Genomic DNA, 115,343 nt, shown 5'->3' with positions numbered 1-115,343 from the left:
GCTGCCCCTGCTCGATCCAGTGTTCCAGGTTTTCCCCTTCAACATACTCCTGCACCAAATAAGCGCGATCGCCTACTTCAAACCATGCAAGCAGCAGTGGAACCTGCTCACATTGCCGCCCAAGTTCTTGCAAGGCTTGAGCCTCAATGTCAAACATCCGTCGAGCCACCTTCCCTTGAAGTGACTTGAGACATTTAACAACGCAGAGTGGATGATGCGGGAGATATTTATCTCGTGCCAGGAAGGTCTCACTGAAGCCACCTTTACCTAGCTCTTGTAGGATTAAATATCGTCCAGTCAAAAGTTGCCCAATCATGAGACCAACTCAATCACCTCATATACAGAGGCAGTGAAGTGTTCAACCAACTTGAGCAACCCAGGGTAAACTATTTGGAAATCGAATAGAAGGAACTTTTACAGTGTTGGCAGTCGGATAAGCACCTGTATGTATTTGGGCAACCTGTGCTGCCGTTTGAGGATCAGCATAGGGACCCCAAAAACAGTTGTAATCATGTCCTGGTAACGCGACAGCAGCATACCAACCCGGTTGAGAGTGAACTCGTAACATGAATTCATCCCACCAGGCTTGCCAACGATCAATCCGATCTGGTTGATCATGACGGATGTTAGCAAGTTGATTAGCAAGTCCATCAAACCGTTGACTTTGTTCTCTGCTAATCCGATAAACGACCAGGAGTAGTTTAACGAAACCGCCTTCATCTAAAAGTAGAAGCCCCTGAGCCATTTCCCCTTAAACCTGAAATTTATTAGACTCAAATCAAACAAAAAGTTCAGCCGCTTTAAGCTCTTGTATTAAATGTTAGACATCTTGAGACACTCCCTAAAGACATAGATTCAGGCAGATTCGACAGTAATACACTACTTACCCTGGATTTTCTAATAGATGCTTTAGGAGCAAAAATCACTTCTAGATACAGCTTTAAACACTTTTGATTTCTTTTTTAGATAAAGTATTATCTCTGCCCTTGAACAGAGTTAATATGAGTGCAGAATGGATTCAATAACTGTAAAACACCACTCTGAAACTTTGTCTCTCTAGGACAAAAATTCAGAGTAGTGCGGGAGCCAGGTAAGTTTTGAGCGGTGGCGCAAATCAGGTAGCAATCAGTTTACGGTCGGGGTCATTTAGACAATGGCTGTAGGAACTGGGGAATTCTCGCCAAGAGGTGAGCCGGAGAGTTGGAAGACGAATTATTAAACCTCAAATTACGTCCACCAGGCTTCTCGTGGGCAACTTGTCAATCTTTTCGGCAATCATAGATGTGAAGAGAATACCTATGGAATCTGCAAACAATCATCTCAAACTAGACGATCACAACCAATCTCATGGCGACATCATCAACCCAGATCCTAATGCGAGTGACACTTCTGTAAATAAGTCAGTAGGATCATCTATGCAAGAATCCGACTTTAATACTGCCCTAGATCAGGCAGCTAATGCACTTGGCGATGCTAAGGAAAAAGCAAAGGGGCTGAAGGATAAAGTTGGTGATACTTTAGGAGAATTCAAAGACAATGCTTCTGATGCTTTTGATAAAGCGAAAAGTCAAGCTGGTGCTTTACTGAATGAAGCAGAAAATAAGAACGGCGAAAATCTCAACGACAACAAGAGTAAAGGATTTGAATCCAATGAGAAGGTTGCCGACTTAGATAAGAGTGCAAAATCTCAATCTGGCAATAGTTCATCTGATAGCAAATCAGCAGAAGACGGACTACACGTTTCACCCAATTCACTGGCTGATACAAAGTCTCTCGATCCTGCCAAAGTTGGAACCGAGGCGAATTTGGCAGGGCGGTTGGGAGCCAACGGTGATTTCCTCGATGGAGGTGGTGGCAATAACACCATTATTGGAGCCGGTGGCTCTGACATCATCAGAGGGGACACAGAAGGTAGCTTTAACACGGTGACAACTGGGACTGGGAAAGACCTGATCACGCTTGGACAAGAGGCGACCAATCGGGTATTCGACTTTGATCCAGCGAACGACCAGCTTGGACTAATCGACAGCTTGACCCTGGACAGCATTCTATTTGGACAGGGCACTAACCCTCAGACTGGAGGGCTTGATCAGCCCTTGGATAGCCAGAACAACACCGTTGTCGTTGATAAAACTTCAGAGCACATTCTCGCTTCACTGACGTTCACGAACGCAGGCGACATTTCTGATCAAAACTTTGTCCAAATCAGTTCTCAAGACCTTGACAGGCTAGCGGCTGGTGCAACAGGTCAAGCTGCGACAGCGGCATAAATGCACGACTCATCTTGCTAACCCGATTGAATTTTAAGTGAATGCAGGAGAATTTTGTTATGGCTGGTATTCATGGATCTGAGGAGCACAATGACCTAACCCAACAGGCAGGAGGTGACATTGGGGCAGATGCCTCAAAGCAAGGCGACTCTACGACACTTGCCTCAAAAGGGTCATCGATTCAAACGTCTGAGTTTGAAGCATCGTTGAACAATCAAGCGGATTTGGGTATTAGTGCTGACCACAACCACGCGGGTCCGGCTGAAAGCCCTATTCCCAAAATGTCTGATGACTTCAAGCAGCACAATGGGACAAAAGAGGCTGACAAATTAGTTGGCGATGCTGGCGACGACTTCATCTTCCCCGGCACCGACAGTTTCAGCTTCAACCAGGCTGAGGCGAAGTCTGGGGCAGAGGAATTTCCTTTTCCGAATGACAGTAAAGGATCATCTGAGGCAAACCTCAGCTTAGATGATAAGGGTAATTTCAAAGTGGAAGGCTCATTCAAAGACTTTGATGGAGCACCTTTATTTAGCCAGGGAGAAAAGGAAATCGATCCCAAAGCTGAAATCCTCAACGGCTCTGATCCCAAAGCCCTGGTGGATGGCTTCCTAGCCGTACCGGAGGATAAGGAAGGCAATCAACTGAGCGGGACTCACCTTCACTTCAGTCCTTCTGGAGACGATCGCGGTAACTTTGCCGATGCTACAGTGGTTCGATTCTTTGAGAACACTGTAAATGCCGATGGTAAATCCGGTAACATCTCAGCCAATTTTGAGTTGAAGCCGGATGAACAAGCGGCATTACTGGCAGGAAACCTGTACGCCAACCTTCACAGTAATGTGGACGTGGATGGCGACGGCAAGGCAGGCTTCCCCACGGGCGAGAACCGACTTAACTTCAACCAGAAAGTAGTGGAGTTTGCATAGTTCCTGCTTGAGTCCGAGCGCTCACGCTTTCAACTAATCAATTTGCAGACTCCTTCTAACCCTCCAATTCTGGCGATCACCAGAATTGGAGGGCATTGTTGTTTCGACCTCTATCAAAGGGAAGATGTGAACTACGACCAATGCCAATTAAAAGCTGTGTAAGAATGCCTTTATTTCTAATATTAAAGAGTCGCCTGTGCAATGAAATCAGTTTTTAGATTCATCCTGGTCGGTCTTGTAGGATTTTGTCTTAGCCTCCTAGCTGCCTGGTGGGTTCCATTAATCGCAGCAGAACCCGATCCCTCAATGTTGAACAAACAAGGCTTTGAACAGCTATACAAGGGGAATCCTGGAGAAGCCCTCCAGATTTGGAAGGACGCTGAGGCTGGTTATCGCAAGTTGGGGAAGTCAGAAGGTGTTACTGGGAGCAAAGTCAATCAAAGCCTTGCAATGCAAGCTCTCGGTCTGTATCCGCAAGCTTGTATGACTCTTACCCAGACGCTTACTCTGGAAAATAACTTATGCCAAAGCAATGGAGCAGAGCCACAAGACCTCAAACACCTAACTGATAGTATTGCAGCGATTCCATCAACGCCTGCGACCGTAGCAGGACTCAACAGCTTGGGGGATGTGCTTCGGGTTATTGGACACTTGAAAGAGGCACACGTTGTGCTTTCTCAAGCTTTAGACAAAGGGAAACGATCTGACTCGGCTTCGGTCCCGCAGCTTCTACTCAGTCTTGCAAATGTTGAGCGATCGCTTTATTTAGAGGATCGAGATCGCTACGATCGCACAGATAATCCCGAATTACGGCTGACACTTCAATCTCAATTGCAGCAACGAGCACAAAAGGCGTTAGATCTGTATCGTGAAGTCTCGGTGGTTGGTGGAGATAGCCGTTCTCAATTGTTTGCTCAAATCAATCGGTTGGGAATGCTCGTGCTCTCAAAGCAATGGCTTGAGAGTCGTAATCTTCAAATACCGCTCAAGCAAACCATGCAGGCAGAGCTTGACCAGAGCCTCACTCAACTGGAATCAGCATCTTTTTCTGAAATTCCACCGGAGCAGTCCATTTACGCTCAAATCAAAATTGCAGAAAGCTTAAGACTGTTAACCCAGTATGAGCGTGCGATGAAATACGCCAGGTCAGCGCTAGACCTTGCTCAGAGGCTCCAGAATCCACGATCGCTGTCCTATTCTCAGGGCGAGACAGCCAAACTGTTGCTAGATCGTGGGCAACCAGAAACGGCGTTGAGAACCTTTCAGCAGGCAACAACGCTAGCACAATCTATTCACGCCTGGGATGCCGTTTACCAATGGCAGCGAGCGATCGGGCGAATCTATAGTCGCCAGGGAGACTTCAAACGAGCGGAACAAGCGTATGAAACCGCGATCGCCGCGCTTGACCAGGTGAGAGGAAATATCCTTGCAGTTAACCCTGAAGTCCAACTTTCGTTCCGTGAGCAAGTTGAGCCTGTTTATCGGGAATACCTCCGCTTGCTGCTAACACCACCCCAGGAACCCGATCTGAAGCGGGCAGTTTTGGTCACGCAGCGATTACAGCAGGTGGAATTAGAAAATTTCCTGCGCTGTGGCGACTTGGATCTGGTAGGACTCAATCAAATTAGTCTGCCCAAAAATACAACTGTTTTCTATATTCTGAATCTGGGCGATCGGATCGGGGTCATTACTCAAGCACAAGATAACTCGCTTCATTTCTACTCAGCCAATGCTGCCGAAGTAGAGAATAATGCCACGAATTTAATCACCAATTTGCAGAGTGATGAATTTGTGGCAGTGGAGGAACCAGTCTTGCTCCCCTTTGCTCAAGCCCTTTACCAGCAGCTCATTGAACCAGCACAGCAGCAAGGCTATTTGCCATCAGAAGGGACATTGGTTTTTGCGACCGATTCGCTATTGCAAACCATCCCAATGGCTCTGCTGCATGATGGGCAGAATTATTTGGTTCAGAAATATAGTATTGCCACAACATTAGGAGGGCAACTGCGGCAACCGCGATCGCTGCCGCTCGGATCACCCAGCACTTTGATTGCTGGCTTGAGTCAAGAGGCTCCCAGCTTTGCACTTCCGCAAGTGCCTAAAAATTTCAAGCCGCTTCCAGAGGTTGAGCAGGAGATTCAAGACCTGAAAAAAGCAACCAATTCAACCATTCTGCTGAATGCAGATTTTACTGCCGCCAATTTTCAGGCTGAGTTAGCAAAGAATAATTTTCCCGTAGTGCATTTGACCACCCACGGGCAATTCAGCTCTTCACGCGAAGATACCTTTTTGCTCGCCTGGGACCAAGTGATTGATGTCCAACAAATTTACCAATTGGTTAAGCGACGCACTGAACAGGATACCTCCATTGAATTGCTCGTATTGAGCGCCTGTGAAACCGCAAAGGGCGATCGAAAATCTGCACTCGGAATTGCAGGACTTGCGACGCAGGCTGGAGCACGGAGTACAGTGGCTTCTCTATGGCGTGTTGACGCTTCATCAACCGCCGTGTTCATGTCCCAGTTCTATCAGCACCTGGCTGACGGGCAATCTAAAGCAGAGGCGCTTAGATCCGCTCAGTTGGAGCTTTTAACAGGAGAAGAGACTCACCATCCCTATTACTGGGCACCTTTTATTTTGGTCGGAAGCTGGCTTTAATTTTGATTCCGTTGAATTGAATCAAATTGTTGTGGAAAGTGACTACTTGTGGCAAAATCAATGATTCATCGAATATTTAACTACGACAGCTATTTACTGGGGCAACACAGTGGTGGAGAATGCAAGCGGACTGATGAGGTAAGCATTCCCGCATGGACGATTACCCCAATTTTATTGTGGAGGAAGCACAGCGTCTGTTGGATGTGCTGAGTGGAATTCCGTTTAGCGACTGTTACCCTCTGAGTAAGAAATTTAATGATCTTCCCCCTCGTCCTGGTATCTACGCCTTTAAGCATCGAACCTTAGGGATTTTGTATATCGGCAAAACCACCAGTATTCGGGCGCGATTAAGGGGTGGGCACAAGGCTTTGGGATGGGCGTTTATTGATCGGATGGACCCTGATGATATGCGGCTTGCCTGTGTGGTTCTGTCCTATCAGTGGAATCGGGTATCATATCAGTTAGAGCAAGTGATGATTGGGCAAATTCAGCCGCCCTATAGCGATCGCTAACAAGAGAGGACTGATCGATGCAGACCACTAACGCGACCAACCAGGCTACGCTTCTGGGCTACCTACCGGAGCGCATCCAGTCGGCACTCCAAGTCTATGGAGTTGAGACGAATCTCGAACCAGAGTCCGTGGTGAAGTTAGCCATCCGCTATTTCTTGGAGTCGGCATCGATTAGCGTGGGTCTAAACGATAAAGACCCCGCCGATATGTCTCCAAATCAAAACATTCTGGCTCATTTGCCGCACTCAATCCAGCAGGGAATTGAGCAATACGCGATCAAGTATGAGTTTCCACCAGAGTTTGTAGTCGAACTAGCGATTACGTTTCTGCTTGACCCTGACGCAAGCAGTTTTGAGGATTGCCAAGTAGGTGTTCAGCGGGAACAAGTTTATTTACTCCGACAATATCGGAATAACCATCCAGCTGAAGCAGCCTAGTAGTTGACTTCTGGCACTAAAGAGACCACAGAGATTAATTGCTCAATTGCTTCAACCCAGCTTGAGCACTCACCAATACATCTTGATCCGACACCGCCTTTGCTAGCGAGATCGCCTTCTCATACTGAGGCTTGGCAAGATCTGACCGCCCCACCGTCAAATAACAATCTGCCAAAACTCGGTAGAGAAGAGGGGTGCGACTACCTGCATCAGCACGGGACTGAAGCACCACAATGGCATCATGCAACAGCCCCTGAGCCAAATAAATACTGGTCAGGTCTAGCACAGTCGCCTCATCCTCACCAAGATTTAGCCCTCTGACCTGCTCAACCCTGTCATGAATGGTTTGAACGGTAGAGTGAGCCAACACATTCAACACACTTTGTTTTACATTAAGTAGAGCATTTTGTTGATTATAAGCAGCGATCGTAATTTTGTAGGCTTGCCCCTGCTGGAGTGGCGGACGGTTTTTGGGATAGGACAGTGAAGGAGAGGCAACGTTCTGTTGCCAGTTGACCCCTTTCCCTTCAACCTGAACCATGTAATGGTGGGCTTGTGGCTCTGGGTGCCACCTGAAAGCGGGAGTCAAGGTGGAAGCCACTCGCCCATACGGGTAAGTGAGTTGCAGAGCCAACGTTTGGTCGTTGGGTCCTTTGGGTCGAACACAAAGGTAGATCTCTTGCGCTCCGCAACGGCGTAGTGGCTGCGTCTGCCGGGGAGGAGCATGACAGCCTTCAGTTTGACTGACAACCTGCCCGGTCGCAAATTGCTTGACTCGACCACTCACAAAACAAAGCACCCTAACAGAAGGCAATTGGGCTAGCTGAACTTTTTCTCCCATACAAATCAAGCGTCCCACAGGCAATTTAGAATCACCCTTTGACAGAACTCGACCAACCGCAGGACAGAAAGAAGGAGTTGCTCTAGAGGCTGACAGCAATCCATCGCCTAAAATGCTTGCAAAAAAGAGAGGGATTGCAATGAATAAAGTAGTCCTGTTTAATCTCATAACCGAACAAATCTTGAACAGCACACGCCTGATCAGGCTTTTTGGTCTCACAAAACACGATTGAGAATTCGTTCGCGCCACGCCTTCACTTCTGGCAATCCAGCCGTTGAGTCATAGCGGAGGCAATTTTTCCAGCTTTGCTTTGCCTCTATCTCCAACCCTTGAGCCTCTTGCGCTTGAGCCAGAAGGCAGTAGATGTCTGCCCGTTGCGGATCTAGTTTTTTCGCTCGTTGCAGGTATCTCAAGGCATCCCCATAAGCAGACTGTTTCAAGGTGGCCCAACCCAAATTTTTCAGCAACGCTGCTTGCGAGACTAAATCGTTAGTCTGCTTGAGCGCTTGCGTCGCAAGCAGCGCGGCTTCACGATGATCACCCTTGATATTGTTTATCCGAGACAGGTTATTGGCAGCATCTACCCCAAGACGGTTTTCTGCCTGCATCGCTAACCCATAATGCCGTTCCGCATGGCTGTAGTCACCCTGCTCATCGTATAGATTCCCTAGATTGTAGTGAACTTGCCAGTTGTCGGGTGTGAGTTTTAGCGCCTGCTGGTAATGCTCGATCGCGCAGGGCACATTCCCCTCACCCTGGCAGAGGAGTGCCAGGTTCTGATGCACCTCTGCTAGGTTCGGATCAAGCCCCAATGCCCGTTGATAGTCTTGGCGGGCTAATTCTAGCTTTCCTCCAAGCTGGTTTTGCGCTCCGCGTTCGGCCAGTTGCCGTGCCTGGGATAGTTGTTGGTAAGCTGCCCAACTGTTCACCCCCCAAATGAATGATGCCGCCGTCAGAATTCCAGCAAGTGCTGCACTCACTCTAAATTGGGTAGACATGAGTAGCTGGTAGCGTCGAATGCGCTGAGGCAGACGATTTAGCCGTTGCAAAATTATTTCAGTATCTGAGGGGCGTTTTCTCCAGGAAGGGGATTGCAGTTCGTCCAGAAAGTCGGCAAGGGGTCTGGCAATCTGGTGTGCGTGGTTTCTCCACAAAAGCTGCCCAGAGTCGTCTAACGGCAATTGGGCGGGATGCCGTCCGGTTAGTAGATGAACCAGGGTGCGAGCGATCGCAAAGAAGTCAGACTGGGGCACTCCTCGTCCATGTAGTTGTTCGGGAGGACTGTACCCAGCAGAGCCAACAGCGGTAATGCTATAGGAACTATTGGGGCTAACGTAGTGGGGAGTCTCGCCCATGCGTAATTTAACCAGATAGGTTTCTGAAATCCGACGACAGGCTCCGAAATCAATCAAAGCAAGTTGTCCATTCGGTTGGAGGATCAGGTTATCTGGTTTAATGTCGCGATGAAAATAAAAGCGATCATGAACAATGGCAATGATCTCAACAAGCTGCCGCAGCCAGGTCAGGGCGTTCTCTTGAGCCAGCCGATTGCCCGCTTCTAGCCATTGATTGAGAGGTTGTCCGGCAATCTTTTCCATTACCAGGCAATGGACGGGAAGCGAAGGCGTTGGCACTGAGAAGAACCCATCCAGGTCTGCTCTGGGGATTTTGCCTGGAGCATCCAGTAGCGTTAAGACGTTATATTCCTGCTCCAGCCGAGCAATTTTTGCCCGTGAAGGTTCACACAACACTTTCAACACTTTAGGTTGATTCCCCGCCGATTGATCGATCGCCTCAAACAGTGCCGTTGAAGCTAAGGGATGGCGATCGTTTTGTAAGGGATGAAGTACTCGGTAACGACCCGCCAACAGGAGAGCCGTGCCGCACCACTGGCAAATGTCAGCCGCTCCGGGTTCGTTTGGATGAGCACAATCAGGATTGATGCACCAGCCGCTATTCACAGTCAAACCCCAGGGGGTAAATTTGTAGCCTCAGACTCCAACCGATTTAGTGTATGCTTTCTGATAATCGAATTCAGTTGGTATACCGTAGGCTGGTCATCACTCCGAACGATTTGAATTAAAGACCGTTTGTCCAGGTAGTCCAACGTTTGCACTAAATCTGAGGATGATAGTCCCTCTTGAGTCAGATCTTTCAGGAGTTCTGCAAAGGTGAGTGGCTTTTTGGCTGTCGCTAAAGCAGCCATCACTTGCTTTTCTAGATCCTCAAATTTCTTAAACTGTCGATTCAGGAGTTCCTCAATTAAATCGGTATAAAAAGTTGTGACGTAGGCTAGCACCTCTTTCACATGCCCACCAAATAGATCTTTAACCCCATTCGCCACCAGCTCCAGGATCAGGGGATTACCGCCATATTTTTCGAGCAGTTGCTGCCAGCTCTGCTCATCGGTCAAGCCTTTGTCTCGCAGAATACGTTTGGCAGAGTCATGATCGAGATCCTTGAGGATCAAGGTTTGAGCTGCCAATCCCCCTAATCGCCAACGCTCCAGGGACTCAAACGGTTCCTCTGAGGTCAATAAGAAGCAACTGCGGTGGGATGCTCCAACCACCTGTCTCAAGAAGGGTTGGTATTCCTGATGCCCCCGCATCGACTCGGCAGCATCCAGGATGACCAAACAACGGCGAGCTTGCAAGCGATCGATCAGCCGGGTGATTGAATGTTTAGAGACCACGTTGGTCATTGGCTCACTGCTCCCCGATTCTTTGCTTTCTGACTCCCCACGATCTAGATCAGGATTGGCTGACTCACTCAGAAACCCCAGAAGTTCTTCTACGAGTGAATCAAGCTGAGGCACGGGGTAAGCAGACTTCCAGATCACACAGTTCCATTCATGGGCAGACAAGGAGTTGAGCAGCTTTGCCGTCAAAGCCGTTTTGCCAATTCCCGGAGGACCCACCAGCACGACGCACTGGTTGCGATCGATCGCTGCTTCGAGATCGGCTAATTCCTCGCCCCGACCATAAAATCTAGGAACGTTGGGTACGGAGTCCCCGAACACAGGCACCGGAGACAATTTCTGTTCCAGGACGTGATGGAAATTCCATTTTGTGACCTGTTGTCCCATTGTCTCAGACAACACATCCCATAATTTTTTCCCGACTTGTCGAATATGCGCGAGGCTATAGGGTGTCTTTTTGACAATCTGTTCGTACTTCTCTCCATCCCACGATCCAGCCAGAATCGCCTTCTCAACATCACTCAGACTCCTTCCCGACTGGGATAGGAGTTGATCAACCAACCGAATGGCATCCTCTTTGTTCACAGGATATAAATTCTTTTCACTACTATATTTCCTCCAATTCTAACCCCTCCAGTCAAGCGACACCTCAGCGTGGAATCGCGATAGTGACGGAAAAAGACAAAAGCAATACTTTCCCATCACAAAAAGCGTGGAAGTGTTAAAAGTATATAAAAGTGAGACAACCTTGCTCGATGAGGATTAGAGATGCTAAAACTTGCCGTTTTAGACCAGCATACTCTCACTTGCAATCCTCCTTAAGCAGGAGATCTGTCGTTTCAAGACAGGAGGTAATCTTCATGTGACCAACCTTAAAACTGAATAACCCCAACTAAGAATCAGCGGGGGTTAAATAACAGTTAATTGATTCAAAAAACGAGCAGGATTGGAGACTCTAATTTGATTGCTTTCCGAGGGCACTAATTAGGTCACCCAAATTGCCATGCCCATATTCTAGGAGCAATTTGTCTTAGATGGCAACTTTTTTTGCTCTTTGATTTGGCATGACTTGATTCTGCTCTCTTCGCATTGGGACAAGCGTTTGCCGTTGTCTCATTCAATAGGAGAGACATCAATGCCAGAAATGATCAAAGGTTCTCAGGAAGAATCTCGGCATCCGTATGGCTATTGCAAGATCTGCCAATCACCTGTGGAAATTCCAGGACTCACAGACTCCAAATGTCCAACACATGGATGGATTTCTACAGCGTTTAGCGTGACCGATCAGATCCAAAAGCAACCAGCCGAGATATGCAAACAGAAACAAACAGCCGTTTTGCCAGAAGAGAAATCTTCCACTTCAAACTCACCAAATTCAACTTCAACCAAGCCATCCCATTCAAAAGGACAGGCAAAGACTCAAACTTCTTCAACACCAGAATCCACTCAACCAGTCAATCAAGTCACTGAGGCAAAACAAACTCAACTTAACCTGTGGGGAGGTGCAGCATGATGTCCCTTGCCCCTCTACTATCCCCATCTCCACAAACTGACTTCACCCGCAAAATCGAACGGGAGTTTGTTGCAGGCAGCGCAATCCACCCTACGCTCTATCAAGTTGCAACCCAGATTGTCAGCGACACTGAAATACTGCCTGGAGGAGAGCCTTGCTTCCCAATTCATGCAGCTCTGAACTGGCACATCACACGCTTTGGTCATCGAGCACGAGAGACGATGGATGCCGTTTTGTTGCTCAACGAAGATGGCTCCTGCTGGCAGGCAAAACTGAGTCAGCCAGTGATTGACTCTAAAAAGCAGAAACCCCGCAAATACGAAACGCCCGTTGGTAATGGCTCAAGAGTTCATCTGCCTGCTGTCCCGGCTGAAATTCGCCAACGAATTAGCCAGCGCTATGGCATTCAGGTCCCTCTGGAGGGTTCATTCTGGGATTGGGTTGAAGCCCATCCAGAAATTCCAATGGTGCCAACAGAGGGAGGGAAAAAGGGGTTGTCCCTATTGAGTGCAGGATATGTGCCTTTGGCGCTGTATGGAGTGAATGGAGGGTATTTCAGGCAACCAGGAGACACAAGGGTATTAGTTCCAGATGTTGCCAGGTTTGCTATACCCGGAAGACAATTCATTTTTGCATTTGACCAGGATTCAAAGGACTCCGCTAAACGCCGAGTCGCCGTAGCCCTTTACCGATTCGGTGGATTATTGCTGCAATCAGGCTGTCTGGTTAAGGTCGCCTTATGGGATCACCAGCAAGGAAAAGGCGTGGACGATTTGATTGCCAGTTGTGGAGTCGCAGAATGGGATGCTGCCTACTCAGAAGCGATCGCACTGGAACACTGGCAAATTTGGCAACGATTAGAACGCAAATTGACTTATCCAGCTTCGGTTCGGCTTACTATGGCAGACCTATCAGATCTACAGCTCAACAATCTTCCCGAATGTGGCATCATCGTGATCGCCAGTCCAAAGGGAACTGGCAAGACCAAGTATGTTCAATCGTTAGTGGAGACAGGTGAAAAAGTTCTAGCTGGTGGGCACCGAATCGCCCTGATGCGAAACTTGTGTTCCCGTTTGAAGTTGGACTACAAAGGGGATTTGGATAAGGTCAATGGAGAATTTATCACAGGGGCAGGTTATACCCTGCGGATTGGGTTATGTGTGGATTCACTGCTGTCGATCGATCCCAACAAGTTTGCTGGGTGTGATTTAATTCTGGACGAAGTGGTTCAAGTGATTCGGCACCTGCTGACATCCAGCACTTGTGCAAGAGACGGTAAACGTCCAGCACTATTGGCACGATTTCGGGAACTCATTCAAGCCGCTCGCCGAGTCATTGTCGCAGATGCGGACCTGGATAATGCCACCTTGAATTATCTCAACTCCTTGCGAGACATTGATGAGTCCGTATTCCTGATTCAAAACGCTTATCAAGCAGAAGGATATCCTGTGCGGTTTCTCCAGGCTTCAGACCGCACAAAGATCGTGGGTGAAATCATGACTGCCGTGAAAGCTCTTGTGCCTGGTAAGGCAGTGTTCGTTGCGACGGATAGCAAGGGAACCAGTAAAGCGATCTCTCGATTGCTCAATCAACATCACCCCGAAAAGCGTGTGTTGTTAGTCAATTCAGAAACCAGTGGAGGACAGTGTGAGCGAGAGTTCATTCAGACACCAAACACCATTTTGGAGCGCCATGAGTACGATGTCATTATTTGTTCTCCGTCAGTCGCAACTGGAGTCAGCATCGAAACAACAGACGTGATTGCAGCCGTATACGGCATTTTCACAGGAGTCTCAAGCACCGATGCGGACATGGCTCAGGCATTAGGGAGAGTCCGAGAACCCGTGGAACGAGTGGTTTGGTGTGCTCAAAAAGGAACAAACTTTTCAAAGGTGAGCCGATCCACTAACCAACTAGAAATCAAAAGCCATTTACAGCAGAAAACAACGGCGACGGTTCGGCTCATTCGCTCTAGTCTGCGGGAAGATCTGGCAGGGGATTTCACACAGTACGATTGGCAGAACGACCCCCATCTAAACCTCTACTGTCGAATTTCAGCCGACCAAAACTTTGCGATGTACCATCTCCGAAATGCATTGCTGGTTCGACTTCAGTTTGAGGGAAACCAGGTCAGTGTTGAGGATCGAGCCTCTGATCCCGCCGTAAAACTCTGGCTGGCAACAGCCAAACAGGAAATTCGGGAAATTGATGCTGAAGCGCTGGTTGCGATCGAGGATTTGACTTATGCAGAGGTGGCAGCATTGGAGCAGAAAGAAGGACTCAGCCCAGAAGAGTCATTGGCAATCTCCAAATATTATTTCAAAGAGTTTTACGTGCTTGATTCAATTAACGTTGAGGACGTGCTTTGGGATAACGAGGGTAGATGCAGAGCAGAATTACTCAGCCTGGAAGCACAGTTGTTTCCAGGGCTTGCCATTGACCAGGTTGCCCGTTCCCTTGAGAAACAGGCAACCTGGAATCAAAGCTACTGCCCCTGGGATATGTCCAACGCAGAGTTGCGGCGAATGGTTCGATCTGCGATCGGAATTGATGAGTTGCTGGTAAAACTACAAGCTGGGTGGACATGGACTCACTATGATCTAGAACCCTATGCGACCAGGGCAAGAGCCTTAGCCGAACAAATCAAAGTTGCTCTACACCTGACGATTTCTGACAAGATGAGTAATACTCAAGTCGTTCACCAATTGCTGGCTCAATTAGGAGTAAAGGTTGAGCAGGCGTACTGGTCTCGTTCTGTTGTAGGGCATGAGGGTGAAAAATTGAGAGTCTACCAACTTCACCAGGATCATTGGAGCCGCGTGTGGGCAGTGCTTCAGCGACGGCAAGCAAAACGTCAACAAATTCAACAATCTTCTTCCACAAGTACAAAAGAAACATTGGCTGGATCACCCGTTGGTTTTGAGTTTAAAGACAGCACGGGTGATCCAACAAAGGATAACTTAAGTTTCCAGGCACCCCTAATTAAGGAAGCATTCAACACGGCATTACAGAGCAGTAGGAAGGGTCGCGATTACGTTGTCGCAACTGATTTAGTCAGCAGTAAGCCAACTCCCGAACCAGGAGACGCAACGGCATCTCTATGCGTGGATGAGCCAGTGGTTTGAATCTGACAAGACGGACATCTCTCAGGTCCTTCACTTGAGTCACTCAAACTCATTGTGGAGGTGGGAAACATCAAATCTCCAGAGGGAGACAAGCGCAAGGCGCAACTTGTATCCAGCACTCCAGGATTAACCTGTGCCCAAGCGATCGCTTCTGCCATCAAAATTGGATCACCCGAATCCAGAAACTGCTGCATTCGGGCAATGTGTCTCGTTTCAGAAGCCTGTCGCTTAATGTGCTGGTGCTGTTCGTAGGCAATTTGAACGGCAGCCTGACGAGCTTCCTGTGCGGCTTTGATCTCAAATAGCACTTGCTGAGCATAACTAATGTCCTGGGATAAAGCTGAAGCATCATTGGAGGCAGATTGAGCGAGGAAAGAATTACGACCTGCCTCATTATTTTGAAGTGCCAGATCGCCGAAACCCTTGTCATCAGAATGATTACTGCCTGCACCAGGGAATAAGCTTGTAGAACTATGAGCAGGGGATTGCTTTGAGGAAGCATCCCCTGCTCTGTTCATATTTGAAGTTGGGGGGTACGGGGGGTTTTCCACAGGTTCAGGAGAAATAACCAAATGATTGGGATGCCACAAATCGCGATGATTGTATAAGGTTCCACCCCCAATGCCATAACTCACCAATGCGTGAAATCGGGAAGTGGCATTTGCGGGTAATGCTTCTTGCTCTAACAACTGTGCGATAGCGTGTCTAATTCGATCTCTGGCTGATTCTGATTGCTGCTGATTCCAGCTTGGAGCTTCGGCGATCGCTACATCAAGATCCGGATTATTCAACTTGGCACCATCTGATTTAGCCTTGAACTTACCTGCTGCATCTCCATAATGAAAGTAATGACTGTTTTCAATACATCGTGCCCATTCTTGCGCTCGGTGTTCAATTTCATGGCGGTGGCGACAGTATTCAAAGTAACCGGGGAGGGACCGAGCTATGTCCACGATTGCATTCACAAGTGCATCACCGACCAGCGGTTTACCACCTGCTAAAACATGATGAAAAATATATTCTCGCATCGTAATGCGACCTAAAAGATAATTCGTTTGTCCATGATCAGTCCATCCCAATTCAATTTCGGCATTGAGGTCGTTAATAAATTTTTCTGCCTTCGTTGAAACAGCATAACGATGTCGCTTTGCTTGTTTTAAGATACGACGGATAACCGAGACTTCTAGATCATTACGCGTTTGAGCAAACCGCCATTGCTGGACAAAACTTTGCTGAGTACCCCAAATCGGTTGAAACTCTTCATTCAGTAAATAGGAACCAATTTGTAAGGGTAGACGATGGGCATTAAAGAGACTGGGTTTGCCGTTGACACTATAGGGCTTGGGATCCGGAAAAACTTCCAGTTGTCCTGGCTTAATTTTGAAGCCAGCATTTTCAAGCAAAGTGGAAACCGCGATCGCTAATTTCCAGGAGCTTTGAGCCTGCTGAAAAGGGAAATACAAATGAAGTCCATTGCTAGAGCTGGAAGTACAAGCTACGTGACTTACCAAACCCAGTGATTCCAAAGCTGCAACAATGCGCGAGATTGCTAAGGGATCTTGCTTTGGGTGATAAAAGCTTCCGATATCAATGTCGAGAAGGCAGTAGGACGTTTCTGCACCAAAGCGCACACCATAAAGGTAGGAAGATTGTTGAATCAGGCGATCGCTCAAGGGATGGCGACTTTCTGTTCTCCACTCCACCTTCTCACCAGGATTCGAGTATTCTGCCCAGATGTAATCAAACCGATGTGGAAAGAGAGCAAGAAACTGGTTATCCCACTTGCGCACTCCCTTGAAAGATAAAGCATTTTTCAGTCGCATATAGCAGCACTCACTCCAGAAAAAGGCTGGAATAAAGCACGTATAACACGCGAGGAATAGGGCTTTCAGTTAGTCAACAAGGCTTGCCAGGTTAGATCAATTGGCAAGTCAACAATGGCTGAAACCAATTCAGTGCCGGTATTTAAAGCAAACTAAGTCATACGATCCTAGAAGAATAGTCATATGATCCTAGAAATTTCATCACGGTATTCTAGAATTGTTTGTCAACAGGGTTTTGACAATAGTCACTCCATTCTAGAGATTTGACAACACGGGCACCGCCAAGGAAACATACCAGCCTTTAAATTGCTGAGTCAGTCTTTTGCTAGTCAGGCAATTCTAGAACCTGTGTCAACATTGGCAACAATACGAAGATACCGTCAATGTAGCCCCCGTGGACAGATCGGCGTAGTCAGGTAATTCTAGAACTTCTGGCAACAATGGCAACAATGGAACAAGCTGATAAAGTCCTAAGACTCTAGAGTTGTTGGCAACAAACTCAGGAATTGTCAACGTTTTTTTGGGAAAGGTCTAGTGTTGAGCAAATCTCAAAAACATCAGTATTTCAGGTTTTGGTCGTGATACAAGCGAAAGTCAGGCAATTCTAGAGTTTTTGTCAACACTGTCAACATCAGTAAGAATATAAACTCGCTACAGGCAAGGGGTTGTGATAGATTTTCCGTATTAGTCAGGCAATTCTAGAGTTTTTGTCAACACTGTCAACATCAGCAGGAATATGAACTTATATAAATATTTTTCCTGTTAGTGTTTTGCCCCATAACTCTGCTTCACCGCAAAGTTATGGGGCTTCAGGCTATGGATTAAGGCTCGGCATGGATAGAGAGTATCTAATACAGGTTAGTTTCTAGAAGATTAGTCGTTAGATTCTAGGTAATTAGTCACTGGATTCTAGAAGATACATCAAAATCACTCAATTCTGGGCATGGCTGAAATATCTGCTCTGCCAATCTTCTATGAGTTTTTGGAACAAATTGCTTTGTTGACACTGCTAATTATGTTGACAGAACCCAGGGTGAGTTCTGATCGTGCTCATCGATAGCTTGAGCTACGAGTATACTAATTGAGTTCTGCCTTATGGTTGAGTCATGCCCACAAGTGTAGTAAAGCGCAAGAAAAGTATGAATTCTGACTCCGCAGTTGTTGTATCGGTGGAGCAGGCTTCGACTTCTCTTCCAGAGATTGCAGTTGATGCGGTTCGGCTACAAACCTATGTAGAAAAATTGCGTTATGGCAGGTCATTTCTCAATCTGGTGCTAATCAATGTAGCGACTGGGATCAATCAACATCGCCTGCGACAAATGCGATTGCAGGGAGAGGGGAATGCGGATGTCATCAATCTATATAGCGAAACCGAGAAGATTGGAGCATTACAGAAGCAGGCGATCGCGCGGCTAGAGAAACTGTTCAAAGCGGTACTTAAAAAAGAAGCCTTTTGGGAACAAACAGCAAACTGGGTTCTAACACGCCTAGAGCAATGGAAATTGCAGGAGCGAATGCCAACGGACTGCTCGATTTCGGGTGTGTTGGCGGTTGAAACTGATCCGACTATGCCAGAAGAAGAGGCTTGGCGGGAATCGATCATCATTAGCGCCTGTGCTTTTTACACAGCAGGTGAATGGCTGAGGAGTCTTGACCTATCAGGTTTTTCGGTTGAAGACATTGAAAAACTTTTAGGAATTCGCTCAACGGATTCTTTCATTACTGATCCTGTCTTATTTGAAGGGCGGGAACTGGAACGGGTGGCAACAGGTTATCCCATTTTGACTGGAGCACAGGCACTCATTAACAGCCAATGGGAGGATGGAGAATACCCTTATTGGAAAAAATTGGTTGGAGACGGCTTCATTCAGCACAACATTGTTCGCCAGAGTTCAACGAACCAGCAATTTGAATTGGTTCCAGGAAAAGCGGCGTGGGAAATCATTCAGCAATTCGGACCAGAAGCAGCCTATGTGCTTCTAATTTTTTCATCCTATGCGACTGATTCAGACGAACCCTGGGAGCAGCAAATTCGGCTAAAAGGGACGGACTTAATCAGGTTGTTTGGCTGGGATAAGCGTACTGACATAAACCTGGGGCAAAAACTGAAGAAAATTGGTCATTTAGTTGAGCTGGTGTGCAGCTTATCGGTCTTGATCAGCAACATCAATGTTGGAGCTAACCGCTACAACGTGGCAAGAGGAGCGATGTGGTTGTTGGAGGAACTGGAATATGCAGGGCAACTTGCATTAACAGTAGATGCGGAGCAGCCAGGTTCGATTCATTATGAGGCAGGTGATCCAGACGAACTGTATATTAAAGTGCGCCCTGGAAGCTGGACGGAAAAGTTCCTCAATGCCAAAGATCTGAATGGTGGTAAAGAAGCACTTTGTCAGTATGGCTATCTAGCGAAGAGTACACTGCAAATCAACCCTTATCGGCAGAGATTAGCGTCTAAACTCGCTATCTTTCTCACAATTATGAGTCGCATTCGACGAGATGGTCGTTATGAGGTCGGCACCTTATTGGAGCGCCTGGAACCGAAAGAGCTAATGGAAACGGTTCAAAACAGCAAGCAGCGACGAAATACATTAATTACTCAGTGGGATAATGCACTATTAACATTACATGAATTAGGATGGCAAATTGAATTTGATGCAGCGACGTATCCAGAATGCATTAGACCAGAGTGGAGTTTGACTGATGAACCTGAACAAGTGAGAACACGCCCTCGCAATTGGTTATCAACCTGGCTAAAGGCGATCGTCACGATCAAGCCAACCGTACTCATTCAGGAGAAATTAGGAGCTACGCGATCCTCCTCCAGGCAGAAACCTGAGCCATTAGCCTTAGTGGACGATTCGCCAGAGAGATCGAGAGTTATCACCAGTGCAGAACTGCTGACCGCTCTCGAAACCAAAGGTTGGTCGAAGGCACAACTGGCTAAGACATTAGGCGTTGATCGATCGCTAGTTACACGTTGGGTTAAGGGTGAGCGAGTGATTCAGCCAAAACACCAAAAGCAAATTCAAGCACTTCTGGAAATTTAGTGTTTTTGCAGTATTAATTGGAGTTTACCTAATCAGGAATTCTTAAATCCTGCCAGGTTCTCGTTTGCCGTTCCATTAATGCCTGGAGCATCGCTAATTGTTGCTCCAACTCCACAATGGCTTCCCTACGAGCGATCGCATATTTCCAGTGCCGATGTTGTTGGCTACCGGGTCTACCCAATGAGTGACTTTTTGGCTTGTGATCGGGCTTTTGGGTAACCAGCACAGCATAGGTATAGGTTTTTGTCCCCTTGGTTGAACTGGTTTCTGTGAGCCAGCAATAAGCAGGGGCAACTTCACCCGTATTTCGGATCTGATGAACAAGAGTGAGCAAGCGTTCTCGCTCCGTTTCGAGGGATGCGCTGACCATAAAAATTCTGCAAATCTTATATTTTTATTATAACTGGTTTCTGCACGGTTTAATTTTTAACCACGCAGAATTTTGCATGGGTCAAGTTTTTGGCAATGAATATGTGCTTTCTCGACTGATTTCTCAGGACCAGCGACCTGTTGAAGGATATGGTTTATGAACAAACGTGGCACTCTGCGGTCTTTGTATGGTCGCTGCTATTCACCATTGGACATATAAAGCATTCTTTTGAGCTTTGGAAACCGTGGCTCAAGCATTTCTGCATGAAAAAAATTGAACCATGCAGAATCTTTTTATGGCTAAAACTCAGAGTAAGGCTCGTCTGCCTTGAAGATTCAGACAAAGTTTAGGAGGGGCTTGGCACTGCCAAGCCCGTACTGGGATCTGCCGTGGTTTTAATTCAAATTGGTATCACAATGGCTATAAACTCATCGAGTTCATAGCCATTGTCATATTTTGCACTTGAGTCCAAACTGGATTAGAGCCAGAAACATCGGGTTAGATGTAGTACATGGGATTGGTTTGTCTCCGGATATCTCGACGCTGGCATAAGTCCTGAAGAGTTTGTTGCCTCAACGTTGTTTGAAAAGACACATTCGCTTGTTGCCAGATTTCCTGAATCAATTGACGTTCGACCGATGAACTTCCATTAGATGTTCTGTTTTTGCGATCGCCCTCTACCAATGTAATCACGTCTAGTACCGTAATCTGCCACGGCTCCTTCAACAGAATATAGCCTCCTTTCGCGCCTCGTTGACTCTGAACGATGCCTCCACGCCGTAGCAGGGTGAAAATCTGCTCCAGGTAACGCTCTGGGATAGGTTGATGGGCTGAGATCTCGTTGATAGTGAGGGGATTCCCGGAATCATGGTGACTTGCCAGCTCGATCAAAGCCAGAAGCGCATACTCTGCTTTCGCAGAAAGTTCTAGCAAGGTATGAGCGTGGTTGTTGCCGTTATTCAGGGACATTTCCAAAATCCAGAATTTTCGATAGATGGGCTTTATTGATAGAGCGGGTAAAGGTGGAATCATCCTCTTTCACATTCTGCTACAGATAATACACTGTAAATCGATTGATTTACCGTATATTCTAAAAATAACCCCGATAACCCTATAGAGCTACTGGGGTTAAAATGTCGAGGTTTATCTTGAATCCCTACTTTGGTGTGGAAAAGATGGTTCTGTTGATCTACCCAATTTCAGGTGAAGCACCCCTGGGACAGAGGATCAGCAGTGACACCAGCTTAAAGAGTTTTTGAATGGCATAAGGCTGTAGCAGACCGATGACCCTGGAGCAACTACGGATCTTTTTAGCGGTGGCTGAACATATGCACTTCACTCGGGCAGCAGAGTCCCTTTACATTACCCAACCTGCGGTGAGTGCTGCCATACAAAGTTTGGAGACAGAATATAGTGTCAAACTATTTCACCGGGTAGGACGACGGGTAGAAATCACAGAAGCCGGGAGGCTTCTATACGCTGAAGCCCAAAAGATTCTGGAACAGGTGATGGTTGCAGAACGTAACTTGCGGGAGTTAAATAACCTGCAACAGGGTGAGTTACGCTTAGGAGCCAGTCTAACCATTGGCAACTACTGGTTACCAGACAAAATTAGCCAGTTTCAGCAGGAATATCCCGGCATCCAGGTGAACTGTACCCTGGCAAATGCGGAAGAAATTGCAGAAGGAACGGCTTCCGGGCGATTTGACCTGGGATTGGTCTCGGGTGAGGTGAAGTCAAGTTTAAAGGAGTCTCTATTACAGGAAGTGGTTGGACGAGATCGCCTGCAAATTGTTGTCGGGCAGTCCCATCCCTGGTTTCAGCGGACTACGGTGCAGATTGAGGAGCTACTGACCACCCCCTGGGTGCTACGGGAACCGGGGTCAGGTGCCCAACAGGTGTTTGAGCAGGCACTCCGAAGTTGGGGAATTGATTTGTCTCAGCTAAGTGTGATGCTGGTACTGAGCAGTAGTGAGATGGTAAAAGCGGTGGTAGAGCGAGGCAGCGGAGCCGCTGCTATCCCTGAACTGATGGTGCATAAAGAACTACGGCTCAAGACTCTGAATGCCCTTCAAGTTGTTGCTGAAGGGATGAACTCGATCACAAATTTAGAAATTGTGCAGCCAATTTTGCAACTCAAACATACGCAGCGGTTTCAAACGCAGACGATGTTAGCGTTTGAGAAAATTTTGCAGCGGCAATGGGCGATCGCAGCTTCCCTTTCAACCTGTTTTGAAGCGGAAGCTTGATCGGGGTCATTGATTGGTCATTGATTCAACAGGTTGCCCTATTTGCACCTTCTGGTTGGCTTCAACCAACTGCCGCAAGTCGAGCAGTTTGGTGCCTTCACCTCCTACAATTAAAGGCAAATTACCATTCCATTTTTCGATCGCCTGCCGCTGCAATATCTCCGGTGTCAAATTTTCCCGCAATAACCGTTGCACTTCTGCTTCTCCTGTTGCCAGGTTTACCCTTGCCTCCGCTTCTCTGACAGCTTTGAGGGCAACAAATTCTGCTCGTTTTGCTTCTTGCTCGGCGACCTGCTTGGCTTCTACCGCATCACTGAAGCGATTTGAGAAATGCACATGCACCAGGGAAATATCATCCACTGCAATGTGATAGGGACGCAACCGCTCAATTAATGCCTGGTCTACTCCAGTTTTGACCTGTCCCCGTTTAGTAATAATCTCCTCAGCAGTGTAGGTCGCCATCACCGCTTTCAACACTTCTTCAACGGCTGGATTAATGATGTGTTGGATAATGGCATCCTGTTCACCAATTTGCTGAAAAATCAGGTGAGTCTCCTCAGGCACAATATGCCAGTTCAATGCCACATCGGTATACACATCTTGTAGATCTTTGGAAGATGCTTCCGCTGTAATTTCCTGGCTTTGCACCCGCACACTAAGTTTCTTAACTGTGTGGACTACTGGAATGATCGGGTGGAGTCCTTCTGCTAAAACCGTATTTTGAACCTCACCAAACTTGAGCAACACCCCCCGTTCACCCGCATTGACAATCACGAAAAAGCTGGCAAACAGGGCAAGCAGGAACAGCGCCAGGAATACTCTGCCCGTAGCGTATAAATCTCTGTTGGATTTTCTGCTTTCCTGTAGCGGGCGCAAATCAGGTGGTTTCGGAAGCGTTTCCATAGACTAAAGAAATGTTTAGCATTAATAAATCATAACTCCTGTTCCTGCTCCCTAACGCATTGCCGCTTTCGTAGTGTATTCAATTGCAAGATTGTTAAAAAACAGGGCAAATCTTATCGATAAATTCAATTTATCGTTTTGACAAAAAAGACTATTTGCTTCTATTGAAAGAGATCAATAGATTAATTGTATTGCTTGATAAAGATTCTTGGAGATGCTTCCGGCATGATGTTTTGTATTTAACACCGCATTCAATAATTCCCTGGCTGACAACCAACATGAATAACCTGGCTACTGCACTGTCTACTGGCATCACTGCCTTTGTTGCCACCAATCTGGATGATATTGTCATTCTATTGCTCTTCTTTTCTCAGGTGAATCTGCTGTTTCGGCGGCAACATATTGTCAGCGGGCAATATCTGGGATTTGCTGCATTGGTGTTTGTCTGTCTGCCTGGATTTTTTGGGAGTATGTTGTTCCCTCGCCCGTGGATTGGGCTGTTGGGGCTGGTGCCGATCGCAATCGGGGTCAACCGCCTTCTGTGTCAAGAGGCAGATACTCCAGTCGAATCTCAAGCAACCTGTGCAGCGGAGCGACCCTGGTATGCAAGTTTCCTGTCTCCTCAAGCCTATGGGGTTGCAGCGGTGACGTTTGCCAATGGCGGCGATAATATTGGCATTTATGTGCCCTTGTTTGCCAATAGTGCCTGGGAGGAACTACTGGTAATCCTGGGCGTATTCTTCTCCCTGATTGGGGTCTGGTGCTATACAGCTTTTCAACTGACACGCCTGCCCATGATCGCGGAGGCATTGACCCGCTATGGCAACCAACTGGTTCCCTTTGTGCTGATCGGGTTGGGTGGATTAATTCTGATCGACAGTCACACGTTGGAAAACCGGGGGTTGGCGACTCTGACACTGGTTGTAGGAGGGCTGGTGCTACTCATGCTATTTAGAAATGCGGAGAAACCTGTGACAATAAAAGCTGACCTGAAAAAGAGCATAACGGAATGACGACTTACGGATGAATTGGGTTATCGAAGCGATGATTGCTGGAGTGATTGCTTTCACAGCTACAAATGTGGATGACCTTTTAATCCTGACCCTTTTTTTCGGGCGGGCGGATGGGGTACTGCGACGGCGGCACATTATTGTAGGGAGATACTTGAGCCTTTTGGGGCTAGTTATCGCCAGCCTACCAGGGTTTCTGGGTGGTATGGTGATTCCCCAGGCGTGGCTGGGTTGGTTAGGGATACTGCCAGTGGCGATTGGAATCCACCATCTGCTGCAACCAGACACCCATGGAACGACGTTGAAATCTACCCCCTTGGCTCAGAGAAGCCCTGTCACAAAACCCACGTGGCGATCGCATCTGGCTAGTATCATCAGTCCCTATACCTATCAGGTAGCTGCTGTCACCTTTGCCAATGGGGGAGACAACATCGGTATCTATGTCCCCTTATTTGCCAATAGTACCCTGGCAAGTCTGAGTGTGATTCTGGGCGTTTTTGTAATCATGACTGGGCTTTGGTGCGTTGCTGCGGCTCAACTGGCTCGTCACCCCTTATTTGCTCGAATCCTGTCTAGCTATGGTCATCGGCTGGTTCCCTTTGTGTTGATTGGTTTAGGGATTTTTATTTTCATTGACAGTGGAACTTATCAACTTCTAGGGAAATAACCAGCCTTTAGGGACTTTTAGATCTGAGTGAACATAATTTGCGATGAAGTAAGGAGATGATAATGATGAAGTGCTTTCAGACATTATTGATTGTATGTGTACTGTTACTCAACACAGTCATTGCTTTGCCTGCCTGGGCTGATGCTGGGAAATTTATGAAAACCTCTGAATATACCGAAGTGACTCAGGCGATCGCAGACCTGACGAACCCCGAAAAAACCGCTGACATATCACCAGAAACCATCCAGCAAAAACTGGCAGATCTGCGATTTCAGAAATATATTTTGGAAACGGCTGAAGCGCGATCGGTCTGTCGCAATGAAACGGGAGAAATCCTGGCAATTTATACCCGATCTAAAAAAGCCACTCTTCCCACACTGTCTTACTTAGGGGCAGGTGAGATAACTGATGATGATATTGAGTGCGTCGGTGTTTATTTACCTACGGGCACTAATCTGGCATCAGGAGCAGGTGAACAAGAATTGACCGATCCAGTTGCTACCAAATTTGTTCCTGGGACTCAAGTTGTGGTGACTGCTAATCCTGGTACTGGATTGATTGAATTTAATGCCCCCGCTTCCGGTTCGTTTAAAGCAGGAGAAATTGATTGGGCAATTCCTGCACTGACTCAGGAAGAAGTGGCAGCACAAACTCCCAATGCTCCGGTGGATTAAATAGCATTGGACACTGGTCATTGGTGACTATTTTCTAACCAATGACTCAGTGATTATTTCAGTCGATCCGGTTTGATTGTAATCAAGCTACGCATCCAGGAGAAGATTTTATTCATGCTGTCCTTATTTAAGAGCCGAGAAGATACAGCAGAGGTGTTAGAAGAAAAACGTAAGCGTAACCCTAACCGGATTCGGGATCACCTGGCAAACGAGCGGACTTACCTTTCCTGGATGCGGAGTGCGATCGCGCTGATGGGGTTTGGAGTCCTGATTGTACGAATGCGAATTTTGCGTCCACCCTTGGCTCCCCAACCACCCGGAGGCGGTTGGAAACTGGGGCTGGCATTTGCGATTGTGGGCTTGCTTGCCGTATTACTGTCTACCCAGCATTATTTCGCGGTGCGAGACGACATTGAGGAAGACACCTATGAACCCCCCGATCGTTGGGTCATTCTGTCCAGCCTTGCGATCTTAATGTTGGGAGCAGGGGTGATTTACTACGTCTTCACCGTTCCGCTAGAGATGAATATGGTTTTGATTGAGTGAAGTTCCCCCTTATTCTGTCTCCATCCTCCCCGTCCTGCCGAGTTTCTGCATCCACATCTGTCTCTGGATGCAGAAAAACAGGATAGGGCTTGGTTGATTGGTGCGGCAGGGGAGCCAAACCCCGCTGGGGCAATGCATAGGGTGGTTGCGATCGCGGAGGGAAACCACCCTATCTACCATTGTCAGCCTCGTACCAATCAGTAATATTGGCGCAGCCAGATGCGCCTAATTCACTGTGGTTATAGTGTAACCTGTGCAACAAATGACCGGGATCATCAGGAAAAGGGCGTTGCTGATTTTGGGTAAGTAGCTGGGTGCAATTAAATTAAAGATAGTTTTGGGGGTGGAGAAGGTGGAACCCCCTGCCTGGGGGCGCAGCCCCCATTCCCCCTTTTTACAATTAATTTGAATCACCTACTTATGAATTGAGAGTTGTATGAATTGAAATGAAGTTTTAATTCATACTGCTATTCAGCACCACCGGAAAAGCACTGTGAACCACTAAAGCCAGCCCCCACGATCGCGATCGTGATTGGAACATCAGATATCACCATTTCAGGAACTCACTCAGCATAAAATGCGGCAAATCGGTAGGTGTTCCGTAAATTATAGAGAACGAACAGCCTGATGTTGTCTGATATAGACATGATTCAGCAATACGTTTTGCATCAAAATCTGTAATTGCAAATCAATCACTTTTATTGATTAAAACAACAAAAAAGACTATTTGCTCTTATCGAAAAGAGACCGTAGTCTGTGACTATGGCGATCTAGAGAATAATTAAGCAGCCCATCTGGGAATCCGCATTGTTTCTCTTGAATCTTTCTTATAAGGCGTTACCGGAAATGGAAAGAAGCCAACCATCTTGATCAGGAATGACCTAAGGAAAGAAACTATGGATTGGTTAGAAGGCACTTTGATGACCGGAGCGGCAGTGGCTTTGGCAACCACGTTTGACGACAACTTATATCTCACGGTTTTCTTTGGTAAGGTGAATCGAACCTTCCGTCCCCAGCATGTGGTAGTTGGCGAATATGTGGGGTTTACGGTGCTGGTCAGTCTTAGCCTGGTTGGGTTTCTGGGACGGTTAATGATTCCAGAAGTCTGGATCGGTTTGCTGGGATTGCTTCCAATCATGATTGGGATCAGTCAATTAATGAGTCGAGATGAGGATGGCGATACCATCCATACGGTATCCAGTAGTCTAAAAATTCCGGTTGAACGATCGCGCAACTCACAGAAATCTCTCTGGGCAACTCTGGGCGATCCCCAAACCTATCGGGTTTCGGCTGTAACCATTGCTAATGGCGGCAATAATATTGGTATTTATGTTCCATTGTTTGCTGCCAGTACGCTTCCCAGTTTGGGCGTTATTGTCAGTATTTGTTATGCCATGATTGGGCTTTGGTGTTTCTTGTCTTATCACCTGACCCGTCAACCCACGATCGCCTTTGTCATTGCACGGTATGCTCGCAAGGTCTTTCCCCTCATCTTGATCTGGTTAGGATGCCGAATTGTGTTTGGTAATGGATCTCACCAACTTATACTCTCCTTCGTTTTCCCTACTTAGAAGTGTTTCACGTTTGCTGTTATGGATTCTGGTAGTTGATCTGACTTCTTGATCGAAACATTCTGGGGTTGAATGAGCAGCATCAGCCCAATTGACCAGGCGATCGCCAGCGTCCATCCTGCCAGAATATCACTGGGATAGTGTACCCCCAGGTAGAGCCGAGTCCAGCCAATGATTAACACAAACAGACTGCCGCCAACCGCCGCGAACCAGCGCCAGCGAGTATTCCACGCCAGGACAATCAACACTGCAACAAGCGACGCACTCGACATCGCGTGTCCACTGGGAAAGGCATAGGTCAAATTGGGCGGCAACACTTCCCAGACATGGGGGCGCTCCCGGTGAAAAAATAGCTTGACGGAGTGGTTGAGCAGAGCGCTACTGGCGGGAGTGATCACCAGGTAAAGGAGCGATCGCCAGTTACGCCGGTAAATTAACACTCCCCCAATCACAGTCAGCACTGGCACCACTCCCCAGGACACCCCCAGAGGGGTCAACGTATGGGCAAGGGTATCCAGAGTGGGGCGGGATGTCAGGTGAACCCATTGCAGAAATGGAACATCCCAAACAAACCCCTTTCCCTGCTGCCACACATGGCTTGCCAGAAATAGAAAGATGAGCAAGGGTAGGAAAACTCCCAGCAAGAAACTGGTGACCAGGCGGGATGCAAAAAATTGGGTTTTAGACAATTCCATCGGGTGAGCGGCTACAGAAAGTGGCGCGTGTCTAAGGTGTCAGATATCAGGTGAGGAAGGGAAATTCAATGTGTGCCAGTTTCCAACTGACGACCACCAGCAGCATGTAAACAGCAAACCGCAAGAGCCGTTGGGGTGCAACCTGGCAAAGCTTTGCCCCCAGCAAAACACCTGGCACCGAACCTAACCAGATTGGCAGAACCAGACTCCAATCTACCGTGCCCAGACTCAGATGACCCAGAGAGGTAAATCCGAGTAAAATCGCTGCCTGTGCCAGATCGGTTCCTACTAGCCGCTGAGCATCCAGTCGGAAAAACGCGATTAACACCAGGGCAAATAGGGAACCAGAAGAAACGCTGGTCATCCCAACAATGCAACCCAATGCCGCCCCGATCGCGATCGCCCCCATTCTTCCTGCCAGCGTATCCAGATCCAACACAGGCAGTTGGGGCAATTGGAAATCAGGCACAGCCATTAGTAGCAACAGTTGCAGCAATGCCAGCAGTGTGACCAGTAAAATTGTAACGCCAATGCAGCGAAGTAAAATTCCATCCAGATCCAGACTGGCGGACTGTTTAATCTGATGCAAAATGCCTACCCCAGCCAGTGCACCAGGAACACTACCCAAAGCCAGCCACTGAACCACCCGGCGATCGACCGTCTGTTGTCGCCAGTGTTTGACACCTCCCACCATTTTCATCAACGTTGCCGCGACCACATCAGAACTAACGGCAACCGAGGGCGGCACCTGGAAAACCACAATCAGCATGGGGGTAATCAGGGAAGCGCCCCCAATCCCAGTCAGCCCAACAATAATGCCCACGCCAAAGCTGAGCACCGGAAGCAGGAATTCATTCATAGATACTTACAGAATCAGAAATGTAGCGCGAATAAAGGGGTTTCTAAAACTTTGAAGTGCAATAGCAGCACAATCACTCCGGTGTAGAGGGTAGATGAAACCACACCTGTCAACAGTTCTTGATTGAGGTTGCGTTCAGTAGTTTGCCCCTGCACTACATCCAGGAAGCCCGCTTGCATCAGCAAAATTCCAACCACATTAGAAAGCCAGTAACCCGCGATCGCCCCTGGCATCAGGAAGTTTGGCGAAATCAAGCTACAGAGATAGCCAAACCCATAGGCGATGGGCAGGTTAAACACCAGGTCATTCCACCAGCACAACGGCGACAGCAAATACCCCAGAACCATTAAAAAACCGCCTCTTAATCTTCTGAGGGGCGGCTGATCAGCATTCGACCGGGTAGCAAGCTCCGGCGGCAATGGTTCACCCTGGTCAGGTTCAAAGGCTCTGAGTCGAATGGCTTTAAAGGGATTCATAAACTACGGTTTATCAATGGACTTACCGTATTTTATCAGCCAGGGATCACAATCGCCAGTATCGAGTAATAAAAATACTAAATCTCGATAAATTTACCGTTCTTTTGTTGATTGAGGCAATTTCTCAAAAAGAACTGACCTATCCTGCCTTGGTATTTTCTTGCTCAGAAACCCATAAAAAAGGATCAACCTTGAATGGATTGATCCCCGCTGATGCTCGTTCATTTGGGTCATTGTTACCTAGCACTGAGGGCATTGGCAAAAACTTTGACCTGCTTTGGCTTAACATAGACGGGCTGATGACGATTGAGCTTCAACCGATCAAACTCGTCTCTGCTCAGATGGGCAGTAATCGTTTGCCCCGTCTCCAACGCCAGTTCAGCCTGAATTTCCCATCCCAGGTGAATCACCCGTTCTACTTGGGCAGGAACAGTCTCCTCTTCGGGTTGCAGAAGAATCAACACATCCTGAGGTCGCCAGAAGACCTGAAGGGATTCACCCACTGAGGCGTGATGGTCGGAACTATGATGCACCGATGCATCTCTTCCCAGAATTTTGCGATTACTCAGCACAATGCCCGACACCGCAGGCAACACATTCACAGGACCAATAAAACTCATGACAAAAGCCGAAGCCGGATTGTCATAAATGTCTGCTGCCGAACCCACCTGCTCTATCTTTCCATGATTCATAATCACAATTTCGTCTGCAACCTCCATTGCCTCTTCTTGGTCATGGGTGACAAATACGGTCGTGACGTTCACCTCATGGTGCAAGTTGCGTAGCCAGCTCCGCAGTTCTTTGCGCACTTTGGCATCCAGCGCACCAAACGGTTCATCTAGCAGTAGTACTCTGGGTTGGACAGCGAGTGCCCGTGCCAGTGCTACGCGCTGCCGTTGACCACCAGATAGTTGAGACGGGTAGCGATCGCCCATGCCGGTTAGCTGCACCAGATTAATCAGTTCCTCCACCCGATTGCGAACCCGGTTTTTGGGCACTTTACGAATTTCCAGGGCAAAGGCTACGTTCTGGCGCACCGTCAAATGTTTAAACAAAGCATAGTGCTGAAACACAAACCCAATGTGACGCTCCTGCACTTTTCGATAGGTTGCGTCTTCCCCAATCAAATAAATTTGCCCTTCATCCGGCAGTTCCAAACCGGCAATCATTCGCAGCAGGGTTGACTTGCCTGAACCAGAGGGACCCAGGAGTGCTACTAACGAGCCAGTTTTAATATCCAGGTTGACATTATCAATGGCATGAAAAGAGCCAAATTGCTTGGAAACGTTTTGAACCGCAATGCCCATAATTGACTTTCTATTTCTAGCGATACAGTAGTATACTACGGTTACTCTATCGACAAATAGTGTAATTTAAACAAATGTCTCTCGTTTTACCCTCCCAATTTCGAGGAACTCCGCCACCCAGGCAGAAATTTTCTTTGCGATCGCCGTTGCCCGTAAAGCAGCATTCCCTCTGGAAAATTGAAACGGGAGCCGTCCGGACGCTTACCTGGCTAGAAGATGGAACCACTGTCACCACCGGGTTATGGGGACCGGGGGATATGGTCGGTAAAGCGTTATCCACGGTTGACCCCTATCAAATCGAGTGCCTGACTCCCGTTGAAGCGACTCTTCTTTCATTGGACAACGACCCGATTCCCAGTGAATGGTTAATGACTCATCTCCAACAGACTGAAGCATTAATTATCATTCGCAGCTATCGGCGCGTTGATACGATGCTGGTTAAATTATTGGGCTGGTTAGCAAAGCGATTTGGGCGTGCCGTGGAAACAGGCAACTTAATTGACCTGCGCCTGACCCATCAAGACCTTGCCGAACTGATGGGTACGACCCGCGTCACTGTCACGCGCATTCTGGGACAACTTGAGGATCAAGGGTTGATTGAAAGGCTCTCCCTGCACCGCATTTTACTCAAGGAATATGAACTTTGGCATTATGAGATTTAGAATAACGAGTAATCTGGGTGTCGGTGGGGCAAGTATTCTATAGGTTTCAGGTGCTAGGTTTCAGGAGTGGTAGATAGCTTTACGCCAGGTTCTACTAAAGTGGCAAGTATTGAACGTAGTTAGGAATGAGAATTAAATAACATTGGCTTTTGGTCGGTTGGGTTGAGTTTACGATGGCACACAGCGATGCTTTTAGATATGCGAAACAATGGATCGGTGTGGCATACACGAATGAAAATGGCTGTAAATCTCGTACACAGTGAACGGGAAAATTTTTCAATAATACCAGCTATCACCGGCAGTGCCGGGTTTACCAACAATTTTCAAGCCCAGCGATTCTAGATAAGCAAGTCCTTGTTTAAGCTGCTGTGCAGTTCCGCGCAATTCCAGGTCAAACCAACCGTGACGAGCGGTGGTTTCTCCCAACATTGCCCCCGTGATATTTACCACCAAGCCATAGTCTGAGATTAATCGGGATAGAACCGGCTCCTGGTGATAGTGGGACGGGATTTGGAGATGCACCCGCACCTGGGTAACACCGATCGGATCGAATCTGTGATGAGCCAGTGTTAGTCTGGCACGGGAGTGATCGTCGGGCGATCGCGGGGAAAACATAGGTATGCTCCAAGAGGTTTTACTAAGTGCAGGGTTTAATGTCTTTGAAGGAAGGGTTGGCAGATCCGATTAGCCTGGGCAGTAGCATGGATGGCTTTTAGCCTCCTGTGGGACTGAACGATCTGTTTGACGAAACTGAAGTACCAGTCTGTTAAGCGCTTCCATATCCATCAAAAAGGCATCGTGACCGTGGGGAGAGTCAAGCCAACGCAGGTCAGCGTTGGGCAGCAAACGGGCAAGCTCTTGCTGTTCGACTGGTGGATAAAGGATGTCGGATGGGATGGCAATAATGAGCGCAGGTTGACAGATGCTTTGTAGAACCGCCTCATAGGATTGTCCTGGTCGGGTGACATCGTGACAGTCCATCGCCTGGGATAGGGCAACGTAGGTGTTGGCATCAAACCGCTCAACCAGCTTTTGCCCCTGGTGATGTAGATAGGTCGAGATAGTGAACTGCTTGCGCTCTGTTTGAGTTTGCCGCCCAAAGCGGCTGCTAAAACTTTCCCAGGAACGATAGGTACTCATTGCCATGATGCGAGCGGCTGCCAATCCCTGAGCCGGTGGGCGGTCGGGTGAGTAGTATCCCGCCTGCCAGTTGGGATCGGCGTAAATTGCCTGCCGCTGTGCCTCGCTTAACCCAATGCACCAGGCAGAATGTCGCCCAGGTGCTGCAATCGGCGCGATCGCCTGGACTCGTTCTGGATATAGCAATGCCCACTCCAGAACCTGCATTCCACCCAAAGAACCGCCAATCACCAGTTCCAAGGACTCCACTCCCAGCGCTTCGATTAATCGAGCCTGCAAATGCACCATATCTCTTACCGTAAAGGCGGGAAAGGTGGGCCCGTAGGGTTTGCCGGTTGCCGGATTGAGGGATGTCGGTCCCGTTGTACCGTAGCAACTGCCCAGAATATTGCTGCAAATGATGAAATCCTGGGTTGGATCCAGTGCCTTACCGGAGCCGAGCAGCGGATTCCACCAGGTTTCCAGGTCTGCCCAACCCGTAAAAGCGTGGCAAACCAAAACGGCATTATTCCGGTTGGAGTTTAATGTCCCCCAGGTGCGGTAAGCCACCTGCACCTCCAACAAAGTCTCACCCGACTCCAGCAGAAACAGATCCGGGAGTCGATAAAACCGGGTATTTGGAGAGATGACATGCGGATAATTCATCATCATCTTTACCTCTTGGGAAGTTGCGATCGCACCAGCGTTTGCGGAAGCACGTATCGTGCCAGCGTGTGCCCCATCTAGCCCGACACCACTTGCTCAAATGCTTGCTCAAAGTCAGCTTTGATGTCATCAATATGCTCAATTCCCACGGAGACCCGCACCAGGTCAGGGGTAACACCGGCAGAACGTTGTTCCTGATCGCTCAGTTGCTGGTGCGTGGTCGATGCCGGGTGAATGATCAACGTTTTGGCATCTCCCACATTTGCCAGGTGACTCGCCAGCTTAACGTGGTTGATCAAGGAACGACCGGCTTCCAGCCCCCCTTTAATACCAAAGTTCAAGACTCCACCAAACCCATTTCTCAAATACTTCTTCGCCCGTCCGTGGTAAGGGTGTTCTGGCAAACCCAGATAGTTGACCCACGCCACTTTGGGATGTTGCTTTAGCCATTGAGCCAGTTCCAGGGCGTTGTTCGCATGGCGTTGAACCCGCAGGGAGAGGGTTTCCAATCCTTGCAGAAACAGAAATGAATTGAACGGACTGAGCGCCGGACCTAAATCTCGCAGCCCTTCGACCCTGGCGCGGATAATGAAGGCAATGTTACCAAAAGGTCCCTGGGGTCCAAACACTTCGTAAAAATTGAGTCCGTGATAGCCAGGAGCTGGTTCTGTGAAAACAGGAAACTTGCCATTGCCCCAGTCAAACTTGCCAGAATCGACAATAACGCCACCAATTGACGTGCCATGCCCACCAATCCACTTGGTTGCCGATTGCACAACAATGTCGGCTCCATGTTCTATGGGACGAGCCAGGTAGCCTGCGGCTCCAAATGTATTATCAACAATTAACGGAATCCCGTTTTCGTGGGCAATATGCGCCAGGGCAGCAAAATCTGGCACGTTGAACTGGGGATTACCAATGGTTTCAACAAATAGGGCTTTGGTGCGATCGTCGATCGCCTGCCGAAAATCCTCTGCCTCATCCCCATCCACAAATTTGACGTGGATGCCCAGACGGGGAAAGGTGACTTTGAACTGGTTGTAAGTGCCACCGTATAGATAGCTGGTGGAAACAATGTTATCGCCTGCCTGGGCAATATTGCTGATTGCCAAAAGTTGAGCTGCCTGCCCGCTTGCGGTTGCCAGAGCCGCAACTCCACCCTCCAGAGCGGCAACGCGCTTTTCAAACACATCCGTCGTCGGATTCATGATCCGCGTGTAGATATTGCCAAACTCTTGGAGGGCAAAAAGGCGTGCTCCATGATCGGCATCGTTAAAGACATAGGAGGTGGTTTGATAGATCGGCACCGCACGGGCATTGGTTCCGGGAGCTGGTTCCTGTCCAGCATGAACTTGAAGGGTTTCAAACCGATATGGCTCAGTCATAGGAATTCCTCGTCTAAGGGGATAAGGGGGGGGATAAGGGGTTCAAATTACTGGGGTGTCAACCTCTTCATAAAACAGCAAACCCTTGAGCAGCATGGGTTACGCTACGCTAACCTATCCTACGTTTAATTCAACTGCTATATTTTAATACGGTATTTCTATCGGTGAACCGTATTTTATGGAAAAATAGTATAAGAATCCTAAAATGCACTGACATTGCAACCGTAGGCTGGAAATGCGCCATCGCCCATGATTAACCCACCCAGCAAAGCACTAATAGCCAGCGTTGCAGAGAACTAACCTTTGGGCATCAATCGCCTCGCCAAAGCGCCTGCTAGAAGGGCACCCAAAATAATGTCCGGGTTAGGTTTGAATTTCGGAATTTTTGGCTCCTGGTTCCTGACTCCCTTGCCCCGCCAGCGCAATAACACGGCTAACCAGTCAAACAGAACTAGTTTGCACAACGATCGCTCCGATCCAACCAAGCGTATTTCCCAGCACAACCCCCGAAATAGTTCTGGTGCTCATCCTCCAAAGGTCGATAAAATCTACTCCTCGAGAGATTGTATTGAATTACACCAAGCTGTTGTAGCGTGTTAACTTGCATAGCTCCGTCTATCTGCCTAAACTATGTCAACCAATTTCTTAGTCTCTACTAAAAATGATTAATTCTAGGCTGAATTTAATGCATTAGTTGCAGCGAGTAAATTTTTTGTATTTCTTCATTTAGTGAATTGATTTTAGCTACTGTTTTATTTTTTGTTCTAGTTATTTTTGTTCTAGCGCCCATATTTTACACTTTTCTGGAAAAAGAGCATGACGATCGCAATTCAAACTCAATCGGTTAAGCCATCCAAATTTTATAGTCTTAGCAAGTTTAGTTATGGGTTAGTTGCACCCTTTTATCGATTCTGGTGGCATAGCCGCGCCTATGTCAGCATTTTAGGCGTGATGCTGCTGACCCTGGTTAGTTTGATCGTGTTATACGTTCACAATCAGATCAGCAAAGGTTTATCGCTCCTTGAGCAGCGATTCTATCGAACTGCGGATGGCGTTCCCATCGCTACCAGAAATCGAAATGAGTATAATCCGTAACTCAACCCAAACCCCATTACAAAACCTTGAGATTGTTCCACCAGCCAGCTTGACAGTGCCATAACACCTCTGTAAGCTATTTTTACGGTTAATCGGTAGATTTACCGTAGATTAAGTGACCTTCAGGAGAAACCTGTGCTTAAGCGACGTGACATTCTGCTGGGCCTTGCCACTTTTACAGCCACCATGCTACCTGCTGTGGCATTCGCCCAATCCTCTGTGGAGTTGACCCTGGTTAGCTATGCGGTTGCTAAACCCGTCTTTGCTCGCCTAATTCCAGAATTTCAAAAAGAATGGAAAGCCAAAACAGGGCAAGAGGTGACGTTTAAAGAATCCTACGGAGCCTCAGGCGCTCAAACGCGGGCAGTTCTGGCAGGTTTAGAAGCGGATGTTCTGGCGCAAAATCTTCAGACTAATGTGACACCCCTGGTGGAAAAGGGATTGGTCAGCCCAGAGTGGGATAAGCGTTTACCTAACAAGGCGATTCCTGCCTATACGGTTATGGTTCAGGTGTTGCGCCCTGGTAATCCTAAAAAGATTAGCAGTTGGAAGGATTTGAGCCGTGATGATGTCAGTATCATTGCGATTAACCCCAAAACATCGGGAAATGCTCGGTGGGGTGTTCTGGCAGGTTATGGTCCCATTCTCAAAAATGAGGGAGAAAAACCGGCACAGAACTACCTGAATCGATTTGTCAAAAATATCAGAACCCTGGTGAATTCTGGTCGAGAAGCAACGGATACGTTTATCAAAAATCGGGTCGGAGATGTATTGCTGACCTTTGAGAGCGAGATTATTTTCACCAATGATGTGATTCCTCGCAACTTCCCGTACAATGCCCCTTCTCCCAATATTCAGGTTGATTTTCCTGTTACTGTGGTTGATAGCATTGTGGATAAGCGTGGTACCCGCAAAGTGGCGGAAGCATTTACCCAATTTCTCTTCACTCCAAAAGCGCAGGAAATCTACGCTCAACTGGGCTATCGTCCTTACAATCAGCAGATAGCAACCAAATATGCCAAGCAGTACCAGAAGGTTGATAAACTCTATACCATTGTTGATTTTGGCGGTTGGGAGCAGGTGAACAAGCAACTGTTTGCGGACGGAGCACTGTTTGATGTAGCTCAACAGTCTGCGGCAGGACGGTAGGTGGCAGGTGGTGGTAGGCAGTTGTGAAATGTTGAGGAGAAAATTTTCTTCAACAGGTTCATGGTTTCATAATTTGACATTTGCCAGACCTGAACGACTTAGACCTCCGAGGTTTTCAAAACCTCGGAGGTCTGGGCAGATTTGGATTTATGCCACTAAAAAATTATCAGATTAGCTTTCACAGGATGTATTTAGTAGCATCTAAAACGGATTAGTCTCAGACTTAGGAAACTAACTAATTAACAATCAAGTCATCACTATGAGTCAAATCCTTCAGGAAGTTCTTACTGCTAACCAGAACTACACCAAAACATTTGGGGATAAAGGCAGTTTGCCCCTGCCGCCTGCCCGTCGCTTTGCCATTTTGACCTGTATGGATGCGCGCCTCGACCCAGCCAAATTTGCCGGATTAACAGAAGGCGATGCCCATGTAATTCGCAATGCAGGTGGACGCGCCAGTGATGATGCCATTCGATCGCTGGTGATTTCCTACAAACTGTTGGGCACCCGTGAGTGGTTCATTATTCACCACACCGATTGCGGCATGGAAACCTTTACCGATGAAATCATTCGCGGCTTGCTGGCAAACAGTCTGGAAACCGCCCAACTCAACGAAAGGGGCTGGCAAGATGTGGGTGCTGGACCCGGTTCCTCGGAAGCTGATTTCATTGATTGGTTGACGATTCGTGACCAGGCAAAAAGCGTTCATGACGATGTCAAGCGCGTGCGATCGCATCCCCTCGTTCCCAGAGACATCCCCATCTACGGCTATCTCTACGATGTTAAGGCTGGAAAGTTAATCGAAATTCCCGAAGCCTCTGCGATCGGACAAGTAAAATGATTTGAAAATTCGATTCCTGGACTAGTGCTTTGCCAAACAAAATCCAGCAAAATTCTCTAATTGCCTTTTTATATTCTGTTCCCATCGGCATTTTAGGTGGCTTGATGGGACTGGGTGGGGCAGAATACCGTTTACCTGTGTTGGTGGCGGTATTGGGGTATTTTCCCCGTCAGGCGGTGCCCCTCAACCTGGCGGTCAGCCTGATCACCATCGCGGTTTCTCTACCCATTCGAGCCGCAGCCCTTTCCTTAACTTCTGTTGTGCCCCTACTGCCCGTGATTCTGTCTTTGATTGCTGGAGCAGTGATCACAGCGTTTTATGGCGCAACATTGGCAGGAAGATTGTCGAATCGTCAGTTGGCACAAATAATTCTGGTGCTGCTGGTGGCGATCGGTGTTGCCTTGATCATCGAAGCTTTTTTGCCCCAGGAGTTACCGGGCTTTCTGCCAGCAGGCTTGGGCTGGCGGATTCCGGCAGGGATCTTGTTTGGGTTAGGCATTGGGTTGGTCAGCAGTTTGCTGGGAGTGGCGGGGGGTGAAGTGATTATTCCTACCCTGATTTTTGCCTTTGGAGCAGACATCAAAACCGCTGGAACGGCTTCATTGATCGTCAGTCTACCGACTGTGGTGACGGGATTAATTAAATATGCTCGTTTGGGGGCTTTTCGCGATCGCCGTCCCCTCGCTGAAACCGTCATCCCAATGGGCATTGGTTCAGTTATTGGAGCCATTATTGGCGGTTTACTCGTCGGTTTCGTTTCCGGCTCCTTCCTGAAGATCATGCTGGGCATTATTTTGATCGGTTCCGCCCTCAAAGTCTTCCATCACAGCAAATAATCCCCCTCCCCAACCTCTCTCTTCGTATGACTCCTACCTACCCCATCACCCCTCCCCTCTCCCTCAAAATCCCCCTCCCCCTCTGGGGTTTAACAGCGGGATTGTTGATCTGGTGGGTGTTTACGACTCCCCTCTGGCACCAGAATCCGATTGTGAGTGACTTTTCGCCAGAACGTACAGTGGTTGCTCTGGTTCAATTGGTGAGGACTGGTGCGATTGTGCCGCACCTCATTGCCAGTCTGCGGCGGGTGTTGGTGGGGCTGCTGGCAGCGATCGCCCTGGGTGTGCCCGTCGGTATCTTGCTGGGACTGTCTCGCCCTTTGGATCAGGCAACCTCTGCCCTGTTTCAGTTCATTCGGATGATCTCGCCCCTCTCGTGGATGCCTCTGGCAGTGATGGTTCTGGGCATTGGCGATCTGCCGGTCTACTTCCTGCTCACCATTGCCGCTGTCTGGTCGCTGATCTTGAATACTTCCGCTGGCGTGGCTGGCGTCGATCGCCGCTGGCTATTGCTGTCTAAAAGCCTATGCGCGACCCAATGGGAAACCATCCGTCGGGTGATTATTCCGGCGATCATTCCCCACCTGCTGACTGGAGTTCGGCTTGCGATTGGGATTATCTGGATTGTGCTGGTGCCTGCGGAAATGTTGGGAGTCAGTGCCGGCTTGGGCTATTACATTTTGGATACCCGCGATCGGCTTGCCTATTCCGAGTTAATGGCAGTGATTTTGATCATTGGGGCGATCGGCTACTGCCTGGACACGGGACTCCGATTTGCCTATTACCGCTGGACCCATCAAGCTTAATCATCAAACCATTTCAGTCCACGCTGAGTTGAACTTTAGATGAATTGGGCTGTTTTGGAAAGGCAAAATTGCCGATAATTTCCCCACGGGGGTTGGTTGACTGATGCCCCTGAGTCGCTGAGCCATGCACCAGCGGTAGCCGTGGAAACAGCAGTTCTGCTACGCGAAAGGCTTCTTCCAGGTGGGGATAGCCAGACAGAATGAACGTATCAATGCCCAATTGCTGATATTCCAGCAGCCGTGCTGCAACCGTGTCAGGATCGCCGACCAGCGCGGTGCCTGCCCCACTTCGCACCAATCCTACACCTGCCCATAGGTTGGGACTAATTTCTAGTGCTTGCCGATCGCCCCCATGCAAACTCACCATCCGCTGCTGTCCAACTGAATCGTTTTTGGCAAGCGCCGCCTGGGCAGTAGCGATCGCCTCCTGATCGACATACCGAATCAATTGTTCTGCGGCATCCCAGGCTTCCCGTTCTGTTTCCCGTACAATCACATGCAGGCGAATGCCAAACTTGAGCGATCGCCCCTCTGCCGCTGCCAGTGCCCGTACATTTGCAATTTTTTCCGCCACCTGAGCGGGGGGTTCGCCCCAGGTGAGATAGGTATCGACATGCTTTGCTGCAATCCGTTGAGCAACTGCGGATGAACCCCCAAACCAGAGGGGTGGGTAGGGAGACTGGAGGGGTGGAAACATGAGTTTGCCGCCCTGAATGTCGAGATACTCACCCTTAAAAGTCGTCGTATCACCTGCTGTCACCTGTCGCCAAACAGTTAAAAACTCATTGGTTAACTGGTAGCGATCGTCATGGCTGAGGTGCAGTCCATCCCCCGCTAACTCAAGTGGATCGCCACCCGTTACCACATTTAACATCAACCGACCACCGGACAGGCGATCGAACGTAGCTGCCATCCGTGCCGCTACACCGGGCGACATTAACCCTGGACGCAGAGCAACCAGAAACTTCATCTGACGGGTAATTGGAATCAGAGTTGATGCCACAACCCAGGGGTCTTCACAGTAACGTCCGACAGGCAGTAACGCGCCTGCAAATCCCAGATGATCCACTGCCTTAGCAATCTGCTCCAGGTAAGGAAAGTCAGTGGTGCGTCCGCCGATGCCGGTTGCGAGATAGCGCCCATCCCCACCCGTCGGAATAAACCAAAGTACTTGCATAAATTAGCCTCTCAAAATTCGTTATCATGCCGCCGCCGTGCTAACTCTGGCATGTTTGGCAATGTAGTTCACAAATCGCTGTTTCAATTCAGGACTGACGAGGGTGCAATCAACATAGTGAAAGCCCAGACTCCGCGCCCTTGCCAGGGTTTGTTCGGGTGTCAGTCCTTCTTTAATGGCAGCACTCAAGAGCGCGATCGCCGTTGAGCGCATTCCGGCAGCACAATGCACAATTACTGGTTTTGGCAGTTGTTCAAGCGTTTGCAAAATCTCTGTGACGGTTGTTTCATCCAGATGTTCAAGCTTGAGTGGAAGGTTGGTGTAGTGCAATCCCAATGCATCTGCTAATTGATGTTCATTTTTCAGAAATCCCAGCTCATCGGGAGATCGCAGATTCAAAACTGACCGAAAACCCTCGTCAACTGCCTGTTGAAGCTGCTCTAATTGCACCTGTCCAATCACGGTCAGGTCATTTGTAATGCGTAATGCCTTATTCACACGGACTCCTTTTTCCAGTCCACTACCGTTAACTAAGCAAAAGCAACCAAAACTGCACTCCAGAAGCATAAGAGCAAGGAGAGTCGAGTATTCCCTGCCAGAGCTAGAAGTAACGCCCAATTTCGGCTAAATTTACTTTTTTAAAACTGATTCCTACAGATTGGCACAACAAACATCAGTTTGTCGATAGATTTACCGTAGATTAAGTAATGGTTATCTACTTGGAGAGAGAAGTTTAGCTACGGTTATGGGGATTGAAGGAAGGGGTAAGGTCTGGTTGGACATCCCTATTCCCGACGGAAATTGTCAAATCTGTACTTGTTCTCTTAGAGGGAGCGTGAAATAATCCTCTCAAACTACGGTTTATCGGTAGGTCAACAGTACTTTTTCTGATCAGGCTTTTTCTCCAGGTTCCAGATCCCCGATCCACCCATTTCAAACAGGTTAACCAGCAATGAAGAATAGTTTTGACAAAGCAACGGCGATCGCGGCTACGGTTTCTGCGGCAGTGGTTGCGATCTCCACCAGTCTGCCCGCCCAGGCGATATCATTTATCCCGTTTTCGTTTCAAACGAATGTCACCGCAAGCCCTCCAGTTGACCCCGCCAGTGGTTTGTTGAATGACCCCACCAGAGATATTCGACTGGACTCCGTGGGGTTTGGTGGTGACACCATTAGCCTGTTTGAGCTTGTGACGGCGGCAAAAGTTCTGCAAAACGATACTTATGTGGCTCCCGACGGCAGTGTTTACGGCGTACTGCATTCAGGACGGGGTCCCAATACAACCAGTGATTCTCTACTGGGAGAAGGACCCTCAAAGCCCAACCCAACTGACCAGGATATTGTGGGTAGCCTGGGAAACCTGAACTTGAACAGCATTCTGGTCACGCGGGAAAATGCAAACACTGCGAGTATTGAGGTTTCTTTCGACAATCCTGTAGATAAATTCTTCTTCTGGGAACGGGGTGGAAATCCTGCGGGAACGATTGCTGGAGACAGTGATTTATTGGTTGAAGCACTGGGTAATGATGGCACTGTTCTGGCAGCTTACAAAATTCTGCGAGAGAACTACACAAAGGCGGATTACAACATCAGTACTCAGGTGCTTCCAATTTTGAACAATGGACCTTTCAATATCGGGTCAATTGGGCTGGGTTTGAATGGTGCAACTACTCAAACTCTGCGATTAACCAGCACTGGTAACAACCTGGGTGCAACGCTTGGGGATAATGGACCTGACTTTAAGGTCGTTGCGGCTGTCCCCGAACCAACCACCATGCTAGGCATGCTGTTCGCTGGAGGATTCGGTCTTGCCTTAAAGCGCAAACGAGCCATGGCTGGTTCGTGAAGTCTTTTGGGGTGGGTAAAACTTTTTGGGGTGGGAAAACACTGTCTGCTCATGATTTTGGTGGGCACACGATGGTTTGCCCACCCTACGATTTCTGATACCACGGTTTCTGGCACGAGTGGCAACACCCGCCTAGGACTCAAATTCGAGGGCGGGTGATTGGGAAAGGTGCCAGATCTCAGTCAGCCAACATCGATGTGAAAGCATTTAAGTCAATGCCCTGCACTAACCTGATTGCATCCTGGGGTAAATGGCTGATCTCCCCCCATAGTTGACCAGGGCTGATACCAAATAGATATTGCAAGCCCAGCACGATCGCTAAAATTACCAGAATCAACCTAAAACCGGCTTTTAAGATTCTGAAAAACAGCATGATCAGTAAGAAGGAGATTGCGATCGCGCCAACCACCAACACACTTTGCGGATTTACCAGTTCAGTCAAAGAATCCATAGGTTCAACTATCGAATAACCAGTACTTCTGTTTATAGCCTTTCTTGAGCCAATTAGGTTACATTCTGAGGCTATCAGGGGACAGGATTAGGCTGCACAAGATGAGGATCTTTAGCCAATCTCCGCTGATTCTTCTGAGAAGCTCGATGCCCTGGTGATAGCCCTGCGGGACCGAGACGATTGTAACGATGAGCCAGTTTCCGCACCCAATCGCTTGAAAAACCGACTATTTCTGCAATCTCCTCAACGCTCAAAATAGTATCTTGTTGGTTCAGCAGTTGAATCACTTGCCAATAGCTTTTTAGTTTGCCGTCCTGACACTCTTTATAATTTTGGATCAGTTCTGCATCACTCAGATGAGGAGCAATTTGAATACGGCTGCGAGCCATAAAAAAAGAATAAAGTGAAGGGAGTAGTAGTCACTTGTATGTTCGAAACCATAGACAGATCTGTTCACAGATCTATAGAGATGGCGGCATAAATTCGTTTGAAAAACTCAGGCAATCAGCACCCCATCGGCTGAATCTCTAAACTCCATTGCAGAAACATAGATGTATCTTAGTTAACCCTTGTTTATAAGATCAAATATTCCTTTTTGTTGAAACGATAGATTTTATTGATTGAAGTATCTACGATAGTGCTTCTGAGCTTTATCTACTGACTTTAACTTTCGCCTATCCAGGGGTTGCTCTTGCTAACTAAGTAGACAGACCTAATTAAATGTAAGATGCCTCCAAGCCGCCCTCACCCCCAACCCCTCTCCCAGAACGGGCGAGGGGTTGGGGGTTGGTTCCCCTTCTCCTTGCATGGGAGAAGGGGGTAGGGGATGAGGGTCTTCAGTTTAATTTCACCCACCTACTTAACCGTGGTGTACTTCTTATTCAAATTCAAAACTACGGTTTAATGATAGAGATTGCATTTCTCCTAATTCCATCGGAAGCTGGAGCTTCTCTGGCGCTACCAAGCTGGGGTTTGGTGATGACCAAGAGGACTGTAAAAGGGTTTCAGTCCATTTCAATGGATCTTGACTGTTAGCTTGGAAATTGATTTCCGAGCGGTCTAGCGATGAAGCAATCAGTCTTTCAAGACTTTCGTCAGTCAACTAGCTCAGGAATAGAAGCTAGGTTTGGGCAACTCATTATTCAGTGCCCAGTTGCCTAGATCTTGAACCTTGTAATCGACGGGATCATGCAGAGTGAAAGTTCGGAGGTTGCGCCAGTAGCGATCGAACCCATATTTGCTGCCAGTTGCACGGGCACCCATCACTTCAAAAATGCGGTTGGTTACTTCCAAGCCAACTCGGGTAGTCGCAACTTTAGCGGCGGCGATCGAGATCGCGCACTCTCCCCGTTGTTCTGCGGTCAACTCCCACTGTTGCTCCCAGGCGGCTTGGACGAATTCTCCTGCTCGATCGACTAAACACGCGGCGGCTTGTAGATCCACATACAAATTACCAAAGTGTTGTAGGATATAGGGATTTTGGGTCGCGCTTTCGACCTGGGATGTGAGCCAGGGGCGGGTTGTGGCGCGGGTATAGTCTTTTGCAGCGGCAAATGCTCCCTGAGCGATACCCAGGTAAATATTAGCAAGATTCAACTGAGCAAGAAGTGCTCGAATCGTGCTGAAGGGTTGGCTATTGCCTGTACGATTACCAAAAATTTCCCTGACGTAGACGGTGACATTTTCAAAGGTGATGCTGCCGCTGTCGGTTTGACGTTGACCCATATTGTCCCAATCGTCGTGAATAGTGATGCCATCTCGTTGGGTTGGGATTGCCAGGATTAAAAAATCGCCCGTTTCCTGGTTGGTTGCAGTAATGGGTAAAATATCCGAATCTTTGGAGCCGGAACAGAAGCTTTTCGTACCATTAAGTCGAAAATTTTCCCCATCCGGGGTGAGGATAGTGCGGCGATCAAGGGGATTGAGGGCATTACACCAGAACCAGTTGTGCTGGACTGTTTCAGCGTAGTAGCGCTCTTTTTGGGCAGTTGAACCAAAGATGTGAGGGATTATGATGCCCAAATGATGGTAGGAGTAAACGTGAGCGATGGATGGATCGACTCTGGCAAATTCACGGCTGATTTTGAAGGCGGTAATCCAACTCTCGCCGCTACCTCCATACGCTTGGGGAATTATGAGATGAAGCAAACCACTTTGACGAATTCGATCGCGTTCTTGCTTGGGCGTTCCACCCGCCCGGTCTCGCTCAATTGCGTTCTCAGCAAACTCTATGGCTAAGGCTTGGGCGATCGCAAGGTAATCCTCTGAGGTTTTCGGTTTCAGTAGTTGCATGATGGAAGCCAATCAACAAGATCTTTATCTATATCAAATCTTGATCAAATCTTGCAGCAGTCTCAGAAACCGGGTTTCTTGCTATTGGCTCAACTTAAAAAGCGCTAGTTTTTGGTTCAGAAACCCGGTTTCTCAAGGCTGATTGAGAATGGTACAAGATGTCAGCTATTCAAGTCTTCTCCAGGGTTTATCCGTATCTTCAGCAATGGCAAACTGGGTTGGTAAACCCACTCCTAAGCTATCAAGCCTCGACAGCCAAGGGTTCTTCAGCCGTTTGATAGGATGCTTCCTCGGTTGTCAAATCCAGTGCGTTCAAGATTTGCTCTTGCCATTGCTGAAAACGTAAATCCGTTCGTTTGCGGGGACGGGGTAGATCCAGTATAAATTCCTGGTGGATGCGACCCGGATTGCCCCGCAGAACAATCACCCGATCGCTCAACACCAGTGCCTCTTCAATGTCATGGGTGACCAGCACCAGGGTTGGGCGATCGTAGTTCCAGATTTCCAGCAGATGATCCTGGAGTTTCATCCGAATGAAGGCATCCAGAGCGCTAAACGGTTCATCTAACAGCAGAATCGAGGGTTTGGTGATCAGGGCACGGGCGATCGCCACCCGCTGTGCCATGCCGCCAGACAACTGACGGGGTAGCGCCTGGGAGAATTCCATCAACCCGACACGCTCCAGAATCATATCGGTTAGCCGCTCCTTTTCGGATTTAGCCATCCCTTCCAGCCCAAATTGCACATTCTCGCGCACTGGTAGCCAGGGCATCAGGCGTGGTTCCTGAAAGATGATGCCAACTTCGGGATGGGGTGCCGTAATCAACTCACGGTCAATTAAAACCTGTCCCAGGCTGGGAGTGGTTAATCCAGCAATGATTCGCAGCAGCGTACTTTTACCGCAGCCACTTGTTCCCACCAGGCTGACAATTTCACCCGCTTGAACCGAAAGGTTCACATTATCCAGGGCAATAAACCCGTTGGGGAACCGCTTTGAAAGGGTTTCCAGATGCAACATTGTGTGGTTTCCACCCCTCCACTATCTCTGCGAACCGTAAGAATCTTGCCAGTAGAGCAACCGTTTGCCAGCCGAGGCTAAAATCGCATCCGTCAGTTTGCCAAACACCGCAAACAGCAGAATGCTTGCCAGAATAATGTCGGGGCGACCAGTGGTTTGCCCATCGACGAGCAAATAACCCAAGCCCTGGCTGGCTCCCATAATTTCGGCAGCGACAACAAACATCCAGCCCATGCCTAAACCGCTGCGTAAGCCAACCATGTAAGCAGGCAGAGTGGCGGGTAAAAAGACCCGCTGAATCAGTTGCAGGCTGTTGAGCCGATACACTTTGCCCACTTCTACTAACTTGCGATCGACATCCTGAACCCCACTCATCAAATTCAAATAAATTGGGAAAAAGATCCCCACTGCAATCAGGACAATTTTTGACGGCTCCTGAATGCCCAGCCACAGGATAAATAGCGGCACCCAGGCAAGCGATGGAATATTTCGCAGGGATTGCAGCAACGGGTCAAGAAATTGGTGCGCCAATCGAGAATACCCGGTTAGCGCACCCAGAACCGTTGCAACCACACCGCCAATCAAAAACCCTAGCGCCACCCGATACAGGGTAATGGCAATATGCTTGAACAATTCTCCACTGCGGGCTAGATCCCAAATCGTCTCCAGTACCGTAGACGGAGCAGGAAGCAGATTGGGCGGGAAGAACCCAATGCGGGATAATCCCTCCCACCCAATCAGGAGGACCACTGGCAGGGCTAATCCCCTAGCCCAGAGCCAGCGTGAGGAGAACACCTGACGCGATCGCCCACTAAACTCAAAGGACGGCGATCGCTGAGATACCGATGAAGAACTGCCCATAAATCATGCTTGATGAATAACACTTTGTAGGTTGAGTTAAGGCAGGAAACCCAACTCACACCTATCGGCTACCGACCTTAGCCGTGAACTGGGGATCAATCAACGAAGCAACCGTTTGCTCAACATCAACCGATTCCTTAATCACCCCACTCTTTTTGAGCACATCACCTGCGGCTAAAATTACTTGCTTTTGGGCATCGCCAATGCGTGAGTTAGACAGATCGGTACGCTCCAACTGCTTCTCAGCTACCGCGTCGGTCAGTTTGGATTCTCGTACCAGTACTTGCTTCAACTCTGCTGGGTTTTGCAGTGCCCACTGCCGCCCTTTCTCGTAAGCGGCTAACACCCGTTCCACATCCCTGGGATACTGCTGGGCAAACTCTTCGCGCACGTTCAGCACACCATAACTGTTGAAGTCGGGGTTGCGGAAAAACAGTTTAGAGCCATTCTCCACCTCAGTCCGTGCCATGTGGGGGTCAAGCCCTGCCCAGGCATCCACATCCCCTTTTTCCAGGGCAGCCCGTCCATCGGCATGTTGCAGTTGCACCAGTTCAATATCTTTCTCACCCAACCCTACCTGATTCAAGGCTCTGAGCAAAAAGATATAGGGATCAGTCCCTTTGGTTGCAGCCACTTTCTTGCCCTTGAGGTCAGTGACCGACTTAATTGGTGAATTGGAGCGGGTCACCAATGCTGTCCATTCCGGTTTGGAATAGACATAGATGGACTTAATCGGATTGCCATTGGCTTTCCCAATCAGGGCAGCAGCACCGGCAGTGGAGCCAAAATCAAGACTGCGGGCATTGAGAAACTCCAGCGCTTTGTTGCTGCCCTGACTCAGAACCCACTCCACCTTGATCTCATCAGATTTTAGTTCGTCCTCAAGCCAGCCTTTTTCCTTCAATACCAGACTGACCGGGTTGTAGTAGGCGTAGTCCAACCGAATCGTATCGGGATGGTTTGCGACTGGCTGATTACTGCCACAACTGCTTAAAAAGGAAAAACTGAAAATCAACGCCATGCTGACTAACCAGAGGGGTAAGCGTTGATGCCATAGATAATAGCGGTTCATAATTCTGTTCAACATAGGACATCATTGAGTTGAAAGGATAATTGAGCGGCATTAATTCACGGGTTGGAGCGATCGCGCAGGAACTTCTTTGTTTAGCCATTCCAGAAACGCTGGGTTCACATTGCTAGGAGTAATTTCGGCAATGAAATTGGTATATGAAATGTGTTGCTGAATCGTTTGCTCGATTAATGTGTGATACCCATCCTGGGTTTTCACGATCAGAACCACTTCGGGTTCTTCGGTGAATTCGCCTTCCCAGCGGTAAGCACAGGTTATTGAAAACCAATTGACACACACCGCTAGTTGCTTTTCTAGTAGTACTCGACCTATTTTCCGAGCCTCTTCAGCGGTGTTCAGGGTGACGTAATAGAGTTTCATTTTTTTTAGAAGATGATGGATATCAGGTGTCAGAGATAGTCGATACATTTACGCAGGTGGTAGCAGATACATCTAATGCAACGAACCTGAAAATGAAACTGGATGTAGCAACATGGCTACTCCCAAATCAATTAGAACAATACTCACAATCGGAATTAATTGCCGTCCCCAACTGACGGTGCGCTCCAGCAACATAACCCCTGTTAGCCCCAGCATCCAGATCAGATGCTGTGCTCCCATCACAAACATGACCAGCATTAATGCCCAACAGCAACCCAGGCAATAAACTCCGTGATGGATTCCCAGATTCCATGCCCCTTTTAAGCCTCGTTGATAGTGGTGAGTCAGAAAACTAAAGGGATGGCGGCAGACGGTTAAACAGCGTTCTTTCAAATCGCTGATCTGAAATAAACCGGCAAATACCAGGGTCATCCCTGAAAGCAGCCAGGGGTTTTGCTGTAACCAGGGCAGGGCATTGATCAGTTGAGATAATCCCCATCCGCCAAAGAATGCCAGCAGCGCAAACCCACTCCAGAGGGTGAGATAGGCAGCTAAAAAGATCAGCAATGCGAATGAACCGGGCTGCTGCTGACTCAGTTTTACAAATAGCCGAATCAGCGGCAGGCTGGTTGGCAACATCATGGCAACCACCATCACCTGCCAACTGGCTAAAAAGCCAAGCAGTTTCAGCAAAAGGGGATGGGAATTCGGTTGAAACAGCGCATCATAGTGCAACCAGTGCCCTTGCCCAGTGATCGTTGCAACCAGCGCGATCGCCCAGGCAACCAGAATTAATCCGCCCACCAGGAGCAGGTCGGGCTGGAGCAAAGGGAGGGGGGAAGAGGGAAGAGGGAGTGGAGCAGAATTTCTCATATCCTACGCCTCGAAGTGAAATTCGCCCTGGATAGCGTTGCGTCCGGTGTATTCCCAGACCAGGTTAAATTCCGGTAGATGCACTCGATGATGGGAAGCTTTGGCAACGTAGGCGGGGGAACCGGGGATGGTGCTAAAAATGCTGTCTACCAGTTTGGTGGGCTTACCGTCAGCACTCCGGTAGGGAGCCATCTCTGCACTTAATACTTCCCCAATCTGAATTGTGCCCTGCCCTTCCTGAATGTGATAGTCAATCGGGGCAATCCGAACATCCAGTTCTTCACTGACCAGGTGTGCCAGGTCAGCCAGTGCTCCCCCTAATTCGCCTTTGAAGACCTTAATGAGTAAATCCAACTGCTCGGTTGTGCCATTCGCATCCGCATAGATGACTGCCCGCCAGTTCCCGGCTAAAACGTTGCCGGGAATGTAGACAATCTTGACCAGGGTTAATCCAGCAACATCCACCCCTGTGATTTCGCCGCGTTCAACATGGTAAGCCACAAAACTATCGCACGCTCCATTGTCTGGATCTTCACCAATCCAGCAGGGGCAGGGAGTTTTGCAGGAGCAGGCTTCCAAAATCTGTCCAGTTAAATTGTAGGTTTTGGTGGCTGTTGTCATGGCAGCAAGGACTGAGGGAAAGGAAAGTGAGAAAAGAGGGCAGATAGACCGAGCGAACTATCTGCCCACCCCTTAGGAAGGTGTAGAGTAAGGCTGAAATGGGCAGTGGGAGAAGGAGGTGTGATTTAGGCTGGAGTCAGTTGTTTGGAGGCAGTTTGGGCAAGTGTGATTGCATTGGCTAACGCTTGCAAGGAAAGGTTCAATCGTTGTGCGACTTCGTCATCCAGTTGAATACTGCCGTCCTCCTGGCGTTGAATCTGTTTGTCGATCGCATAGACCGTGCTGATGAAACTGCGTGCGCCCAACTCAGACAACACCGGCTTCAGGGCATAATCAATGGCAAGGTAATGGGCGATCGTGCCTCCGGTGGCGAAGGGCAGCACAACTTTGCCAGCTAATGCTTTTTGGGGCAGGAGATCCAAAAATGCTTTCAGAACGCCGGTGTAGGAGGCTTTGTAAATGGGAGTTGCAATGATTAAGCCATCCGCTTTTTCAATCAGTGCTTTGGGTTGCTCCAGGGCAGGACTGTCGTATCGTCCGTAAGCAAGATCTTCAGCGGGAATGTCGCGCACGGAGAGAATGTCGGTTTCGATCCCCTGCTGTTGAAGGTGTTGAGTCGCGTACTCCAGCAAACTGTAGGTGCGGGAGGGGTGGGAAGGACTGCCTGCAATCGCCAGAACGTAAGCCATCGTTGTAAAACCTCGTTGCGTTAATCCACTGTGGTGGATATTTTTTCAGTGTCTAATTGCTTCGGATAAACCTCGTTTGCCACAATCTCGCCAAAGGGACTAAACATGACATGCTGTTGGGTTTGAGTTTGGTTCTCTAACGGCAACCGGGGGAAGAGTAATTCTGCGGTGCGATAGGCTTCTTCCAGGTGGGGATAGCCAGACAGGATGAACGTGTCGATGCCTAAATCGGCATATTCCAGCAGCCGTGCTGCAACCGTGTCAGGGTCGCCGACCAGGGCGGTGCCCGCCCCACCTCGAACCAAACCAATCCCTGCCCACAGATTGGGGCTAATTTCCAGCACCTCCCGGCTACCGCTATGCAGGGTTGTCATCCGCCGCTGCCCTTCCGAATCCATCCGGGAATAGGCTTTTTGAGCCGCTGAGATCGCTGACTCATCGACATATTGAATTAACTCTTCCGCTGCTTCCCACGCCTTGCTTTCCGTCTCGCGCACAATCACATGCAGGCGAATCCCAAACTTGAGCGATCGCCCCGCCGCTGCCGCTAATCGACGCACAGATGCAACTTTCTCTGCCACCTGTGCCGGAGGTTCACCCCAGGTGAGGTAGACATCCACATGCTTGGCGGCAACCTGCTGAGCAATCGGTGACGATCCCCCAAACCACAGGGGCGGATAGGGTTTCTGAACGGCTGGAAACAGGACTTTGCCCTCCTGCACATTCAAATAATCGCCCTGAAAATTAGACACTTCGCCCTGAGAAATTGTCCGCCAAACGGTCAAAAACTCATCTGTCAGCCGATAGCGATCGTCATGGCTGAGATGAACGCCATCCCCCGCCAACTCAACTGGATCACCGCCCGTCACCACATTAATCAGCAACCGACCACCGCAAAGGCGATCGAACGTGGCTGCCATCCGTGCGGCAACCCCCGGCGACATCAACCCCGGACGGATTGCCACCAGGAACTGCATCCGTTGGGTATGGGTAACTAGCGTCGAGGCCACAACCCAGGCATCTTCACAGGAACGTCCGGTTGGCAGTAACGCACCCGTATAGCCCAGGTGATCTACTGCCTGAGCAATCTGACGCAGGTAAGCAAAATCAGTGGAGCGTCCACTGATTGCGGTTGCCAAATACCGACCATCTCCGTGGGTGGGAATAAACCAGAGGACTTGCATTGTGATGGTGACAGCTAAAACTAATTTCTGTAGATTCGGCTTTCTCTGTTAAACTACGGTTCTTCGCTAGATTTACCGTAGTTTATGGAATAACTATGGAGTATGGCATAGATCGTCAGAGCAAGCAAGCCTACGTTAGAAAAACAGATGGTGTGCTGAACATGGGCACTCAAACAGAACCAGAGCGGTTTTTAGTCTGCTGACTTGGCAGTTATTAGGACAACACTGTATCGTTGTTCTCAAAAAATATGGGTAAGATCGCGGCTTAACACAGATGGTGGGAGGAAACAAGTTTTTTGAATGCCTCGTTCGGCAAAAGGGAGAAAAGGAAGAAAAGGTAGACATAGTAACCCTTTTCCCATTACGGAATAGGATTACTTCAGTCATGGAGGGGCGCAGGACAAGCATCTATGTGTCAGCTACTGGGAATGAACTGTAACGTGCCGACGGACATTTGCTTTTCATTTGAGGGGTTTTGTGCCAGAGGCGGCAAAACAGATGACCATAAGGACGGGTGGGGCATTGCCTTTTTTGAAGGGTTAGGCTGCCGTGTATTTTTAGATGATAAGCCTTCGATTGCATCCCCGATCGCAGCGTTAGTTCGGCAATACCCGATTAAGTCGATGAATGTGATTGCCCATATTCGGAAAGCAACGGTGGGTCCGGTGGGGCTGGAAAACTGTCACCCCTTCGTGCGGGAATTGTGGGGACGCTATTGGGTGTTCGCCCATAATGGAGATGTGCCCACATTGCAGCCTAACAATACCGGGTTCTACCGTTCTGTAGGACAAACCGACAGTGAGCGAGCTTTTTGCCTGATCCTGAATCAACTGCGGCAGGCGTTTCCCGATCAGAAGCCACCCTTAGAAACGTTATATCCAGTTTTGCAACAGGTCACTCAGGCGATCGCCAGTCATGGCATATTCAACTATTTGCTTTCCGATGGAGAGCATTTTTTCGCCCATTGTTCGACCAAGCTTTGCTACATTATGCGTCAGGCTCCATTTGCAGCCGCTCACCTGATTGATGAAGACATCACGGTGGATTTTCAGGAATTGACAACATTGAGCGATCGGGTTGCCATTATTGCCACCACTCCTTTGACCGATAACGAAACCTGGACAGTGATGCAACCCGGTGAGCTGATAGCATTTCAGGACGGATCACGACTCAAGCTGACCTCTGAGCAACCCTGAGTCATCAATTCAATTTATCGTTTTGACAAAAAAGAACATTTGCTTCTATTAATCGCCCTGCGTAGAGTAAGAACATACCGAATGCAGCTTTTCCGAATGGTGTGAACGCTATCTGCTAATCAACTGCATTCGTGAAAGATTTCGATCAACGTGTTACCTCGAAGCGGTGAAGCATGAACCCAAATCAAACGATGCAAAAGCAAACGGACGCTGAACAGCCATCGGCTGTGGTTTTAAAGCAATCGGCAAGAGCCAAACTTCAGCCACCTGAAAAAATTCCTCCCACCTTTGGGCAACGGCTGGCTGACAAAATGGCAACTAAAGTAGGTTCCTGGGCATTTTTGATTGGGCAATCGGTGGTGCTAGCCGGATGGGTTGGCGCGAACCTGATGCCTGGGGTGCCCCACTGGGATGAGTCCCCCTTCATCATGCTCAATCTGGTGTTTTCATTCGCCTCTGCTTACACGGCTCCCGTGGTGCTGATGAGCCAGAACCGTCAATCAGAAGAAGACCGGGAAAGTGCCAACCACAATTATCAGGTTACATTGCAGGCGGCTCAAAATATTGAATTGCTCCATGAGAAAATGGATGCGATGTATACGCAAAAGTTGGAAGAATTGAGCAACCTGATCAAACAGCAACAAACAGCTAGTGAAGTTAGAGTTGTTTTGGTGCGTGACCCAGAAATGAAGGGTGAAAAAATAACGGAAATGCTGCCTGTGCTCAATACAAAGCCCAATGGCATGTTTTTTGTCAACGTTGAAGGGCAATCATTTCAATCTGCCCTGGATTTAGATAGCGCCACGGTAAAGGCTTCCTCTTCAGATAGCAACCCCTGCCGCAACTCCTGACATTCCTTTTTGTGACGACAGATCAGGCGCGCCAAACAGTCCGGACTGAATGCACATAAAACTTAGAGAACTTATTCCATCATGAACGGACTTATCACAGTAATTTCAACCGGCTTTACCGCCTTCACAGCTACCAACCTGGATGATATTTTGATCCTGATGTTGTTTTTCTCCCAGGTCACCGCAGTTTTTCAGAGAAAGCACATTGTTACAGGTCAATATCTGGGATTTGCTGCCTTAGTGATTGCCAGCCTGCCCGGTTTCTTTGGTAGCCTGCTGCTGCCCCGCCCCTGCATTGGCTTGCTTGGTTTAGTCCCGATCTCCATTGGCATCAGCCGCCTGGTTCATTTGGAGGAAGATGACAGTTCTACTTCAGAGGAACCGCAAGCTCAGCAAACCTGGTTCAGTAGCTTGATTTCCCCCCAGGCTTATAGTGTGGCAGCGGTGACGTTTGCCAATGGTGGAGACAATATTGGGATTTATATGCCGCTGTTTGCAAGCTGCACCTGGCAATCGCTGGCTTTAACGGTAGGGGTGTTTTTCTCCCTTGTAGGAGTCTGGTGTTTTGCTGCCTATCGTTTAACACAAGTGCCTGCGATCGCTGAAACCCTAACCCGCTACGGCAGTCAGCTTGTTCCCTTTGTGTTAGTTGGTCTCGGAATTTTGATTCTGATTGATAGCCACACCTTAGAAGATCGAGGTCTGGTAGTTCTGACTCTGATTATCAGTGGTTGCTGGCTGATCTCCCTGGTCAGGCAAATCGGGCAACGGTCTGTAACCATCCTGCCTCAACCGGAAACCCTGACGAATCAAAGATAAACCTTAAAGAAGGAGAATTTGCATGAAATTGTTCAAAGTCTTACTGGTTGCGCTCGTATTCTGCATTAATCTGGCGGTCGCCCGTCCCTCTCTGGCAGAACCCAGTTACTTTAAGCTGATGCGAAACCCTGAATATACTCAGGTGACCCAACAACTGAATAACTTAATGTCAACCGATACCCAAAATGCCACGCCTGAAGAAACACAAGCGGTTCAGAACCAGATCATGAATTTGCAAATGCAAAAATATGCCCTGGAAACCGGAGAAAACTGGGGACAGTGTTTCAACATGACTGGACATACCCTGGCAATCTACGGTAAGGGTAAAAACGTCAAAAAGCACTTTCCCTTTGGTCAGGCACCCAGTTCGATTTACTACCTGGCAAGTGGTCAGGCAACCGATGATGAATGGGACTGTGATGGGGTGTATATTCCATCAGAGGTGAAGGTTGTAGGGCTGGAACCCGCCGATGGTCAGGCGCGGGGCCCCGTTGCTGCGACTACGGTGGATGGCAGTCAAATGATGGTGATGTCCTATCCGGGAAGCTCTGAGTGGTCGCTTAGCCTGACTCCGGCACAGGTCTATAAGCCCGGTGACCCGTGGAGTGTTCCTAACTTCACTCAGGCAATGATTGATCGCCAGTTTCCCAACGCACCAATTAACGATTAATCGTGAATCATCCGATCCCCAACTTCTTGAAAAAGTCGGGGATCTAAAGGGAACTCAACAACAATGCAAACTTCAAAACCACGCACAAAGAACTCCATTCCACTCAGTTCTGAACGAGTGCGGGATCATCTAGCAAATGAACGAACGTATCAAGCCTGGATGCGAAGTGGGATCGCCTTGATTGGCTTTGGGGTGATCATTGTGCGGTTTCGGATCAGTCGGTTGCCTATGACGTTTCTGCCAGGTAATGGATTCAGATTAGGAATCCTGTTTGCCCTTGTGGGGATGTTCACGTTGTTTCTGTCTGTGCAACATTACTTTTTAGTTCGCGACACGATTGAGGGAAACACCTATCAGCCAGCCGATCAGTTAGTCATTTTATTTAGCTTAGTGATTGGGTTGCTTGGTGCTGGAGTTATTTATTATGTGTTCGCTATCCCGTTTGAGTTTTCTTCTCAACTGCTGATTGAATAAAGTCTTATATCTGATAAACCTTACCAATTTAGAAACCCGTAGTTTTTTCCTGGAAAAATTTTCAATTCTCAACTTGGATGAGGTTTAACCATGATTTGCGCTTAGATTTTTTGTTCTCTCACTCCTTAATTTCAAAATCAGGAAATAGCGATGATTGAGTCCTTGACAAGTTTCACTCCTAACGGCTGGTCGTTAGATCTTGTGGGAATTTTGCTGGCGCTGGTGACTCTGGAAACGGTGCTATCCGCCGACAATGCGGTTGCCCTGGCCGCGATCGCCCAGGATATGCCCGACCTCAAGCAACAGCGTCGTGCCTTAAATTGGGGACTCATCATTGCGTTTCTACTGCGAATGGGGCTGTTGTTAACTGCTTCCTGGGTGATTCAGTTCTGGCAATTTGAATTAGCTGGGGCACTCTATTTGCTGTGGTTAGTCGGAAAGCATTTTTGGGGACGGTTATCGGGCAGCGAAGCGGAGGATGATCAGGCAACGCGATCGCCCACGACGCTGTGGCAACTTATTCCATTGATTGCCCTGACCGATCTGGCATTTTCGATTGACAGTGTCACCACTGCCGTTGCCCTCTCCGATCAGATTTGGTTGGTCTTAACCGGATGTTTGATTGGAATTGTCACCCTGCGTGTGATGGCAGGGGTATTTATCCGGTTATTAACAACCTTCACTTACCTGCAAGATGCGGCGTATTTAACTGTTTTTGCGGTAGGGCTGCGGTTGCTAGTCAAGGCGTTCCAGCCCGTCCTGCTTCCCCCCGATTGGACAATGCTGATGATGATGGCAATCCTATTTACCTGGGGCTTTTCCAAGCGGGTTGTGCCAGAAATGCAAGAGGATGTATGAGATAGTGCAAAATGCAAAATGTTGGCTAAGTCCTGAAGGGTACGTTATGGACAACGTGTTACTTGTCTTCGCTGCATATTCTAGTTCGAAGGCAACCCCAATTGCTGACGTAATTCCTTGTCATAGAGAGCATGTTGCCAGTTCTTAGCTTGCATAACCTGTTCTTTAGTTAACCCCTTAGCTTGTCGAAAATCTGCAACGGATGGGATTAAGTTACTCGGTCTATTGATTTCACTTGCTCCTTTGTTTACGTTAGGAGGTAAGCTATCATCGGGTTTACCAAAGTCCGCGCCACTCAAATTCACATCACTTAAGTTTGCTTCTTCAAATGTAGCCCCCTCAAGATTTGCACCGCTAAGATTTGCACCTCTAAGATCCGCTTCTCTAAATTTGGCATCCTTAAGATTCGCACCGCTCAGGTCCACACTCTTTAGCTCTGCATGTGTTAGATTTGCCCTACTCAAAATGGTCTTTTGAAGAACCGCATTATTGAGAATTGCCATATAAAGGTTAGCACCTGTCAAATTTGCTCCACTGAGGTAGGACTTGAATCGTGCAGGTCCACATCCATCATATTTAGAACAATCCGGCTCTTCTCCTGTATCCCCAAAGTTTGCTCGAATTAGCCATGCATCTTCAAGAATAGCCCCTTTAAGATCGACAGCGCGGAGATCAGCAAATATGAGATTAGCTTCCCTGAGATTGGCTCCACTGAGCGTTGCTTCAAAAAGACTTGCCCCAGGGAGTTCTACTTTAACAAGACAAGTATCATTAAGGCTGGCACCATTTAACGAAATGATAGGCTTGCTTGGGGTATAGGTGCGCGAGGACGAGAGTAAATTGTTACCCTGCCATTTCAGTTGAAAATTTTTTAAGCCTGAATCTTTGGATTGAACTAAACCAGCTCTGATTAAATGTCTGATAATTGGACCCTTTTGATCAATACGTTGACGCATGCATACAACTCCTGCTGCCTCTGTAATAGAAGCTTGTTGAGATTTTTGTTCTCCAAAATTTTGGACTTTTGCTTCAGGCTCCAAATCTGGATTTTGTAGCAACATGACGGTGCTTGCTGCCAAGAAGGTTTGTAGATCTGGATTGTTCTGTAAATCACTTTGAACAAGAATTTCCGAGAGCTGATTGAAATAGTTGGTTATAGCTAACTGAGATCTCGTTTCTTTTGCCTGTTGCGCCTGTTGAACTCTTAGTGCCTCTGCACGATCGTTTTCTGCTTGTTTAAATGCCTCAGCTATAAAGAAGAGGAAAAGAGGGATAGCGATGCTTCCCACAATTGCCCCAACAATCTGCAATGCGCCGTTGTTGTCATTAGTCCACTTCCATGCCCTTGCGATCTGCTTCTGAACGTTGCAAAAGTGAGGAGTAACAGCAGCTTTTAGTTCTTGGTTAGGTGGCTGATTATTTTCCTGCTGGTCTTGTAAAATTTGCCCGTCAGGAGCAGGCTGTATTGATTGTCCTTCACTGGGTTCTGGTAATTGCAATTGAGTCATAGTAGATCACCACACTACATTTCTCAATCTACCTCTAACAAGAACTATTTGGAAATCATACTGAGGCTTTTAGAAAAGACAGGAGTTGTAAAAAAATGATTAAAAACTAACCTATTTATAACTATTATTTTAATCAAACCTAAAGTGTATACGTAGATTAATAACAAAATTTTGCAATCATCCATATTCAGCTAATCTATACCAACAGTGATGCTTTCATCTGATAGCCAAGTGATCTTCTCATACTCCACATGACAAGGGACGCTTATTGGGCAGAAGCAGGCAAAATAATCTGTCCCAGATGCTTCAAAATCTGGAGAACTTCACCTAACTCATGCCGTCGAGGAAATAGCGAAAAGGTACGCGATGTATCGTACTCTGGTGATTCTGTTTGGACGAGCTTAAGAAACACAAATTCATCCCCGTTGGTTGCCATCCCAAAGGTGGGTGAACCATTCTGGGGATTTGCCAGCATATAAGCCAATAATTGAGGTAAAGCAGCAGGAACGGGAATACTGGTTCGTTTGGATTCAATCACCAAAATCCACAGGCGTTCCTGGATCACCAGCGTATCAATAAATCCGCGAATAACTTCCTGGGGATCTTCCAGTTCTAACCCCACGCCATAGGGCGATCGCAGTCGAAAAGGGGGATCTAAAAACCCTGCCAGTTCCAGCAGCGGGGCAACCACCACGAGGTTAATCGTGCCTTCTAACAGCAGCCCATCTACTCGATGGTAGTCATAACGGTGTTTAATCCGACCCACCCCCGTGCGATCGCGATCGTCCAAGACAGGCAGAGCATCCAGCCATTCACTAAAAAAGCGATCGTCGGTTGTCTGATGCAAATTACAGCGTCTTTCTAGATCGCCCAAGCTTTTAATTGATTCCGTAATCCCAATACCACTAACCATTGGCTGATACCTGCTTGCTACTTTTCAGTCTAGCAATGAGCCATTCACAGAGTTGCGTTTTCCACCTTCTGCCTGTATCATCGCCTCATAGATAAATACGGTAAGTCTACTGAGTAACCGTAGATTGTAGGCGAGGATGAAATGTCGCTGTATTTGATTGAAGGAGCGCTAAAAGGTCTGCAACCGGAGCAGATCCAGCAATCCCTGGAGCAGATAGCCACTAAAGCAGAAGCCAACCAGGGAGAACTGATTGAAGCCCAGATTGGAGAAGATTTGCAGCGCTTGTTTGTGGTGATTGATGCACTGGAATCTGCGATCGCCCAGCAAAGCTTTGAAGCAGGTGGATTGACCGTCACGCTGCTGAAACAGGTGCGTCTGATTGGGCAAGACCTGGCAACGGTCAAAGCTCGCAAGGGGAAAGCAAACTACCTGGTGGAGTGGAATTTACCGGCAGGTTTGACCATGGAGGCTTACCTGAAACGGAAAGCCGAAAAGTCTCCCCTCTATGCCCAGGTGCCGGATGTGCAATTTGAGCGTACCTACGTCTGCGAAGACTTGAGTAAATGCCTCTGTTTCTACGACAGTCCCGATGAACCCACCGTCAAACAAGCACGGGAAGCGGTCGGGGCACCCATCGATCGCCTCACCCCCATTCGCAATCTGCATTGAGGAACCTTCAGATGATCAGTCAGGATTCAAAGTTGCAATTGCAATTAGCTGAACGCGCCGGACGCTTAAATGATGGCTCGAACGGCAGCAGTGTCGGTGAGTCATTGGCTCAACTGGCACAGGCTGGCTGTTTAGGTTTGGGGGTGCCGGAGTCGCTGGGTGGGGTTGGGGGAAGTTTGCTGGATGTCGTGGAAGCGATCGCCACCGTTTCTGAGCAGTGTCTCACCAGTGGTTTTGTTTTCTGGTGCCAGCGGGCATTTATTGAATATCTAGCTGCCAGTGATAATCGTTGGTTACAGGCGGAAATTCTGCCCCAGGTGTTGAATGCCCAGCTATCGGGTGCAACCGGGCTATCCAACGCGATGAAACACCTGGCAGGGATTGAGCAACTGCGAGTTGGGGCAAAATTAGATGCTGACACTGTGACGCTCAACGGATTTCTACCCTGGGCATCAAATCTGCGTCCGAGAGAGTTTGCCGTAGCGGTAGCCGCTCAAACCGAAAATGGGCGATCGCTCGTCGTTGCCGTTCCAGCCAGTGCCGCCGGACTGAAACGGGGTGAGGATCTACAACTTTTTGGCTTGCAATCTTCCTGGACCAGCACCATACAACTGAATAATGTGCAACTTCCCCACACCTGGATTATTAGCGACAATGCGCCGGATTTTCTACCCAACATTCGTCCGGCATTTCTGCTGATGCAATGCGGATTGGCGCTCGGTATGGCGCGGCGATCGCTGCAAGAAATCCTGCAAAGCATCGATGGCAACAATGAACAGGCATTGACCGCCCGGTTGAGGTCCAGCGCAGTGACGCTGGCAAGCCTGGAAACTCAAATCTGGTGTTTGAGTAGCTTAACCGCTTTTACCCTGGCACAGACCCGTCAGCTATTTGAATTGCGGATTGGGTTAACCCGCATAGCCGTAGAACTGGTGCAATTGGAACTGGAGGCAAAAGGGGGAGCCGCCTATCTCAAACCTAGCGGGACTGCCCGCCGCTTGCGAGAAGTCGCCTTTTTGCCAGTGTTGACCCCCAGCCTGGTGCAACTGGAAACCGAATTACACCGTCACGCCCTGGCAGAGGATCGGGTATGACCCATTTCCAGACTGCGATCGCCCACTCAAAAACGCCTCCTGCATCGGGAGACGCTGTGTTGATGGTGCGGCAGTTGCAAAAAGACTACAACACCCGTCAGGGAACGTTCACGGCATTTGCCGAAATCGATTTGCACATCCATGCCGGAGAGGTCGTCTGCCTGGTGGGTGCCAGCGGTTGCGGCAAGTCTTCATTGCTGCTAACCATCGCCGGATTACAGCCCGCCAGTCAGGGTGAAATCTACTTGCAAGGAAGCCGTCTGACTGCACCCCACCCTCAAATTGGGCTGGTGTTTCAACAGGCGGCACTGCTGCCCTGGCTGACCGTCTGGCAAAACATTGCCTTTGGTTTGCAACTCAAGCAGATGGCTCGCCTGTCCCGTGGGGAGGTGCGATCGCGCGTCAGTGAGTCCATTGCCAGTGTGCATTTGCAGGGATTTGAGCGGGCGTATCCCCATCAACTGTCGGGTGGCATGGCGCAGCGGGTGGCATTGGCGCGTGCCCTTGCCCGTCAGCCCAAATTGTTGCTGTTGGATGAACCCTTCAGTGCCCTGGATGCCATCACCCGATTGGAAATGCAAAAGCTGCTATTGGAGGTGATTGAACGCCATCAAAGTACGGTTTTGCTGGTGACTCACGATATTGATGAGGCACTGCTGTTGGGCGATCGCGTCTTACTGATGAGTCGCCACCCCGGACGGATTCATCGAGCATGGCAGGTTAACCAACCCAAGCCTCGCTTTCAGCAGGCACAGGCATTAACTAAACTGCGGCTCACCATTCTTGAAGAACTCTCAACCGTGATGGATCAAGTTACTTAAGTAGAACCTGCGTAAACCTCGGAGGTTTTAACCAGATATTGAATGATGACCCGTACAGGCGCTCAAACCTCCGAGGTTTTGGCACCAGCGCCCCAACCCCTCCAGATCCCCGGCTTCTCTAATTCAGTATTGACTCTCACTAAATTTGATTCAAAAGCCGGGAATTTAAAGCAAATAAGTCCTGAAACAATACTTATGAACAAACCATTTATGCATCCTTACACTTGCCTGTGCTGTGGCATGAACCGGCGAGATTTTCTCAAACTCTCCAGCCTGTTTACAACCTCATTGACTGCCACAATGGCGATCGGGGGGTGCCAGCAAACTTCCCCGCAAGCAACGAACACTTCCCAACCCGTCGCCACGACGCAGCCCTCGGTTGCAGACGATCAGCCCGTCAAAATTGGTTACTTACCCATTACCGACGCTGCCCCACTGCTGGTTGCCCACTCGCGCAAACTCTACGAGGCAGAAGGGTTAACCGCCGAACAACCGCGACTGTTCCGCTCCTGGGCACAGATTGTAGAGGCATTTTTAGCACGTCAGGTGAATGTGATTCATGTATTGATGCCTGTCACCGTCTGGATTCGATATGGGCGTAAGTTTCCGGCAAAAGTGATTGCCTGGAATCATACGAATGGTTCGGCGTTGACCGTGATTCCAGAGGTGGAAACGCCGAAGGATTTGGGTGGACGGACGATTGCCGTGCCCTTCTGGTACTCCATCCATAATGTTGTGTTGCAACAATTGCTTAAGCAGGAAGGGCTGAATGTCGTCCGCAAACCTCAGGATGCTGTGGTTGCTGCAAACGAAGTGAATTTAGTCGTATTACCCCCGCCGGATATGGTGTCTGCCCTGGCGAATAAGAGCATTGGCGGCTACATCGTCGCAGAACCCTTCAATGCAGCGGCTGAAAACTTGAAAACGGGTCGAATTCTACGCTTTACCGGAGATGTCTGGAAAGACCACGCCTGCTGTGTGGTGTTTGTCCATGAGGAGGATGTTACCCAGCGCCAGGAGTGGACACAGCGAGTGGTCAATGCCCTGGTCAAGGCGCAAGCCTGGTCACGCGATAACCGCCCCGAAGTGGCTCAAATCCTGTCTAAAGATGGCGGCAAGTACACGCCCCATCCATTGCCTGTCCTGGAGCGGGCACTTACCTACTATGACACCGAGTTCTACAGCAAACAGGGGGCGATCGCCCATCCCGACTGGGGCATTAATCGGATTGATTTTCAGCCCTATCCCTTTCCGTCCTACACGGAACAACTGGTACGCCTGCTCAAGGAAACCCAGGTCGAAGGAGAAACTGCTTTTCTACAAGCTCTGAAACCGGAAGAGGTTGCCAAAGATCTGGTGGATGACTCGTTTGTTAAATCAGCCTTACAACAGGTTGGAGGTGCTCAAGCGTTTGGTTTGCAGGCAGATCTGTCTCGTTCTGAAACCATTTCGGTTTAGCTCCGTTAGGTGTTAGGGGATAGTCAGCCTTAGACCTCCGAGATTTTGAAGACCTCGGAGGTCTGAGAAGGTTTGAGTTTAAATAAATTGCTGCGTTAAGGAAAATTGTATTAGCAGGATTTGTCATGCTGAGCGATCGCACGGGGCGCGATCGCTCAGCTTTTTGTTAAATGTAATCTTAAACGCAGTATTTTTGTAACTGAAAATACAATCGAAATCTAACTTAAAATAAGCGTTTATATTCTGAAAAATAGTCGCCATCAAATAAACAATTGGCAATGCTAATACGGGGAAAAATCAACAGGATTATGGAATGTCGTATACAAGAATATTGTAACTTTAACCACAATTGATAGATGGTTTAAAAATATCTTTTCCTCGTATGTCAGACGAGAAGCGAGGTTCAAAATCCTTATCCATAAAGACTTGCGGCTTATAAATGAATTTTTCATTGGAAGTTTTTAACCCCCAAAATTAAAAGCAGAATCAGAAAAACTGAAAATGAGAAAAAAATGGATTCTAAACAATTTGTAATAAAAATGGTGCCATAGTCATTGTAAAAAATACTTGTAGGGATTGAGATAGGGCAGAGAAAACAAACTCTATTAAATTGACTCTCATCTCTCTCAAAAAAAGTCTGGCAAGCATTTATCAGAATTTTGAAAGAGCAGGGCATTTTTTCAAGGAAAGTATTGATTGAAAAATCAAATTTAGAATTTTTCTAAATCTGTTTTTTCACTTTTTCTGTAATTGACTTGTCCGACTGGAGATGGAAGCTTAACCCTTCCCTATTTGGTTTCAAACCACAACATATTCTCAACCAGATCAACATTCAGGAGATTGAAACTATGGTGTTAGATGCTTTTGCTAAGGTTGTCTCTCAAGCCGACACTCGGGGAGAATACCTTAGCAATTCTCAGGTAGACGCGCTGATTGCTCTCGTTAAAGACGGTAACAAGCGAGTCGATATCGTCAACCGGATTAGCAGCAATTCTTCTGCTATCGTGACCAGTGCAGCCCGCGACCTGTTTGCCGAGCAACCCCAACTGATTGCTCCCGGCGGTAATGCCTATACCAATCGGCGTGCAGCAGCCTGCTTGAGAGATCTGGAAATTATTCTGCGCTACGTCACCTATGCCATCTTTACGGGTGATGCCAGCGTATTGGATGACCGGGCACTCAATGGTCTGCGTGAAACCTATCTGGCACTGGGCACTCCAGGACCCTCGGTTGCAGTGGGAATTCAAAAACTGAAGGAAGCTTCCCTCGCGATCGCAGGCGACTCTAATGGTGTCACCAAAGGCGATTGCAGTGCTCTGCTGGCGGAAGCTGCAAGCTATTTTGATCGGGCTGCTGCTGCGGTTGGCTAACCCATCTCTCTTCCAGCAATTTCTCATCAAAACGTTGTAAACCTTAAATTCGGAGATATCCAATCAATGAGTAAGACTCCCTTAACTGAAGCTGTTGCAACCGCCGATTCCCAGGGGCGCTTTTTGGGCAGTACCGAGTACCAGGTTGCCTTCGGTCGGTTTCGGCAAGCCGCCAGTTCGCTGGAGGCAGTCAAAACCCTATCTGGCAAGGCTCAAAGCCTAGCAGAAGGGGCTGCTAATGCGGTGTACCAGAAATTCCCCTACACCACTCAGTTGCAGGGTCCTAACTATGCCCATGATGCTCGTGGTAAGGCAAAGTGCGTGCGTGACATTGGCTACTACCTGCGGATTGTCACCTATGCGCTGGTCGTTGGTGGTACAGGTCCCATTGATGACTATCTGGTTGCTGGACTGGCTGAAATTAACAGCTCTTTTGAGCTGTCTCCTAGCTGGTACATTGAGGCTCTCAAGTACATCAAGGCAAATCATGGTTTGTCTGGTGACCCAGCCGTGGAAGCAAATTCCTACATTGACTATGTGATCAATGCCCTGAGCTAACACTGGGTTTTCACGACTGAAAGTTTGTAAACGCGTCTAGCCTATTGCGTAGTTAGCCTGGGGGGAGTTCAATCCCTTTCAAAATGGCAGAAATGCCTTTTGCTAAAAGAGTTGACTCTCCTCTGCTGACTACGCAATTGGTCTTCCTGAACTCGGTAAAACGTTGGCAAGGAGAGGTCACCATGACAGCATTGGGAGAGGCAAGTCGGTTAGGGATTCGTCCGTTTGCAGATGCGGCAAGGGTTGAATTGCGCTCTGTGCGATCGGAAGAGGATGTGCAAGCGGTCATCTGGGCAGCTTATCGTCAGGTCTTAGGTAACGACTATGTGATGCAAAGTGAGCGCTTGAGCAGTGCAGAGTCACTGTTGCGCCAGGGGCAAATTAGTGTGCGTGACTTTGTGCGGGCGATCGCCCAATCAGAGTTGTACCAGAAAAAGTTTTTTAATTCCAATTCCCAGATCCGCTTCATTGAGTTGAATTACAAGCATCTATTAGGGCGTGCCCCCTATGATGAGCTAGAAATTGCCTATCACGTTGATCTTTATCACTCAAAAGGCTACGAAGCTGATATTGATTCCTACATTGATTCGTTGGAATATCAACAACACTTTGGTGACAACATCGTCCCCTATTACCGGGACTTTCAAACAACCATAGGACAGCGAACCGTAGGGTTTACCCATTTATTTCAGCTTTATCGTGGGTATGCCAACAGCGATCGCGCCCAAAACCAGCCCAAAGGACAGTTAACCTGGAATTTAGCCAGAAATTTGGCATCTCCCATCTCCCCTCCTGCAACGGGGTCATTGACCGGAGCTTCAACCGGACGCCGCAACGGTAATACCTACCGGATTCGTTTCACCCAATCCGCTGCCCAAAATTCCACCACGGTTCGTCAGAGTATTGCTGAAGTGGTCGTTCCCTTTGAGCAACTCTCTACTCGATTGCAACAACTCAATCGCCAGGGGCGCAGGGTCATTGGTGTTACCCTCTCTTAATGGGTGATTCAGTTGTTTGCCAGCAACAAACTTAGAAATTAGTAAAAACATCGCGGAGATCTTTGAATGGCTATCACTAGCGCAGCATCCCGTCTTGGCACGTCTGCTTTTAGTAACGCAGCACCAATTGAGTTACGCAGCAATGCAAGTTCAGCAGAAATTGCACGGGTGATTGCAGCCGTTTACCGTCAGGTATTGGGCAACGACTATTTGCTGCAAGCAGAACGGTTGAAAGGAGCCGAATCTTTGCTGGCAAATGGTACAATCACGGTTCAAGAGTTTGTCCGACAGGTCGCAAAGTCAGAGTTGTATAAAACCAAGTTTTTCTACAACAATTTTCAGACTCGTGCGATCGAGTTGAACTACAAGCATTTGCTGGGACGTGCTCCCTATGATGAATCTGAAGTGACTGAACACCTGGATCGGTATCAAAACGAAGGCTATGATGCCGATATTGACTCCTACATTGATTCACTGGAGTATCAGCAAAACTTTGGTGACAATATCGTTCCCTACTACCGCAGTTTTGTGACCCAACCAGGGCACACCGCCGCCGGATTTACCCGCATTTTTCAACTCTATCGGGGGTATGCCACCAGCGATCGCTCCCAACTGGCAGGCTCGTCTTCCCGGCTTGCTGGCGAATTGGGTCGAAACAGCGCCTCTACCATCATTCCTCCTGCCGGTTCTGGCAATGGCTTTGCCTATCGTCCACCCCTGCGAGGTGTCACCCCCAGCAGTACTTTTGGTGGTTCAAAAGCCTTCGGTGACAGGCAACTTTTCCGGGTTGAAACCGCAGGTATCTCTGGACCGGGGTATCCCCGTGTGCGACGGGTGAATCAGGCAGTGATTGTTCCCTACGAGGAATTGTCTAACCATTTGCAGCGGGTACAGAAACAAGGTGGCAAAGTTGCCAGCATTACGCCTCTTTAGGTATTGCTGAATCTGGGTATGAATTAGAGCGTGTATGAATTGAAAGTCTTCAATTCATACTGCTATTCAGCAGCGCCCCTCTTTAAGACAAGGAGTCCCTATGTTTGGTTATGTTGTTGGTGGCAGAAATAGCAACACCGCGAACGGCAGCCGTTACTTTCGGTATGAGATCACAGGTTTGCATCACAATGAAGTGACTGGTCAACAGGAGCATCCGATCCGTTCCAGTGCCCGTGTGTTCATTACCGTCCCCTTCGATCGCATGAACGAAGAAATTCAACGTATTAACCGGCTCGGCGGCAAAATCGTGAGCATACAGCCGGTTGCATAGCAACTCAAATGGTTCGAGAGGCACAAGTGTCACGCCAGAGCGGGGCACTTTTTTTATGCTTAGAAATACTCTCTACGCGCCTAACTTTTCTAAGAATTAGCGGGTGAAATTCAGGATGACTTATGCCATACTTGGAGAAAGTAAATACGGTATTCCTATCAATTTACCGTTGTTTCCTCACAAGGCATCCAAGTTTGCCGTCAACGACCAATCCTCATCCCACTTAACCATCATGCTAAAAGATGCTCAAGGACTGGCGGTTACGACCGATTCGCCTGCTGCGATCGCCGCTATAAATCGCTTCACCCATCAAGCGCTCGGTTACGGCAAGGATGCGGAAACGACCCTTTTCCAGGGGAATACCGCCGATCGCGAGTGTGCACTGATCCATGCTTACACGGCTGCTTACTATCTCTCCCAAGAAGAAGCCGTGTCTCGCAAACGGGCGATTCCGCACCTGAAAGCGGCTCAACGGCGGTTGGGCGATATTAGCGAACGAGAGCGCTGGACGGTGCAGGCGATCGCCGCCTGGGCAGAAGGCGACATCAACCGGGCAATCTTTCTGCACAAAGCCATTGTCGAGAAGTATCCCCAGGATTTACTTGCCGTCCAGCAGGCGCAGTACCACTATTTTTATCGAGGGGAAACCAGCCTGCTGCTAAAAATTGCAGAACGGGTGCTGCCTGCTAACCCTGGTAATCACTATCTGCACGGGATGGTGGCATTTGGGCTAGAACAGTGCCATCGTTTGTCGGAAGCAGAAGACATGGCGTATCGGGCGGTGGCAATCAACCGCTATGACCCCTGGGCACATCACGCTATCGCTCATGTTCTCGATGTGCAGGGTCGAATTGATGAGGGCATAGCCTGGATGGAACGCCATGCAGATACCTGGGAGCATTGCAACTCCATGCTGTATACCCATAACTGGTGGCATATTGCTCTGTATTACCTGGCAAAAGGATCATTTCAAACCGTGTTGAACCTTTACGATGTTCATCTGTGGGGACGTGCTCGGAAAGAATCACCGAAAGATCAGGTAGGTGCGATCGCCACACTACTACGGTTGGAATTGCAGGGTATCAATGTGGGTTCTCGCTGGCAGGATTTGAGTGGTTATTTGGCTCCTCGCCTGCATGAACATTCCCTGCCGTTCCAGGATTTGCACTATATTTACGCTCTGGCACGCAGTGGACAAACCGATCAGGTCAGTGAAATGCTGGACAGCATGTATCTTTATGTTCAAGCCGTCAACCCCTGCTGGCGTTCAGCCTGGAGTGAGGTTGCCATTCCGGTGGCAAAAGGAATCGTTGCCTATGGCATGGGTTACTGGGCAGAGGCGATCGCCCGCTTAAAACCTGTATTACCCCGTTTGCACGAAATTGGTGGCAGTCACACCCAGCGAGATCTGTTCCAGCAACTCTATCAGGATGCATGGCAAAAAGAACAGAATCGCTGTGTGATTTATGATTTCTCAAGCCCATCGGCAATTTTGGTGAACCGCAAACTGCGATCGCGCCCCTTCATGACATCCCCACCCGATCATTCCATCCATTCTCTCAAAACAGCCGCATACATTGCCGCCAAAATTTCGTAGTCCTGCCATTGCTGAGGATGATAACGCTGGACTCCAGCCGTTGCCATCGCATTGTGCAAGATTGAGTCAGGATTCAATAAAGCCGATCGCAATTGCTGAATCACTGCCGTTCCTAGATGGGTGGCGGCAACCATTGGCGGCATTGGTGAGGGACCGATCGCTGCAATCACTCGCACCTGGCTGGCTAACTCTGGATGATCTGCAAAAGTCTGTTCCAGCACAGTGCTGTCAATCGCTGCCCAGTCAACCCGCCCTTCAATCACCCACTCAAGCGATCGCTGATGGGAACCGGATTCAACCCAATCACCCAAAAAATTAGTCCCATAACCACTTTTTAACAAATGCCACAGCACCAGATTATAGCCACTGTTAGAACCGGGATCGTTATAGCAAAAGGTTTGACCTGCTAAATCGCTAAAGTTATACGTCTCACTCGTTGCATTTACAACCACATCAGAAAAATAGATGGAACGATTGTGATAACGGGATGCGTTCATCACAGGTGATGCCAATACCTGCAACTGATTTGGATTTGCTTGGTGATGACGAATAAACGGTAATCCACAAATAAAAGCTAAATCCAGTTGATCGTGTAACAGCAATGGATCCTCTAAGGGATCACACTTACCCTGCTGAAGCTGGATTTTGATTGATAGCGATCGCTCCAGGGCATCCGTCACAGTCTGGTAAAACCCAAACCAGTTGGGAGCCAAATAGGAAACTGCTTGCAGTACTGGTTGACCATTCATTTTCCAATCATACAACTCTCCCCAGTCCTTCAAAATCGCAAAGACTAGGGAGACCTAAAACTCGTCTCCGCAAAGTTGCGGAAATACTTTTGATACCTTGCCTATAACATAATCACCGTAGGTTCCCTCGAAACTATGAACATTGGCTTTGTCCCAGCGCTCTTCTTTGTCATCAGTTACGGCTTGATGGAACTCAATGGGCTGAATTTCCACATCAAAATTAGGGTCAAAAAAGAAGGGAAAGGAAAGCCGATCGCGCCCTGACTCGTTTTTGACGCGATGGGGTGTTGAACGATATAAACCGCCTGTCATCCGATCTAGCATATCCCCAATATTGCACACAAACGTTCCAGGAATCGGGGGGGCATCCAACCAGCGAGATTTTGATTTGATTTGTAACCCACCGCGATCGTCCTGCTTCAAAATGGTCAGAATACCATAGTCGGTGTGTTCTCCCACGCCCCATGGGGTGTCACCTTCAGGCAGTTCAGATACCGCAAAAGAGGGATAGTGAAAGATCCGAAACAAGGTAAAGGGATTGGTCGTGTAGCGATCGCGAAAGTAGGAAGCCTCCAACCCCAGACTAAGAGCGATTCCAGCCATTAACTGGTGCCCCAGTTGGGTCATCGCTGCCATGTAATCAAGCACTACTGGACGGAAATCAGGAATTGTGGACGGAAACCAGTTGGCACCGTGCATCGCTGTTTTAGCCCTGACCAGGGGATGATCAAGGAGCAGTTCTTCCCCAAAGTAAATGCCCTCTTTCAAGTCAGGTTTACCGGATGTCAGTTCACCCCCGACCGGAAAATATCCACGCCATGCTCTCCCCGCTAACTCCATCCGAATTTGTAGTTTTGTTTCTAAATCCTGGGCAAAAAATTGGCGGCTGAGGTATTCCAATCGCTACTGCAACCTTTCATCAACTCCATGTCCGGCGATATAAAAGAAACCAACCTTGCAACAGGCATGATTGATTTGTGCCGCAACGCTCTCCAGGTCTCCAATACCTGTAATCAATGGTTGAATATCAATCACTGGGATGGTTGAACCTTGAATAGGCAGTGATGGTGGCATGAAACAAATTTCTTTACTCAACAAACTTGATTGGGTTTGATTAACAGACTTCGCCCATTCCATCTTAACCATCTCAACCAGCGAAACCAAACTTTTGCAGGCAGATCAAAACAGGTAAAAATATCACCAAATCCCTGGGCCACTTTCTGATGATGTAGCCAGTGTTGTTCGGGAGTGGTGACTCCAAACAATCGGCAGAAACCCTGGATCAGCCAGGGTGTTCGCCACCCCAGCGCACTGGTATGCCGCCACCAGACATGAATTTGTCCCAAAAGTAACCCAATCACCACACCCACGGGAGAGTATCTCCATAAAATCAGGGCAACAAGTAAATAAGGCAAGGCACCTAACAACCCATCCAGCAGAACCTTGATGTTGGGTAAAAGCACGGCATAGTGGTGGAATGTTTTTTTAGTTGCATGGTGAGTTTGCAAATGTAATTTACCAAACACATGCTCTGGGATGTGATAACAAAACGTAGATATAAAATCACCCAGGAATAACAACGACCACGCAACTACAAATTGACCCAGGATAAATTGCCCAATCGCAATCAGCATTCACACTCCTTACAATCAACCAGTATTAGATTCTGAAATAGATTCCTGACAATCGCCGCATCAATTAAGTCAAGTCAATTGAGATACCGTATATAATGACCAAAAGTATACCCTCAGTCGCTTGTCAACCTAATGTTGGCGAGAACACATTCTTGAAAAGAATTGGAAGGCTCTATGGAACCAGCGAAGAAGGTTAGTGATGAACTGAGTGTGGCGGGGCAGCCCTCCCCTGAAGATTTGCAGCAAGCTTCTGAGTCCGGGTTTAAGTCGGTGCTCAATTTGCGATCGCCTGGTGAAGCCAACTCCCTACCCGATGAGCAACAACAGGCTGAAGCGGCTGGGCTGGAATATGCCCATGTTCCGCTCAATTCCTCAGTGGTGGATGCAGTGTTGGTCAGCCAAGCAATCGGAGCCTTGGAAGGCTTACCCAAACCTGTGCTGGTTCACTGTGGCGCAGGCTTGCGAGCGGGCGCGATCGCCCTGATTGCGACGGCAAAACGTGAGAACTGGACTTTGGAACAACTGACTGAAAAGGCAACCGAAATTGGACTAAATTTAGACCAACCGCACCTGAAGCAGTTCATTCAGGAGACTTATGGGTAGTCAGGTGTGAGGTGTGAGGTGTGAGTTGTAGAAATCAACGCGGGTCTCTGTCCTGAAGATCGTGCAGCGTAATCTCACTTTGGTGGACTGTGTTAATGTCAAATTGGCGATGCAAACTTGTAATAGGCAATTTTGAGATCAGTCCCACACTGGGATGACAGGAGTAAAAGCGATGCGCGTGACGGTAGAGATTCCTCAGAAGGAACTGGAAAAGCTGGTGTTTCCTGCGATCTCAGAACCTCGTATCTATGTTGATAATGTAAGTTGGCTTCAGTATGAACAACTCCTGGAGATTTTCAATGAAAAACCAGGTCTACGTCTGACTTATCTGGAAAGAACACTCGAAATCATGACCAATTCTCCAGAGCACGAAATGATCAAAAAGATGATCGCTCGGCTCCTGGAAATTTATGCGTTGGAACAGGATATTCCACTCTATAGCTATGGATCAGCCACCTTTCGGCGGGAAGCCAGAGTCAGAGGCTTGGAGCCGGATGAAAGTCACTGTATCGGGAGTCGTAAGGAGTTTCCTGATGTGGCGATCGATGTGGTTATTAGCAGTGGGGGGTTAGATAAGCTGGAGGTTTACCGGGGTTTGCCCATTGCAGAAGTCTGGTTCTGGCAGGATGGGCACTTTACCCTACAGGCTCTAAACCCGGACAGTTCAGCCTATCAGGAAGTTTCCCGCAGCCAATTTTTCCCAGATTTAGATCCTGCTGTTTTGGCTACCTATATTCGCCCCGAAGCAGAACATACTACCCTCAAGGCATGGCGTGATTTGATCAAGGGTGCATAATAGAAGTGCCTTTGTCAATGAGGAATTGTCCCTGCTGTGAGTCTTGATAGGACTTCAGATAACACACCACAAGAGTACGATCCAACCACTCGCTACCATTGGCTGGAGTTTGAGAACCGCCGCCTCAAAGGATCTGGAGATGATTTCCAGCAACTCTTTGAAGACATTATGGTGCGTAAGTTGGGTGAAAAGTTTGTTCGAGTTCGCCCCTACGGCAATATAGGCGATCTCAAATGTGATGGTATTTTTCAGACTGATTCCACTTTTTTCCAGGTTTATTCACCTGATGAACTGAAGCAGTCAGAACTTCAGAAAAAGATTAATGAAGATCTGGATGGGGCAATCCAACACTGGGGAGGTAGCCTCAAGAAGTGGATGTTTGTTTACAACGTTAAGCGGGGACTTCCTCCAGATATTCCTCAAATTTTAGAACGGAAGCGGCAACAGTATCCCAATATTGAGATTGACCATTTGAGCAATGATGGGCTTTGGGATATTGTCCGAGAACTTTCTCCTCAACAGAGAATTGAGATTTTAGGCATTCCTCCAAATCTGGATCGAACATCTGAAGGAGTTACAGAGACTCCAGATAACTTGCCTTACTGCGGTATCGCACCAGAAAAATTTGTGGGTCGAGAGCAGAAAATAAAAGAATTGCACCAGCAGATTCAAGCACATGGGCAAGTGACGGTTTGTGCGGTGATGGGGATGGGTGGTGTGGGGAAAACAGAACTGGCACTGCAATATGCTCTAACCCACAAGCAGAATTACCCAGGTGGAATTTGTTGGCTGAAAGCAAATGAAAAAGATGTGGGGCAGCAAATTGTTGAATTTGCGCGATCGCGCCTTCAACTTGAAATCCCAGATGGGTTGAATTCATCGCCAGTCGCTCAAGTAGGCTTCTGCTGGACGAAATGGCGACCAGGGGATGTGCTGGTGGTGTTGGATAATGTAGATAATTATCCTGAGATTAAGCCGTATTTACCACCTCAAAAGAGCCGCTTTCGAGTTTTAATCACTACACGGTTCAAATTCGACGATTTACCCTGTGCATTAACTTTAGAATTACTGACGCTGGATGCAGCACTGGAGTTACTAAAACAATGGGTCGGTGTAGAAACCCTATCTGCTGAAAGCGATGGCGCATCGGAACTATGTGAAAGATTAGGGCGTTTACCATTAGCTTTAACCCTGGTTGGGCACTATCTTAAGAAGCGTCGAATATCTTTGGCAGAAATGCTGAAGCGACTGGAATCAAAGGGATTGAATCATTCATCATTGGAGGTGCATGAGAGCGATCGCACCCGTACCCAAACCATTGAGCGAGGGGTCGCGGCAGCCTTTGAGTTGAGTTGGGAAGTGCTGAGCGAATCTGCCCAGGAGTTAGGTAAATCATTGAGCATTTGCTCGTCGGCTCAAACAGTCTGGTTACTTCTCAGTAATGTGACTCCTGAATCGGAAATTGAAGCTCTAGAAGATGCGAGAGTCGAATTAGAGAATCTACATTTAGTTCAGGGCACCGATCAATATCAAATGCATCCCCTGATCCGAGAGTTTTTTCAAAAAAAACTGGATAGTCTAGAAGAAGGGTTTTGGCTACTTAAGAAAAAAGTAGACGATTTAGTTTGTCAGAACAAGAAAGTACAAGATCTTCTAGCTTCAGCCCACAAAAGATTTAGTTCAATAGATGCTTTACTTGGAACATCTGAGTTTCAAGATTATGAGGTTTCTGAAGTTATTAGTTGGATACCGGTCATTCGTACTCTCTACTTTTGCTACATGGTAAGGTTTGTTCACAATATTCACCTAGCTCTTCATATTGAACAATGCTGTAATTACATTAGTCATCGTGCTGCCTTGGAGTTTTGCCAAGTTTCTCAGTTCAGTATTCACGGATATGAGTTGGCTATTAATTTGGAGCCATCTCTTGGTAATACTCCTACGGGCAGATTAGATGCATTTGTGAGCTTTCCTTTTGCAAGTAGACTGAATGAAGTTCTAGAGCCTATAAAAAATCCATCTTGCCATTTTGATTCAAAGATACTACATAGCGCAAGAAGTAAAGGTATATCATTGATTCCAACTTGGCTTGCAACTGAGATAGAAGCACAAATATCTTGGTGGGAAACGAATGAATATACTGTTGATGTGAATTTTAAGGAATTTATGCTTGCATTTAAGAATGCTTTACAGGAGCAAGCATTTAATGAAACAGATAGAACAATTTTGAGACAATATTATAATGCAAACAATCTTTTTGTATGTTGCCTAAATGATTGTTCCAAGGTTAGTCAAGAATTTAAGGAAAAGATTGAGGAAGAGTTGTTGTTACCGATCACAGAAATCGAGGAAAGGAATCATGCGGCAACAGAGTCAGGTTAAATTTTACTCCCTGGCTCCCAGCCTATCCAAGAAAAAAGACAGGAGCCAGATCGCCCCTGTCTGTCTCTGAGAGTGATGCTTACCAATAACCCATCGCCGCTCAATTAATTGCGGACAATGCCCGATTGGCACCATTGAAACCGGGCACCTCCACATCAGGTAAATCCTGAAATAGAGCCGTGCTGAGGTAACGCTCCCCGTAGCTGGGCTGAATAAAGACCACCAACTTTCCGGCATTCTCAGGGCGTTTGGCAACTTGAATCGCCGCTGCCAATGCCGCACCCGAAGAAATCCCCGACAACAGCCCTTCTTCCCGCGCCAGACGACGACCAAAGGTTAAGGCTTCCTCACTACTGATTTGAATCACCTCGTCAATTAATTCCAGTTTCAATACCTGGGGCACAAACCCGGCTCCAATTCCCTGAATCTTATGCGGTCCCGGTTGCCCACCAGAGAGGATAGGACTTTCTTCTGGCTCAACTGCGATCGCCTGAAATGCTGGTTTGCGTGGTTTGAGTGCCTCTGCCACGCCCGTAATAGTGCCGCCCGTACCCACACCGGAAATCAAAATATCAATTTTGCCATCGGTATCTGCCCACAGTTCTTCTGCGGTGGTTTCCCGGTGAATTTTGGGATTTGCTGGATTGGCAAACTGTTGCAGCATAAAAGCATGGGGAACTTGCCCGACAATCTCCTCCGCCCGTGCCACCGCTCCTTTCATCCCCTGCGCTCCTGGAGTTAGTTCTAGCTGAGCACCATATCCTTTCAGCATTGCCCGTCGCTCCAGGCTCATCGTATCGGGCATAGTCAAAATCAATCGGTAACCTTTGGCGGCTGCAACCAGTGCCAGAGCAATGCCTGTATTGCCAGACGTGGGTTCCACCAGAACGGTTTTTCCGGGCTGAATCAAGCCAGCTTCCTCGGCAGCCTCAACCATACTGATGCCGATCCGGTCTTTGACTGATGCTGTGGGGTTAAATCCTTCCAGTTTAGCGACTACTTCCGCCACGCACCCTTCTGCCTGGGGAATTCGGTTTAGCCGCACCAGTGGGGTTCTACCAATGAGTTCCGTAATGTTGTTTGCAATTTGCATAGCGCTACTCCGTACAGGGCAAGGATGAATGATGTCCAGTCAATAGCCCAGTAGAACTGAAGCTCAGTGGACTTACATCCAATATACTACGGTAAACCGGTAGAGTTTAAGGACTTAACTAGAATTAAAAAAATGCCAGTTAATCCACCCCCTGGCGATCGCTGAGGTGAAGCCAGAATGCAGTTCCCAGACCCCAAACCGCGTTAAACAGCAGCACAAACACAGGGGTTAAACCTCCCAGGGCAAGTCCTAAAAGCCCTTTACCATCTTTAAACGGGAACACTAAAAATAGCTGTGCCAGGGATGGCAAAAGGCTGAACAGCAAGCCATAGAACCAGAGGGGTTTGCGAATCAGGTGGTAGACCGGCAACAGAAATAGAAGTCCCCACAACCCACCCCAAACCAGTCGGGGGTAGAGCCATGATGGAGAAAGGGCTGGGGCAATTTTAACGCCAAACAAAGCCGTAATGCCGATCAACCCGAATAACCAGACCGTTAGACTATTGACCAGTCCCCCGAACGTACCAGCGGCAAAGGCAATGGAAGCCCGCCTGACCAGGCTGCGGGGAATATTCGCGATCGCATCTCGTTGCAAATTTTGTGTCGTCATTAGCGTCAGCGCTCCTGATGAATCAGGACATTGATGAATAAAAGACCTTTTTTAGAAAAAAGCAGCAGATGGGGAGAGAGTAAACCCCATCTACTACTGCTGTGCTAGAGGAGTGACCGACTGACCGCAACAATTCTAAAGCAACCACTCAGAGGGGTGGATACTACCTGGTTTATTGGATCGCAGTAAACTTTCACTATCCCAACGCAGGATCATCCCCTTCTGGTGGTGACGCAAACAAATGTGAGTTCTACCGTGATGCTGATGGACAAATCTGGCAATTTCCATCACTTGCGTATACAGTTTCGCTGGAATGAAGTCGTCACTATAGCAAGTGATGAGTAATGCATTTCTAGATGAAAGCTTCAACAGACTAACATTACATGAATCCAATCCATCGCAACCGGGCTTTGCCACTGCCTCAACCAAGTCACGGGTGAGGATCAGATCTATCATTAACTCTTGTTCATCCGTCGGATTGTCCATGCTCACACCCCTCCCTGAGAGGTAACTGGTTGCCACAGCGGAAAAACATCACTACTTCTATTGCCTTAAACTACGGTAGACCAATCGACTTGCCGTACTTATACTAAGACTATGTCATGGTTGTTCCAGTGAGGCAAGCAACAACGGATACAAAATTTGCTTGTTGACTCACTTTTTTTGGCGTACATGATCTTTGATAAAGGTTTGGCAAAACCCTAGACCTTTGAGGTTTCCAACTCGACTTTAGCCAATTCAAATTTCAGACCACCTCAGACCTCCGAGGTTTTCAAAAACCTCGGAGGTCTAACTCTGACAATCTGTTCAGGAGATTAACGTTCCAGAGAGCAAAATTCATCAAGCGTCAGAGACACGACAAACTGATCGGGAACCACCTGTACCAGCCAGCGATCGCCCGATGCAGCATTGGGCAACTCTTCCCTGCCGCACACGATGCCCTTTTTCCCGGTCACGTAGGGCGGCTGCAAAATCTCTACTCGATCTCCCGCTTGAATCGTTTTTGAATCGTGCAACTCTATTCCTCCGACTGCAACATTTTCATTCTGAGTTACCTGACTGGTAAAAATAGCGGTCCATTCCAACAACTATGCCTGACTTGAATCTTAATCTTGCAAAAACTACGGTAAATCGCTCAATTTATCGTAGTTTAGACCCTTGATTCTAGCCGATTTCCCTTACGGGAATCTTTAATCACTTTGTACTTGGGCATCACAAGCGATCGCCCCTCCATCGCCTTTGAACCCATAATTTTGAGCCAATCACAAAAAAAAGTATCGGCTGATCTTGTTTTTTCAAAGTGTCTATGTAACGATAATATTCACCTTAAGTACGGTATATCTACTGAATTACCGTAGATTAAATTGCCGTAGATAGTCCAGTTGCCAAGAGAAAGTGGATGGCTGGATAGGGTTTGTTGGCAGTTATTCAGATGTGAGGGGTTTGAGATGGTGAAAACGAAATGGAGTCCGACTTGGGTATTGTCCCTTTTGGCTGGGACGGGCGCGCTGGTTGCCACTGCCGGAAATGCAGCAGAGCCACCAGCAACGGTCAACTCCTCTAAGTCGGCGACTGATGCTGGAGCTGTGCTTAATCAGGTATCCAGCTATAGCGCTGACAACACCGAGAATAATGTTCTGGTAGGGCAAGTCACTTCTGTCTCCCAATTAACCGATGTTAGACCCACGGATTGGGCGTTTCAGGCGTTGCAGTCCCTGGTTGAGCGGTATGGCTGTATTGTGGGTTATCCCGATCTCACCTACCGTGGCAACCAGGCACTCAGCCGTTATGAATTTGCGGCTGGTGTAAATGCCTGTCTGGATCGGATTAATGAGTTGATTACGGCGGCAACCGCCGATCTGGTCAGACGGGAAGATCTGGCAGCGTTGCAAAAACTTCAGGAAGAGTTTGCCGCTGAACTGGCAGTGTTGCGCGGTCGGGTAGATGCGTTGGAAGTGCGGACTGCAACCCTGGAAAGGCAGCAATTTTCGACCACCACCAAGCTGAGTGGTGAGGTTATTTTCGTTGTGGCAGATACCTTTGGCGATCGCGCCACGCGCACGGGCAGCAATTTATTCCTGGGTGGAATTAATGCAGGCAATGAAGGTCGGTTAAGGGATGATCAAACAGAACCGATTCTGGCTGACCGGGTTCGGCTCAACCTGAACACCAGTTTTAGTGGCAAGGATCGCCTGCGGACTCGCCTCACGGCTGGAAACATCACCCCATTTAGCGGTAATTTTACCGGAACTCAGCAAACTCGTTTGGGCTTTGATGGCATCACGGGGACTGGGAATGCCGTATTCGTGGACAAGGTGAATTATCGTTTTCCCCTTGGACCTAATTTTCAAATCCAGGTGGATGCAATTAACAACGAATTTACAGGGGATGGTCTAATTACAACCTTAAGCCCATTTGAAAGTGGGGGAAATGGTGCACTCTCTCGGTTTGGGCGGTTTAACCCCATTTTCAGGACTGGAAATCCCGGTTCAGTTGGTTCTGCGGGCTTTACGCTGGCTTACAATTTCAGTAAAGAGTTCTCATTCCAGGCAGGGTACACCGCCGATAACCAGAGTAACGATCCCAGCCAAAAAAATGGACTATTTAACGGTAACTATGGGGCGATCGCCCAACTCGTCTACAACGGTCCTACCTTTGGAGTGGGTCTATCCTATACCCGCTCCTACTTCCCTGGTGGCAGTGTCAACCTGACAGGTACTACGGGCAGTGGCTATGCGATCGCCCCCTTCGGAACAGGGGTTGCTACTTCCTCCAATGGGGTTTCGGCTCAGTTACAGTTTAGGGTGAGTCCGACCTTTCTGATTGGGGGTTGGTTTGGCGCAACCTTTGCCCAACAAGAGGTAGGGGCAAACAACAATGCCACTATTTTGAACGGAGCCGCCTTTCTAGCCTTCCCTGACCTGGGTAAGAAGGGCAACTTGGGCGGCATCATTGTAGGTGTGCCACCCAAAGTAACTGACAACGATATTGCACTTCGCAGGGATCGGGAAAGTACAACATTCCATGTCGAAGGGTTATACCGCTATCGCATCACCGACACGATTTACATCACGCCTGGGCTAATTGTGCTGTTTAATCCTGAGAACAATAGCCGCAATGACACACAGTTTGTGGGTACCATTCGGACAACTTTTCTATTCTAGGGAGTCTATTCTAGGGAGCGCATAGCTTTGAGAACGGTGGACTTCAGAAGTTTCATTTGATCGGATCACTTTTGATCGGCTTCTGTTGAGTTAGCTTTGTAATCGCTTCAAGTCTGTTCGTTTTTCTGTTTGCTGGTTTATTTTTCCTCACCCTGAGTTCGAGCTATCTGAGATCGCCCTTCCAATCGATCCGCAGGTAGCTTTTTCTATTCCGAGTTCAAATCTTTCGGACATGATATGAAACTCGCTAGCAAGATCCCGGCATCTTGTTGATCTGCTTGTAATTAGCCAAAGTAAATCTCACAGATGCCGGAGATCTGGGGATTAGCCTGCACCAGGTTAATAGAAGAGATTTATCAATAAATACAAAACACCTATCGATAAACCGGGGTTTCTGTCTTGTTTCTGGTTGGGGCTTATGGCATTCTTTCAAAAATAGTCTGTATTCCGACCGACAAACCGGAGATTTAGGACAACCTTATTGGAGAAACGTAGCTATGCAAATCCGACGGATGCCTGCAAAAGTTGTGGGATTTTCTCTACTGATTATTTCTGTCGCGTTTATCGGTGCTTGCTCGAATACCACTGCCAACCCAACGGCAGGTTCAGGGGATAAAAAGGTGATCCGAATTGCGATCGGCACTCAGGATCAAACCATTAACACCGCAACAGGGGGTCCGATTATTCGAGAAGAAAAACTGTTAGAAAAGCACTTACCCAAAACGGGGAAATACCAAAATGTTGAATACAACATTGAATGGTCTAGCTACACCTCTGCACCACCCATTACCAACAAAATGTTGGCAAATCAAATCGACATTGGTGTCATGGCAGACTTCCCTGCAACCATCAACCTGACCACCTTTCGTAAGCAGGGCGGTGGGATGAATACCGTTTTGATTACGAATCTTGCCTACAGTCCCAATGGGGCAGGCAATGCAGTTGTTGTACCCATTGATTCTACTGCCCGCACCTTAGCTGATTTGAAAGGAAAAACCATCTCTGTTCCGTTTGGGACTTCTGCCCATGGAATGTTACTGCGGGCACTCAAAAATGAGGGGATTGATGCCGAAAAGGATGTTACGCTGGTCAGCCAGTCTCCTGAAGTGGGAGGAACCAGCCTCAAGACGCGCCAAATTGATGCCCATGCTGATTTTGTACCCTACGGTGAGTTGTTTCCGTTCAGAGGGTTTGCCCGCAAAATTTACGATGGTGCCAGCACAAATGCACCCACCTTTCATGGCGTAACGGTGCGATCGGACTTTGCGAAGGAGCATCCTGAATTAGTAGTGGCTTACTTAAAAGCCGTTTTAGAAGCGAATCAACGGTTTAGAGATAACCCGGAAGTGCTTTCTGCCAAACTGGAAACGTGGACGGGGGTTGAAAAAGAAATCTTCTATATGTTCCTGGGTCCGTCTGGGATTCAGAAGTTAGACCCGCGAATTCAACCGTATCAGGTCACGGCACTGAAAAACAGTGTGACTACTTTACAGCAAATTGGCAAGCTGGAAGCCACGGTCAAACCTGATGATGTAGTGAGTTGGATCGATGACAGCTATCTGAAGCAAGCGTTGCAGGACAGTGGGGTGACTGAACAGGATGCGGCAAAACTAGCGGAGGATAATGTGATTCGGGGGCAGGATGCACTGACGCAGGAACCGATTCAATATCCCACCCTGGCTGCTCAAGTTTGGGTCGAAGGAGAGGATAAGGTGCTCAGTTTTGCCTCGGTCAAAAACCTGTTTGCTAAGCTGCAACAGCTTAGGGCAGAGGGTAAAGCTCCCAGTGTGATTTTTGTTCACGATCGCACCCATGGCTGGAAACTGTTTGCCCAAAATTCCTTCTACGTTCAAAGTGGCGATCAAATTTCTGCTTTCTTGCTTGAAAAGGATGCTCAAAAATTTGCCAGTAAAGAAGGCGCTAAAGTTGCCAATTTTCAGGAGTTGCAACAACTTTATGCCAACAAAGTACCTGCCAAAGAGTTCGCGATCGCACGATGAGTTTTCATTCCCTGTTCACTATCAGTTTGGAACGGCGATATGTCTTCAAAATTAGCCCAAACGCAAAAAGGGAAGGTGCAATATCGTGTCCCAGATCGAGGATTTCCCAGTCAGACACCCGGTTCCCGTCTGGCTGATGCAGGTCTGGGGTTGCTCAAAAGTCGTACCTTAAAGCGGATCACTTCCATTGTTCTCTTCTTTGGGATCTGGCAGTTTTTGTGTAATGTTCAGTTCAATTTCTTCATTAACTTTACGTTTCTGCCTTCTCCAGTTGAAGTTTGGAGTGCCACCGTTCAATTTTTTACGGGTAATCCAATGGTACACATTGGTGCTAGTGTCAATCGAGTGTTGTTGGGGTTTAGTGTTGCCGCTGGTTTAGGCGTTGCTCTGGGGATTCTAATTGGATGGTTTCGTCCCATCGAAGACCTGGTCTTTATCCCTCTAGAACTGCTCCGCCCCATCCCAGCCGTTGCCTGGATTCCACTGGCGATTTTGATGTTCCCCACTTCAGAAGCAGGAATGATATACATCACGTTTCTGGGGGCATTTTTCCCAATTTTGATCAGCACCATTCGGGGTGTGGAAAATACAGACATTGTTCTGCTCAGGGTTGGTCAATGTTTGGGAGCCAGGCAGTGGCACATCTTTAAGGACATTGTGGTGCCAGGAGCGATGCCCAGTATTGCGAGTGGACTGGTAATTGGCATGGGCAATTCCTGGTTTTGTCTGGTCACGGCTGAAATTCTGGCAGGACGCTTTGGGGTCGGTTATCTCACCTGGGAATCCTATGTCACCTCCAATTACCCGCCGATTGTGATGGGCATGTTGCTGATTGGCTTGATGGGTCTATTCAGCACATTGGTGGTTGACTGGCTCACAAAACGGCTGATGCCCTGGCGGGTGATGAAGAAGCAGGGCGGGTAGAGGGGGAGTGGGGGAGTGAGGGAATGGATGAGAGAAGGTGGCAATCCGGTTGAGGGAGGAAGAGAGCATGGCAACACTGACGGAAAAGGCTGTGAGTCCTGCCGTTCAAGGGCTGGTAGAGATTGTTGATTTATCGATCATCTTTAAACGGAAGGATCAGCACGGGCCATTGCAGGTGTTGGAATCCACCAGCTTGAAGATTCATCCGGGTGAGTTTGCCTGTCTGTTGGGTCCATCAGGTTGTGGTAAGTCTACGATTTTGAATTTGATTGCCGGTTTTCTGAAACCCACGAAAGGGTTGGTGCTGGTGGATGGACATCCTGTGGAGAAACCGGGGGCTGACCGGGGATTTGTGTTTCAACAGTACTCGCTGCTGCCTTGGAAAACGACTTTTCAGAATGTCGAGTTTGGCTTGAAAATTCGGGGCATTCCCAGAGCCGAGCGGGTTGAACGGGTGAATGATTACCTGCATCGGGTTGGGTTATATAAACATCGGCATTCTTACCCCTACCAGTTGTCGGGCGGGATGCAGCAACGAGCCAGTATTATCCGGGCACTGGTGAATTCTCCATCGGTGTTGTTGATGGATGAACCGTTTGCGGCACTGGATGCCCAGACCCGACACATGATGCAGGAAATGCTATTGGATATCTGGAGTGATTTGAAATCAACGGTGATTTTTGTGACTCACGATATTGAGGAAGCAGTTTTTTTAAGCGATCGCATCTTTGTCATGGGCGTTCGTCCAGGACGCATTAAGGAAATTGTAGATGTGAATCTCACACGTCCCCGTCATGTGGATATCATGATTTCCCCGGAGTTTGTTCAACTCAATCGTCAGGTGTTTGACCTGATTCGCGAAGAAACCCTGAAAAGTATGGAGTTGGACTGAATACCCCCTCCCCTACGGTGTCACCCGCTGCAAAAACTCTGGTTGAACCCAGCGATTCAGATCCAGTGTCTTGACCAGTTCATTGCCTGGGATCTGGCTCAGTTGGTTGATGTGTAAATTTAACCAGTCTGGACGAATTGTGGTTTCTAAGAAGAAGCGTCCAGTCTGATTGTGCTGATAGGTCGTGTGCAAAATTTGCGCCACAATGTCAGTCTCTACCTGAGTCCACCGGCTGACCAGGGGCAGAGATGCGGGTGTCTGGTTGTACCAGGATTGAGCCGCTGTTAGCGCTTTCAAATAGGCAATTACCACTTCGGGATAGTGATCTGCCAGGTCTGCCTGCACCACAACGCCATAAAAGACGGGCAGGTTTTCCACCCGATCGCTCGTCAAATAGCGAAATTTACCCTGGCGACAGGCAACTTCGTGAAAGGGGGCAAAATGGGCATAGCCATCGGCTAACGGGCGAGGAAACTTAAACGCCTCAGCCGAACTGGGATAGTCCAGGGCAGCAAGCTCGACTTCGCTCAGCAGGTTGGTGGCTTGCAGCGATCGCAGCATCATACTGTGCGCCGACGAGTGAAATGGAACTGCAACCACCCGTCCCCGCAGGTCTTCAATGCTTTCCAGGTTGGAGTGATGGGGCACCACCACTGCATTGCAAGAACCATCTGGATTGGTTGACACAAAGCTGACTAAGCGGGTTTGTTGATCGCTGGGCTGCCCCGCCTGCAACCCACTCAACAGCAGTGGATAATCCCCCAGCACCCCGATATTCAAATTGCCCGATCGCAATCCTTCTACAATTGGTGCGCCAGTGGTAAAGTTGCGCCAGTGGATCTGGTACTCGATGCCACTGTAACGCCCCTCTGTGGGGAGAAAGTGTTCCAGCAAGCCTAGGCGTTCGATCAGTAACCCGGCGGAGATCGCCGGAATGGTCAGATTTTGGACACCAATAGTCAGAGTCAGGGTTTCCGGTGTGCGAGGAGTGGAGCGGTATAACGAAAAACCGGGCGATCTCAGCCGTGGGGAAGAAAGGGAATCCGATACCTCATCGGTTGCGGATTGGAGAAAGGTCGCCAATTGTTGCACTGGATTGAGGCTGGGCGATCGCGTCTTTCCCACGCCCAAGCCCGATCCATTGCAGGCTTCTAACCGCTTTGGCATCAACAAATAGACTGTTCCCGGTAGGGCAAACTCTTGCAACGACACGGATACCACCGTCTTTGCCTGACAATCCGGCTTCAATTCAAACTCGGAAGCAAACCCCAGATAGCCGCCCTGCATTACATAGGTTCGCATCAAGCTGATCGTGTCCACGGTTTCGAGTTGGGGAAAATCGTTTAACGATAGCCCCAATTCCTGTAAGCGCGACTCCAACACCAGCCGACTCGGTGTTCCGGTGGGCAAAACCACCCAGGGATAGTTGGTTAACTCCTTGAGACTGAGCCAACTCTGGGCGGCTAACCGATGCGATGCCGCCACCAATAACGAATAGCGGACGGACCGAAGGGGTGTGGTGGAAATCTCTGAAATTCCGGCAAAACCAACATCTGAAATTCCCAAATCGACCTGATTGCTGGTGATGGCTCGATACAGAAATTCAACCGACTCAAACACGACACACCGAGTTTGCATCTGAGGATATTGCTGCCGATAGTTGAACAGCATATCGGGAATCCAACCCTCGGCGATCGCGCTGGTGCAACCAATCTTCAGGGTGCCAACACTGCCCTTTTTGATCGCTTGAATCGTTTGTAAAAGTTGATTTTCAAGTTCAATCAGTGCCGGTCCTTGCTCTAACAAAAACTGACCCACTTCGGTCAGCTCAACCTTTCGACCGACTCGATAAAACAAGGGTGTTCCCAGTTCAGATTCCAGAGATTTAATTTTGGCGCTCACCGCTGGCTGTGTCAGGTTCAGAGCATCGGCGGCATCTGTGAAGCTTAAATGACGAGCAACTTCTAAAAAAACTTTGATCTGATAAATTTCCATTGTGAAAAATCAGTGGTGATGCAGTTTATCTAAATGGATCCAGGAAATGGATTGGTTTATTTTATTAGTTTATAAAAGATAGCGATAAAAAGGATGCTATTTCTATTGCAAAATGGATGGGTGTTCAGATTGGCTAGAGAATTGTAACTGCCGATACCTTAGGGTTGTATTCCGGAGCAAAAATAGATCGGCAGGGGGCTACAAAATGCACAATCCTAAACTTGTAGCAATAAGCATTGCCAGGTGAATCAGTCAAGTTTTTATCAATTAAATTTTCTCAATTCAAACAGGAGTTCTGTGTGAGTACTCAAGTGACTACTCAATTGATCCAAACAGACATTCTGGTCATTGGCGGTGGCACTGCTGGAACGATGGCTGGAATTAAGGCAAAGCAAGCTAATCCCGAAGCAGCGGTCCTGATTCTGGAAAAGGCAAACATCCGCCGCAGTGGGGCGATCGCGATGGGCATGGATGGGGTCAATACCGCTGTGATTCCGGGTCATTCGACCCCAGAACAGTACACCCGCGAGGTGACGATCGCCAATGATGGCATTCTTAACCAGAAAGCCGTTTACCAAACGGGCAAACTTGGGTTTGACGTGATTCAGGAACTGGAAAGCTGGGGTGTTAAGTTTCAAAAGGACACCCAGGGTAACTATGACCTGAAGCAGGTGCATCGTGTCGGTAAGTACGTGTTACCCATGCCAGAAGGGAAAGACCTGAAAACCATTCTGACCCGCCAGGTGAAGCGCCATCAAGTGAAAGTCACTAATCGGGTGATGGCAACTCGGGTGCTGGTGCAGCAGGGACGGGCTGTGGGTGCCGTTGGGTTTGATGTCCGGAGTGGTGATTTTGTGGTGATTCAGGCAAAAGCCGTCATCCTCTGCACGGGTGCCTGTGGTCGGTTGGGATTGCCCGCCTCTGGCTACCTTTACGGCACCTATGAAAACCCGACTAATGCCGGGGATGGCTATTCCATTGCCTACCATGCCGGAGCCGAACTCACAAACATTGAATGCTTTCAAATCAACCCCCTGATTAAGGATTACAACGGGCCCGCCTGTGCCTATGTCGCCGGGCCCTTTGGCGCGTATACGGCAAATGCTGAAGGACACCGCTTCATTAGCTGTGACTATTGGAGTGGTCAAATGATGCTGGAGGTCTGGAAAGAACTCAACTCTGGCAAGGGACCCGTTCAACTCAAAATGACCCATCTCGATGAAGACACCATTTCTGAGATTGAAACGATTCTCTGGGCAAATGAGCGTCCGAGCCGGGGACGGTTTCATGCAGGCAGGGGCGAGAACTACCGCACCCACGGCGTTGAAATGAATATTTCGGAAATTGGGCTGTGTAGTGGACACAGTGCATCCGGTGTCTGGGTGAATGAGAAGGCAGAAACCACCGTACCCGGACTCTATGCGGCTGGAGACATGGCAAGTGTGCCGCACAATTACATGATTGGAGCTTTTGTGTTCGGACGACTGGCAGGCGAATACGCAGTGGAATACAGCCGCGATCTGGAGCATGTAGAACCCGATCCAACCTTACTGGCAGCCGAACAAGCCAGGGTTTACGCTCCCCTGAATCGCCCGAATGGAATTCCCCACACTCAAGTCGAGTACAAATTGCGGCGTTTGGTGAATGACTATCTCCAACCGCCCAAGTCAGAACCCAAGATGGAGATTGGCTTGCAGCATTTTGTCCACTATCGCGAAACCCTGGATTTGATGGGTGCTCGCGATCCCCATGAATTGATGCGCTGTATGGAAGTCCATTTCATTCGCGACTGTGCCGAGATGGCAGCACGGGCTTCCCTCTATCGCCGCGAAAGCCGTTGGGGATTGTATCACTATCGCCTGGACTATCCAGAAAAAAACAATGAAGAATGGTTTTGCCATGTCAATCTGAAGAAAGACAGCACCGGCGAAATGGCGTTGTTTAAACGTCCGGTGGAGCCGTATATTGTCAGCGTTGATGTGGAACAGGAAGTGTATAACGTTGCCGTTCGTTAGAGGAAGAAATTATGGCTTTAACCACTCAAAGAGTCGATGTGCCGGTGATTGTGGATGAGTCTAAATGTTTAGAAAAATGCACGGCTTGTATTGAAGTCTGTCCCCTGGATGTGCTGGCAAAGAACCCCGAAACGGGCAAGGCATACATGAAATATGACGAATGCTGGTTCTGTTTGCCCTGTGAAAAAGAATGCCCGACCAATGCCATTACAGTGCAAATTCCATTTTTGTTGCGGTGAGGACTTGAAATGACATTGGATGTTGATTCTGAGTTGAACCAATGGCTGGAATTGTTGCGATCGCCCGATGTCGGCGATCGCCTGGTTGCCATCAAAATGCTGCAACACCTGGGCGATGAAGCGGCATTAGAACCCTTGATTCAGGCATTGAACGATAACAGTACGGCGGTGCAAAAGTTAGCAGTCACCGTCCTTTGGGAACTCGCCAATCCTGCCGCAGTCCCAGCACTGCTGAAATCCCTGGCTTCCCCCGACGAAGAGATTCGCTCTGAAGCACTTGCCGCCCTGGGTGAACTGATCGCTGCTGCTGATTTACTTCAGTTGCTGGATACTTTACACAATGGTGATATCGCTGTGCAGGAAAGTGTTCTAATTCTGCTGCGGAAGATTCATGATGTGCAGTCTTTGCCCTCTGTCCTTCCGTTTTTTAATTCAGAACACACCACCCTGCGGGAAGCTGCCGTTACCACCCTGCGCTACCTCAACCAGGTAGAGCGCTGTCAACCCGCCCTGGAATTAATCGCCGACCCGGATGAAACGGTGCGTCGAGAAGCCGCCCTGACCCTGGGGCACCTGGCAGATGATGAAGTCGTTGCCCGTTTAAGTCGAGCCTTAACGGATGATCCAGACTGGCAGGTGCGACGGAATGCCGCCAAATCCCTGGCACTCAAAGCCTCGATCGCAGCTTTCCCAGCCTTAGCCACTGCCCTTAAGGATGACCACTGGCAGGTACGCAAATTTGCCCTGCAAGTGTTACAGGTCACACCCGCTGAGCAGTTTCTACCAGCCCTGGTGCAGGCGCTAACTGATGAGTATTCGGATGTGCGCCGGGATGCAGCGATCGCCCTCGGCAAACTGGGCAACCCAATGGCGTTAAATGCCCTCCAGCAAGCCCTGGATGACCCCGATCGGGATGTATGCATCTATGCCCAGCGGGCAATTGATGCCATTCAAACCAATCTGCAACCGTCCTCCCAGGTGGATGCCTAACCCCCCTCACCCCCTCACTCCTCACCCCTCACTTTCCCTATGGCAATTCACCTATCCGAGCCGCCGATTTTTGTAATTGGAGCTGAGCGATCGGGCACGACCCTGCTAATGACAATTCTCGGCTGCCATCCCCGCATTGCCGTACCGGAAGTTGCCTGGTTTTACCCGCGCTTTCATCCCTATTTGTCTACCTATGGCGATTTGACCGATCGCGATCGCCTGCGAACCCTGGCAGGAGAAATGATTTTCGGACTCAAGACTCCTTTCTGGGGTGTACCGGTCAATCCTAAAACGATTGTCGATGAGATTCTAGACCGAGTCCAGGAGCCAGGCTTTGGTGGGTTATACAACGCCATTCTGCAATGGTATGCCGACTACACCGGAAAGCCGCGCTGGGGCGAAAAGACTCCCTTCAATCTGTTTTTCATCGATGCCATACTGAATGATTTTCCCAACGCCCAATTTATCTATTTGATTCGAGATGGGAGAGATGTCAGTTCAGAATATTTGGAATCAGCCTTTGGTCCCACTAATGTTTATGCTGCCGCAACCATCTGGAAACAGTGCCAGGACGCGGTCAAACCCTGGCGTGAAAAGCTACAGGGTGATCAGTGGTTGGATGTGCGCTATGAAACCCTGGTTCGTCAACCAGAGAAGATTATCCAGGAAGTGTGTCGCTTTCTGGGTGAAACCTACGACCCCGTGATGCTGGAGTTTTACCAAACGGATATTGCCCAACGACGGGCACAGGTACGGGATCATAAACCCCTGGGACATCCGATTAGCGATCGCTACATTGGCATCTACAAAGCGTTATTGAGTCTGCGAGATCAGCGCATTTTTGCCGGAATTGCTGGAGCAGAACTGACACAAGCAGGCTATGACGTTGAGGTTGAACCGTTGCACCTCACCCCTGATGAGCAACAGCGCTACGAAGAACTGGATGCCCGCATCCGTGCCGCCACCCTGGATGCCCCCGATGGTCATATCGTTTACGAGAGCTACAACGATTGGCTGGCAGGCCAGCGCCAAGAACGAATCCGGCAAGGCATTGGTCAGGAAGCTCCCCCATTACCCCTATTTTCCCACCATGCATACGCCGAAGAATTAATCACAGGTCAACGCGCCTGGCGTAAATGGAAGAACTATTTTGGCATCAAACGCCAATATACCAGTCACAAACTGGTTTTGTAAGGAGTGAGGTTTATTCGTCATTTATTTGTCATTTATGGTATTCCCAGGTTCTTTTCCGCATACAGAACAGCCATTCCCACAGGCTTCTGACCCCATCACAACAGTTCGTCAAAATGAAGCGATCACCTATCTGAAACAGGTCAAAGAACCCATACTCCAGAATGATGTGGTCAGTCTGGGGATGGTGCGAAATCTTCGAGTTGTGGATGATTATCTCTATCTGCGTTTGTATATTGGAGTGCATCAACAGGAATTACGCGATCGCATCCAGTCTGCATTATCAGCCATAACCTGGTGCAAAAAGACCTATATCCAAACCTGCACGATTCCGCAGGTTAAAATCACACTGGCAATTTCCAGCGGTAAGGGAGGCGTGGGCAAATCCACGGTGGCAGTGAATTTAGCCGTGGCATTACAGCAACAGGGCGCTAAGGTGGGGCTACTGGATGCCGATGTCTACGGTCCCAATGTGCCGCATATGCTGGGCTTGGGTCAGTCTTCCGTAGAGGTGATTGAAACCCCAGAAGGACAGCGGTTTCAACCCCTACAAGCCCACGGGATCAAGATCATGTCAGTCGGGTTGTTAGCTGAACCCGATCATCCCCTGGCATGGCGGGGTCCGGTGCTGCATAAGATTGTGACCCAGTTCATTCATCAGGTGGACTGGGGCGATCTGGATTTTCTCCTGATTGACCTGCCTCCGGGTACGGGGGATGCCCAAATTACGATTGTCCAGGAAAGTCCAATCTGTGGGGTGCTGCTGGTCACTACTCCGCAACAAGTGGCGATCGCCGATGTCCGGCGGAGCGTCCATATGTTTCGTCGGGTTGGCATTCCGGTGCTGGGCATGATTGAGAATATGAGCTATTTGATCTGCAATTGCTGCGGCAAGCCGACACCCATTTTTGGCACCGGCGGCGGGCAGCAGCTAGCAACAGAACTCGACACTCCCCTGCTGGGGCAAATTCCGCTTGAACCCCAGATTGCGATCTCCAGCGACAGCGGGCACCCCATTCTGTCTGCAGAAACCGAGTCAACCGCAGCAGAAGTCTTCCGACAATTGGCAGCGGCAATCAACCGCACATTCCAGAGTGGTTTGCAATAACCTGGTATTTTGCTTGACAGGGTTCTCCCACCTCTTTAAACTTCTAACATCGGTTTATCGATAGATTTACCGTACTTTTGTATGGAGCAAGGGATCGTTTCGCTTGTTTGAGCCGTCAGGTGCGATCGCTGGCTAAAACTATCATCAGCAAAGCGCTATTGAACATCTAGAAAAGCATTTCGGCTTCTTAATCGGGCGCCCTGCACAGTAAGGCGTACCCCAGATCGCAATTCAATCGCTGACCCAAGGAGACTTGTATGATCAAGCGTCGCCACGTATTGGCTGGTTTAGTTAGTTCACTCGCAGTTGCCCTGCCCTCCTTTGCTCAAGCGCCGCCACCAGTCGAGCTAACGCTTGTGACCTACAATGTGGCAAAACCCTTCTATACCCGATTGCTGCCTGAGTTTAAGAAATACTGGAAGGAAAAAACCGGACAAGATGTCACCTTCAAAGAGTCCTATGGACCCACGGTTCCCCAGGCGCGTTCAATTCTGGCGGGGCTGGAAGCCGATGTGTTTGCCATCAATACCCAGTTTGCGATCGATCTTCTGGTTGACAACGGTTTTGTTAAGTCCGACTGGCAAAAGCGGTTGCCCAACAATGCCGTCCCGGCAAGTACGGTGATGGTGCTGGTCACCCGTCCCGGCAATCCCAAGCAGATCCGCACCTGGAAAGACTTGACCCGCAACGATGTCCAAATTGTGGCAATTAATCCGAAAACGTCTGGAAACGCCCGCTGGGGGATTCTGGCTGGCTATGGTTCGATCCTGAAAGACCAGGGAAGACCTCAAGCAGAGGCATATCTCAATAGTTTGGTGAGAAACAGCAAAACCTTTGTGAACAACGGACGGGAAGCCACGGAGACATTCGTGCGAAACCGGGTGGGTGATGTGATGGTCAATTTTGAGAATGAAATTATCTTCACCAATGAAGTCATTCCCCGCGATTTTCCCTACATTGCTCCATCTCCGAACATTCAGGTAGATTTTCCAGTTACCGTTGTGGATCGAGTCGTCGATAAACGCGGAACGCGCAAAGTTGCCGAAGCATTTACCCAATTTTTGTTTACACCAAAGGCACAGGAACTCTTTGCTCAGGTGGGGTATCGCCCTAGTAACCGGCAGGTACTTCAGCAGTTTCAAAAACAGTATCAACCCGTGCAAAAGCAGTACACCATTGCTGACTTTGGTGGTTGGAAGTTAGTCAATAAGGAACTATTTTCAGATGGTGGGCTGTTTGACATTGCCCAACAGTCAGCCGCAGGCAGGTAACGCTTGAACCCATGACGATTGAATTGCGGAAGTTATCCTTGCATTCGCCTGCTGGGTTGGGTCAGCCCCTTGCCTGGGGATTGGTGCTGACCTATCTCAGCTTTATTCTGTTACTGCCCTTTGCCGCATTGATCTGGCAGGCTTCCCGTCGTCCCGTGTCAGACCTTTGGCGGTTAATTACGGCACCTGTCGCTGTGGAAGCGTATCGGTTGACATTTGCCAGCTCACTGCTGGCAGCGGTGATCAATAGTTTTTTCGGCTTAATTCTTGCCTGGATTCTGGTTCGCTATTCCTTTCCCGGACGACGGTTTGCCGATGGATTGATCGATTTACCGTTTGCGATCCCTGGAGTGGTGGCAGCCATTTCTCTGATGACGCTCTATGGTCCCAGTGGGGTGATTGGTCAATTTCTCGACCCTGGCACCCCTTTAGGAAATTGGTTTCAGCAATTTGGGATTGAGGAGATTACCCTCACCACATCCATTGCAGGCATCCTGATGGCACAGATCTTTTCAACGATACCCTTTGTGGTACGCACGGTACAGCCTGTGCTGGTGGAAATGGAGCCAGAGGTTGAAGAGGTTGCTTACACGCTGGGAGCCAGTTCCTGGCAGTCTTTTTGGCGGGTGGTGTTTCCCCAACTATTACCTGCAATTCTGACTGGGTTTACGCTGGCACTGGCGCGAGGCATTGGCGAGTTTGGCATCATTTTTATGATCTCTGGCAATATTCCCTACGAAACGTTGGTATCGACGGTGTATGTCTTTCAGCGGTTAGAAGAATATGATTACAGTGGTGCTACGGCGGTTGCGATTGTGCTGTTGGTGCTGTCGCTAGTGTTGCTGACGGTTGCCAATTTATTTCAACGCTGGAGTCGGCGTTGGGAGGTGGTAAATGGGGAGTAGGGAGTAGGGGGATAGGGTGATTGAGCTTGAGCGAAAGCAGGGTTCGTTGTTGCAAAAAGATGTTCTGAAATCCCGATCGCAGATTTCAGGGCAGGGGTTGCCCTGGGCAAAGTACCTGCTGATTGGGTCAGGTCTGGTTTTTTTGGGACTGGTGGTGGCATTGCCGCTGGTGAATATTTTTTACCAGGCATTTGCCCTGGGCTTTCAAACCTACTGGGCGGGAATCCATGAGCCAGATGCCCTGCACGCGATCGCTTTGACGCTGATCATCACGCTGGTATCTGTCCCGGTCAACACCCTATTTGGGATTCTGCTTGCCTGGTTGCTGGTTCACCATAAATTTCCGGGCAAACTGCTGCTCATCGGTTTACTGGACCTGCCCCTGACGGTTTCTCCAGTGATTGTAGGCTTGATGTTTATTCTGCTTTTCAGCCAGATTGATAGTGTATTCCAACAGTGGGTAGTGGCATTTAACTTAAAAATTATTTTTGCATTGCCGGGAATGATTCTGGTAACGCTATTTATTACCTTGCCATTCGTCGTGCGGGAAGTGTTACCTGCCTTACAGAACATGGGGTTGGAGCAGGAGGAAGCAGCCCAAACCCTGGGCGCAAACGCCTGGCAGATTTTTTGGCGGGTAACGCTACCCAACATTCGCTGGGCTGTGTTGTATGGCGTTGTTCTGTGTACTGCCAGGGCAGTGGGTGAATTTGGTGCGGTGGCAGTGGTGTCCGGTAAGGTCATTCAGTCCACCAACACACTGACCCTCCACGTCGAGCGGGTGTATATGGAATATCAGACGGTTGCTGCGTTTGCCTGTGCCTCTCTCCTGACACTGACCGCATTATTGACCCTGATTGCTCAGGAAATTGTGCGCCGCCATGACCATTCCCTGTCCGATAAATGATCCAATCTGCCAAGGTTTTGCCATTTGATTGAATTCCTATGTCTGATGCATCATTTGATCCGCTGCCAGGAGAATACTTCCATCCGCAAGGCTACCTGGACTATGTGAAGACACTGCCTTTTTTGGGGCGTTTGCGCTGTGCAACTACCCAGATCGAGGCAGGAAGCTGGCAGGAGATTTTGCTGGACTATGAAGTGGGAGCTTCGGGGTTAGCAGATGGTGCCTGGTTTAAGGTGGCGTTTAAGTTCTATTCGGACTGGGCACTGTTTCAAACTGCCGATCCCCAGGGGGCAAACTACTTATCGGCTGAGTATCTGGCCCGTCCAACTCTGCCAGGGGAAAGTCCAGCAACGGTGCAGGAACTCAAGATCCGTTTTGACCAGAAAGGGCATGAGCGTCCCTTCCAGAAGGCAGTGATTGTGGATGTGGTCGATGGTTATCTCAAACCGGGCGATCGCATCTTGCTAAGGTTGGGCGATCGCCGCCCAGGTGGACCCGGAACCCGCACCCAAACCTTTGTGGAACAGGGCTTTCGTTTCCGGGCATACCTCGACCCGGTGGGCACTTCCCGCTTTGCCGAAATACCAGGCGATGTGGTACTGGACATCGTGCCGGGTCCACCCCACAGTCTGAGCATCATCAGTCCACGTCTGGTCAAAACGGGGAAAGCGTTTCCGCTGCGAGTGCGGGTAGAAGACCGCTGGGGCAACACCTGCTGGAATTTGGGCGGCAGGATACAGTTGCAATCGTTTCAAAACCAGGCAATTCCTGATCCGACGATAAGCCTACCAGAACAGGGATGGGCAGTCGTCAAAACTGAATCGACACTGGATCGAGATGGGGAAACCCTCCTACAAGCAAACTTAGTCGGTACTAAACTACAAAGTGAATTAACTCCCATTACCGCAGATAGTCATCTTTCTTACCCACGTCCGTTCTTCGCCGATTTACATGTCCACTCGAATAGCACCATTGGTACGAACAGTACAGAATACAATTTCACCTACGGTCGAGATGTTGCTGGACTGGATATCTTAGGCTATACCGCCAATGACTTTAACATCACCAAAGAACGATGGGCGGAGGATGTGCGTTTGTGTCAAGCTGTGACTCAGGCAGGTGAATTCCTTTGCTATCCGGGAACCGAGTGGTGTGGTAACTCGGCGGCTGGTGGCGATCGCAATGTGGTGTTTCTGGGAGACGAGATCTTGTTTCCTGTCGATCGGCAGGGACAGCCGGTGCGATCGTTTGAGTGGAATGAGGACATGCCAGGGAAGCAACTCATTCCCGGTGCCTATCCGGTTGATCGTCTCTATGAGGCATACCACCACGACCCGGAGCATCATCTCCTGATCCCCCATGTCGGTGGACGACGCGCCATTCTCGACTGGCACCATCCCCAACTGGAACGCTTGATTGAAATTGGCTCAGCCTGGGGGCACTTTGACTGGTTTTATCAAGATGCGATTCGACGCGGGTACAAATTAGGTGTCTGCGCTAACGGAGACGAGCATCGGGGGCGTTGTGGGGGTGGGGTTCCTGGTACGGCAGTATTTGGAGTCAATGGCGGGATCACAGGCGTGATTGCTCCCTCACTGACTAAACCTGTGATTAATCAGGCTTTGCGATCGCGCCACACCTGGGCAACGACGGGCGATCGCAGTGTGGCGCTACTCTGGTCAGGAACCCAGATTCAGGGAGACGAGTTTGTCGCATCCGAAGCCGTCACCCTTTCCTATCGATTTCTGGGAACCGCTGGCTGGGATGAAATAGCAGCTTTTAGCGATCAGGGTTTGCTGTGGCAGCGTAATTTGCAAGCTGAAGCTGGCTATGCAAACAATCGGATTCGCCTGCGCTGGGGCGGGGCACGCATCAAAGACCGCTACCGCTGGGCAGAATGGCGCGGAATTTTAGACTGCTCCAATACCTCAGTACAGAGCTATCGTATGGTTGGGAATGAGCACCCAGAGGAATTTGCTCGGCGATCGGAACCATTAACCATCGAGTTTCGTTCTGATACCTACGGAGATTCAGACGCGATCGAACTGGAACTCTCTGACCTGTCTCACGCCCACTTTCGGCTGCATGTGGAATTAGATAGTTACAACAAAATCGGTAATCCATTGCAGCGTACCCCTTACATCCATTACCCTCAATTTGACTGGGAATTTACTGGCGCAGAAGTTTTGCAACAAGGAATTATCCGATGCGAATTAGGGGGCGCAGACCTGTTCGTTGCGGTAGAGCGGTTAAGTGCCCAACCCATGCCGCGGGAAGTCAGAGGTTGCTTCACCATAGAACCTCAAACGACAACCCATGGATTTCTACCAATCTATTTATATGGTCGCCAGGTAAATGATACAAAAGCATGGACAAGCCCGTTATTCATCACGTTTTCAACCTAGTACTCCACCAATCCAACTTTATCGAGTGCTGAGAGCCACTGACCACTGACCAGTAACCAATGACTAATGACCAATGACCAATGACTAATGACTAATGACCACTCCATCCTTCGTTCCTCGTTTACTTTGGTAATTCTTTCCAAATGACAATCAATGTCCCCGTTCCATCCTTAGTCGGCACCATATTTAAATACAAGGATGTATTCTCTTTCTGAATCTGGTAAACATTACCGCCGCCATAGGGAGTGGGAAGATCGGTCACTTCAAAATCATCCTTGACCAGGTTTGAACGAAAAAACTCATCCATCATGGTCTCAGCGGGTTGCCCAGACACCAGACTGATATTGCGAACCTCCGAACGAGGTGCTAATCCGCTTGCCTTTAATCCCTTGCCATCCGGCTTGGCATAAAACTGATTCGGTTGAGCAAAATGAGACGGATCGGCTTGCTGTACCGCTAACCCCAGCAGGATTGAATAGACTTCTGGCGGCACTTCCACCGCACTCTCCAGGTCATCCAGGGTGCGAGCTGCGTTTGACAGAACATACACCGTATTTTTGCCGTTTTGCAAAATGCTTAAAAACTGGGTTTGCCCATTGCGGGAAACCTGATAAACAATGCGTTCAGCCTCTTGAACCGTGGGCTTAATCTCATACTTCTTCGCAGGAAGTTCCTTCACAAAATGGTCAGAAACCTGGCTCAACGTCCCCTCCACTTCTAGGCAGGATGGCAGTTCAAAACATCCCGGTTGTGAACCTGGGTAAAGAGGAAAATCATCCCAGGGATTGGGTTCGTTATCTCCTGTGACAGGATCCGCTGCTCTAGGAGCCGCCGAGTCCGGAGCAGGGGAGGATGGTTTAACGGGCGGGGGTGGCGGAGCCGCAGCGGGACGGGGACGGGTTACCGTGCGCGTTACTTTTGGACGCTCAGGCACTTTTTTCTGTGGCAGCTTTTTGTTTAGACTTGGCAATTGGGTAATTCGGATCTGCTGCTCTGCCTTTTCTGGAGGTTTGGGCTGCGGCTTGTCTCCCAGTGGAAACAGGAATACGGCGGCATGTAAGCCAAGTGACACCAGCACAGTCAACCACCCATACCATTTAGACAACCAGGACGACTCCGGTGGCTTAGGTCGGGAAAGAATTGGGTCAGGGGAAGTTGCCAAACCTTCAGAAGTCAGAGAATTCGCCTCAGTGGTTGGTTGAACTACTGTGGAGGTTGAGGCGTGGGTTTCAAGCCTGGTAGGCTCTGTAGCCATCACATTTCCTTCGGCTGTTGAACGCTTGACTTTTTCCACAAAAACACGACTCCGTCAATAAATCTTTTAGAAAGAAAGAGGGTGTGAAACTCCCAAGACGGTGAAAATTTTTGAGATCTTGCTTTTGACGGAGGTTCCAGCTCAAAGTTGTCCATGTTGTGGATAAAGAGTAATTCCCGGCAAAAAACTACGGTAACTCGATAGGGTATTAGTAGTTAATTGAATTAAAATCATCGCACAGTCACTGTTGCTAAGGCAAGGGATCAAAGAAATATTTCTTACACTGATTTCTTGTATGTAATTTCGCGCGCTTCATCGGACCGCTATAGGAGCGATCGCACTCCGCTTAATTGCCTTTAAACCTCAGTCCAGCAATCGCTCTAAGTATTTTAGAGTCTCTTCTGAAAGGTTAGATTTTGGGAAGAGTCGTTCATGATTGGGGTAGCTATTCCACTGATTGCAAAACCACTTCGCAGGAGGCAGTTGGGGACAATCTGGCGTGGTAGACCAATGGAGAATTCAACCAAAAGGCATTCATTACGAAGGAGATTAATCGGTTCCTGAATTACGAATTCCCCAAACCACCGCAGCAGCTACCAAAGAACCACCGTTAAAACTGTAAACAACCGCTTGTCACCGATACAAAGTGAGGAAGTTAGAGAAAGTTATCTCATCAAATTGCAATAATCTCCGTAATCTGCCTTTTTCCTCTGTGCCTGAGATTGTGTCGTTCTGCTTCAATTTGGTGATGTTGATGGTGGTGATCAATCTCATCCCTCCTGGCTTGCAGAATTTGTTCGATTTTTCGTTGACTTTTAACAAATGATTTCAGCACATTGATGGTGATTGCCCACTTCTGGTCATGGGGTAGTTCTGGGATGTTGTTGTGCTGAATGATTTCATCAATGGCGCGATTGATAATTTCATCGGTTTCCGTTGAGCGCATCCTGCGCTTTGGCTGTGGCTCCTCTTCTGATGTTTGCTCATCTACCTGTTGAGGTTTCATCTCCTTGAAATCAGGCGATTTAGAGGCTGTAAACCGGGGTGCGATTGATTGAGCTTGGGTAGGTTGAGGGTGAGCTTGCATTTGAACCTGAATGAATTGAGTCATCACATCCACCAGCCTGTCAATTTTTGACTCCAACCCACTGGCGATCGTTGCCTGTTCTAACGATCTCTCCTCTGGTTTGGCATCTGGCTCTTGTTCAATGGTACGTGCTGCTTCGCAGATACCGCTAGGGGTGCTCTCCTGCGCCTGTTCCTCTATTTCTGCTTCCGTTTCAATCGTGGTCTCTGACTCTGCTTGCACCGCTTGCAACCGATCCTTCACCCACCTCAATAGAAGTCCCACTTTTTCCGGCTGGGGTAACTCCTCATCCAACCCCAACCGTTCAAAGAGGTCATGGAGTAGGGATTTATCGTCCTGCCACACACGGACGGATGATGCCTGCTTTCTGCTCTTCTTGGGAGGCAACTCCTCCAGCAACTCAACCGCTTCATCGACCTTAAATGCCTCAATCATCTCGATGCCTCCGACCCCCAGCTTAATGCCCTTGCGTTTGCCGCCATAGTTTGCGATCACCTGGTCTGCGATGTCGTAATCCGAGTAATGCCTGGAAGCTGCGAGCGATCGCCTTAACTCCGGATTGGTTTCATCCAGTACTGCAAAGTGCCCCTGAATATGGGCTTTAAACTCAGTTTCATTGACGCGGGGAGGACAGTACCAAAAAGTTGAGATCGTCGCATATACACTTCTAAAAAGATGGGTATAGAGATTATCTTTCCCCTCCCTAACTGGCACCAACTGGGCAAAGTGGAGATCGCACGCTCTGGCAACGGCCTGTCCATATTTACTATTAACAGCCTGTGGCGATAACCCTTGAGCCTCCGGCAATTCGTGTCTGACCTTTTCCAATGCCTTACAAACCTTCTTGGCGGTGGTCAACGTTGGGATTTCAAAACTCAGAATCTGTGTCTCTCCCCGTCTTTTCAATGCCCCCGTGAAAGTGACACTCCACTGAGTTTTGGGCACAAACTGTGCGGTTGAAAGGATTTCGGAACTGCGTCTACCCGTCAACACCGATAAACCCGCCGCAACCTCGCTCCACTCTGGGGAGTCCAGCAGTCTGACCGCCTGAGCAACGATCGCATCCGGATTGTCCAGGAATTGAACCTGTTCATTTCTCTGGCTCACCACCCCTTGCTTCTCGTTATTGATTTGGACATATTCTTCAGTGGTAAAGCGCATGGATTCGAGCGCAAAGTGGTCTTCTCCCAATTGGTCTTTAATCACCCTGCGCGTCCTATCCATGAGGGACTGCTGCTGCTTGAGCGTCTTCAGCCCATGCTCTTCCCATTGGTGTTTCATCCAATCCGCCCAGTGTTGAGCTTCTTTTCTGCCTTCGGGGGTATTTGGGAGTTTAGTGATGGCAGGTAGATAGGAGTTGTCAATCAGATGTTCGAGCCAAGAGCGTTTACCCATGAGGGAGAGTCTCAACGTCAAATTCTTATCCCTATTTTACCCATACCCATACTCAAATAAAACTTAATTTATCCAATTCGTCATCGCTGGTTAGACAAAATTATCCGCCGCAATCTACCCCTCTTTCCAAAAGCAAATTGAAGCACTCAATTCTGCTGTACTGTTTGCTTAATCGCTTGTAGTGCTTCATCGCACCAGGCAACCCATTCTTCTTGATAGCGAATGGCGCGACGAATAATCAAATGCATATACAGGTCTTTTAGCTCCAGCGATTCTATGTGTTGGGCAAAGTGTTCATCCATCTTTTTCACCTGCTGCACCATACTTTCATGAACTTGTCGTCGCCGTTCCAGTTCACGAATCACAACCTGATGAGCAACAAGATGCCCTGCCAATCCCATCACACCCAAGTCTTCCCGAATAGCCGTTGGTTCACAGGGTTTGGTTAACCAGTCCAGTAATTCTGCCTGTCCTGCATCTGTAATCGAATAAATTTTTTTGTCCAGTCGTCCTGGTTGGGGAATGGCTTCATAAGTGACCCCCCCCTGCTGTTCGAGTTTGGTCAACTCCGCATAAACTTGTTGCTGGCTGGCTTTCCAAAAACAACTGCCAAAGCCTTCAGCAAACTCCTTCGCCACCTCATAGCCACTGAGCGGTCGGCGCGACAGAAAAGCCAGAATCGTGTGCTTGAGAGCCATACCCTGCAAAATACCCAACGCTAAGAAAACTGCTTGACGAATTCTATCGTCTGAGCATACCTTTTTTATTGTATTCAAAAACTTGAATACAATAAATGGAGTTAAGCATGATTAACATCCTGTTCGGCGCAAAAGGACGATTTAGGAAGCGTTGGCAACGGCGGTTGTATACCCGTTATGGACCCTGGGCGATCGTCACAGGTGCTTCCTCTGGCATTGGTCGGGAGATGGCACTCAATCTGGCTGAGGCAGGGCTGAATTTGGTTCTATGTGCGCGGAGTCAGACAACTCTGGAGCAGATGGCAACCGATCTCACTGATGGGTACGGTATCAAGGTGCAGGTTGTGAGACTCGATTTGGCGCTGGCGACAGGAGTCGAAACATTAGAGGCGGCTACCCGCGATTTAGATATTGGGTTGCTGGTGGCGGCAGCGGGTTTTGGCACCTCCGGACTGTTTCTCAACTCCCAACTGGAACAAGAGATAGAAATGCTCCATGTTAACTGTCGATCGCTCCTGGAATTGAGCTGGCACTTCGGGCGACGTTTTGCCAATCGAGGTCGCGGCGGCATGGTACTGATGAGTTCGATCGTCGGGTTCCAGGGAATGCCCTTTGCCGCTCACTATGCAGCCACCAAAGCCTACGTGCAAACATTAGCAGAGGCGCTGTCGGTTGAACTTGCGCCGTTAGGAGTGGATGTGGTTGCCTCCGCTCCAGGTCCGACCAACAGCGGCTTTGCCGCTCGCGCTGGGATGCAGATGGGGATGGCACTTAACCCTGAAGAGGTGGCTCAACCAACTCTGGATGCATTGGGTCGCAGAACCACAGCATTGCCGGGTCTATTGTCTAAGCTCCTGGTCTATTCGCTGGTGCCGCTACCGCGATCGCTGCGAGTTCGGATTATGGGAATGGTGATGCGCGGCATGACGAAGCACAGGTATGGAAATCACCGCTTCAATCTCGGTAGTTGAGTTTGCAGAACCATCGACATGCACAACATTTGGAGACTATCATGCCAACGTTTGAGAATCATCCCACAGTGAAATGGTGGCACAAGCAAAGGTCTACAGAAAAATATTCAACAAAAGGTATTCCGCTCAACGCTGAGTCACTGCGTCAGCTTTGCCTGGAGGCGGGTGCGGATGATGTAGGATTTGTGGAACTGGAGCGACCTGCGATCGCTGATCAGCGCTCAGACATTCTGGCAGCATTGCCACCTACGAAAACCTTAGTTAGTTTTGTGTGCCGCATGAACCGGGAAAACGTGCGTGCTCCAGCACGATCAATTGCCAATCTCGAATTTCATGCCACCAATGAACAGGCGAATGATACGGCACGAGAAATTGTCAAACGACTAGATGAAATTGGCATCAGAGCCTTAAATCCATCTGTTGGGTTTCCCATGGAAATGGATCGCTTTCCTGGTAAAGCGTGGGTTGTTTCGCATAAACCAATTGCAGTTGCAGCGGGTTTGGGACATATGGGAATTCATCGCAATGTGATTCATCCCAAGTTTGGCAATTTTATCTTGTTGGGAACAGTGTTAGTGGATGCAGCCGTAACTGAGTACAATCATCCGATCGACTACAACCCCTGTTTGGAGTGTCGATTATGCGTGTCTGCCTGTCCGGTTGGAGCCATTGGAGCCGATGGTCACTTCAATTTTTCTGCCTGCTATACCCATAACTACCGCGAGTTTATGAGTGGCTTTACTGATTGGGCAGAAGCGATCGCAGATAGCTCCAACGCATTAGATTACTGTCGCAAGGTGAATGATTCTGAGTCTGCTTCCATGTGGCAAAGCTTGTCATTTAAAGCGAATTACAAAGCTGCCTATTGCATGGCGGCTTGTCCTGCGGGGGAAGATGTAATTGGTCCCTTTTTGGCAAATCGCAAGGAGTTTGTGCAAGAGGTGGTCAAGCCTTTGCGAGAGAAGCTGGAACCCGTTTACGTCGTGCCGGGATCGGATGCAGAAACCTATGTGGCTAAACACTTTCCTCATAAAACACTGAGGCGAGTCAGTAGTGGCATTCATCCGCGATCGCTTCAGGGCTTTTTGTTTGGCTTACCGCTGCTGTTTCAACGATCCCAGTCCAAGGGGTTAAATGCTGTGTACCATTTCACCTTCACTGGCAATGAGAGCCGCAACGCAACGGTGACAATTCGTGACCAGACCGTTCAGGTGCAAGAGGGACACATGGATTTAGCCAATCTCAGAATCACAGCTGATGGCCAAACCTGGCTACGATTTCTGGCAAAGGAACAAAACCTGGTCTGGGCATTGCTGCAACGCAAGATTCGCATCAATGGTTCGCCAAAACTTCTGCAAGCATTTGGTAGATGTTTTCCGAGTTGAAAGAATTTTTGCAGGTGCTGTCGAAATGGGGTGCGATCGCTCGTCATTAAAGTAAGCCCGCAACAAGCGAGGCTTGTTCAACCCATTCTCAATCAAGGATAATCGATGAAATACGCCATTCTGGTTTACGAAACAGAGACGGGTTTCGACAATCGCACCAACGACCAGCAAGAAACCTACTGGGGAGCCTATCGCGCCTACTCTCAAGCACTTGCGGAAGCCGGGGTCGCGGCGGGTGGTGCAGCCCTGCATCCTCCTCATACAGCAACAGCCGTACAACTGCACGCCGGACAACGGAAGGTTCAGGATGGTCCCTTCGCAGATACCAAAGAACAGTTGGGCGGCTTCTTTATTATCGATGTCCCCGATTTAGATACCGCTCTGGATTGGGCAGCCCGTTGTCCTGCCGCGAGCAGTTGTGGTGTAGAAGTGCGTCCGTTGCTCCCGATGAATGAGTAGGAGAAATTCCATGAAACTTCATTACTTTCCTGCTTCTCCCAACACGCGAAAAGTTCATGCCGTTGCCCTTCACCTCGACCTACCGCTCGATCTCAAACTGATCGATTTACAGCAAGGTGAACAGCGCACACCAGAATTTCTCAGCCTAAATCCGACAGGACGAACTCCCGTGTTGCAGGACGGAGACTTTATCCTCTGGGAATCAACCGCTATCATGCAGTATCTAGCAAGCCAGAGTCCTAACTCACTTTTCCCTGACAATGCCAGAACCCGTGCTGATATCCTGCGCTGGCAAAGCTGGGATCTCGCCCATTGGATTCCAGGATGTCAACCGCTGCAATTTGAGAATTTCGTGAAACCACTCTTACAATTGGGCGAACCCGATCCGCAAGTGGTGCAACGGGCAACCGAGATCTTTCATAAAGAAGCGATCGTGTTGAATACCTATTTGGCAGAGTGCAAATTCCTGGTGAACAATACTCTGACGTTGGCTGACTTTTCAGTTGCCAGTGCGTTGACCTATGCCATACCAGGACGATTTCCTTTAGACAACTACGCTCACATTCGCACCTGGTACGATCGCATCGAACAACTACCCGCTTGGCAGAAAACGGCACCCAGAGGCTAACAGAATGAATGCACGCCGAGCGGCAGAATTGGCAGCCCGCAACTCTTATGGACGACTAGTTGCCTATCTGGCGATTCAATCGCAGGATCTCACAGCTGCTGAAGATGCGCTCGGCGATGCTTTCTTGGCAGCTCTAAAAACCTGGACTGAACGGGGCGTGCCGGACAACCCAGAAGCATGGCTACTGGTCACTGCTCGTCGTCGCTTAATCGATCAAACTCGACAGTCCAAAGTCAAAACATCCGTGATCAACACGCTCAAACAGTTCTCAGAGGAGGGGAGAGACGATCCAGATATGGCAGTTGTATTTCCTGATGAACGGCTCAAACTGCTGTTTATCTGTGCTCACCCGGCGATCGCCCCCGACATTCGCACACCTCTGATGCTGCAAACCGTTCTCGGTCTGAATGCAGCTCAGATCGCGTCTGCCTTTCTGGTTGCCCCCGCAACGATGAGCCAGCGACTCGTGCGGGCTAAAAGCAAAATTCGCGATGCGGGTATTGGGTTTGAATTACCAGACGAAATCGATCTTCCCATGCGGCTAGAGGCGGTATTGGAAGCGATTTACGCTGCCTACAGTAATGGCTGGGACAGTATCACTGGATCTGATCCTCGCCAAAAAGGGCTGACCGAAGAAGCGATTTGGCTCGCTCGCCTGTGTGTCCAGCTCATGCCAGATGCACCCGAAGCACGAGGACTACTTGCCCTGATGCTGCACTGCGAAGCCCGTCGAGATGCGCGGCGCACGGAGGATGGTGCTTATGTGCCGCTTTCAAAGCAAGATGTCACGCTTTGGTCAAAGCCATTCATCCAAGAAGCAGAGCGTGAATTAACCCAGGCAGCCGCATTTAAGCGACCGGGGCGATTTCAGTTAGAAGCGGCGATTCAATCAGTTCATGCTCAACGAGCATTTTCTGGCACTGTGGATTGGGAGACCCTGGCACTTCTCTACGACGGACTGATTCAGCTTGCACCGACCCTCGGTGCATTCGTCGGTCGAGCTGCCGCGATCGCAGAGGCAAACGGAGCAGAGCCGGGATGGACACTGTTGGAGGCGCTGCCAACGGATGTTGTGGACAACTATCAACCCTATTGGGCACTCAAAGCACATCTGCTCGTGCAATTAGGTCGAAACGCTGAAGCGAAGACTGCGTATATCCGGGCGATCGGACTGGTAGAAGACCCTGCTATCCGCCAGTTCTTGCTCCACCAGTCTCTTGGCTGTTGACAACACTTCTTTAATAAGTTCGACCCGTCCTCAACCCTAATAATGGCGATAAGGTGAGAACGCCTGGATTGGGGACGTGCTTTGTCAAATGTTATTGCTATGAACGGAGGAATTGTCATCGATCAACAGCCTATGAAGCTGCGATCATAAATTGCTACCAGAGTATCATTGCTGCTCTTGGGCAGGGAGTCGAATGCTCAAAAAACTTTGTTGCGCTATGTTCAATGAATGTAAATGATGCCTGGTGTTCTACCGTAGGAGATGAGTGTAGCGGCTGCCTTTAAGCATTTCTTGGTGAACTGTCCTACTACGGTCGGTGCAAATACAATTGTTACGTTTTGGAATTCGCGCTGGTACTAGGTGGGGAAATGGGCGGCTGTTTAACACGACACGATTTTGAGAGAAGGGAAAACCAGGAAGGGTAAGCTTGGCAATCTCAGCAGCAGCCATTAGTCCGGCTGCGAATGAGAGGAAAGGTAATGCTGCATCAATTCGCTCCTCTGAGGAATGCCTCGTCGCTGCTGCTGCACATGCCATCTGTGGCTTGGGATTCTCCTCAGGAAACAAGCAGGAGGAGCACGCCTCGTTGAATGGTATATGGCGAATTAGAGAAGATTGCCAATTCTGTCCCGTCGTACCGTAAATCTGGATTGGGGGAAAACCAGACTCAATGTAATAACGCACATTCATTTCGTTAGCTGCGGCGAGCACAATGTCTGGTGTGCCCTGCGTTCGTTCTATCCATAAGGCAGAAGAATGTAGTGGAGTAATATCAACTCGAATGTTTTGAACTCCCAAATTATGTAAATAATCTTGAGTCACTAATACCTTGAATGAACCAACATGAGCTTCTGTGAAAATGGGAGATCGATCAAGGTTATAGCGTTTAACCCGATCCATATCAATTAATGATGCCGAAAAATTTTTAGTAAGAAGCGTGAGGAAATAGAGTGCGGCTGTTCCAACCGAGCCAACCCCGGCTGTCAAAATATTTCCAATAGCAGTATCTGAAGCTGGTTGTGGTACGCCATCTCTTACAAAACTTTCTTCCCAAGTCAATGTATTGAAACAATACGGACCAGAAAGAGGTGAACAATTCTGCACAAATATTTCTGAAGCGGCAATCACAGCAGCGAACGCCGCACCAAATGGGTTCTTGTCATCAACGGGTGTAATTGGGGAGGGTGAGGGACCTAAATAAGTATTCCATCCTGAACCGTGAACTATTGTGTCAGCTCCATCTTGTCCAAGGCGAATGATGAAATCACCAGGAACAGCTGCACGTAAACACATTTGCGTAAATGGATCAGATTCTTTTGCTTGAGACAGGATGAAAGCTCCAATGCTCTCTCCAGTCCAAAGCAATTCTGGCATAAGGTTGATTTCAGGAATATCGATTGCGATCGATTTTGTCATTCGATTTAACAGATTTGCCAAGACAATTACTGCTACTTGCCCGTCATAGCGACTTGCATACTTGGATTCAACTTCAATACAAATCCACTGTTCTGGGTTTAGTGTTCGACCGGCATAGCGGAGAGTACGATCATCACGCTCTTGCCGCCAAGTATGCTCATCCATCAGAGAACCTCTGGTGTGATTATAAGTTCAGAGACAGGAAGGGGAATAAAACCTTGATTTGCTTGAAAGATAAAGACAGCAGATCTTTCAAGATTTGGAAGGTGCCTTCCGTAATTAGGAAGCACAATTGAGACATAACCAGGGTATTTGTTGCGTGCACCTTTTTCATCCCCTTCACTATGAAAAGCTTCGCCAGGGTGAGTATGGACTTGAGCAACAACTTGAAGTCCAAAATTTGTTGCACTACGGACAATCTGTGCCATTGCAGGGGATGACACATGGAAGCTACCTGGAGTTGTGTGAGCTTGTGGTCGTGTTGCTGTGATTGCAACAGTGACGTTACTATCAGTTCGACCTAGTAAGTAGGAAATCCCCTCATGTCCTTTCTTAATTTCAGGCAGAAGGCAATGGTGCATTGCTTGAAAACAGGCTTTGGTCAGGATAACTTTAGGTTGAATGGAATCTTGAACATATTTATGCTGGGATTCCTTATCTAAGAGATGTTTGAGCAGGAATTTCATCATAGCTATCCCATTCGTCCAGCAAAATTCTGAGATTGGAGTTCCACAAAGATACGCAGTGCCATACTTGCAAGGGTTTTACAACCTTTTGTATAGGGGTTAGTCAGCCAATCACCGATCATCCAGTCCTCATGAGGTCCATTAGCGTTGATTGTCTTATATGCAAGCCGATTCCAGGGTGCACAAATAACATAGTTGCTATGGAAGAAATTTCCTCCTTTAGGAATATCCTGAGGCTGATCAAGTGTTTCTGTTTCTGGGTTGTACCAATGCCAAGCCGGCGGTATCGTAGGATAGCGATCGCATTTCACATGAAGCCAAAACCAGCTTGCGTCTCGACCCTGCATTCCAAGCTGAAGTAAGGTTGTCCCTGCTTTCTCCAACTTCCATCCCCTTGCAGAAGCAACTTCTCGTAAAGGCTGAAGTTCTTCTGCGACTGTCAATTCTGCAATGGTACTCACCAAATTACACTCCAGAGCCAGTCGCAACAAGTTCCAACTTCACTGTTCCCGAAAGTCCGAAGCTTACGAGTGGTCGCTCTTCTGGCTGGAGGACTTCACCTTTGTACACAAGATCAAATGAGTCGCCAGAAGCTAGTCCCTGCTGCTTAATGGCAGCAGTAATAACATCCTTAACCTTTTCAGTTTTAGCGAAAGTACCTTTGAAAACACCACGGGGTGTAGCAACTTCCAGCACAACTTGCTCTCGCATAAGTTTTAACCTTGACTTAATGTTTTTGACAACTGTAGTTATCAAAAAATGTTTACTCTTTCAGGGTAGCGTATAGTCCCCAAATGTGACCACTGGTTTTCAGTTATTGCACACTATAGTTATCAAAATTTAAGTTTGGCTTTATAATTTTCTTTAGTGGATGCTTACGAAAGCTGACAATTGCCAGGTTAAGGAGAATGGAACCAGAAGATTTTGGTAGGCAAATTCGAGAACGACGACGGGAGGAGGGGTTAAGTCAAGAAGAATTGGCGACACAGGTTGGAATTTCCCGGAACTACTTATCGCAGATTGAGCGAGGGCAGGCAAATAATCTTTCGTGGCACGTCAGAGAGTGTTTGGCTTCTGCGTTGGGAATTAGTGATGGGAAGCCAGATAGGATGGTTTCAGAAGATCTTAAGCTCCCGCCCGGACTGAAAGAATTTGCTCAAGAAAAAAAACTGCCCCACGATGACATCCAAATGCTGGCGAATTTGAAGTACCGCGGAAGGCAGCCAGATACCAAAGAAAAGTGGGAGTTGCTATATAACGTTATCAAGATGACCACTGGGAAATGAAGGCTGGTGAATACAACTAATCGCCCTAACTCCAATTCCTATGAACACCCTGGGCATCTTTTCTTGTCCCGATATGGGTTACCTAAATCAAAAAGTGATGTGATTGCGTATGCCCAATTTTTGCTAGAGGAGTCTGGGTTTGAAGATGAATTACCCATCAAGCTCTCCAGAATTTATGAGCGCTTCAGAATACCTGAACCTCTACGGGTCCCATTGCTTGAGCAGCAGGGAATTTTGGTGGACAGTAGCACTGGTGTAATTGTCATTAATGAGAACGACCCGGCTATGCGGCAGCGATTTACTGAAGCACATGAACTGATAGAGTTGTTATTTGCAGCAGTTGAAGAACAGAATTCAGCTCACTTAATTCCCTGTCATATGTGGGAGAAAAAAGAGCAATTCTGCGATTACGGGGCAGCAGAATTGCTAATGCCAGGCTTAAGGTTTTGCTCTTGGCTACAAGAGTTAGGAATTTCTATTAATACTGCCCAAGTACTCACTACCCTTTATGAAACATCCTTTTTGGCAACCTTGATCCGTATGGTGCAGATGAGCCATACAGATTGTGCATTAGTACTCTGGCGTTGTGGTTTCAAACCATCACAACTTAAGAAAGTTAGCGATGCCCCACTTAAATGTGAACCCAAACTAAGAATTTCGTGGGCTAGTCAGAGTGAAAGCTGGTGTGGGGGCTATCTTCCCCCCCATAAATCTATTCCGCATCAGTCGATTGTAGGTTGTGCATATGTAACTGGAGAGCGTTTTCAAGGAGCGGAAGTGATTAGTTTAGGTGCAAGGTCTATATATTGTCAGGTGGAAGCAGCTCCCTTAAAACTGGGTGACGAAAGTTGCGTAATATCTCTACTGCATCTATAGATATTGCTTAACATTCGAGAATTTTGTGAGCGAGTGAACCATAAGCCCACAAGTGATCGGAAGCATCTTCTTCAACGCTATCGCCATAATTGTGCCAGAGCCAAGCAATCAAGGGAGCGTCAATTCATTGGGTACAGGAGATATCTGCCTGCCCAACCGAGTGAGCTTGACTCTGCTGCACGATAGCTTGAAAAAGCGGTTCTGGGAGTTGCGGGTGGTTGGTGATTTTCATGCTTCCTCAGTAGTCTTTTAAGCCAATTACCAGGAGATGCCAAAGTCATAGATTGGAAGAAATTCAAATAGCGAATGCACATCCTCATACAGTTCAATTGCGATTGTATTGCAAAGTGAGAGTTGACCATCGGACTAGTAAACAACGGCTGCTGGATGGCTTCTTGCGAATTGTTCCAAGAGAATGAGCAGAGTGCAGCAATGAAATAAGTGCTCGCGCCTACTTCAAAACCCTTTCGTAAATTCAAGTGTTTGATGAAGGGAATGAATCCCCACTCATGCATACTCATATATTACTCATATCCATACTCAAAATTAAATATATTCAATTTACGAATTGCATGAGTGGAGGCAAAGAAGAGAGACCTGAATTTAAGTTATGTGAGCCTGTGATCGCTAAATCAATCTCGTCATCGATCTCGTCAGCTACCAGTTGTATTAGCGCCGAGTGAGCCAGAACAAAGCGATTCAAAATGGAAGTTTTCGCCCAAAGGTTGGTGAGCTTGTAGGAGCGATCTCTCCTTACAATAAGAACACCTGAACTGCCTTCACCCCTCATCCCTCATTCCTGCCCCATGACCGACCACGATCGCCTCTTCAAAGAGTTACTCTCCACCTTCTTCATCGAATTTCTGGAGCTATTCATCCCTGACCTAGCTGGCACGGTTGAACCTGACTCCATGCGATTCTTACAGCAAGAGTATTTTGTAGACTTAACCTCCGGTGAAGAGAAAGTGATCGATCTGTTAGTGGAGGTCAAGCAAGCCGGGGAGGATATGGCATTCCTCGTGCATTTGGAAGCCCAAGCGTCTTCCGAAACCAACTTCTCCCGTCGAATGTTCTTTTACTTTGCACGACTCTACCAGAAGTATTTGCAACGGGTGTATCCTATTGTGGTGTTTTCCTTTGACGAACCCTATCGGGAAGAGCCGCACCAACACCGAGTCGAGTTTGCCACTCTAAAGGTTTTAGAGTTCAATTTTGCTTCAATCCAACTCAATCGACTCAACTGGCGAGACTTTCTCAATCAGCCTAACCCAGTTGCAGCAGCATTGATGAGCAAGATGCAGATTGCCACAGAAGAACGCCCAAAGGTGAAGGCAGAGTGCTTACGATTGTTAGCAACGTTGCGGCTTGATCCAGCTAGGACGCGGCTGATTTCAGGGTTTGTGGACACCTACCTGCGATTGAGTGCTCAGGAAGAGCAGGTGTTTCAGGCGGAGATTGGTAAACTGGAGGCAAGAGAAAGGGAGGACGTTATGCAGATTGTGACTAGTTGGATGGAGCAAGGCATTGAACAAGGCATCGAGCGAGGAGAGCGATCGCTCATTCTGCGACAGCTCACCCGACGTGTAGGAGAACTCCCCGCTCCCGTACAATCCCAAATCGATACCTTACCCACCCCTCAACTAGAATCGTTAGGAGAAGCCCTACTGGACTTCACAAGCCTGTCGGATTTAGAAGCGTGGATAGTGGGGCAAGACCACTAAAACAAGAAGAGAGCGATCGCGTCCCCCAACGACTAGATGCACCCTGGAACGTACTCCTATGTTTCGATCTATCATAAGGCATAGTACTATGCAATGTAGTACTATGCCTTATGATTAGTCAACCTTGCAAAGGAGTGTGGACGAATGCAGGTGGTGTACCGAGTGGAATACCCGAATCTGCCAGGGAACCTAAAAGGGAGCCGAGAGGAGCTAGGCTGGAGCCAGCAGGAGTTAGCGATCGCGGCTGGATTATCGATTGGCGTGGTGCGGAAAGTGGAGCAAGGCGTGCAATCGGTAGAGTTAGAGACCATTGACCGTCTTTGTGATGCTTTAGGAGCCAAGCTTGAACCTATCCTTGGCGCTTCTTCGACCGATGCTTTGGTGCCTCATCGCTCCCTGATCCAGCAACCCTCACTCCCTCAAACTCCTGAAGTTGGGCGATCGCCCAATGAACTAGCCATTGGAACCCGTGATGTTTGGCAACCAATCATTGAAATGTACAATCAGCACAAACCGAAGCTGTGGGCAACGTGTCGAGGGTTGTCAGAGAAGCGACAGCGATCGCTGCGCTCGTTGCTGAAGCAATTTGGACCAGAGGGGTTACTAGAGCGGCTAGTATCTGCCCTAAAATGGGCGACTGCGGACGAATGGTGGTCAAGCAAGAATCTGGACTTTGATACCCTGCTGCGAGAGAATCGCCTCATCAGTTGGTCGGAGCGGTCGGAGAGTTGTTTAAGTCATTTAGATGAAACAACCCAACTAAATTTTGGACAGTGGTTTGACCGTGCAAAAGCTCAAGGTTTAGTCATGGCCAGCCTTAGACAGGAAGAAGAGCAACTGGTGATCTTGCCGGATGGTACGCAACGCCCCTACGAGGAGATGCGGAAAGCACATCCGTTGGTAAGCGGTTGAATGTAACCTTCACAGTCACCTGCACCTCTCAATAGGTCATGGTTTTATCTCTGACCCATCCCGTTAAACTAGCCGAAATAAGGAATCGGGGAGTGGAGCAAGGGATTGGGTACGGAGAGCGATCGCGCCATCTACTGGGCATTGAGCAGAGAACTGAGCAATCGCCCTACTTGCGATTAGGCTGTGGGAACAATTAAGCGGTACAATTGCACTACTCTTTTGTGATTGACTCTGGGATTGCCAATGACGATGCCCCGTTCTGACCAAGATTCCCCGTGGAAGGACATCTTGCGTCAGTATTTCCAGGATGCCATCACCTTCTTCTTTCCACAGACAGCGGCTCGGATTGATTGGAAGCGCCCCTTTGAGTTCCTCGACAAAGAGTTCCAGCAAATTGCACCGGAGGCAGAAATTGGCAAACGCCATGCCGATCAACTGGTCAAAGTGTGGCTCAAGCGAGGACAGGAATTGTGGCTACTGGTGCATGTCGAAGTCCAAGCCAAATCAGAAGCCAACTTTGCGGAGCGAATGTTGGTCTATCATCTGCGAATTTTTGATCGATTTCACAGTCATGCCACCAGTTTAGCCATTCTCTGTGATGGCAACATCAAATGGCGACCCGACCAGTATCACTTCAGCAATCCTGACACCGAACTGACCTTTCAGTTCGGGATGGTCAAGTTGCTAGATTACCGTGAGCAGCGGGGTGCGTTAGAGCAGAACCCCAACCCATTTGCCGTAGTCGTCATGGCACACTTGCAAGCCCAAGAAACGCGACGGGATTCCAAGCAACGGAAAGAGTCAAAATTAGGCTTAATTCGACGGTTGTACGAGCAGCACTACGAGCGGCGGGAAATCGTGAACCTGTTTCGGTTTATCGATTGGGTTATGATCCTACCAAAGGGACTAGAGCGTGAATTCTGGCAGGAGTTAAAGGTTTACGAGGAGGCGCGACGGATGCCATACATTACGAGTGTTGAGCAAATTGGGTTTGAGCGAGGAGTGGAGCAAGGCATTGAGCAAGGCATTGAGCGAGGCATTGAGCGAGGAGAGAGATCGCTCATTCTGCGGCAGCTCACTCGCCAAGTGGGAGAAATCCCTGCTCCCGTACAATCCCAAATGGATGGCTTATCCGTTCCGCAACTGGAATCGTTAGGAGAAGCTCTACTGGACTTCACCAACCTGTCGGATTTAGAAGCCTGGTTAGCGGGACAAGAGCAATAGATGCCCCTAAAACAAGAAGAGAGCGATCGCGCCCTCTAGTGGACAAATCGTGTGAAACGCAGTGCAACTATTGCGGTATGCCCTACTATCATGAGTATCCAATTCAATCCAAGAAAGATTGGATGAGGTCAAGATTAGAACAAGAGCCGCGCGATCGTAACCCTGTACCAAGAAAACAACTTGAGTAGAGAACTGAGCGATCGCACGAGCAATCATGAGAGATATTCCAGAGTTGCTAGCAGGGGGTTCTAAGCCCACCTATCTTTGAGCTGTCAGGTCATGCTAGAAATTGCTACGAGAGCAATTTACGCTGTATACCAAGGGATGTGCCTTGCTGAGTTCAAAGTCTAGAAGAGGTTCACAGCTACTGCGGAAGTAGAGTAGCAACAAAGCTCAGTCAGGCGATAAGCAACTCGCATATTCATAAGCACCCATACTCAGAACTATTAGATACAGATTGCTTATCTACTAAACTGCATACGAGTATGAATAAGCAAGACCAATCGAATTGGATAAAAAAAGTATGAATTGGTTATGGATGCGCATAACTTTAGATACGGATTGCTTATATAAATACGGATATAAATATGCATATTACTAAATAGAATATAGATGCAGAGGTCAAGTAGTAGATGACATAACCCATACGTAGTAGTCATTACAGACATTTTATAAGGCTGCGATCGCTCCTTATACAATCCATACTCATACAATCCAATTCATAAGGGATTCAAATGAATATGGATATATACAAATAACTTATGGGTGCGATCGCAGGGGGAGTTGGATACTAAGTAGTTCTGAACTACTTAGTATCCAACTCCCCCTGCGATCGCACCCATAAGTTATTTGTATATATCCATATTCATTTGAATCCCTTATGAATTGGATTGTATGAGTATGGATTGTATAAGGAGCGAT

General features: G+C 48.6%; 111 protein-coding genes and 1 pseudogene (1 of these 112 running past the window's edge). 64 read left to right on the top strand and 48 right to left on the bottom strand.

Annotated features, from left to right (window positions below; all coding sequences use genetic code 11):
• Together AC1S52_RS17030 and AC1S52_RS17025 are read right to left on the bottom strand one after the other, a co-directional pair.
• Window positions 1–316: the beginning of a protein kinase domain-containing protein gene (locus tag AC1S52_RS17030; RefSeq protein WP_482030229.1), read on the bottom strand. It extends 1,478 nt beyond the left edge of the window; 316 of the gene's 1,794 nt are visible here — the first part of the coding sequence; the start codon lies at window positions 314–316; its stop codon lies off the left edge, out of view.
• 42 nt (window positions 317–358) lie between these two features.
• On the bottom strand, window positions 359–745 hold the full coding sequence (locus tag AC1S52_RS17025) for a hypothetical protein (RefSeq protein WP_482030228.1): 387 nt from the start codon (window positions 743–745) through the stop codon (window positions 359–361).
• Between the two features lie 553 nt (window positions 746–1,298).
• Between AC1S52_RS17025 and AC1S52_RS17020 the strand changes: the two genes are divergently transcribed.
• From AC1S52_RS17020 to AC1S52_RS17000, 5 genes are all read left to right on the top strand, one after another.
• Window positions 1,299–2,270 (top strand): hypothetical protein, encoded by a 972-nt coding sequence (locus tag AC1S52_RS17020; protein WP_482030227.1) that lies wholly within the window; start codon window positions 1,299–1,301, stop codon window positions 2,268–2,270.
• A gap of 59 nt (window positions 2,271–2,329) precedes the next feature.
• Window positions 2,330–3,199 carry a CHRD domain-containing protein gene (locus AC1S52_RS17015; RefSeq protein WP_482030226.1) on the top strand — a complete coding sequence of 290 codons (870 nt, stop codon included), beginning with the start codon at window positions 2,330–2,332 and terminating at the stop codon, window positions 3,197–3,199.
• Between the two features lie 306 nt (window positions 3,200–3,505).
• Window positions 3,506–5,857, top strand: coding sequence for a CHAT domain-containing protein (locus tag AC1S52_RS17010; protein WP_482030225.1), 2,352 nt, complete (start codon window positions 3,506–3,508; stop codon window positions 5,855–5,857).
• 152 nt (window positions 5,858–6,009) lie between these two features.
• Complete coding sequence (locus tag AC1S52_RS17005) at window positions 6,010–6,369, top strand: GIY-YIG nuclease family protein (RefSeq protein ID WP_482030224.1); 360 nt, start codon at window positions 6,010–6,012, stop codon at window positions 6,367–6,369.
• A gap of 17 nt (window positions 6,370–6,386) precedes the next feature.
• Window positions 6,387–6,806 (top strand): hypothetical protein, encoded by a 420-nt coding sequence (locus AC1S52_RS17000; protein ID WP_482030223.1) that lies wholly within the window; start codon window positions 6,387–6,389, stop codon window positions 6,804–6,806.
• Window positions 6,807–6,840: 34 nt separating this feature from the next.
• On the opposite strand, the gene AC1S52_RS16995 is transcribed toward AC1S52_RS17000, so the two are convergent.
• The 3 genes from AC1S52_RS16995 to AC1S52_RS16985 form a co-directional block, all read right to left on the bottom strand.
• The gene (locus tag AC1S52_RS16995; protein WP_482030222.1) at window positions 6,841–7,665 is read right to left on the bottom strand and encodes a hypothetical protein; all 825 of its coding nucleotides are present in this window, start codon (window positions 7,663–7,665) and stop codon (window positions 6,841–6,843) included.
• Window positions 7,666–7,862: 197 nt separating this feature from the next.
• On the bottom strand, window positions 7,863–9,608 hold the full coding sequence (locus AC1S52_RS16990; protein ID WP_482030221.1) for a tetratricopeptide repeat protein: 1,746 nt from the start codon (window positions 9,606–9,608) through the stop codon (window positions 7,863–7,865).
• A gap of 2 nt (window positions 9,609–9,610) precedes the next feature.
• The gene (locus AC1S52_RS16985; protein WP_482030220.1) at window positions 9,611–10,930 is read right to left on the bottom strand and encodes a helix-turn-helix domain-containing protein; all 1,320 of its coding nucleotides are present in this window, start codon (window positions 10,928–10,930) and stop codon (window positions 9,611–9,613) included.
• Between the two features lie 550 nt (window positions 10,931–11,480).
• Here AC1S52_RS16985 and AC1S52_RS16980 point away from each other — a divergent pair.
• Together AC1S52_RS16980 and AC1S52_RS16975 are read left to right on the top strand one after the other, a co-directional pair.
• Complete coding sequence (locus tag AC1S52_RS16980) at window positions 11,481–11,858, top strand: hypothetical protein (protein ID WP_482030219.1); 378 nt, start codon at window positions 11,481–11,483, stop codon at window positions 11,856–11,858.
• Window positions 11,855–14,983 (top strand): plasmid replication protein, CyRepA1 family, encoded by a 3,129-nt coding sequence (locus AC1S52_RS16975; protein ID WP_482030218.1) that lies wholly within the window; start codon window positions 11,855–11,857, stop codon window positions 14,981–14,983. The genes AC1S52_RS16980 and AC1S52_RS16975 overlap by 4 nt, the downstream gene beginning before the upstream one ends.
• Here the strand turns inward: AC1S52_RS16975 and AC1S52_RS16970 are convergent.
• Window positions 14,890–16,806, bottom strand: coding sequence for a hypothetical protein (locus AC1S52_RS16970; protein WP_482030217.1), 1,917 nt, complete (start codon window positions 16,804–16,806; stop codon window positions 14,890–14,892). The genes AC1S52_RS16975 and AC1S52_RS16970 overlap by 94 nt on opposite strands.
• A gap of 1,139 nt (window positions 16,807–17,945) precedes the next feature.
• On the opposite strand from AC1S52_RS16970, the gene AC1S52_RS16965 reads away from it, so the two are divergent.
• On the top strand, window positions 17,946–19,856 hold the full coding sequence (locus tag AC1S52_RS16965; protein ID WP_482030216.1) for a helix-turn-helix domain-containing protein: 1,911 nt from the start codon (window positions 17,946–17,948) through the stop codon (window positions 19,854–19,856).
• A 28-nt stretch (window positions 19,857–19,884) separates the two neighbouring features.
• On the opposite strand, the gene AC1S52_RS16960 is transcribed toward AC1S52_RS16965, so the two are convergent.
• Both AC1S52_RS16960 and AC1S52_RS16955 read right to left on the bottom strand, forming a co-directional pair.
• The gene (locus tag AC1S52_RS16960) at window positions 19,885–20,226 is read right to left on the bottom strand and encodes a hypothetical protein (protein WP_482030215.1); all 342 of its coding nucleotides are present in this window, start codon (window positions 20,224–20,226) and stop codon (window positions 19,885–19,887) included.
• A gap of 498 nt (window positions 20,227–20,724) precedes the next feature.
• Window positions 20,725–21,195, bottom strand: coding sequence for an RrF2 family transcriptional regulator (locus AC1S52_RS16955; protein ID WP_482030214.1), 471 nt, complete (start codon window positions 21,193–21,195; stop codon window positions 20,725–20,727).
• A 314-nt stretch (window positions 21,196–21,509) separates the two neighbouring features.
• Between AC1S52_RS16955 and AC1S52_RS16950 the strand changes: the two genes are divergently transcribed.
• A complete protein-coding gene (locus tag AC1S52_RS16950) occupies window positions 21,510–22,475 on the top strand; it encodes a LysR substrate-binding domain-containing protein (protein WP_482030213.1) in 966 nt (321 codons plus the stop codon).
• Between the two features lie 6 nt (window positions 22,476–22,481).
• Here AC1S52_RS16950 and AC1S52_RS16945 read toward each other — a convergent pair whose 3' ends face one another.
• The gene (locus AC1S52_RS16945; protein WP_482030212.1) at window positions 22,482–23,378 is read right to left on the bottom strand and encodes a prohibitin family protein; all 897 of its coding nucleotides are present in this window, start codon (window positions 23,376–23,378) and stop codon (window positions 22,482–22,484) included.
• Between the two features lie 278 nt (window positions 23,379–23,656).
• Here AC1S52_RS16945 and AC1S52_RS16940 point away from each other — a divergent pair, with 278 nt between their 5' ends.
• The 5 genes from AC1S52_RS16940 (at window position 23,657) to AC1S52_RS16920 (ending at window position 27,846) form a co-directional block, all read left to right on the top strand.
• Entirely contained in the window at window positions 23,657–24,391 is a 735-nt protein-coding gene (locus tag AC1S52_RS16940) for a cadmium resistance transporter (protein WP_482030211.1), read from the top strand.
• Window positions 24,392–24,401: 10 nt separating this feature from the next.
• The gene (locus AC1S52_RS16935) at window positions 24,402–25,055 is read left to right on the top strand and encodes a cadmium resistance transporter (protein WP_482030210.1); all 654 of its coding nucleotides are present in this window, start codon (window positions 24,402–24,404) and stop codon (window positions 25,053–25,055) included.
• Window positions 25,056–25,117: 62 nt separating this feature from the next.
• Complete coding sequence (locus AC1S52_RS16930; RefSeq protein ID WP_482030209.1) at window positions 25,118–25,729, top strand: hypothetical protein; 612 nt, start codon at window positions 25,118–25,120, stop codon at window positions 25,727–25,729.
• A 114-nt stretch (window positions 25,730–25,843) separates the two neighbouring features.
• Window positions 25,844–26,275: a YidH family protein gene (locus tag AC1S52_RS16925; RefSeq protein WP_482030208.1), complete on the top strand. Its 432-nt coding sequence runs from the start codon at window positions 25,844–25,846 to the stop codon at window positions 26,273–26,275.
• 896 nt (window positions 26,276–27,171) lie between these two features.
• On the top strand, window positions 27,172–27,846 hold the full coding sequence (locus AC1S52_RS16920) for a cadmium resistance transporter (protein WP_482030207.1): 675 nt from the start codon (window positions 27,172–27,174) through the stop codon (window positions 27,844–27,846).
• Here the strand turns inward: AC1S52_RS16920 and AC1S52_RS16915 are convergent.
• The 4 genes from AC1S52_RS16915 to AC1S52_RS16900 all read right to left on the bottom strand — a co-directional run bounded on the left by AC1S52_RS16915 (window position 27,843) and on the right by AC1S52_RS16900 (window position 31,183).
• A complete protein-coding gene (locus tag AC1S52_RS16915) occupies window positions 27,843–28,541 on the bottom strand; it encodes a phosphatase PAP2 family protein (protein WP_482030206.1) in 699 nt (232 codons plus the stop codon). The two genes, AC1S52_RS16920 and AC1S52_RS16915, sit on opposite strands and share 4 nt — an antisense overlap.
• A gap of 46 nt (window positions 28,542–28,587) precedes the next feature.
• Window positions 28,588–29,400, bottom strand: coding sequence for a sulfite exporter TauE/SafE family protein (locus tag AC1S52_RS16910; protein WP_482030205.1), 813 nt, complete (start codon window positions 29,398–29,400; stop codon window positions 28,588–28,590).
• A gap of 14 nt (window positions 29,401–29,414) precedes the next feature.
• Entirely contained in the window at window positions 29,415–29,876 is a 462-nt protein-coding gene (locus AC1S52_RS16905) for a DUF7980 family protein (RefSeq protein WP_482030204.1), read from the bottom strand.
• Window positions 29,877–30,112: 236 nt separating this feature from the next.
• A complete protein-coding gene (locus tag AC1S52_RS16900; protein ID WP_482030203.1) occupies window positions 30,113–31,183 on the bottom strand; it encodes a sulfate/molybdate ABC transporter ATP-binding protein in 1,071 nt (356 codons plus the stop codon).
• A 74-nt stretch (window positions 31,184–31,257) separates the two neighbouring features.
• Here AC1S52_RS16900 and AC1S52_RS16895 point away from each other — a divergent pair, with 74 nt between their 5' ends.
• Window positions 31,258–31,845: a Crp/Fnr family transcriptional regulator gene (locus AC1S52_RS16895; RefSeq protein ID WP_482030202.1), complete on the top strand. Its 588-nt coding sequence runs from the start codon at window positions 31,258–31,260 to the stop codon at window positions 31,843–31,845.
• A gap of 276 nt (window positions 31,846–32,121) precedes the next feature.
• On the opposite strand, the gene AC1S52_RS16890 is transcribed toward AC1S52_RS16895, so the two are convergent.
• The 4 genes from AC1S52_RS16890 to AC1S52_RS16875 form a co-directional block, all read right to left on the bottom strand.
• A complete protein-coding gene (locus AC1S52_RS16890) occupies window positions 32,122–32,460 on the bottom strand; it encodes an NIL domain-containing protein (protein ID WP_482030201.1) in 339 nt (112 codons plus the stop codon).
• A gap of 69 nt (window positions 32,461–32,529) precedes the next feature.
• A complete protein-coding gene (metX, locus tag AC1S52_RS16885) occupies window positions 32,530–33,636 on the bottom strand; it encodes a homoserine O-acetyltransferase MetX (protein ID WP_482030200.1) in 1,107 nt (368 codons plus the stop codon).
• A gap of 71 nt (window positions 33,637–33,707) precedes the next feature.
• Window positions 33,708–35,015, bottom strand: coding sequence for an O-acetylhomoserine aminocarboxypropyltransferase/cysteine synthase family protein (locus AC1S52_RS16880; protein WP_482030199.1), 1,308 nt, complete (start codon window positions 35,013–35,015; stop codon window positions 33,708–33,710).
• A gap of 296 nt (window positions 35,016–35,311) precedes the next feature.
• Window positions 35,312–35,500, bottom strand: coding sequence for a hypothetical protein (locus AC1S52_RS16875; protein ID WP_482030198.1), 189 nt, complete (start codon window positions 35,498–35,500; stop codon window positions 35,312–35,314).
• A gap of 331 nt (window positions 35,501–35,831) precedes the next feature.
• Here AC1S52_RS16875 and AC1S52_RS16870 point away from each other — a divergent pair, with 331 nt between their 5' ends.
• The 5 genes from AC1S52_RS16870 (at window position 35,832) to AC1S52_RS16850 (ending at window position 39,742) form a co-directional block, all read left to right on the top strand.
• Complete coding sequence (locus AC1S52_RS16870; protein ID WP_482030197.1) at window positions 35,832–36,110, top strand: hypothetical protein; 279 nt, start codon at window positions 35,832–35,834, stop codon at window positions 36,108–36,110.
• A gap of 135 nt (window positions 36,111–36,245) precedes the next feature.
• Window positions 36,246–37,259, top strand: coding sequence for a sulfate ABC transporter substrate-binding protein (locus tag AC1S52_RS16865; protein ID WP_482030196.1), 1,014 nt, complete (start codon window positions 36,246–36,248; stop codon window positions 37,257–37,259).
• Window positions 37,260–37,518: 259 nt separating this feature from the next.
• A complete protein-coding gene (locus AC1S52_RS16860; protein ID WP_482030195.1) occupies window positions 37,519–38,100 on the top strand; it encodes a beta-class carbonic anhydrase in 582 nt (193 codons plus the stop codon).
• A 29-nt stretch (window positions 38,101–38,129) separates the two neighbouring features.
• A complete protein-coding gene (locus AC1S52_RS16855; protein WP_482030194.1) occupies window positions 38,130–38,936 on the top strand; it encodes a sulfite exporter TauE/SafE family protein in 807 nt (268 codons plus the stop codon).
• A gap of 26 nt (window positions 38,937–38,962) precedes the next feature.
• Window positions 38,963–39,742: an ABC transporter permease gene (locus AC1S52_RS16850; RefSeq protein WP_482030193.1), complete on the top strand. Its 780-nt coding sequence runs from the start codon at window positions 38,963–38,965 to the stop codon at window positions 39,740–39,742.
• 13 nt (window positions 39,743–39,755) lie between these two features.
• Here the strand turns inward: AC1S52_RS16850 and ssuD (AC1S52_RS16845) are convergent, their stop codons facing one another.
• Window positions 39,756–40,919 carry an FMNH2-dependent alkanesulfonate monooxygenase gene (ssuD, locus tag AC1S52_RS16845; protein WP_482030192.1) on the bottom strand — a complete coding sequence of 388 codons (1,164 nt, stop codon included), beginning with the start codon at window positions 40,917–40,919 and terminating at the stop codon, window positions 39,756–39,758.
• Between the two features lie 24 nt (window positions 40,920–40,943).
• Window positions 40,944–41,417 (bottom strand): protein tyrosine phosphatase family protein, encoded by a 474-nt coding sequence (locus tag AC1S52_RS16840; protein WP_482030191.1) that lies wholly within the window; start codon window positions 41,415–41,417, stop codon window positions 40,944–40,946.
• A 454-nt stretch (window positions 41,418–41,871) separates the two neighbouring features.
• On the opposite strand from AC1S52_RS16840, the gene AC1S52_RS16835 reads away from it, so the two are divergent.
• A complete protein-coding gene (locus AC1S52_RS16835) occupies window positions 41,872–42,765 on the top strand; it encodes an exosortase-dependent surface protein XDP2 (protein ID WP_482030190.1) in 894 nt (297 codons plus the stop codon).
• Between the two features lie 178 nt (window positions 42,766–42,943).
• Here AC1S52_RS16835 and AC1S52_RS16830 read toward each other — a convergent pair whose 3' ends face one another.
• The 11 genes from AC1S52_RS16830 to ssuD (AC1S52_RS16780) form a co-directional block, all read right to left on the bottom strand.
• Complete coding sequence (locus tag AC1S52_RS16830; RefSeq protein ID WP_482030189.1) at window positions 42,944–43,216, bottom strand: hypothetical protein; 273 nt, start codon at window positions 43,214–43,216, stop codon at window positions 42,944–42,946.
• A gap of 74 nt (window positions 43,217–43,290) precedes the next feature.
• Window positions 43,291–43,605, bottom strand: a complete 315-nt coding sequence (locus AC1S52_RS16825) for a helix-turn-helix domain-containing protein (RefSeq protein ID WP_482030188.1) — start codon at window positions 43,603–43,605, stop codon at window positions 43,291–43,293.
• Between the two features lie 718 nt (window positions 43,606–44,323).
• On the bottom strand, window positions 44,324–45,508 hold the full coding sequence (locus AC1S52_RS16820; protein ID WP_482030187.1) for an acyl-CoA dehydrogenase family protein: 1,185 nt from the start codon (window positions 45,506–45,508) through the stop codon (window positions 44,324–44,326).
• 241 nt (window positions 45,509–45,749) lie between these two features.
• Window positions 45,750–46,526 carry an ABC transporter ATP-binding protein gene (locus AC1S52_RS16815; RefSeq protein ID WP_482030186.1) on the bottom strand — a complete coding sequence of 259 codons (777 nt, stop codon included), beginning with the start codon at window positions 46,524–46,526 and terminating at the stop codon, window positions 45,750–45,752.
• A 21-nt stretch (window positions 46,527–46,547) separates the two neighbouring features.
• On the bottom strand, window positions 46,548–47,387 hold the full coding sequence (locus tag AC1S52_RS16810) for an ABC transporter permease (RefSeq protein ID WP_482030185.1): 840 nt from the start codon (window positions 47,385–47,387) through the stop codon (window positions 46,548–46,550).
• A 61-nt stretch (window positions 47,388–47,448) separates the two neighbouring features.
• Entirely contained in the window at window positions 47,449–48,474 is a 1,026-nt protein-coding gene (locus AC1S52_RS16805) for an aliphatic sulfonate ABC transporter substrate-binding protein (protein WP_482030184.1), read from the bottom strand.
• Between the two features lie 36 nt (window positions 48,475–48,510).
• Window positions 48,511–48,837 carry a divalent-cation tolerance protein CutA gene (gene cutA / locus AC1S52_RS16800; RefSeq protein ID WP_482030183.1) on the bottom strand — a complete coding sequence of 109 codons (327 nt, stop codon included), beginning with the start codon at window positions 48,835–48,837 and terminating at the stop codon, window positions 48,511–48,513.
• Between the two features lie 72 nt (window positions 48,838–48,909).
• Window positions 48,910–49,710 (bottom strand): DUF2182 domain-containing protein, encoded by an 801-nt coding sequence (locus AC1S52_RS16795; RefSeq protein ID WP_482030182.1) that lies wholly within the window; start codon window positions 49,708–49,710, stop codon window positions 48,910–48,912.
• A gap of 3 nt (window positions 49,711–49,713) precedes the next feature.
• On the bottom strand, window positions 49,714–50,331 hold the full coding sequence (locus tag AC1S52_RS16790) for a DUF1326 domain-containing protein (protein ID WP_482030181.1): 618 nt from the start codon (window positions 50,329–50,331) through the stop codon (window positions 49,714–49,716).
• A 125-nt stretch (window positions 50,332–50,456) separates the two neighbouring features.
• Entirely contained in the window at window positions 50,457–51,020 is a 564-nt protein-coding gene (gene ssuE / locus AC1S52_RS16785; protein ID WP_482030180.1) for an NADPH-dependent FMN reductase, read from the bottom strand.
• Window positions 51,021–51,040: 20 nt separating this feature from the next.
• The gene (gene ssuD, locus AC1S52_RS16780) at window positions 51,041–52,204 is read right to left on the bottom strand and encodes an FMNH2-dependent alkanesulfonate monooxygenase (RefSeq protein ID WP_482030179.1); all 1,164 of its coding nucleotides are present in this window, start codon (window positions 52,202–52,204) and stop codon (window positions 51,041–51,043) included.
• 410 nt (window positions 52,205–52,614) lie between these two features.
• Here ssuD (AC1S52_RS16780) and AC1S52_RS16775 point away from each other — a divergent pair, with 410 nt between their 5' ends.
• The 6 genes from AC1S52_RS16775 (at window position 52,615) to AC1S52_RS16750 (ending at window position 57,072) form a co-directional block, all read left to right on the top strand.
• Complete coding sequence (locus AC1S52_RS16775) at window positions 52,615–53,400, top strand: class II glutamine amidotransferase (protein WP_482030178.1); 786 nt, start codon at window positions 52,615–52,617, stop codon at window positions 53,398–53,400.
• Between the two features lie 173 nt (window positions 53,401–53,573).
• Window positions 53,574–54,251, top strand: coding sequence for a DUF1003 domain-containing protein (locus AC1S52_RS16770; protein ID WP_482030177.1), 678 nt, complete (start codon window positions 53,574–53,576; stop codon window positions 54,249–54,251).
• A gap of 81 nt (window positions 54,252–54,332) precedes the next feature.
• Window positions 54,333–55,070: a cadmium resistance transporter gene (locus tag AC1S52_RS16765; RefSeq protein WP_482030176.1), complete on the top strand. Its 738-nt coding sequence runs from the start codon at window positions 54,333–54,335 to the stop codon at window positions 55,068–55,070.
• 22 nt (window positions 55,071–55,092) lie between these two features.
• A complete protein-coding gene (locus tag AC1S52_RS16760) occupies window positions 55,093–55,740 on the top strand; it encodes a hypothetical protein (protein ID WP_482030175.1) in 648 nt (215 codons plus the stop codon).
• A gap of 63 nt (window positions 55,741–55,803) precedes the next feature.
• Window positions 55,804–56,214, top strand: coding sequence for a YidH family protein (locus AC1S52_RS16755; RefSeq protein WP_482030174.1), 411 nt, complete (start codon window positions 55,804–55,806; stop codon window positions 56,212–56,214).
• Between the two features lie 150 nt (window positions 56,215–56,364).
• Window positions 56,365–57,072: a TerC family protein gene (locus AC1S52_RS16750; protein WP_482030173.1), complete on the top strand. Its 708-nt coding sequence runs from the start codon at window positions 56,365–56,367 to the stop codon at window positions 57,070–57,072.
• Between the two features lie 80 nt (window positions 57,073–57,152).
• Here the strand turns inward: AC1S52_RS16750 and AC1S52_RS16745 are convergent, their stop codons facing one another.
• Window positions 57,153–58,580, bottom strand: coding sequence for a pentapeptide repeat-containing protein (locus AC1S52_RS16745; protein WP_482030172.1), 1,428 nt, complete (start codon window positions 58,578–58,580; stop codon window positions 57,153–57,155).
• A gap of 265 nt (window positions 58,581–58,845) precedes the next feature.
• A complete protein-coding gene (locus AC1S52_RS16740; protein ID WP_482030171.1) occupies window positions 58,846–59,493 on the bottom strand; it encodes a type I restriction endonuclease subunit R in 648 nt (215 codons plus the stop codon).
• 141 nt (window positions 59,494–59,634) lie between these two features.
• On the opposite strand from AC1S52_RS16740, the gene AC1S52_RS16735 reads away from it, so the two are divergent.
• The 10 genes from AC1S52_RS16735 to AC1S52_RS16690 all read left to right on the top strand — a co-directional run bounded on the left by AC1S52_RS16735 (window position 59,635) and on the right by AC1S52_RS16690 (window position 69,322).
• Complete coding sequence (locus AC1S52_RS16735; RefSeq protein ID WP_482030170.1) at window positions 59,635–60,162, top strand: DUF4242 domain-containing protein; 528 nt, start codon at window positions 59,635–59,637, stop codon at window positions 60,160–60,162.
• A gap of 11 nt (window positions 60,163–60,173) precedes the next feature.
• A complete protein-coding gene (locus tag AC1S52_RS16730) occupies window positions 60,174–61,256 on the top strand; it encodes an acyl-CoA dehydrogenase family protein (protein WP_482030169.1) in 1,083 nt (360 codons plus the stop codon).
• Entirely contained in the window at window positions 61,253–62,077 is an 825-nt protein-coding gene (locus AC1S52_RS16725) for an ABC transporter ATP-binding protein (RefSeq protein WP_482030168.1), read from the top strand. Before AC1S52_RS16730 ends, AC1S52_RS16725 begins: the two co-directional genes overlap by 4 nt.
• Window positions 62,078–62,272: 195 nt before the next feature.
• Entirely contained in the window at window positions 62,273–63,535 is a 1,263-nt protein-coding gene (locus AC1S52_RS16720; RefSeq protein ID WP_482030167.1) for an ABC transporter substrate-binding protein, read from the top strand.
• Window positions 63,536–64,386: 851 nt separating this feature from the next.
• Window positions 64,387–64,905 carry a phycocyanin subunit beta gene (locus tag AC1S52_RS16715; RefSeq protein ID WP_482030307.1) on the top strand — a complete coding sequence of 173 codons (519 nt, stop codon included), beginning with the start codon at window positions 64,387–64,389 and terminating at the stop codon, window positions 64,903–64,905.
• 66 nt (window positions 64,906–64,971) lie between these two features.
• On the top strand, window positions 64,972–65,463 hold the full coding sequence (gene cpcA / locus AC1S52_RS16710; protein WP_482030166.1) for a phycocyanin subunit alpha: 492 nt from the start codon (window positions 64,972–64,974) through the stop codon (window positions 65,461–65,463).
• 182 nt (window positions 65,464–65,645) lie between these two features.
• Window positions 65,646–66,461: a phycobilisome rod-core linker polypeptide gene (locus tag AC1S52_RS16705; protein WP_482030165.1), complete on the top strand. Its 816-nt coding sequence runs from the start codon at window positions 65,646–65,648 to the stop codon at window positions 66,459–66,461.
• A gap of 66 nt (window positions 66,462–66,527) precedes the next feature.
• Complete coding sequence (locus AC1S52_RS16700) at window positions 66,528–67,394, top strand: phycobilisome rod-core linker polypeptide (protein WP_482030164.1); 867 nt, start codon at window positions 66,528–66,530, stop codon at window positions 67,392–67,394.
• 100 nt (window positions 67,395–67,494) lie between these two features.
• The gene (locus tag AC1S52_RS16695; protein ID WP_482030163.1) at window positions 67,495–67,725 is read left to right on the top strand and encodes a phycobilisome linker polypeptide; all 231 of its coding nucleotides are present in this window, start codon (window positions 67,495–67,497) and stop codon (window positions 67,723–67,725) included.
• 115 nt (window positions 67,726–67,840) lie between these two features.
• A complete protein-coding gene (locus AC1S52_RS16690) occupies window positions 67,841–69,322 on the top strand; it encodes a tetratricopeptide repeat protein (protein WP_482030162.1) in 1,482 nt (493 codons plus the stop codon).
• Here the strand turns inward: AC1S52_RS16690 and AC1S52_RS16685 are convergent.
• The 4 genes and pseudogenes from AC1S52_RS16685 to AC1S52_RS16670 form a co-directional block, all read right to left on the bottom strand.
• Window positions 69,268–70,071, bottom strand: a complete 804-nt coding sequence (locus AC1S52_RS16685; RefSeq protein WP_482030161.1) for a phosphate/phosphite/phosphonate ABC transporter substrate-binding protein — start codon at window positions 70,069–70,071, stop codon at window positions 69,268–69,270. The genes AC1S52_RS16690 and AC1S52_RS16685 overlap by 55 nt on opposite strands.
• Before the next feature lie 54 nt (window positions 70,072–70,125).
• Window positions 70,126–70,674, bottom strand: a complete 549-nt coding sequence (locus tag AC1S52_RS16680) for a 2OG-Fe(II) oxygenase family protein (RefSeq protein WP_482030306.1) — start codon at window positions 70,672–70,674, stop codon at window positions 70,126–70,128.
• Window positions 70,675–70,755: 81 nt separating this feature from the next.
• Window positions 70,756–71,145 (bottom strand): annotated as a pseudogene (locus AC1S52_RS16675) (2-oxoglutarate and iron-dependent oxygenase domain-containing protein); the annotation flags it as partial.
• Window positions 71,146–71,162: 17 nt separating this feature from the next.
• Entirely contained in the window at window positions 71,163–71,705 is a 543-nt protein-coding gene (locus AC1S52_RS16670) for a sterol desaturase family protein (protein ID WP_482030160.1), read from the bottom strand.
• Window positions 71,706–71,879: 174 nt separating this feature from the next.
• On the opposite strand from AC1S52_RS16670, the gene AC1S52_RS16665 reads away from it, so the two are divergent.
• The 3 genes from AC1S52_RS16665 to AC1S52_RS16655 all read left to right on the top strand — a co-directional run bounded on the left by AC1S52_RS16665 (window position 71,880) and on the right by AC1S52_RS16655 (window position 75,486).
• Window positions 71,880–72,308: a protein tyrosine phosphatase family protein gene (locus AC1S52_RS16665; protein ID WP_482030159.1), complete on the top strand. Its 429-nt coding sequence runs from the start codon at window positions 71,880–71,882 to the stop codon at window positions 72,306–72,308.
• A 172-nt stretch (window positions 72,309–72,480) separates the two neighbouring features.
• Complete coding sequence (locus tag AC1S52_RS16660) at window positions 72,481–73,104, top strand: Uma2 family endonuclease (RefSeq protein WP_482030158.1); 624 nt, start codon at window positions 72,481–72,483, stop codon at window positions 73,102–73,104.
• Between the two features lie 36 nt (window positions 73,105–73,140).
• Window positions 73,141–75,486 (top strand): NACHT C-terminal helical domain 2-containing protein, encoded by a 2,346-nt coding sequence (locus AC1S52_RS16655; RefSeq protein ID WP_482030157.1) that lies wholly within the window; start codon window positions 73,141–73,143, stop codon window positions 75,484–75,486.
• A 100-nt stretch (window positions 75,487–75,586) separates the two neighbouring features.
• Here the strand turns inward: AC1S52_RS16655 and cysK are convergent, their stop codons facing one another.
• From cysK to AC1S52_RS16635, 4 genes are all read right to left on the bottom strand, one after another.
• Window positions 75,587–76,579, bottom strand: a complete 993-nt coding sequence (gene cysK, locus AC1S52_RS16650) for a cysteine synthase A (protein WP_482030156.1) — start codon at window positions 76,577–76,579, stop codon at window positions 75,587–75,589.
• 139 nt (window positions 76,580–76,718) lie between these two features.
• Window positions 76,719–77,189, bottom strand: coding sequence for a hypothetical protein (locus AC1S52_RS16645; protein WP_482030154.1), 471 nt, complete (start codon window positions 77,187–77,189; stop codon window positions 76,719–76,721).
• A gap of 135 nt (window positions 77,190–77,324) precedes the next feature.
• The gene (locus AC1S52_RS16640; RefSeq protein ID WP_482030153.1) at window positions 77,325–77,675 is read right to left on the bottom strand and encodes a hypothetical protein; all 351 of its coding nucleotides are present in this window, start codon (window positions 77,673–77,675) and stop codon (window positions 77,325–77,327) included.
• Between the two features lie 329 nt (window positions 77,676–78,004).
• Complete coding sequence (locus tag AC1S52_RS16635) at window positions 78,005–78,205, bottom strand: hypothetical protein (RefSeq protein ID WP_482030152.1); 201 nt, start codon at window positions 78,203–78,205, stop codon at window positions 78,005–78,007.
• Between the two features lie 432 nt (window positions 78,206–78,637).
• Here AC1S52_RS16635 and AC1S52_RS16630 point away from each other — a divergent pair, with 432 nt between their 5' ends.
• From AC1S52_RS16630 to AC1S52_RS16615, 4 genes are all read left to right on the top strand, one after another.
• The gene (locus AC1S52_RS16630) at window positions 78,638–80,353 is read left to right on the top strand and encodes an iron uptake porin (RefSeq protein WP_482030151.1); all 1,716 of its coding nucleotides are present in this window, start codon (window positions 78,638–78,640) and stop codon (window positions 80,351–80,353) included.
• 497 nt (window positions 80,354–80,850) lie between these two features.
• Entirely contained in the window at window positions 80,851–82,353 is a 1,503-nt protein-coding gene (locus AC1S52_RS16625) for an ABC transporter substrate-binding protein (RefSeq protein WP_482030150.1), read from the top strand.
• A 39-nt stretch (window positions 82,354–82,392) separates the two neighbouring features.
• A complete protein-coding gene (locus AC1S52_RS16620; RefSeq protein WP_482030149.1) occupies window positions 82,393–83,277 on the top strand; it encodes an ABC transporter permease in 885 nt (294 codons plus the stop codon).
• 67 nt (window positions 83,278–83,344) lie between these two features.
• Window positions 83,345–84,169 carry an ABC transporter ATP-binding protein gene (locus tag AC1S52_RS16615; RefSeq protein ID WP_482030148.1) on the top strand — a complete coding sequence of 275 codons (825 nt, stop codon included), beginning with the start codon at window positions 83,345–83,347 and terminating at the stop codon, window positions 84,167–84,169.
• A 12-nt stretch (window positions 84,170–84,181) separates the two neighbouring features.
• On the opposite strand, the gene AC1S52_RS16610 is transcribed toward AC1S52_RS16615, so the two are convergent.
• Entirely contained in the window at window positions 84,182–86,164 is a 1,983-nt protein-coding gene (locus tag AC1S52_RS16610; protein WP_482030147.1) for a LysR family transcriptional regulator, read from the bottom strand.
• A gap of 299 nt (window positions 86,165–86,463) precedes the next feature.
• Here AC1S52_RS16610 and AC1S52_RS16605 point away from each other — a divergent pair, with 299 nt between their 5' ends.
• From AC1S52_RS16605 to AC1S52_RS16565, 9 genes are all read left to right on the top strand, one after another.
• A complete protein-coding gene (locus AC1S52_RS16605) occupies window positions 86,464–88,179 on the top strand; it encodes a fumarate reductase/succinate dehydrogenase flavoprotein subunit (RefSeq protein WP_482030146.1) in 1,716 nt (571 codons plus the stop codon).
• An 11-nt stretch (window positions 88,180–88,190) separates the two neighbouring features.
• Complete coding sequence (locus AC1S52_RS16600) at window positions 88,191–88,418, top strand: 4Fe-4S dicluster domain-containing protein (protein WP_009630490.1); 228 nt, start codon at window positions 88,191–88,193, stop codon at window positions 88,416–88,418.
• Window positions 88,419–88,427: 9 nt separating this feature from the next.
• A complete protein-coding gene (locus AC1S52_RS16595; RefSeq protein WP_482030145.1) occupies window positions 88,428–89,408 on the top strand; it encodes a HEAT repeat domain-containing protein in 981 nt (326 codons plus the stop codon).
• A 39-nt stretch (window positions 89,409–89,447) separates the two neighbouring features.
• Window positions 89,448–90,602 carry a sulfotransferase family protein gene (locus AC1S52_RS16590; RefSeq protein WP_482030144.1) on the top strand — a complete coding sequence of 385 codons (1,155 nt, stop codon included), beginning with the start codon at window positions 89,448–89,450 and terminating at the stop codon, window positions 90,600–90,602.
• Between the two features lie 34 nt (window positions 90,603–90,636).
• Window positions 90,637–91,707 carry an Mrp/NBP35 family ATP-binding protein gene (locus AC1S52_RS16585; RefSeq protein ID WP_482030143.1) on the top strand — a complete coding sequence of 357 codons (1,071 nt, stop codon included), beginning with the start codon at window positions 90,637–90,639 and terminating at the stop codon, window positions 91,705–91,707.
• Between the two features lie 257 nt (window positions 91,708–91,964).
• The gene (locus AC1S52_RS16580) at window positions 91,965–92,978 is read left to right on the top strand and encodes a sulfate ABC transporter substrate-binding protein (RefSeq protein WP_482030142.1); all 1,014 of its coding nucleotides are present in this window, start codon (window positions 91,965–91,967) and stop codon (window positions 92,976–92,978) included.
• Between the two features lie 11 nt (window positions 92,979–92,989).
• On the top strand, window positions 92,990–93,883 hold the full coding sequence (gene cysT, locus AC1S52_RS16575; protein WP_482030141.1) for a sulfate ABC transporter permease subunit CysT: 894 nt from the start codon (window positions 92,990–92,992) through the stop codon (window positions 93,881–93,883).
• A gap of 16 nt (window positions 93,884–93,899) precedes the next feature.
• A complete protein-coding gene (cysW, locus tag AC1S52_RS16570; RefSeq protein ID WP_482030140.1) occupies window positions 93,900–94,790 on the top strand; it encodes a sulfate ABC transporter permease subunit CysW in 891 nt (296 codons plus the stop codon).
• 38 nt (window positions 94,791–94,828) lie between these two features.
• Window positions 94,829–97,195 (top strand): hypothetical protein, encoded by a 2,367-nt coding sequence (locus AC1S52_RS16565; RefSeq protein WP_482030139.1) that lies wholly within the window; start codon window positions 94,829–94,831, stop codon window positions 97,193–97,195.
• A gap of 121 nt (window positions 97,196–97,316) precedes the next feature.
• Here the strand turns inward: AC1S52_RS16565 and AC1S52_RS16560 are convergent, their stop codons facing one another.
• The 3 genes from AC1S52_RS16560 to AC1S52_RS16550 form a co-directional block, all read right to left on the bottom strand.
• A complete protein-coding gene (locus AC1S52_RS16560; protein WP_482030138.1) occupies window positions 97,317–98,450 on the bottom strand; it encodes a hypothetical protein in 1,134 nt (377 codons plus the stop codon).
• Window positions 98,451–99,123: 673 nt separating this feature from the next.
• Entirely contained in the window at window positions 99,124–100,932 is a 1,809-nt protein-coding gene (locus tag AC1S52_RS16555; protein ID WP_482030137.1) for a protelomerase family protein, read from the bottom strand.
• A 146-nt stretch (window positions 100,933–101,078) separates the two neighbouring features.
• Window positions 101,079–101,630: a PadR family transcriptional regulator gene (locus AC1S52_RS16550; RefSeq protein ID WP_482030136.1), complete on the bottom strand. Its 552-nt coding sequence runs from the start codon at window positions 101,628–101,630 to the stop codon at window positions 101,079–101,081.
• Between the two features lie 107 nt (window positions 101,631–101,737).
• Between AC1S52_RS16550 and AC1S52_RS16545 the strand changes: the two genes are divergently transcribed.
• The 5 genes from AC1S52_RS16545 to AC1S52_RS16525 all read left to right on the top strand — a co-directional run bounded on the left by AC1S52_RS16545 (window position 101,738) and on the right by AC1S52_RS16525 (window position 106,301).
• Window positions 101,738–102,601: an SDR family NAD(P)-dependent oxidoreductase gene (locus AC1S52_RS16545; protein ID WP_482030135.1), complete on the top strand. Its 864-nt coding sequence runs from the start codon at window positions 101,738–101,740 to the stop codon at window positions 102,599–102,601.
• 41 nt (window positions 102,602–102,642) lie between these two features.
• Window positions 102,643–103,986, top strand: a complete 1,344-nt coding sequence (locus AC1S52_RS16540) for an SCP2 sterol-binding domain-containing protein (RefSeq protein WP_482030134.1) — start codon at window positions 102,643–102,645, stop codon at window positions 103,984–103,986.
• 105 nt (window positions 103,987–104,091) lie between these two features.
• Window positions 104,092–104,445, top strand: a complete 354-nt coding sequence (locus tag AC1S52_RS16535; RefSeq protein ID WP_482030133.1) for a YciI family protein — start codon at window positions 104,092–104,094, stop codon at window positions 104,443–104,445.
• Window positions 104,446–104,455: 10 nt separating this feature from the next.
• Window positions 104,456–105,073, top strand: a complete 618-nt coding sequence (locus tag AC1S52_RS16530) for a glutathione S-transferase family protein (RefSeq protein ID WP_482030132.1) — start codon at window positions 104,456–104,458, stop codon at window positions 105,071–105,073.
• 4 nt (window positions 105,074–105,077) lie between these two features.
• The gene (locus AC1S52_RS16525) at window positions 105,078–106,301 is read left to right on the top strand and encodes an RNA polymerase sigma factor (RefSeq protein WP_482030131.1); all 1,224 of its coding nucleotides are present in this window, start codon (window positions 105,078–105,080) and stop codon (window positions 106,299–106,301) included.
• 249 nt (window positions 106,302–106,550) lie between these two features.
• Here AC1S52_RS16525 and AC1S52_RS16520 read toward each other — a convergent pair whose 3' ends face one another.
• Genes AC1S52_RS16520 through AC1S52_RS16505 form a run of 4 tightly spaced genes read right to left on the bottom strand, consistent with a single transcriptional unit; the run spans window position 106,551 to window position 109,114 of the window.
• Window positions 106,551–107,882 carry a ThiF family adenylyltransferase gene (locus tag AC1S52_RS16520; RefSeq protein ID WP_482030130.1) on the bottom strand — a complete coding sequence of 444 codons (1,332 nt, stop codon included), beginning with the start codon at window positions 107,880–107,882 and terminating at the stop codon, window positions 106,551–106,553.
• Window positions 107,882–108,406, bottom strand: a complete 525-nt coding sequence (locus tag AC1S52_RS16515; protein WP_482030129.1) for a Mov34/MPN/PAD-1 family protein — start codon at window positions 108,404–108,406, stop codon at window positions 107,882–107,884. The genes AC1S52_RS16520 and AC1S52_RS16515 overlap by 1 nt, the downstream gene beginning before the upstream one ends.
• Window positions 108,407–108,408: 2 nt before the next feature.
• Window positions 108,409–108,846, bottom strand: a complete 438-nt coding sequence (locus tag AC1S52_RS16510; protein WP_482030128.1) for a hypothetical protein — start codon at window positions 108,844–108,846, stop codon at window positions 108,409–108,411.
• 22 nt (window positions 108,847–108,868) lie between these two features.
• Complete coding sequence (locus tag AC1S52_RS16505; RefSeq protein ID WP_482030127.1) at window positions 108,869–109,114, bottom strand: hypothetical protein; 246 nt, start codon at window positions 109,112–109,114, stop codon at window positions 108,869–108,871.
• A gap of 197 nt (window positions 109,115–109,311) precedes the next feature.
• Between AC1S52_RS16505 and AC1S52_RS16500 the strand changes: the two genes are divergently transcribed.
• The 6 genes from AC1S52_RS16500 (at window position 109,312) to AC1S52_RS16475 (ending at window position 114,422) form a co-directional block, all read left to right on the top strand.
• Window positions 109,312–109,689, top strand: coding sequence for a helix-turn-helix domain-containing protein (locus AC1S52_RS16500; RefSeq protein ID WP_482030126.1), 378 nt, complete (start codon window positions 109,312–109,314; stop codon window positions 109,687–109,689).
• A gap of 6 nt (window positions 109,690–109,695) precedes the next feature.
• The gene (locus AC1S52_RS16495) at window positions 109,696–110,565 is read left to right on the top strand and encodes an ImmA/IrrE family metallo-endopeptidase (RefSeq protein WP_482030125.1); all 870 of its coding nucleotides are present in this window, start codon (window positions 109,696–109,698) and stop codon (window positions 110,563–110,565) included.
• Between the two features lie 806 nt (window positions 110,566–111,371).
• Window positions 111,372–112,286: an Rpn family recombination-promoting nuclease/putative transposase gene (locus tag AC1S52_RS16490; RefSeq protein ID WP_482030124.1), complete on the top strand. Its 915-nt coding sequence runs from the start codon at window positions 111,372–111,374 to the stop codon at window positions 112,284–112,286.
• 144 nt (window positions 112,287–112,430) lie between these two features.
• Window positions 112,431–113,198 (top strand): helix-turn-helix domain-containing protein, encoded by a 768-nt coding sequence (locus tag AC1S52_RS16485; RefSeq protein ID WP_482030123.1) that lies wholly within the window; start codon window positions 112,431–112,433, stop codon window positions 113,196–113,198.
• Window positions 113,199–113,236: 38 nt separating this feature from the next.
• Entirely contained in the window at window positions 113,237–113,395 is a 159-nt protein-coding gene (locus AC1S52_RS16480; RefSeq protein WP_482030122.1) for a hypothetical protein, read from the top strand.
• A gap of 52 nt (window positions 113,396–113,447) precedes the next feature.
• Complete coding sequence (locus AC1S52_RS16475) at window positions 113,448–114,422, top strand: Rpn family recombination-promoting nuclease/putative transposase (protein WP_482030121.1); 975 nt, start codon at window positions 113,448–113,450, stop codon at window positions 114,420–114,422.
• Window positions 114,423–115,343 lie beyond the last annotated feature (921 nt).

The sequence above is a fragment of the Kovacikia sp. CALU 1929 genome (assembly GCF_056784235.1).
Note: the sequence above shows the minus strand (reverse complement) of the source record. Positions and strands in the feature narration are given on the sequence as shown.

What these genes read in the sequence shown, in the direction of transcription:
- AC1S52_RS17025 (WP_482030228.1), bottom strand. Translation starts at nt 745, where the DNA reads ATGGCTCAGGGGCTTCTACTTTTAGATGAAGGCGGTTTCGTTAAACTA.
- AC1S52_RS17020 (WP_482030227.1), top strand. Translation starts at nt 1,299, where the DNA reads ATGGAATCTGCAAACAATCATCTCAAACTAGACGATCACAACCAATCT.
- AC1S52_RS17015 (WP_482030226.1), top strand. Translation starts at nt 2,330, where the DNA reads ATGGCTGGTATTCATGGATCTGAGGAGCACAATGACCTAACCCAACAG.
- AC1S52_RS17010 (WP_482030225.1), top strand. Translation starts at nt 3,506, where the DNA reads ATGTTGAACAAACAAGGCTTTGAACAGCTATACAAGGGGAATCCTGGA.
- AC1S52_RS17005 (WP_482030224.1), top strand. Translation starts at nt 6,010, where the DNA reads ATGGACGATTACCCCAATTTTATTGTGGAGGAAGCACAGCGTCTGTTG.
- AC1S52_RS17000 (WP_482030223.1), top strand. Translation starts at nt 6,387, where the DNA reads ATGCAGACCACTAACGCGACCAACCAGGCTACGCTTCTGGGCTACCTA.
- AC1S52_RS16980 (WP_482030219.1), top strand. Translation starts at nt 11,481, where the DNA reads ATGCCAGAAATGATCAAAGGTTCTCAGGAAGAATCTCGGCATCCGTAT.
- AC1S52_RS16975 (WP_482030218.1), top strand. Translation starts at nt 11,855, where the DNA reads ATGATGTCCCTTGCCCCTCTACTATCCCCATCTCCACAAACTGACTTC.
- AC1S52_RS16970 (WP_482030217.1), bottom strand. Translation starts at nt 16,806, where the DNA reads ATGCGACTGAAAAATGCTTTATCTTTCAAGGGAGTGCGCAAGTGGGAT.
- AC1S52_RS16965 (WP_482030216.1), top strand. Translation starts at nt 17,946, where the DNA reads ATGAATTCTGACTCCGCAGTTGTTGTATCGGTGGAGCAGGCTTCGACT.
- AC1S52_RS16960 (WP_482030215.1), bottom strand. Translation starts at nt 20,226, where the DNA reads ATGGTCAGCGCATCCCTCGAAACGGAGCGAGAACGCTTGCTCACTCTT.
- AC1S52_RS16955 (WP_482030214.1), bottom strand. Translation starts at nt 21,195, where the DNA reads ATGTCCCTGAATAACGGCAACAACCACGCTCATACCTTGCTAGAACTT.
- AC1S52_RS16950 (WP_482030213.1), top strand. Translation starts at nt 21,510, where the DNA reads ATGACCCTGGAGCAACTACGGATCTTTTTAGCGGTGGCTGAACATATG.
- AC1S52_RS16945 (WP_482030212.1), bottom strand. Translation starts at nt 23,378, where the DNA reads ATGGAAACGCTTCCGAAACCACCTGATTTGCGCCCGCTACAGGAAAGC.
- AC1S52_RS16940 (WP_482030211.1), top strand. Translation starts at nt 23,657, where the DNA reads ATGAATAACCTGGCTACTGCACTGTCTACTGGCATCACTGCCTTTGTT.
- AC1S52_RS16935 (WP_482030210.1), top strand. Translation starts at nt 24,402, where the DNA reads ATGAATTGGGTTATCGAAGCGATGATTGCTGGAGTGATTGCTTTCACA.
- AC1S52_RS16930 (WP_482030209.1), top strand. Translation starts at nt 25,118, where the DNA reads ATGATGAAGTGCTTTCAGACATTATTGATTGTATGTGTACTGTTACTC.
- AC1S52_RS16925 (WP_482030208.1), top strand. Translation starts at nt 25,844, where the DNA reads ATGCTGTCCTTATTTAAGAGCCGAGAAGATACAGCAGAGGTGTTAGAA.
- AC1S52_RS16920 (WP_482030207.1), top strand. Translation starts at nt 27,172, where the DNA reads ATGGATTGGTTAGAAGGCACTTTGATGACCGGAGCGGCAGTGGCTTTG.
- AC1S52_RS16915 (WP_482030206.1), bottom strand. Translation starts at nt 28,541, where the DNA reads ATGGAATTGTCTAAAACCCAATTTTTTGCATCCCGCCTGGTCACCAGT.
- AC1S52_RS16910 (WP_482030205.1), bottom strand. Translation starts at nt 29,400, where the DNA reads ATGAATGAATTCCTGCTTCCGGTGCTCAGCTTTGGCGTGGGCATTATT.
- AC1S52_RS16905 (WP_482030204.1), bottom strand. Translation starts at nt 29,876, where the DNA reads ATGAATCCCTTTAAAGCCATTCGACTCAGAGCCTTTGAACCTGACCAG.
- AC1S52_RS16900 (WP_482030203.1), bottom strand. Translation starts at nt 31,183, where the DNA reads ATGGGCATTGCGGTTCAAAACGTTTCCAAGCAATTTGGCTCTTTTCAT.
- AC1S52_RS16895 (WP_482030202.1), top strand. Translation starts at nt 31,258, where the DNA reads ATGTCTCTCGTTTTACCCTCCCAATTTCGAGGAACTCCGCCACCCAGG.
- AC1S52_RS16890 (WP_482030201.1), bottom strand. Translation starts at nt 32,460, where the DNA reads ATGTTTTCCCCGCGATCGCCCGACGATCACTCCCGTGCCAGACTAACA.
- metX (WP_482030200.1), bottom strand. Translation starts at nt 33,636, where the DNA reads ATGATGATGAATTATCCGCATGTCATCTCTCCAAATACCCGGTTTTAT.
- AC1S52_RS16880 (WP_482030199.1), bottom strand. Translation starts at nt 35,015, where the DNA reads ATGACTGAGCCATATCGGTTTGAAACCCTTCAAGTTCATGCTGGACAG.
- AC1S52_RS16870 (WP_482030197.1), top strand. Translation starts at nt 35,832, where the DNA reads ATGACGATCGCAATTCAAACTCAATCGGTTAAGCCATCCAAATTTTAT.
- AC1S52_RS16860 (WP_482030195.1), top strand. Translation starts at nt 37,519, where the DNA reads ATGAGTCAAATCCTTCAGGAAGTTCTTACTGCTAACCAGAACTACACC.
- AC1S52_RS16850 (WP_482030193.1), top strand. Translation starts at nt 38,963, where the DNA reads ATGACTCCTACCTACCCCATCACCCCTCCCCTCTCCCTCAAAATCCCC.
- ssuD (WP_482030192.1), bottom strand. Translation starts at nt 40,919, where the DNA reads ATGCAAGTACTTTGGTTTATTCCGACGGGTGGGGATGGGCGCTATCTC.
- AC1S52_RS16835 (WP_482030190.1), top strand. Translation starts at nt 41,872, where the DNA reads ATGAAGAATAGTTTTGACAAAGCAACGGCGATCGCGGCTACGGTTTCT.
- AC1S52_RS16830 (WP_482030189.1), bottom strand. Translation starts at nt 43,216, where the DNA reads ATGGATTCTTTGACTGAACTGGTAAATCCGCAAAGTGTGTTGGTGGTT.
- AC1S52_RS16825 (WP_482030188.1), bottom strand. Translation starts at nt 43,605, where the DNA reads ATGGCTCGCAGCCGTATTCAAATTGCTCCTCATCTGAGTGATGCAGAA.
- AC1S52_RS16820 (WP_482030187.1), bottom strand. Translation starts at nt 45,508, where the DNA reads ATGCAACTACTGAAACCGAAAACCTCAGAGGATTACCTTGCGATCGCC.
- AC1S52_RS16815 (WP_482030186.1), bottom strand. Translation starts at nt 46,526, where the DNA reads ATGTTGCATCTGGAAACCCTTTCAAAGCGGTTCCCCAACGGGTTTATT.
- AC1S52_RS16810 (WP_482030185.1), bottom strand. Translation starts at nt 47,387, where the DNA reads ATGGGCAGTTCTTCATCGGTATCTCAGCGATCGCCGTCCTTTGAGTTT.
- AC1S52_RS16805 (WP_482030184.1), bottom strand. Translation starts at nt 48,474, where the DNA reads ATGTTGAACAGAATTATGAACCGCTATTATCTATGGCATCAACGCTTA.
- cutA (WP_482030183.1), bottom strand. Translation starts at nt 48,837, where the DNA reads ATGAAACTCTATTACGTCACCCTGAACACCGCTGAAGAGGCTCGGAAA.
- AC1S52_RS16795 (WP_482030182.1), bottom strand. Translation starts at nt 49,710, where the DNA reads ATGAGAAATTCTGCTCCACTCCCTCTTCCCTCTTCCCCCCTCCCTTTG.
- AC1S52_RS16790 (WP_482030181.1), bottom strand. Translation starts at nt 50,331, where the DNA reads ATGACAACAGCCACCAAAACCTACAATTTAACTGGACAGATTTTGGAA.
- ssuE (WP_482030180.1), bottom strand. Translation starts at nt 51,020, where the DNA reads ATGGCTTACGTTCTGGCGATTGCAGGCAGTCCTTCCCACCCCTCCCGC.
- ssuD (WP_482030179.1), bottom strand. Translation starts at nt 52,204, where the DNA reads ATGCAAGTCCTCTGGTTTATTCCCACCCACGGAGATGGTCGGTATTTG.
- AC1S52_RS16775 (WP_482030178.1), top strand. Translation starts at nt 52,615, where the DNA reads ATGTGTCAGCTACTGGGAATGAACTGTAACGTGCCGACGGACATTTGC.
- AC1S52_RS16770 (WP_482030177.1), top strand. Translation starts at nt 53,574, where the DNA reads ATGAACCCAAATCAAACGATGCAAAAGCAAACGGACGCTGAACAGCCA.
- AC1S52_RS16765 (WP_482030176.1), top strand. Translation starts at nt 54,333, where the DNA reads ATGAACGGACTTATCACAGTAATTTCAACCGGCTTTACCGCCTTCACA.
- AC1S52_RS16760 (WP_482030175.1), top strand. Translation starts at nt 55,093, where the DNA reads ATGAAATTGTTCAAAGTCTTACTGGTTGCGCTCGTATTCTGCATTAAT.
- AC1S52_RS16755 (WP_482030174.1), top strand. Translation starts at nt 55,804, where the DNA reads ATGCAAACTTCAAAACCACGCACAAAGAACTCCATTCCACTCAGTTCT.
- AC1S52_RS16750 (WP_482030173.1), top strand. Translation starts at nt 56,365, where the DNA reads ATGATTGAGTCCTTGACAAGTTTCACTCCTAACGGCTGGTCGTTAGAT.
- AC1S52_RS16745 (WP_482030172.1), bottom strand. Translation starts at nt 58,580, where the DNA reads ATGACTCAATTGCAATTACCAGAACCCAGTGAAGGACAATCAATACAG.
- AC1S52_RS16740 (WP_482030171.1), bottom strand. Translation starts at nt 59,493, where the DNA reads ATGGTTAGTGGTATTGGGATTACGGAATCAATTAAAAGCTTGGGCGAT.
- AC1S52_RS16735 (WP_482030170.1), top strand. Translation starts at nt 59,635, where the DNA reads ATGTCGCTGTATTTGATTGAAGGAGCGCTAAAAGGTCTGCAACCGGAG.
- AC1S52_RS16730 (WP_482030169.1), top strand. Translation starts at nt 60,174, where the DNA reads ATGATCAGTCAGGATTCAAAGTTGCAATTGCAATTAGCTGAACGCGCC.
- AC1S52_RS16725 (WP_482030168.1), top strand. Translation starts at nt 61,253, where the DNA reads ATGACCCATTTCCAGACTGCGATCGCCCACTCAAAAACGCCTCCTGCA.
- AC1S52_RS16720 (WP_482030167.1), top strand. Translation starts at nt 62,273, where the DNA reads ATGAACAAACCATTTATGCATCCTTACACTTGCCTGTGCTGTGGCATG.
- cpcA (WP_482030166.1), top strand. Translation starts at nt 64,972, where the DNA reads ATGAGTAAGACTCCCTTAACTGAAGCTGTTGCAACCGCCGATTCCCAG.
- AC1S52_RS16705 (WP_482030165.1), top strand. Translation starts at nt 65,646, where the DNA reads ATGACAGCATTGGGAGAGGCAAGTCGGTTAGGGATTCGTCCGTTTGCA.
- AC1S52_RS16700 (WP_482030164.1), top strand. Translation starts at nt 66,528, where the DNA reads ATGGCTATCACTAGCGCAGCATCCCGTCTTGGCACGTCTGCTTTTAGT.
- AC1S52_RS16695 (WP_482030163.1), top strand. Translation starts at nt 67,495, where the DNA reads ATGTTTGGTTATGTTGTTGGTGGCAGAAATAGCAACACCGCGAACGGC.
- AC1S52_RS16690 (WP_482030162.1), top strand. Translation starts at nt 67,841, where the DNA reads ATGACTTATGCCATACTTGGAGAAAGTAAATACGGTATTCCTATCAAT.
- AC1S52_RS16685 (WP_482030161.1), bottom strand. Translation starts at nt 70,071, where the DNA reads ATGAATGGTCAACCAGTACTGCAAGCAGTTTCCTATTTGGCTCCCAAC.
- AC1S52_RS16680 (WP_482030306.1), bottom strand. Translation starts at nt 70,674, where the DNA reads ATGGCTGGAATCGCTCTTAGTCTGGGGTTGGAGGCTTCCTACTTTCGC.
- AC1S52_RS16670 (WP_482030160.1), bottom strand. Translation starts at nt 71,705, where the DNA reads ATGCTGATTGCGATTGGGCAATTTATCCTGGGTCAATTTGTAGTTGCG.
- AC1S52_RS16665 (WP_482030159.1), top strand. Translation starts at nt 71,880, where the DNA reads ATGGAACCAGCGAAGAAGGTTAGTGATGAACTGAGTGTGGCGGGGCAG.
- AC1S52_RS16660 (WP_482030158.1), top strand. Translation starts at nt 72,481, where the DNA reads ATGCGCGTGACGGTAGAGATTCCTCAGAAGGAACTGGAAAAGCTGGTG.
- cysK (WP_482030156.1), bottom strand. Translation starts at nt 76,579, where the DNA reads ATGCAAATTGCAAACAACATTACGGAACTCATTGGTAGAACCCCACTG.
- AC1S52_RS16645 (WP_482030154.1), bottom strand. Translation starts at nt 77,189, where the DNA reads ATGACGACACAAAATTTGCAACGAGATGCGATCGCGAATATTCCCCGC.
- AC1S52_RS16640 (WP_482030153.1), bottom strand. Translation starts at nt 77,675, where the DNA reads ATGGACAATCCGACGGATGAACAAGAGTTAATGATAGATCTGATCCTC.
- AC1S52_RS16630 (WP_482030151.1), top strand. Translation starts at nt 78,638, where the DNA reads ATGGTGAAAACGAAATGGAGTCCGACTTGGGTATTGTCCCTTTTGGCT.
- AC1S52_RS16625 (WP_482030150.1), top strand. Translation starts at nt 80,851, where the DNA reads ATGCAAATCCGACGGATGCCTGCAAAAGTTGTGGGATTTTCTCTACTG.
- AC1S52_RS16620 (WP_482030149.1), top strand. Translation starts at nt 82,393, where the DNA reads ATGTCTTCAAAATTAGCCCAAACGCAAAAAGGGAAGGTGCAATATCGT.
- AC1S52_RS16615 (WP_482030148.1), top strand. Translation starts at nt 83,345, where the DNA reads ATGGCAACACTGACGGAAAAGGCTGTGAGTCCTGCCGTTCAAGGGCTG.
- AC1S52_RS16610 (WP_482030147.1), bottom strand. Translation starts at nt 86,164, where the DNA reads ATGGAAATTTATCAGATCAAAGTTTTTTTAGAAGTTGCTCGTCATTTA.
- AC1S52_RS16600 (WP_009630490.1), top strand. Translation starts at nt 88,191, where the DNA reads ATGGCTTTAACCACTCAAAGAGTCGATGTGCCGGTGATTGTGGATGAG.
- AC1S52_RS16595 (WP_482030145.1), top strand. Translation starts at nt 88,428, where the DNA reads ATGACATTGGATGTTGATTCTGAGTTGAACCAATGGCTGGAATTGTTG.
- AC1S52_RS16590 (WP_482030144.1), top strand. Translation starts at nt 89,448, where the DNA reads ATGGCAATTCACCTATCCGAGCCGCCGATTTTTGTAATTGGAGCTGAG.
- AC1S52_RS16585 (WP_482030143.1), top strand. Translation starts at nt 90,637, where the DNA reads ATGGTATTCCCAGGTTCTTTTCCGCATACAGAACAGCCATTCCCACAG.
- AC1S52_RS16580 (WP_482030142.1), top strand. Translation starts at nt 91,965, where the DNA reads ATGATCAAGCGTCGCCACGTATTGGCTGGTTTAGTTAGTTCACTCGCA.
- cysT (WP_482030141.1), top strand. Translation starts at nt 92,990, where the DNA reads ATGACGATTGAATTGCGGAAGTTATCCTTGCATTCGCCTGCTGGGTTG.
- AC1S52_RS16565 (WP_482030139.1), top strand. Translation starts at nt 94,829, where the DNA reads ATGTCTGATGCATCATTTGATCCGCTGCCAGGAGAATACTTCCATCCG.
- AC1S52_RS16560 (WP_482030138.1), bottom strand. Translation starts at nt 98,450, where the DNA reads ATGGCTACAGAGCCTACCAGGCTTGAAACCCACGCCTCAACCTCCACA.
- AC1S52_RS16555 (WP_482030137.1), bottom strand. Translation starts at nt 100,932, where the DNA reads ATGGGTAAACGCTCTTGGCTCGAACATCTGATTGACAACTCCTATCTA.
- AC1S52_RS16550 (WP_482030136.1), bottom strand. Translation starts at nt 101,630, where the DNA reads ATGGCTCTCAAGCACACGATTCTGGCTTTTCTGTCGCGCCGACCGCTC.
- AC1S52_RS16545 (WP_482030135.1), top strand. Translation starts at nt 101,738, where the DNA reads ATGATTAACATCCTGTTCGGCGCAAAAGGACGATTTAGGAAGCGTTGG.
- AC1S52_RS16540 (WP_482030134.1), top strand. Translation starts at nt 102,643, where the DNA reads ATGCCAACGTTTGAGAATCATCCCACAGTGAAATGGTGGCACAAGCAA.
- AC1S52_RS16535 (WP_482030133.1), top strand. Translation starts at nt 104,092, where the DNA reads ATGAAATACGCCATTCTGGTTTACGAAACAGAGACGGGTTTCGACAAT.
- AC1S52_RS16530 (WP_482030132.1), top strand. Translation starts at nt 104,456, where the DNA reads ATGAAACTTCATTACTTTCCTGCTTCTCCCAACACGCGAAAAGTTCAT.
- AC1S52_RS16525 (WP_482030131.1), top strand. Translation starts at nt 105,078, where the DNA reads ATGAATGCACGCCGAGCGGCAGAATTGGCAGCCCGCAACTCTTATGGA.
- AC1S52_RS16520 (WP_482030130.1), bottom strand. Translation starts at nt 107,882, where the DNA reads ATGGATGAGCATACTTGGCGGCAAGAGCGTGATGATCGTACTCTCCGC.
- AC1S52_RS16515 (WP_482030129.1), bottom strand. Translation starts at nt 108,406, where the DNA reads ATGATGAAATTCCTGCTCAAACATCTCTTAGATAAGGAATCCCAGCAT.
- AC1S52_RS16505 (WP_482030127.1), bottom strand. Translation starts at nt 109,114, where the DNA reads ATGCGAGAGCAAGTTGTGCTGGAAGTTGCTACACCCCGTGGTGTTTTC.
- AC1S52_RS16500 (WP_482030126.1), top strand. Translation starts at nt 109,312, where the DNA reads ATGGAACCAGAAGATTTTGGTAGGCAAATTCGAGAACGACGACGGGAG.
- AC1S52_RS16490 (WP_482030124.1), top strand. Translation starts at nt 111,372, where the DNA reads ATGACCGACCACGATCGCCTCTTCAAAGAGTTACTCTCCACCTTCTTC.
- AC1S52_RS16485 (WP_482030123.1), top strand. Translation starts at nt 112,431, where the DNA reads ATGCAGGTGGTGTACCGAGTGGAATACCCGAATCTGCCAGGGAACCTA.
- AC1S52_RS16480 (WP_482030122.1), top strand. Translation starts at nt 113,237, where the DNA reads ATGGTTTTATCTCTGACCCATCCCGTTAAACTAGCCGAAATAAGGAAT.
- AC1S52_RS16475 (WP_482030121.1), top strand. Translation starts at nt 113,448, where the DNA reads ATGCCCCGTTCTGACCAAGATTCCCCGTGGAAGGACATCTTGCGTCAG.